The sequence below is a fragment of the Micromonospora sp. AMSO1212t genome, from assembly GCF_008868145.1.
GTDB classification, from domain to species: Bacteria; Actinomycetota; Actinomycetes; order Mycobacteriales; family Micromonosporaceae; genus Micromonospora; species Micromonospora tulbaghiae.
The window spans coordinates 1-115,343 of the sequence record NZ_WBKS01000001.1; the positions used below are offsets into that span (position 1 = coordinate 1).

A 115,343-nucleotide genomic window follows, 5' to 3' on the forward strand; every position below is an offset into this window, starting at 1 on the left:
CTCCCACCGCCACCACCCCCGGGCGTGCCACCACCGCCGTCGGCCGGTCCCACGACCCAGGCCGTCGACCTGACCCCGACGGACCTCTCACCCGCCACGCTGCGCAGCCGTGCGCCGCGGCCCGTGCCGACCCCCGTCGGCCAGAAGCTGAACGAGAAGTACGACGTCGTGCACGTCGTGGACCAGGGGTCGCCCGGCCTGGGCCACCAGGCAGCGACGATCGCGATGCTCGACGGGCTGGCCGCCACCGGCTACCGGGGCACGGTCGTGCTCACCTATCCCGGCAACAAGACGCCCTACTACGCCGCGCAACTCGGCCGGCAGGAGGAGTTCGAGACCCCGGCGGGCTCGTACGACCTGTTCCACCGGGAGTGGACCGGCCACCGCGGCGGGATGGACGTCGTCATGCGTCCGCAGGGGCCGCCCGGCACGCGCGAGGAGGCCTGGAAGACGACGGACTGGCCCGGCGCGCCACGGGCCAAAGCGTGGCAGGTGGCGCGGCAGCAGGAGTTCCGGGACAAGAAGGTCCGCGAGCAGAACCACACCCAGAGCCTGCGCCTGGACGAGGTCGGCAGCAGGCCGCTCCCCGAGGGCGACGTGCTGACCGTGCTGCCGGCCGTCGACGTACCGAAGAACGACGACGGCTCGGAGTGGACCGCGGAGCGGAAGCAGGAGTGGTTCCAGCAGGCGTGGGCCGGTCCGCTGCGCGTCGCCGCCGGTGGCAGGCACCACGACGTCGTCACGCTCCAGCCGTTCCTGTGGGACCAGTTCCCCCGGCAGGTCCGCAGCACCACCGGGACGGTCCAGGCGGAACTCGACGAGACCTCGACCGGAGTGCCGGCCTACCGCCGTCCACCGCCCGCCGATCTGCCGTCCGCCCGGGAGGTCATCACCACCACCGGCATTCCCGGGGCCGACGACCTCGCGGACCTGGTCGACGACGACGCCACCGACGTGGTGCTCGTCTACTACGGGGACACGCCCGACACTCCCCCGCACCAGGCGGTCGTCGACCGGCTGGCCGCCGCCGCCCGGCCCGACCGGCCGACTGTCGTCCTGGTCCTCGGCAACAGCGAGCGCGGCGTCACCACGAGCAACGCCGACGTCCACGTCGCGGCGCTGCCCCGCGTCACACCGGAACAGATGGCCGGGCTCCAGGACCGCGCCACGCTCGTGGTCACCGAGGGCGCGAACACCTGGCAGGAGTCCCTCGCGGCGGGCAAGCCCACGCTCTCCGTGACCGGGGCCGCGGGTGACACCCGGCCGTGGGAACACGAGCCCGAATCGGTCCGGAACGACTCCACCCGAAGTGGCCACGACCTGCTCGTGAACGCGTCGGAGTACCTGCGGAGCGGCGGCGACCCCGCCGCGGTGCGGGACTTCGTCCAGGACGACGACGGCGGTGTGCGCACGTACTTCGACGGGTGGCGGGACGCGCTCGGCCGGGCCGGCTCCGACCAGGTCGACCAGGCCCTCGCCACGGTCACCGGCCTGCCGCTGGACCCGGACGCCCGCCGCCGCACCGACACCGCGCCGGGCGCTCCCCCGATCGACGACACCTTGCGCGTCCCGGGAGTCCCGCCGCCCCGGTTCGACGCGCCCAAGACCCGCGACGAGATCGACCGGGCACGCGCCGAGCAGCGGGACACCGCGCCGCGCCGGGTCGCGAACACCAGCGCGTACGACGTCATCGACCGTGGACCCCATCCCGACACCCGCGTGCCCGACGTGGTCGCGCGCTCGTACGAGCAGGCCGGCCTGCCCCTTCCGGCGGACGACCGGCCCCGCCCGCGTCTCGACGCGGTCGACAACCGGATCGCGTACGACCATCGGGTGCTGGACCTCGACGGCCGCAGGGTGCAGGACTTCACGGTCAAGGTCTTCCTGGACGCCCGGGACGACACGGCGGCGGCCGCGCGGCCCGACGTCGAGACCCGGGTACGCGACGCGGTCGACCGGATCTACAACCAGGGCTTCCGGATCGGCGCCGATCAGCTGAACGTCACCGTGGAGTTCACGACCCGGCCCAGCGAGGCGCACGCCACCGTGGCGCTGCACGGCACCCCGTCACCGACCACCCAGACCAGCTGGTCGACGCACTCCTCCGACCTGGATCTCGCGCACGAGATCGGGCACTTCCTCGGCCTGCGCGACGAGTACTCGATGGCGGGCCGCGCCCTGGACGGCACGTTCGTCAAGGGCGACAACTCGTTGATGGCGACCACCACGCCGGGCCAGGACCCGCGGCTGCTGGCGCGCAACGTGAACCGGATCGCCGGTCAGCGGTCGGACGTGCTCTCGCCCGACCGCGGCGGGCTGCCGCCCCGCACGGCGCCGGTCCGGTTCGAGCCGGTACGGGTGGCCGGCGGCCGTAACGCGCGGTTCGACGAGCTGACCCGGCACACCCGCGAGGTCGGCCCGGGCAACTACCGGCAGGAGACGGCCGACCTCAAGGACGACGGGGCGCCGATCGGGTTCGTCGTCAACTCGATGCTGCCCGCCGACGACGTCGACCAGATCCCCGAGGTGGTCCGCGCCGTCACCGAGGGCCTGGCCCCGGGCACCACAGTCGTGTTCGTCTTCGGCGTCAACACCACCGCCGAGGTGCCCGACCTCGCCTTCCGGGAGGCGGTCGCCCGGGCGGCCCGGCTCGCGGAGAGCCTCGACGTGCCGGTGGCGGTGAACGGCTACGCGGTCGGCACGAAGAACGGCAAGTTCCCGTACGGCCGCACCCGCAACCAGGTGCTCCGCGACCCCGACACGGTGGCCGCGATCCAGGGCCTCGCGCAGGGCGGCCCGGACGGCGGGGCCCGGCGCTACCCGTACGTGTCGATCCAGGACTTCGACCGGGGCGCCCGTACGACAGCCGACGGCACACACGTCTTCGACCGCGTCGACCGCCGGACCCGCTTCGAACCGGACGCGACCGGGCCGCAGGACGGGCCACCGGCCCGGCCCCTGATGATCTCCGGCGGTTACCGCGTCGGTGACACCGAGGACCTGATCCGGCGTACCCGGGAACGGCTGGAACGACGCGCACGCGACCACCGGGCGAGGATCGACGACCTCACCGCGCACGGCGGCCCGGGCTCGGGCAAGGAACTCGGGATCGAGCGGCAGAAGCTGACCGCCGTCCAGGAAGGGCTCGCCAAGCTCGACACGCAGGCCGGGCGGGACGCCTTCGTCCGGGACTTCACCACCGCGGTGGACGAGGACATGCGGTCCCGCGACCGGCAGGCCACCGTCCACCCGATGCTTCCGTACTCGCCGGAGCCGAACCTGTTCGTCGACGGCCTGCTCACCCTCGGCCGGCCCGACGTCCGGTTCGGCGACGCGGGCGCGGAGTTCCTCCTGCTGGCCGAGAGCCTGCACCAGGCGTACGGCGAGGAGCTGGCCGTCGCCCACGGCGCGGCCACGCCGGCCGACCTGCTCGCGGACGTCCTCACCGTCGACGTCCAGGTCGAGTCGCAGAACAACAGGCATCCCGACCGCGATCTGGCCTTCATGACGGACTTCGTGGGCGCTGCCACGCCCACCGACCTGTCCCGGCTCGCGGCCGACTTCGCCGTCGGCAACTTCCTGCCGCAGTCGCACGCGGTGCCGACGAACGTCAACCGGCAGTTGTTCTACACCGAGGGCACCGGCTTCAAGGAGTACCGGGCCGACCTGCGCAAGCCGGCCGTCGCCGCCCCGAAGCCGTTCGCCGCGCCCACCGAGATCGCACCCGGCTCGCAGACGTGGCAGCAGACGCTCACGCCGCAGCAGCTCCGGCAGCTCGGCGCGCAACCGCACAACCGTTACCTCACCGCCGTCTCGCTGCCGGCACCGGGCGCCGCCCCGGCACCGGCCGTCCCGCCCGCCGTCGACCCCGACCTGGACCCGGCGCGGCCGGCGCGGACCGTGGGCCTGCCGGACAGCCAGCGCCTCGTCGCCGCGCACCTGCTGGCGACGTCCGACGACGCCGGCACCGTCCAGCAGGAGTTCGCCGCCGCCACCGCCGTCGCCGACCGCGGCGGGCTCGGCCGGCAGCCGGGTTCCCTCTACGACACGATCGCCGCCGAGATGCCCGGCGACGACGCCGACGACCTGCGGATGCGCACGCTGCGCGCCGGCCGGGACGCGATGAGTCTCGACGAGGCCGCGGCGATGCGGCAGCGCAACCCGTACGACAACGGCCACTTCGTCCGCGCCGTGCTCGCCCCCGACCCCGGACCGCAGCGCCGCGACACGCCGATCGACGACGCCGAGCGGCGACGCGTCGCCAACGCGCACGAGGTGGTCGAGTTCGCCGCCGCCCGCGGCACCCAGGTGCACCTGATCGTGTACGACGACCAGGGTGGGCCGCCGCGCGACCATCCCGTGGTCGGCGCCAGGCCGCGCGGCCGGCTGGAGCTGGTCCGCACGATCGACCCGTCGGGCCACGTCACCTACGCACGCCGGGTGCCACCACCGGCCCCGGCGAGCGACACCGACAGCGACAGCGAGTCCGGCGGCTTCGACCTGTTCGGCGACGACGACGGCTACGGCGACTTCGGCGACCACGACAGCAACGGCGACCACGACAGCGACAGCGACGACGCTCTGGCCACGTCCGCGCCGGCCGACGACCCGGCCACCCGGTCGACCGCCGACGGCGACACCATCGCAGAAGAGTCCGCCGCGGAAGAGACCACCACCGGAGAGGACACCGCGGGCGGCACGTCGTCGGCCATCGAGACCACCCCGGCGCTTCCGTCCCCCGACGCGGTACGCCGGAGCCTGCCGTCCTACCTGCGGGAGAGCCGCACCCTCGGCCTCGCCGAACAGCTGCGTGCCACCGAGAACGCGGCGCTCGGCACGGCGTTGCGGAACCTCGACCCCGGCCTTTCCGACGACGTGGTCGCCGCGGTGGAGGCGGACAGCCGCGACGACGTGGACCAGTTCCTCGGCGAGGGCCGGCCGTACCCGGTCACGATCGGCGGGCGCCCCGCCGAGCTGCGGGTCACCGCCGTCCTCGACTGGGACGCGCTCACCGTGGACCGGGCCCACGACGACCCGCGCAAGGTCACCGCCAAGACCCGGGAGAACCTCACCCACACGTTGCGCCACAACCGGGACCGGCACGTCGAGCCGAAGGTGACGCTCACCGCGATGCCCGGTGTCGTCATCGGGATCGGCGGCTCGGTGCCGACGGCGCCCACCGTCGAGTACACCGCCGCCCACAAGGACACGTACACGTCCACCACCACTGTCAAGGTCACCGGACTGACCGAGGTGACGGTGCCGATCCGGTTCGTGGCCCGGCTCGTGCGGCCCGGCCGTCCCGCCGCCGAACCGGTCGAGACCTCGGGGAGCGTCGCTCTCGCCGTACACACGGGGTTGCGGACGGGCGACGCGACCGCGCCGGCGGACGCGGACCGCACGCTCGACGCGCCGGTGCCGGACCGGTTCGGGGTTGAGAGTGTCCGGAGCCGGCCGGCCGATCCGGGGGCCACGTTCTTCGACCAGGTGGAGGCGATCCTCGCCGAGGACGGCATGGCCGACCTCGTCCGGATCGGCGCGCCCGGTCGTCCGGTGATGCAGAAGCTGCTCAGCGACGCGACGTTCTCCGGCAGCCTGCCGGCGATGGTGGTCACCGACCCGGCGAACGTCCACGACGGCTGGGTCCGGTCGGGTTCGCTGCCGCGCGCCGCGCGCGGCGGCTGGCGGCGCTTCTTCCCGGGCCGGGCCCGGCAGGTCGAGGTCCGCCTGGTCGCCCGGCGCGTCGAGGAGGTGGAGCGGGTCGACGGGCTCACCCACGTCGACACGTCCGCGCTCGGCGGCGAGGGCACGAGCGCCGCCGCCACCAAGCGGCCGTGGGGTCTGTGGGGCCTCGCGGGCGCCGGAGTGGACGTCGCGCCGCTGAGCCTGGTCGTCGGGCCGCGCGTCGGCGGCGGCCGGGAGCGCGGCACCACCCAGACGATCGCCGAGCGGACCGGCGGCAAGCAGACGGTGACGGGCACCGCGCCCGGCGTCCGCTACCGGGTCGAGTACGGCGTCCAGGTGCGCGTCCTGGGCCGCGCGCCGCGGATGCTGTCCGGTGCCGTCGACGCGCTCCAGTGGACCACCGGCGACCGGCTGCCCGGCACCGCCCTCGACTCGGACGGCCGGGAGTGGCGCGGACGGCGCGGGGCCGACCGGACCCACTTCGCACCGGCACGCGTCGAGCAGGGCGAGTCGTTCGGCGGCGCGTACCTGACCCGGGTCGGCGACCGGAGCCTGTACGAGACGGTCGCCGACGCGGTGCGGTCGGTGCCCGGTCACGAGCGGTTCCGCCTGGCCACCCGCGACGAGACGCTGCGGCACTTCGGCGACGAGCAGCTCGCCGACGGGCTGACCCCCGAGCTTCAGGCGGCGTTGACCCGGTCCACCGACCTGCGGACGCAGCTCTCCCCCGACCAGCTGCGCCACCTGGCGGACCGGATCGTCGGCCCCGGTCTGAAGATCCCGCTGATCCGCATCGGCACGTTCCACGACCACGTCACGGTGGTGACCATCCGGGGCAGCCTCGGCGACGTGTCCGACGGCGACCTGCTCGACCACGACAAGATCGGCACCGCCGCCAAGCGGACCGCCAGGTCCACGGTGACCAGCGCCCGCGACGACAGCCGGTCGGCCGAGCTGAGCCTGGAGCCCCGCATCCTGGGCCCGCTCGGCCAGGCCGCCTCGACGCTGCTCGGCGGCCCGCGCGCCGCGCTCACCTGGGGCACCACCGACGAGAGCGCCGTCACCGGCGGGCAGTCCACCGAGAGCGACCACGGACCCTCGCTCGACGACGACGGCAAGCCCACCGGGGTACGGCTGCGCGAGTTCGCCGCCACCCTCGACCTCACCGTCAGCACCACCTCCACGGTGCGGGTCAACCAGGCGGGGCGGCAGCTGTCCCTCGGGACGTACGGCCGGGACGTGCCGACCGTCGTCGCCACGTCCGAGCAGCGCCCCCGCACGCACCGCCTCGACGTGCGCATGCTCATCCCGGAGACGCGCGTGTCCCGGCAGCGCCCCGCTGCGGAGCCCGGCCCGGTCCCCCGCGACGTGGAGACGATGGCGTACCCGCCTCCGCTGAGCCGGATGACCGGCGGGCCGCACGATCTCGACGGACGCCGGGTGGAGTCGTTCGTCGGCGCCGACCGGTTGCAGGAAGCGGTGGTCGAGACGCTGCGCGAGGCCGGCCGGGACGACGTCTACACGGTCGAGGACGGCCTGATCTCCACCGTGGTCGCCGACGAGCTGTCGCCCGAACGCCTCACCGGTGACGCCGAGCTGTTCAGCCGCCCGCTGGCGTTGAGCAACCTGTGGCACGGCCGCCGGGCCGCCGACGCCCGCGCCGACGTGCGGGTACGGCTGCGGCCGGCCAACCCGACGGTGCTCGACGGCGCCGAGTTCGCCCGGGTCAAGCGGACCTTCGCCAGCGGCACCGCCCGCAAGACGACGAACGCGCGCGCGATCGAGCTGAGCGTCTCCGGCACCGGCGTCGCCTCGGTCAGCGGGCCGGTCGCCGACCACGGCGGCAGCACCGGCCGGCCCGGCGGTGCCGTCATCCTGTCCGTCACGCCGTGGCGGCGGGCGTGGGGGCGGGTCAGCGAGCGCAGCGTCTCGGGCGTGTCCAAGCTGCGCCTCGGCGGCGGCCGGGCCGAACGCGAACTGCTGGTGCGGGTGGACGTCGAGGCGGAGGTGGTCGCCGAGGCCCGGCACGACAGCAACCTCCGTCCGCTGGGCCGCTGGCCCGGCTCGCCGGCCCGGCGGGCAGGCCGCCGGCTCACCCTGCCCGGCGCGGTCGTCATGCGGATGACCCCGGCGGAGCTGCAGCGGCTCCAGGACCGCGACCGCGCCCGCCGGCACGGCACCGCCGAGGTACGGCTGCAGTTGGAACACGCCGAGCGGGCCGGGACGCTCCGCGCCGACCAGGGCGAGCAGCGCGCCCGGATGGCCCGCGAACAGGCCACGGAACGCGGGAACCTGCTGCGGCGGCAGCACACCGAGCAGCGCGACGCCCGCGCCTACGTCGACCGGGTCCACCGGGACCGCGCCGTCGACGCGGCGGCCCGGCAACTCGTCGACGACTCCTTCGCCGCGCTTCAGGACCGCCACCGGCGCGAACTCGGCGAGCTGACCGCCGCGCACGACACGGCCACGCAGGAGCTGCTGGCGGCGCAGGAGCAGGAGCGGGCCACGCAGGCCGAGCACCAGCAGCGGGAACGAGACCTGGTACGCGAGGCACAGCAGCGGCAGGACGAGGACGCGGCCGGCCCCGGCACACCGGCCCACGCGGCACAGCCGGAGTTCCGGCCCGGACCGCGACGATCGCTCGGCATCGGCGGTGTCACCACCCACATCGACCTCACCGACCGCATCCCGCACCTGCGGCGTGCCCTGGCCCGGGAGTCGAGCGAGGAACTCGCCCAGGCGATCCTGCCGTCCACCCGGGACCGCGGCCCGAACGACCCGATCCGAGGGCTCGGCAGCACCGGCTTCCTCGGCGCCGCCCACCTGCACCTGGCAGACGCGCTCAACGGCGGCCGGAGCGAGACGGTACGGCTGGAACGGCGGTTCCGGGGCGCCACGTACCACGTCACGCTCGCCGCCGAGCCGGTCGGCGAGCCGAGCTTCACGGGCATCGACCTGGTCGACGAACTGTCGGTCACCGACCGCGCGGTCGTCGGCGAGGCGCAGACCCGCACCACCTCGCGGACGGCGGCGCAGGTCACGCTGACCGGACGCGCGCAGGGCACCGAGACCGACCGGGTCGACGGCGACGCCACCCGCACCGCCGGGCACGGCCCGGCCTCCGGCACCGTCGCCGCCGGCCTGACCGGCACCGCCGCCCTCGGCAACCAGGCCACCAAGTCGACCGAGCGCACCGGCCGCACGTACGAGCAGTCGCTGACCGTCTCCGGCCCGGTGCCCACGTACCGCGGGCCGGTGCGCCTCACCGTCACCGTCACCGGCAGAGGGCTGCCCGAGGGCGGCGTGTCGGTCCACGCGGTCCACGACGTCACCACGTACTCGGCGACCGAGGGCAGGGAACCGGCCGCCTCCGGCCCGGTCACGCCGGTTCCCGCCGAGCAGACCACCGACGAGGGGCGGCGGCGGTGGCGCGAGGAGGCCGGGTTCGACCGGCTGCCCGAGCCGGGCCGGTTCGCCGTCGAGGACGTCCTGGTCGACCTGCCCGGCCTGCACGAGGCGGCCCGGCAGGCGCTCGTCGCCTCCGGCGCCACGCCCGGCCGGGACGTCGACGCGGCGCTGCGCGACACACTGACCGTTAGCCGGACCAAGGCGCTGCCGGCGATGCTGAACGGCGCGTTCCCGCTGCCGATGCCGGCCGGAGCCGGCCGCGACCTGTTCCTCGACGCCCGGCTGGTGGCCCGCCCGAAGCTCCTGCGCGCGGACGCCACAGTGAAGATCGGCGGCTCGGCGAAGCGCAGCGCGGACACCGAGTACGAGCAGACCGCCGGCCGTTCGTTCGCGCTGAAGACGGCCGGGCCGCTCGTCGTCGGCGGCGTGGGCCATCCGGGCGGCGCGAGCCGGGTGGGCGAGCGGCAGGACTTCGCCGCCGTGAACGCGGCCACGCTGGTCGAGCAGCAGCTCTACCGGACCGACCCGGGCGCCCAGGTGAAGGACGAGGGCAAGGTCGCCGCCGCCACGACCGGCAAGCCGGCCCGGCGCACCGACCCGGACGACAAGCTCACCGCCGCGGTCGAGTACGACGTCGAGTTCCGTTTCGTCGCCCGGTCCCGCGACGCGGCCGGCAAGCACCGGGCCGGCACCGAGGTCCGGGTGCCCGGCGGCTTCGTCGTCCGGCTGGACGAGGCGGCGGCCCGGGACGTCACCGGCCGGGACCTCCCCCCGGGTCTGCGTACGTCGGCGCTCGCCGTCGCCGACGCGGCGAAGACGCTGTCGGCTGCGGCGGCCCGCCTGGACGGGCTGACCTCCCGGACGGACGCGGACGCGGAGGCCGTCGCCGAAGCCGAGCGGGCTGTGACGGAGGCCGAGAACGCCTGGTGGGCCGCCTACCGCGCGCACGAGACCGAGGTGGCCCCGCCACCGGCCCCGGTGCCGCCGGTGAACGTGCCCGCCGCCGAGGTGGCCACGCCCACCGCGCAGGCCCCCGTGGTCGGCGACCCGGTCGACGTCACCACCGGCCGGGTCCTCTACACCGAGGTCGACGCCCGGCTCCCCGGGCTCACCCTGGAACGGACCCACCGCTCCGACTACCGGTGGGGCCGCTGCTTCGGCCCGACCTGGGCCTCCACGCTGGACCAGCGCGTCGTCACCGACGACACGTACGCGCGGTTCCTGGCCGCCGACGGCTCGATCCACACGTACCCGATGCCGGCCGAGGGCGACGAGGCGCTGCCGGTCGTCGGCCCCGGCGGGCCGCTGCGCCGGCTGGCCGGCGGCGGCTGGCTGCTCACCGAGCCGGGCCGGTCGCTGCTGTTCGCGCCGGCCGGCCCGGACGGCGACGCCTGGCTCACCGACGTGGTCACCGACCGCACCGGGTGGCGGATCGAACGCTCCGGCGACGGCACGCCCGAACTGGTGCTCTCCGCGTCCGGCCTGGTCGTGGTGCCGCACCTGGCCGGCGACCTGGTCGTCGGCGCGCACGTCCGCGCCGCGGACGACACGGTGCACCTTCCCACCTTCGGGTACGACGACCGGCGGCGCCTGGTCGCGGTCCGCAACTCCTCCGGCCACGAGACGCGGCTGCGCTACGACGAGGCGGGCCGGCTCGTGCGCTGGCAGGACCGCAACGGCGAGTGGTTCGGGTACGACTACGACGAGGCGGGCCGCTGCGTCCGGGCCGGCGGCGGCGGTGACTGGCTGCGCTACTCCCTGCGGTACGACGACGGCGTCACGCACGTGACGAACTCGCTGGGCCAGGTGACCCGGTACGAGTTCGACGAGCAGCACCGGGTCACCGCGATCGTCGACCCGCTGGGCGCGACGGTCCGGCAGGAGTGGGACGCGGCGCACCGGCTGCTGTCGCGCACCGACCAGCTCGGTCGCGTCACCCGGTTCGACCACGACGCGCGCACGCTCACGCTCCCGGACGGCTCGGCCCACCCGGTCCCGCCGCGCCGGCCCGCGCCCGCGCCCGCGGGCGACATCGAGTTCGACGCGTTCGGACGGGTCCGGGCGACCTGGGCCCCGGACGGCGCGGTCACGACGTACGGCTGGACCGCCGAGGGGGATCTCGCGTGGCGGGTCCGCCCGGACGGCTCCACGCAACGGTGGTTCTACGACGGTGAAGGGAATCTGGTGGACGTCATCGACGCATCAGGAAGGGCGGTGAGCTTCGAGTACGGCCCCTTCGATCTGCCCACGGCACGGGTGGATCAGGCGGGGAACCGCACCGAGTTCACGTACGACACGGAACTACGGCTGACAACGGTGCGGAATCCGGCCGGTCGGACGTGGCGCTACGAGTACGACGCGGCCGGCCGGCTGTGCGGGCAGACCGACTTCGACGGCCGTACCCAGCGCTACGAGCACGACGACGCGGGCCGGCTGGCCGCGCACACCGACGCCGCCGGCACCGTCACCCGCTACCGCTGGGACGCGCTGGGCCGGGTCGTCGAACGCCGGGTCGGCGACGCCGTCACCCGCGTCGAGTACGACGCCGGCGGCCACGTCGCCGCCGTCCTCAGCCCGGACGCGCAGGTGCGGTTCACCCGGGACGCGGACGGCCGGGTGCTGACCGAGACGATCAACGGGCGGACGGTGCGCACCTCGTACACCGCCTCCGGCGCGGTCGAGACCCGCACCACGCCGTCGGGCCGGTCGATCCGCTGGACGTTCGACGCCGACGGACGCCCGGAGAGCCTGACCGCCGGGGAGCACCTGCTCGGCTTCACCCACGACGACGCCGGCCGCGAGATCAGCCGGACCATTGGCGGCCTGGTCGCGCTGCGGCAGACGTTCGACGCGGCCGGCCGGCTCACCGGCCAGCACGTCGCCGACGGCGCCGAGCGCCGCTACACCTACGACGCCGCCGACCGCGTCACCGCGATCGCCGACTCGCTCGCCGGTGACCTGGCGTTCACCGCCGACGACACCGGCCGCATCCGGGCCGTCGACGGGGACGCCCCGCAGCGGTACGACTACGACGAGGCCGGCAACCTGGTCGGCGCCGGCGGCGGGCGCTGGGAGTTCACCGGCACCATGCTCGTGCGCTCCGACGACGCGACGTTCTCCTACGACGCGAAGGGCCGCCTCACCGGCCGGGTCGACGACGCGGGCGCGTGGCGGTTCGAGTGGGACGCCGAGGACCGCATGGTCCTGGCCGTCACGCCCGGCGGCGACCGCTGGCGCTACCGCTACGACGGCTTCGGCCGGCGCATCGCCAAGCAGCGCCTCGGCGACGACGACCAAGTGGTGGAGGAGGTGTCCTTCGCCTGGTCCGGCGACCTGATGCTGGAGCAGACGCACCGCGACGCCACCGGCGCCACCACCACGACCACGTGGGACTACCGCCCGGACGCCCCGGTGCCGGTCGCGCAGACCGACGGCGGCACCCTCCGCACAATGATCACCGACACCATCGGCACCCCGACCCACCTGGTCGAGCCGGGCGGCGGTCTGCGCTGGTGGTCGCGGGGTGACCTGTGGGGACGCGGCGCCGACCGCACCGCGACGCCGCTGGCCTTCCCCGGCCAGTACGTCGACGCCGAGACCGGCCTGCACTACAACCGGTTCCGCTACTACGACCCGGCCACCGGCCGGTACGTCAGCCCCGACCCGCTCGGCCTGTCCGGCGGGCCCAACCCGACCGCGTACGTCAGCGACCCGCTCACCGTCGCCGACCCGCTGGGCCTGACCAGTTGCACGCCCGCCCCGACGACGCCGCACCCGCTGGCCACCGTGGAACCGGCGCTCGCCGCGCCCTCCGACCAGACGCCCAGCAGCCTGCCCACGAACCCGGCACCGCCGCCGCCGAGCGCGCTCTACGGCATGCCGTTCCAGGTGCAGGTCGCCATCCTGGACGAGCACGGACAGGTGCTGCGGTACGAGACCCGGATGCGCGACACGCCGTCGCCGCCGCCGGTCACCACCCCGGCCGGCGCCGTCGGGTATCACGCCCGCCAGTGGTTCGACGACGTCGCGCCGGCGTCGCGGGCCGACCTCCAGGATCCGAACTCCGCCGCCTCCCGGAGCTACCAGGAGATCCGCGAAGCGGTGTTCCCGCACATCGGCACACGGCCCTACACGGGTGTCCGGTCGGACGCGATCGGCCACCAGAACGAGCCGCTGGTCGGCGCGCTCAACTACTACAACACCACCACGACCACGCGCCGGGGTGTGACGCGGACGCACATCGGCCTCGGCAACCGGATCGCCGAGGAGCGCGGCGGCGGCCGGCGGACCGCGAGCCAGATCGCCAGGTACCTGCGCGGCCGGATCAGGCTCGACCAGATCGAGTCCGAGGCCGGGCGGGACTTCGCCCGGATCGTGAGCTTCGCGGAGAACGCCCGCGGCTACGAGTCGGAAGTCAACTCGCTGCCCGTCGCGCTGGACTACATCGCGCACGCCGAGCACGGGCGGGACGCCGCCGACCGGTGGCGCGACATCCCGTCGTGGTTCCCCCCGGCCGCGCCGGGATACGCCGGCGACGAGTTCGTGCCCCGCGAGAGCCGGCCTCCGGTGGCGAGCATCATGCCGCGCCAGCGGCCCAACGCGATCACCGACACCGCCCCGTACTACACCGAGACCGAGTTCACCGGCGCGCCCGCGCCGGTGGCGAGTTCGTCGAACGCCCGGATCGTGACCGTCGCGCCGCGCAGCGACAGGTCACGCAGCCCGGAGCGCCGGGGCGGCAGCAGCCGTCGCGGGCGCCACGGCGATCGCCGGTACGGCTTCCAGGGCCCGCAGACCGGCACCACCGACGTCCGGGGCGCCGCCGCGCCCGTCACCGACCCGTTCCGTACGCCGCTCGCCGACCAGTTGACGGCGGCGCAGGGCGACCCGACCGCGCAGGCCCGGATCCTCGACTCGTTCCGGGACCAGCTGTCGTACGAGTACACGTTGAACGACGGTTCGACGCTGCGGGTGCTGGCCGCCAACCTGCACGGCGACACCGCCGACACGGACGCGGACCTCGGCACGCTCGACGCCGTCGACCGCGACCACCTGCGCCGGATCAACGACAATCGGGACGCCGGCAGCGTCACCGCCAACGTCGACTGTGTGCCGCTCACCCTGGCCGTCGACGCGTACCGGCAGACCGGCGCGGTCACCCAGGTGCCGGCGCAGACCCAGCCGATGGAGATCGGCGAGGTCATGAAGCGGTACCCGGGCCGCGGTGTGGACGAGGTCGGCAGCATCCGCGGCCTGATGGAGGCCCTCGGCGCCATGCCGAACGGCACCACCGCGATCGTCGGTCTGCGGCCCGGTGGTCCGGGGAGCGTCGGGCACGTCATCAACGTGTCGAAGGACGGGCAGGGCCGGGTCACCTTCGAGGACGCCCAGGTCCCCGGGCTCGCCACGCTCCCGGCGATCTCCCCCGACGGCTCGGTCGTCGTCATCCGGACCAGCGACCCGGCACCGGGCAGCGACGTCGACATGGCCTCGGTCCGGGACACCGACTCCGACACGGACATGGCCTCCGTCCGCGACGCCGACAGCGACGTCGACATGGCCTCGGTCCGCGACGGCGACAGCGACGTGGACATGGCGGACTTCTCGCCGACCACCGAGACGTTCGCCGGTGTGGCGCCCGAGGCGGTGGCGAAGACCACCGCGCAGACGCCGACGGTGGGCGATCCGATCGACGTCACCACCGGCCGGATGATCCTCACCCACACCGACGCGGTCATGCCGGGGCTCACCCTGGAGCGGACCTACCGCTCCGACTACCGGTGGGGCCGATCCTTCGGCCGGGCCTGGGCCTCCACCCTGGACCAGCGGATCATCGTCGACGGCGAGCAGGTCCGCTACCTGGCCGCCGACGGCTCGCTGCTCACCTACCCGCTGCCCGCCGAGGGTGAGGTGGCGCAGCCGGAGACCGGCCGGACGCTGCCGCTGCGCCGGCTGGTGGGCGGCGGCTGGCTGCTGACCGACCCGACGTCCGGCCGCAGCCTGCTGTTCGCCGCGGCGTCGGACACCGAGTCGCTGCTCACCGACGTCACCGACAGCGGCGTCCGCTGGACGATCCACCGCGACCGCCGGGGTACGCCGACGCGGCTGCTGTCGTCCACCGGCGCCACCATCGCGTTCACCTCGTCCGCCGGGCTGGTCACGATGGTCTCCCTGCCCAACGCGGCCGGTGACCTGATGGCGGCGTCGCAGTTCGGCTACGACGCCGACCTCAACCTGATCGAGGTGACGAACTCCTCGGGCGACCCCGAGCGCTTCACGTACGCCGACGGGCGGCTGGTGCGCTGGGAGGACCGCAACGGCGAGTGGTACACGTACACCTACGACGAGGCCGGCCGGTGCGTCGCCACCGACGGCAGGGGCGGCTACCTGCGCTACCGGTTCGACTACCAGCCGGGCCGCACGGTGGTGACCGACTCGCTCGGCGCGGTGCGCACGTACGAGCTCAACGACCGCTTCCAGGTGGTCGCGGAGACCGACGCGCTCGGTGCGACCACGCGCAACGCCTGGGACGAGGCGTACCGCCTGCGGTCCACGACCGACCCGCTGGGCCGCACCACCACGAGCGAGTACGACGCGCTCGGGCGGCTGGTCGCGGTCACCCGGCCGGACGGCAGCCGGTCCGTCACCACGTACGACGAACTCGGTCGCGCGGTGTCCTGGACCGACTTCGACGGCAGCACCCGCAACCGCCAGTTCGGCCCCGACGGCCTGATGGTCGCCGAGGTGGACGCCTCCGGCGAGGTGGTCCGGTACGAGCAGCCGGCCGCCGACGGCCGGGGCACGACCACCCACGTCGGCCCGACCGCCGTCGTGCACGATCCGGCCGGGCGGATCACCTCGGTGAGCACCGGGCAGGGCGAGACGGAGTACGTCTACGACGCGCTCGGCCGCCTGTTCAGCATGCAGGACGACACCGGTCTCACCGAGTTCGGCTGGACGCTGGAGGGTGACCTGGCCTGGCGGGAGAACCCGGACGGCTCGGTCGAGGAGTTCCTCTACGACGGCGAGGGCAACCTGGTCGAGTGGGTCGACGCCACCGGCCGCCGGACGATCCGCGAGTACGGCGCGTTCGACCTGGTCACGGCCGAGATCGACGACGAGGGCAACCGCACCGAGTACGCGTACGACACCGAGTTGCGGCTGGTCCGTGTCACCAACCCGGCGGGCGCGACGTGGAGCTACACGTACGACCCGAACGGCCGGATGGTGTCCGAGACCGACTTCGACGGCCGCACCCAGCGGTACGTCTACGACGCCGCCGGGCAGCTCGTCGAGCGCACCGACGCGGCCGGCGAGGTCACGCACTACGCGTACGACCTGCTCGGCCGGCTTGTGGAACGGCGCACCGGCGAGGCGGTGACGCGCTTCGCGTACGACCCGGCGGGGCGGGCCGTCTCCGCCGAGGGCGACGACTCGCAGGTCCGGCCGGAGCGCGACGCCGGCCCGGTGGTCGCCGAGACGGTGAACGGCGCCACGATGTCCACCTCGTCCGGCGGTTCCCTGCCGGAGGCGCGTACCGCGCCCGTACCCCGGCGGTGACCCGCCGCCCGCCCCGGCCGTCACGGCGGCCGGGGCGGGCACCCCGTCCGACCACCATCGACAGAGAAGGACTACCCGATGAACGCCGACGACGCCCGCACCCGGGCGCAGGCCGCGCTGCGCCGGCTGGAGAACCCGGCGCAGCCGCTGACGCTGCTCGCCCCGGACGCACCGGCCGAGTACGAGTGGTGCTGGGTGTACCCGTTCAACACGGTCCGGGCCACCGAGACCGGCAACATCATGGACACGCTCGCGGTGGGCCCGCTGGTCGTGCCCAAGAACGGCGCGGAGCCGTGGGTGGCGCCGTCGGGCCCGCCGCTGGAGCGCTGGCTCAACGAGTACGCCGCGCGGGAAGGGCTGCCTCCGGTGCCGGTCCCGGCCGCACCGGACCCGTTCGCCTGATCCCGGACGGACGGCCCGCCGTGACCGTACCGTCGCGGCGGGCCGCTGCCACCTGGAGGAACCATGACCCACAGCGCCGAGCCGCTCGACGTGCTGCTGCGCCGGATGATGCGCGGCGACGCCGCGGTCGAGCAGGTGCAGGCCGCGCTGCGCGCCTCCCCACTCGACCTGGCGATGAACGGCGACGGCCGTCCCCTCGTCGTCCACTCCTTCGACGACACGCCGTGCGTGGTCGTGGCCACCTCGGCCGACGAGCGCGCACGCACCTTCGCGCCGCAGTGGCGCCGGGTCGAGGCGGTCGAGCTGGCCGAGCTGCTTCCGGACGGCATCGACGTCCTGGTCGACCCGGGCGGCCCGGAGCCGGTACGGCTGGCCGCCGCGATCATCTGGCACGCCCTCCAGTACGCGGACGAGGACACGGGCTGATGAACGACGACGAGTTCCTGTTCCTGCTCGACCCGGAATGGCCGGCAGGCGCGGACGACGAGCCGCCGTTCGAGGCGGTCCTCGGGGTGTGGCAGGTCGACGGAGACGGCGAGCTGGGCGAGTTCCGGCACAACCCGGGCTACCGCCCGCACTTCCCGGACTCTCCCACCGACCCGGTCGACGCGCTGCTGCGCCTGGCCGCGACCGGTGCGGCGCAGCCGACGCACCTGCGGTCGGTGCTGCGCGCGTCCACCCTCCACCTGGCCGTGAACGGCGACGGGCGGCCACTCGTCGTCCGCGCCCCCGACGACGAGCGGTGCGTGGTGCTCGCCACCGGCGAACCCCACCGGGAGCCGGTTCCGGCCCCCGGCTGGCGGCTGCTGGACCTGACGGAGCTGGCCGACGTGGCCGGTGACCGCGACGCGCTCGTCAACCCCGGCGGCGCCACGCCGGCCCGCCTGGCCGCCGCCTTCCTGCGCGAGACGGCGGCGACGCGATGAGCACGGGCCTGCTGCACCTGCTCTGCCTGCGCGCCGCGGGCCGGATCCCGGACGGCGACCTCGCCGGCCTGCGTACCCTGCTCGCCCGTGGCGACCACGGCGCCTGCGCGGCACGGCTGCTCGGCGCGTTCCCGCAGTCCGCGGCGGAGATCGCGGCCCTGGCCGCGCTGCTGCCCCCGGAGACGCCGCTGCTGCCCGACCCGGCGGCCGACGAGGACGTGGACGCCGGCCCGGCGGCCCTGTTCGTCCCGTTCCCGCCGGCCGACCTGCCGCTCTACCCGACGGCCGCGCCGCTCGTGGTGGACGAGACAGCGGGCGGCACCGTGGACGACCTCGACCGGGTGCTGCTCGACGTGCTGGACCCGGCGCGCACCTCCGGTGTGTGGCGCTGCTGGCGGATCACGCCCGGACTGGACGACACGGTGGACGCGGTGCGCGTCTACCTGGTCGAGTCCACGGCGCCCGACGACGAGCTGCCCGCGATCGCCGAGCGGGGGCAGCGGGCGCTCGCCGACGCCGGGCACGCCGCGCCGGTCGAGGTGTACCGGCCCGACCTGCGGTTGCCCGCGTACCAGTGGGCGGCCCGGTCCCGGTCCGCGCTGATCCGGGCCCCGCAGCCGCCCGGCGAGGTGCGCCTGGCCGGCGACGGGGAAGCGTGGCTGCCGGTCGACGACGACGAGATCCCGCCGTTCGTCACCTACCTGCGGTCCGCGCCCGCCCTGACCGCGCACCTGCGTACCGACGGCGCCTGGGTCTGGCCGGCCGGCCTGGCCGACCGGCTGCTCGACGAGGGCGCGCTGGCCGACGAGGGTCTGCTGCGGCACCTGCGCCGGTGCCGCGCCGACCCGCCGCCGCCGGCCGGGGCGGTCGCCGTCCACCGGGCGCTCGCCGCGCTGGTACGCACGGGGGCGCCGCTCTGACCGGGTGCACGAACGCCTCGGGTCGCGGTGTCCTTCGGGCACGAGCCCCGGCGCCACGCGGCGCTCCCGTCGGCCGCCGTGGTCGAATGCGCCGACGCCCGCCGACGAGAACGCGAGGAGGCCCGGAATGACGGAGCAGGACCAGCTGCACACCGCGCTGCTGCACCTCGGCGGCCGGGTGCCGGACGCGATGCTCGCCGACGCGCGGCTGCGGCTCGCCGACACCGGCACGGTGTCCCCTCCCGAGCCGCCCGGCCCGGTCGATCTGGCGTTCACGTTCGCGTCGGCCGTACCGAATCCGCGTGTCTTCGGCGGGCGGGTGCCGCCGCTGGCGGACCTGACCGGCCGCGAGGGCCTGATGGACGACACCGACCGGGTCGCGGTCGCCGCCGCGCGGCAGCAGCCCGGCGCGGTGGCGCTGTGGCGCGGATGGCGGATCGCCCCGGAGTGGGCCGCCTCGGTGATCCCGCCCGCGCCGGTCTACGTGCTGGAGACGAACGGCCCGCAGGCCGGGACGGCGGCGACCGTGATGCGCGCGCTCGCCGCGGCCGGGATCTCGGCCCCGCTGGTCGAGGTGTACCGCCACGGCGACAAGCTCCCGCCCTACTCGGCCGCGGCCCGCCGGTCCGGCGCGCTGCTCTGGGCCGACCGGGACGCGGAGCCGCCGCGGATCGCCCGCGTCTTCGACGAGGTCGACGACGACGGGGCACGCTTCGCACCGGGCCACGAGCGGCTGTCCGGCACGGACCTCGCCCGGGCGGCGGCGTACCTCGACGCGGGCACGCCGGTGCTGGCCACCAGCGCGCGCGGGCTCGACGTGGTGGAGCCCGGACGCGGACAGGTCGTGCCGATGACCTACCGAACCGACGGGCGCTGGCTCTGGCCCGAGTCGATCGCCTACTACCTCCAGGCGTACGGCCTGGCGCCGGAACCGGACCTCCTGGCCCACATCCGGTCGCGCGGGGACCGGCTCCCGGTCACCGACCCCGCCGACGAGCACCGCGCGCTGGCGTTGCTGTTCCAGTCGTACGCCCTCGTCCCGGCGGAGGCGGACGCATGACGATCTTCGTGGCGATCGCGTCGTACCGGGACCGGGAACTGGTGCCGACGGTGCTGGACTGCCTGGCCAAGGCGGCACGCCCGGAGGACGTCCGCATCGCGGTGTGCTGGCAGCACCTCGGCGACGAGGACATCTCGGCCATCCGGGACCTGCCGCAGGTGGACGTGCAGGAGTACGACGCCCGCGACAGCCGCGGCGCCTGCTGGGCCCGGGACAAGACGTTCCAGCGGTACCGGGGCGAGGACTGGCTGTTGCAGGTGGACAGCCACACCCGGTTCGCGCCGGACTGGGACGTACGGATGATCCGGATGGCACGGGAGACGGGTGCGGCGAAGCCGGTCCTGACCGCCTACCCGGCGAGCTACGAGCCCGATCAGGAGTTCACCGGCGCGGGCGCGCCCGCCGAGATCGTCGTCAGCGAGTGGACGAACATCGGCGTACCGGTCTTCGGCCAGCGCCTCATCGAGGGGGCCGCGCCGGGCGTACCGCCCAAGCCGGCACTGTTCCTGGCCGCCGGGTTCCTCTTCGCGCCCGGCTCGTTCGTCACCGAGGTGCCCTACGACCCGGGCATCTACTTCCACGGCGAGGAGATCACGCTTGCCCTGCGCGCCTACACGTGGGGCTACGACCTGTTCCACCCCACCGAGGTGCTGACCTGGCACTACTACATCCGGCAGGACAGGCCGCGGCACTGGAGCGACCACGTCGAGTCCGACTGGGCCCGCTACGAGGAGCTGAGCCGCCGCCGGGTGCTCTACATGCTGCACACCCCGCCGGTCGACCGGCTCGGCATCGGGCCGGTACGCACCCTGGAGCAGTTCGTGGCGCACACCGGCTGCAACTTCACCCGCCGCACCTGGACCGACATGCTGGCCCGGGAACTCGTGCTGCTCTGATCAGGTGCCCCGCACCGGCTCCTCGGCGCCGCTCGACCAGCGGGTCTCGGCGATGGCGGTGGCGAGCCGCGCCAGTTCCGGATGCCGCTGCGCGTACGACGTGACGTGCTCGGCCAGCTCGTGCTGGGACTGCCACCGGATCTTCCCGGCCCGCACCAGCGCCCGGTCCAGCGCGAGCGGGTCACCTCGCAGGTGACGCCGGACGTCGACCAGGACGCCGGTGAGCGACTGCTCCTGCTCGTCGGTGCCGGGCAGCGCCGTCACCATCGCCGGCAGCGCGGCCACCGTCTCGTCGTCCATGCCCGGCACGAGGCCGATGAGCGCCTTCTCCCGCGCCTCCGGCCGGGTCTCGGCCAGGTACGCCATCCCCGCCTCGTCGGCGGCCAGGTGCCGTAGCGCGGGGTCGCGGCTCAACTCCGCCACCGCCGCCGTCACGTCCGGCCGAGTGCCGGCCGGAACAGCGTCGTCGGGAGTGGTGTCATCGACAACGGTGTCATCGGCAACGGTGTCGACGGCATCCACGACGGCCGGGCCGGTTCGGGCCGGGCCGATGACGGCGGGACCGGCGACGGCCGAGCCGGCGCCCGTCCGGACGGTCGGGACCGGGGCGGCCACGGCCGGATCGGTCCGTGTCGCGGCGAGGTCCGTCCTGCCGGTGTGGACGGACGAGGATGCCGCCTCGGCCCCGGCGGGTGCCGCCTCGGGCCGCCCGGCACCGCTCCGCGCCGACCGGCGGGCGCGAAGACCCAGCAGCAGGGCGGCGAGCGCCGCCAGCCCGGCGAGCGCCAGCAACGCCGCCCGGCGGCCGATCCCCGTGGAGCCAGCCGCCTGCTCGGCCGCCTGCGCTCGGGGTGCCTCCTCGGGCAACACGGCGGTGAGGGAGGCCGTCAGGTCGATCTCCGGTGCGACGCCGCCGGTGGTCTTCGCGGTCTTCAGCACCCGGTTGCTGACCTGCGCCGGGTCGAGATCCGGGTACGCCGACCGGATCAGCGCCGCCTGCCCCGCCACGTACGCGACGGCGAGGTGGGTGCCGGTGCCGCTCACCGGCCGGGCACCGGTGATGCCGAGGCTTGCCACGTCGACGCCGGGCGCGACCACGTCCACACCGCCGGACCGGTAGCCGTCGGCCGTACCCCCGTCGGCCCCGATACCGCCGACCCGCAGCACCGCGTCGTGCAGCGGCACGTCCGGGTCCGGCGGCGCCGAGGAGCCCGCAGCGCCCACCACGACCACCACGCCGGCGTCGACCGCCTCGTTGACGGCGGACACCACCTCGGCCTGACCGAGGTCCACCTGCGGCCCGACCGCGATGACGGAGGCGCCGGAGCCGGCCGCCGCCCGGATGCCCGCCACGCTCGCCGCGGCCGAGGCCCCGGCAGTCCGGCCGGCCACCCGGACCGGCATGACCGCCGCGTCCGGTGCGACCCCGGCCACTGTCGACCCCTTCACCGGCTGCGCCACGATCAACCCGGCCATCGCCGTACCGGTGCCGAGACAGTCGGCGTCACCGCGAGCGCCACCGGTCGCCCGGTCGACGCCCGTCGTCACCCGGCCGGCGAGCGAGGGCCGGCCGCCGGCGACACCGGAGTCGACGACTGCCACGAGCTGATCCCGGCCCCGGCTGTGCGGCCACGCCTGGTCGGCAGCCACGCGCGGACCGGCCCACGCGGACGTGGCGCGCGACGTCGCGGCGGTGCCGCACCCCTTCGGCGGGCGGACGGCCGCGTCGCCGTCGGCGGCGGGATCCCGCTTGTCCGGCATGGACGTCCCGGGCGCCGGCTTCGCGGCCGGCGGGACGCCCTGGCGGACCTCGCCGCCGTACGCGTCCCACGGCAGTACGAGCACCCAGCCGGCCCGGAGCCGGGAGCCGTCGGTCAGTGTCGCGCCGTCCGGCTGGATCCGGCCGGTGTTGAGGGCGAACAGCTCGGCGGCTCGCGCGCCGTCGCCCAGGAACCGCTCCGCGATCTCGGTGAGGTTCTCCGGCTCGCCCTGGTGGGCCGCCTCGACCGTGTAGTACTTGACGTGGTCACCCTCGGCGCGGGCGGCCGGCGCGAGCGCGTTGACGCCGCCGGCACCGGCCGCCGGCGCGAGCGGCGTCAGCGCGAGCACCGCGGAGGCGACGACTGCGGCGAGCGTGGCCCGGGCGGCTGCCGGTGCGGTCCGGGTCACCCGCGGCCACCTCGGGTGCCGGCGCCGTTCACGGGTGTGGCCCCGGACGTTGCGTGGTGCCGCGAACGCCGGGCGTCCGAACCATCCGTCATCGATCCACTCTTGAACCCGGTCGAGGAAACTGTCCATACCAGACGGGCAGGCTAGCATCGCGGTTCCCCGATGCACGGCGGCGGTGGTGCACCAGCCGGGCGCTCCGGTCGAGTACGCCGTCATTCGCGGAGGGCCTCCGGCCCTCCGCGAATGGAGCGGGATCTACGGTTCCGGTGTCACTGGCCGACGCCGCCCTGGGTCCTCGCGCTCTCCGCGTCGGCCAGCAGCCGCGCGATGACGGTCTTCCGCCGGTTGACCACACCGGCGAAGTTCACCAGGATCCCCATGTACTCGACCGTTCTCGACGCCCACATCTCCACCCGGGAACCCCCGCCCGGATGTGGTTCGATGTCGATCGACATCGTGACACCACCCCGGAATCCACGTCGCCGCATGTTGATCATTCCCGGGCCGCTCGTGCCGGTCCACAGCACGCTGCGGGAACCGCCGAACGCCTGTCGTACGGCCTCGACCGCCTGGGCTGGATCGCACGTGGTGTCGACGACCGTGGTCGCGACGGCGTTCCGCGTCTCGATGAACTGCCAGACGAAGAAGCCGATTAACGCGGCCACGATCCCGAAGCAGACTAGTCCTTCCACGGTATTCATTTCCTCCTTGCGATCGGATGACGTCGTCGCGACTGCGGATTCAGCCGCGTTGTGCGCGGATCTGCTGGAGCCGTTGCTGCTCGTAGCCGGTGAGCAGGGCGACCGGAAGCCCACGGGAGGCCTTGAAGGCGATGCCCGCGTCGATCAGCGGCAACGCCGCCGGAATCGCCAGCGCGTCCCCGCTGAACATCTCCCAGACGAGCCGGGCCGCACCGAAGGTCGCGAAGCCACCCTGGTCGTCGGCGACGAGGTCGCCCAGGGCGGCCAGGAAGCCCTCCCGGTCGCTTGTCGCGTACCCGTACAGCGACCCGACGCGTTCCCACATGCTGCTGTCGTCGATCCCGCTGCCGTGCACGTCGAACGAGTACCGGCCGAAGAGGTCGAGCCACCGCACCATGTCGTCCGGAAACGGCGAGCTGGGCGGTCGTCGGAAGAATGCCATGCCCCCTGCTGACGGACAGCTGTCCGTCAGCAGGGGGCGAGGACTGGCAGCCGATGCCGGCCACGCACACGAGGACGGTCACCCCGTTGGTTCGACGCCCGCCACGTACCTCCTACGGATACCTGGCACCACCCGAGGCGACAGTGCGGGGTTGGGAGTGCCGCAACGACGGCTGCGGCACCGGCGACGTGCCGGCGCCCCGGTCGTGGCCGCACCCGTGCCCGAGGTGCGGGAGGCCGACCGACGCGACCTTCGAGGAGCCGTGGGCGCACGAGGCCAGGGGACAGCGAATCAGGCACGACCTGAACAGCCCTGACGACACTCTGCGGTGGATAGCCGGGGCCGAGCGGTATGTCTGGGCGTACAAGGACGCGCACCTGCGGGGTAACCCGGCCGCGGCTCGCCGGGTGTGGCTGGCGCACCGTCAGGCCCGGCCGCCGCAGTGGCCGAGCACCGACGGCTTCGACCGGACGTCGTGGAGTCTGCACGAGCTGATCCTGGTCGCCAGCGTGTTCGACGACCTCGACCTGGCGATAGAGGACCTGCTGAGCTGCCATCCGTTCGTCGACACCCGGAACGTGGACGAGGACAGCAGCAGAAGGACGACGGCCCGCGGTTACGTGACCATGTGCCTGATGGTGCTGAAGCGCCAGTCCTCCGTCGGTCACCCGCAGGAGAACGAGCTACTCACCGCGCTGCGCGACGTCGCGGACCGCATCTTCGGCGTCCTGCTGCCCGCGCATCACGCCGGCTTCCGAGAGATCGCCGAGATGCGGGCGCTGCACCACACTCGTGCCGCTCTTGGGCGGAGCAGGTCGGCCTCCGTTCTCGTGGCGGGTATGCCGGCCGTCCTGGCACCGCGCGTCTCCCGGGGAAGGCCCGCGACAACCGGCGACGTGCCGGACCTCGCCACCGTTGCGCTGTCGGACGAGGGGCGCGTCCTCGCTGTCGCCGAAGCCGCCCTCGCCATGGCGGAGACCCACGACGACACCGCGCCGCTCGATCAGTTGATCGACCGACTCGACCTCACAGGTTCCAGCCGCGGTCTGCTACGTCTGCTACGGGGCCGCCGTCACGTGATGAACGGGAACCTCCGCGCGGCGGTCGCGGAACTGACGAGCGGCAGGCAGGCGGAGGACAGGCTCTCCCGAGCGTTGCGGCCACAGATCCTCGCCACACTCGGACTCGTCGTGGCGGGCAGCCATCCGCATCGACTCGACGAAGGCATCAGATGGTGCCGGTCAGGCCGAGCCGCCGGCCTGCGTCTGTGGAGCCGTACCACCGTCGCGGACGCCGCCCTGGCAAGGCTGCTGTTACGGCGGGCCATGTCCTCCGGGGCTTCGTCCGCCGCCGGTGACATACGCGAAGCGGTGCGCCTGGTCCGTGGCCGCTGCCGCCCCTGGCGCCGCCCTGACGCAGACGATCGCCTACTGCTCCACGAGGCGCTGTCCGCCCTGGACGCGCTGACCGGCACACCGAACGACGAGCGCCGCCACCGGGCGTGGCGCGAGTCGATGGACGTCACCGGGACCATCGCCGCTCGGGCTCGGCTGGCGGTGGCGTGGGCGGAGTGGGCCGTCGGCACCGGTGATGCCGGGTACGCCGCCGAGGCGTACCAGTACCTGGTCGATCTGGCCTCCCAGGACGTCGTCACGCGATACGGAGCACGCGCGAAGCAGCGGGTGCTCGCTGCCGCGCAGGAGTACGCCGAGGAGGCCGGATACTGGCTGGCGCGAGCCGGACGATATCGGGAGGCGGTGCTCGCGCTGGAGACCGGCCGGGCGGTCGGACTGACCGAAGTGATCGGCCGGGACGATGCTGCCGTACTCCAGCGTCTCCGGGCGGCCGGCCGGGCTGACCTCGCGGAGGAGTACCGGCATGCCGTCGAGGACTTCAATGATCGGACGCGGCTCTCGTCCCCCGATCTACGGCAGTCGTGGTCGCACCTCCGTGGCGTCGCCGGGCGCGTCGCGGCGGTGACCGGAACGGACCCGCTCGCCCTCTTCGCCGACTACGACACCATCACCGCCGAGACCGACGACGGCGCCCTGGTCTACCTCGGCGCCGCGAAGGCCGGCGGGTACGCGCTCGTGGTCGCCGCACGGCACGACCCGCAGTACGTCGACCTGCCCAAACTGGACCGCGCCACGATCGTCGAGCTGGTCCGTGATGTGGTGGCCGGGACCGGGACGGCATCCGGTCGCGCCGTCTCCTTGAGGACGAGCCCACTCCTGCCCGAGCTCCGCGAGATCGAACCGCTCGACGTACCAAGCGTCGACCGGACGGCCGGGGCGCTTCGCGCACTCTGGGAGGCAGGGCTCAGGGACGTCGTTCTGTGGAGCGCGAGGGGACAGGTGGTCACGCTGGTGCCCGTCGGCCTTCTCAGCCTCCTGCCGCTGCATGCTGCCGGAGTGCCCGGGATCCCCGGTGACGAGGACACCGAGTGGCGTCACGTCGGGCAGTTCTCGGCGATCCGGTACGCGCCGAACGTCCGTAGCCTGCGGCGATGCCGCAACACTGCCCGACGACTCGCCGGCCCGGAGCAGACATTGCTCGCCATCGACGTACCTGATGGGCACGGCACGAGCCTCGGCGAACACCTTCGGTATGTCGGCCGGGAGACTGCTGAGATCACCCGCCGGTGGAGCGGCCGGGCGACGTCGCCACGGCACGGCTGCACGTGGGCGGAGTTCCACGCGGCAGCTGATGAACACACCGTGTGGCACATCGCCTGCCATGGCAGCGTCGACCCTGATTCGATCATGGACAGCAGGCTGTACTTCGCCGACCGGCAGGTCACGCTCGAGGAGCTACGGCGGACCTTGAAGCCGAGCCGCCGCCGTCTGGCCGTGCTGTCCGCCTGTCAGACCAACCGCAGTGGGTCGGCGCTGCCCAACGAGACGGTCGGCCTGCCCTCGGCCTTGATCCAGATCGGATTCGCCGGGGTGATCGCAACCGCCTGGTCCGTCGACGATCTCGCCACCACCTACCTGATGGTCACGTTCTACCGCCTGTGGTGCCAGGAGGGCTGCGAACCTGCCGTCGCACTCAACCGGGCCCAGCGGTGGCTCCGCACCGCCACGCGGACCGACTTGGCCGCCCTGCTGCCCGATGTCGATCCCCCCGGCCAGGCGGACGACCGCCCCTACGTCGACCCGAGGTACTGGGCCGCGTTCGCGTACACCGGAGCGTGACCGCGAACCATCGCATCACCGCGCGTGCGTCCGGGCGGATGTCCACCAACCCGGCGACGCTCGCTGCGACGGTCGGCACACCCCCTAGACCGTCCTAGGACATTGGCGTGCCGGCCGCAGACGACTACTGCGCGCCGGCGCGCGCCGCGGTGTCGATGAGGTCCGCGACGGCGGCCGGCTGCGAGACGGTCACCGCGTGGGACGCGTCGACCTCGACCGTCGTCGACCCGGCCCGCTGCGCCAGGAAGCGCTGCAGGTCCGGTGGGATCGCCAGGTCCTGGGTGGTGACGAGCGTCCAGGACGGGATGCTCTTCCAGGCGGCCCGCGTCACGCTGTCGGTCAGCGTGTTCGCCGCGGCCGGCCGCTGCGTGGCCGCCATCACCGCGGCGGTCTCACGGGGGACGTCGGGGGCGAAGAAGTCCGGGTAGCTCTCCTGCCTGACGCACTGGTCCATGTCCGCGCTGCCGTCCTGCACGGGGATCGGCACCGCCTGGATGTTGTCGGCGAGCTGGCTGCCGGGGAACCTCGCGTTCAGGTCGGCCACCGATTCGCCGACGTCCGGGCTGAAGCTGGCGACGTACACCAGGGCCCGGACGTTGGCGGCGCCGTCCGCGGCCTCGGTGATGATCGCTCCGCCGTACGAGTGGGCGGCGAGCACTACCGGTCCGGGCAGGCTGTCCACGAGGGCACGCAGGTAGGCGGCATCCCCCGCCACGCTGCGCAGCGGGTTCGCGACGGCGATGGCCGGGTAGCCCCGGCGCCGGAGGTCGGCGATCACCCCGTTCCAGCTCGACCCGTCCACGAATGCCCCGTGAACGAGCACGACAGTCGGCATTCCGGTCTCCGGCTTCGGTGCGGCATTCATCTGACATTCCTTTCGGCAGGCCCGGCGGAGACTCCAATATCGGGCACGCGCGGAATCGCTGTCAGCGGAATGGGGAAACGTCGGCGAATGGTCACACCGACCCTCCCGCCGCTATCCGAGGTGCCCGAATCCCGCAACCGGTTCCCATGAACGCCCGGCTGAGAGAATGCTGAGAACAACCAGATCGTCGCCGAGGCGAAAGTTACCCGTGCCACCTTTTACCGGCACTTCCCCGGCAAGGACGATCTCATTCGGGCCTATCTGCGCCGGGTGCACGAAATGGACCGCGCCGCCGTGGAAGCGGCGACCCCGGACAACCCTTCTCCGATCGATCGCCTACTGGCCGTCACCCTCCCCTGCCCGTCCCTCGCGGCCCGGACGAGCGCGACGGCGGCGGAGTCGCGTACGTCTGCGGTCAGACGACCGCGGGCACGCGGCCGGGGGCGGTGCCGCGCAGGCGGGCGGCGTCCTCGCGGGGAGGCACCCCGAACTGGCGGCGGTACTCACGGCTGAACTGCGACGGGCTCTCGTATCCGACGCGCGCGCTCACGCCGGTGACGTCGTGGGGATGCGTGGCGAGCAGGAGCCGGGCCTCCTGCAACCGGATCTGCTTCTGGAACCGGATCGGGCTCATCGCCGTCACGGCCTGGAAGTTGCGGTAGAAGGCCGACTCGCTCATCCCGGACAGCCGGGCCAGCTCCTCCACCCGGAACGACTGCGCATAGTGGTCACGGATCCACCGCACCGCCCTGGCGACGTGGCTGAGGCTGCTGTCGGCCAGGCCGAGCTGCCGGACGGCCCCGGTCTGTTCCCCGGTGAGCAGGTGCCACAGGATCTCCCGCTTGACCAGGGGCGCGAGCACCGCGACGTCCCGGGGCCGGTCCAGCAGCCGCAGCAACCGGATCACCGCGTCGACGAGCTCGTCCGGCGCGTCGCTGACCACCATGCCCGAGGGCGCTGCGCCGGGCACGGGCGGGAGGTCGCCCGGCGCCGCCTGCAACAGCAGCTCCGCGACCGTGGGCGGGTGCAGCACCAGGCCGAACCCCAGCGCCGGCATGTCGGCGCTGGCCCGGGTGAAGCGGCCGGTGACCGGCAGGTCGACCGACGCGACGAGGTACTGCCCGGCGCGGTAGTCGTACACGCGGTCGCCCAGCGCCATCTGCTTCGCCCCCTGGGCGATGAGTGCCATGACGGTGCCCGACATCGACGTGGCCGGCGGACTCTGCCGCTCGACCTTCGAGATCAGCACGCCGTCGATGGCGGTGCTCATGTCCGGCCGCGCGTGACGGGCCAGCAGCGCTCGCAGCTCAGCCAGATCCACCCATCGATTAAAGCATGGCCGATCCTCGCAGGCTGAGTAGGATCAGGCAAGTCTTCGCGAGCATGTACCTAACGTTTTCCGTGCTCATCCTGCTTCCATTGAGGAGTCGGATTTCCGGGACCAGCCCGGATACGACAATCCAGGAGGCACCGCGATGACCGTCCGCCACGGGTTCCACGCCACCATGACCGCACGGCCGGGAAGGGCTGACGACCTGGTCGGGCTGCTGCTCGGCGCGCCGTCCCTGCCCCATCCGGACTGCCTCGTCTTCCTCGTGTCCCGGTCGGCCTCCGACCCCGACGTCGTGCACGTCGTCGAGGGCTGGACCAGCGCCGAGGCTCACCGCCGGTTCTTCGCCGGTGCGGAGGCCCAGGATCTCGTCGCCAGGCTCCAGCCGCTGCTGGCCGGCGAGTCGGCGTACACGGACGCGGTTCCGGTGGGCGGGAAGGCGCGTTTCTGAACCGGCTGCCGCCGCCGGCCCCGCCCCGACCCCCTCACCGGAAGGACCCCTCTGATGAGCTCCCCTCGACCCAACCTCGACCCCGAGTTCCTCGCGGCGTTGGCCGACCTGCCGTCCATGCCGCCACTGGGCCCCGAGGTGATCGAATTCGTACGCCGGCTCCCCGAGCCGCCGATCGAGACCCACCTGCGCGACCGCGCGGTGCGACGGCGTGAGGTCACCGTCCCCGCCGCGGACGGAACGCCGATCCCGCTGTCCGTCATCGGCCCGGCCGCGCAGACGGCCGGGGCGCCCTGCGTCTACTGGATCCACGGCGGCGGGATGATGTGGGGAGACCGCTTCTCGAACATCGACATCCCGCTGGAGTGGCTCGACCGGTTCGGCGCGGTCGTGGTCACCGTCGACTACCGGCTGGCCCCGGAGGCCACCGGCACGACCCTGGTCGACGACTGTCACCACGGTCTGCGCTGGGTGGCCGACAACGCCGCCGCCCTCGGCATCGACCCCGGCCGTGTCGTCGTGGCCGGCGCCAGCGCCGGTGGCGGCCTGGCGGCCGGGGTCACGCTGATGGCACGCGACCTCGGTGGACCGGCGGTCGCCGCCCAACTGCTGTCGTGCCCGATGCTCGACCACCGCAACGACACCACGTCCAGCCGGCAGTACACCGGCCCGGACGGCGTGTGGACCCGGGAGATGAACGAGTTCGGGTGGCGCAGCGTCCTCGGCGACCGGACCGGCGAGGAGGTCTCCCCCTACGTCTCCCCCGCTCTCGCCGGGGACCTGTCCGGCCTGCCGCCCACGTACATCGACGCCGGGACGGCGGAGGTCTTCCGCGACGAGGGCGTCACCTACGCGAGCCGGATCTGGGCCGCCGGAGGCCAGGCCGAACTGCATGTGTGGGCCGGCGGCTTCCATGGTTTCGCGGCGCTGTTCCCGCACGTGCGCGTGTCGGCCGCGGCCCGGCGGGCTCAGGCCGACTGGCTCGCCCGGGTCCTGGACCCCCTCCCCGGTCGCCGGGGCTGAGCTCCGGGGGGCACGGCCGGCGCGAACCGCTCGAGCCGGCCGTGCCTCCGGTGGGGCTACGTCACGGGCAGGGCCCGCCCGCGCAGACGTCGATCACCTTGCCGGTGAGCAGGAACACCGCCTTCTGCCGCTGGGCGCCGGGCTGGGCGCGCGGGAACTCGTGCGAGTCCTCGCCGTACTCCGGTCCGGCGGGCGCGAGGTTGGTCGGCGGCGGCGCGTACGCCGCGCCGCTGTTCCAGACCACAATGGCCGAGCCGGCGTACGGGTATCTGCGGATCGGCTCGATGCCCCAGAACGGCCGCACGTCCGGCGACCAGCCGGGGGCGAGCGCCGGGGTGTGCAGGCGGGCCCCGATGGTGCGCGCCTGGACCTCCGCCGCGGCGGTCGAGACCTGCTGGTCGGCGAAGGCGACGTGCATCAGCACCCGGTGCGCCGGGGTGCGCGGCAGCGGCCGGTCGGTCATGTGCTGGGCGTACCCGTTTGCCTCGGACCGGTCCCACAGCATCTGGAGCAGACCGAGGACGATCTGCTGGTCGATCTTGTCCGGGTAGTAGCCGTCCAGGACGGTCTGGAACGGGGCGAAGTCGACGCTGCGTTGCAGCAGCGTGGAGTAGTTCATCGCGGGCACGCCGAGCACCGAGCGGGTCCAGTCCTGGGCGATGGCGGTGAGCGCGCCGCCGTTGATGCCGCCCTGGCTGTTGCCGTCGTAGTGCAGCCCGCCGGCCACGTCGATCAGCGGCCGCCCGGCCGCGTCGCGGAACGCCGGATGGGCGGCGAACCCGTTGCGGTGGATCATCGTCCGGCCCAGGAAGAGGAAGTTCAGGAAGCTCTGCTGGAGCCGGTCGGCCACCGCCGGGAAGGCGCTGAGGTCGGTAAAGGCTCCCGCCACGTACGGGACGTCGGCGGCGGCCATGCCGATCCAGCTCGTCGCGCAGAAGGTGAAGTCGTACGTCTGCGACATGGTCTTGACGTTGCCGGCGTTGATCTCGGTCGGCCGGCCGAGCAGGCCGTGGCCGTAGAGCGAGAGGTGCGCGGGTCGCGCGGCGGACGCGCTGCGCGGGATGTTGCAGACGAAGTCGGCCGCCACTGTCGTGCCGGACGGTGTGGGCAGCGCGTCGCGCGTCGGCGGGGTGCCGTCGCCGCCGGGCGGCCCGTAGTGCAGCCGCGAGCCCGGCCCGCCGTCACCGGTCAGATAGGACGGTACGGCGACGGTGCCGGTCACCTGCCGGGCGATCAGCGGATCCTGCTCCGGCGTGTAGTCGGTGACCTGGGTGACGGTGAACGAGGGCGCGCTGCGGCCGAGCGCGGCGAACGCGCCGTCCCGGACCGCCAGCATCCGCCCGGTCAGGCCCTGCCGGCTGGCGACCGTGAAGTCCCAGGCCAGGTAGAGGCTGTGCCGCTTGAACCCGGCCCGGCTCAGGTCGGCGAGGATCCGCTTCATCTGCGGTGCGCGCGGGTCCCGACGCTCCAGGCCGGTGCCGGTCACGTACCGCCGGAACGCCTTCGGCGCCGGGATGAGCGCACCGTCGCCGTCGCGCATGCCGCGCAGGCCGACGACGTAGCGGGCGCCCTCGGTCAGCGCCACCGCCGGCCGGATGATCAGCACCTGCCGGTCCGGGCTGCCTGCGGCGTGCGCGTCCAGCTCGGCCCAGTACGGCGTACGCCGGCCGGTGCGGGCGTCGAGCAGCACGATCGGCGCGTCCGGCGCCAGCGAGCGGCCGACGTCGGTGACCGGCGCGATCCGCGTCCGCGCGGCGTCGAGGCCGGGTACGCGCGCCAGGATCGGCGAGCCGGGGCTGAAGCCGTCCTGCCGGTTCCACTCGGCCGGGTCGATCGGCACGCCGAGCACGTTGGCGGGCATCGCGGAGGCCGCGAACCGGACCCGCTTGCCGGTCGGGGTGCTGCGGTCCGGGACGGTGAAGTAGTCGTTCGGGAACGGCAACAGGCAGGCCGCCGGATCGATCGGGTCGCAGGACCGCTGCCCGGCCGGCGCGGGAGGCGCGGACGGTGCCGCCGCGGCACCGGAGCCGAGCAGCACGGCCGATGCGGTCACCAACGCGGACACGGCGAGACGGAGCCGTCTGGGGGTGGGCACGCGTGTCTCCTTCGACATCGGACGGTGGTGTTCTTCCTACGCTCGTGAACGATTCTCGGCAAGAGCACGCACATCGACACTGCCGGATCAACGACGAAGAATCCGCAGGTCAGGCGCACAGTCATACGGTGGGTGGCGAAGCGTTCACGTCCAGTGGAGGACGTCATGACCACTCCCGCTCCCACACCACCACCTCAGCTCCAGGTCGCCCTCGGCACCGCCGCGGACCCCGGCTCGGTGCACGCCATCACGGACACCGGCACGGCGCTGCTCGTCACCCACTACCCCGCGTCCGGTGCCGGCCGGCTGCACGTGCTCGACCCGCGTACCCTCGCCCCGGTCCGCCCGTCCCTGCCGGTCGGTCACGAGCCCCGCGCGGTGGCCTGGCACCCCGGACGCGGGCAGGCGTACGTGATGAACCGGGGGGTGCAGAGCTACAGCGTCTCCCGCTGCGACCTGGCCACCGGGACGGTCACCGACATCCCGATCGGCTTCGGGCTGATCGCGATCGCCGTGGATCCGGTGGCCGATCTGCTCTACACCGCCGACTGGGCGCACAAGCGCCTGCACGTGATCGAGCTGGCGGACACCACGCAGCGGCGCGTCGTGCCGCTGCCGTCGGCGCCGAACCGGCTCGCGGTGGCCCCGGACGGCACCGTCTACGCGGCGCTGTACGTCAAGGGCCTCGTGCCGGCCGACGACGCGCTCGCCGTGGTGCGTCCGGACGGGACGCTCACCGTGGCGCCGATCGAACCCGCCCACCTCCAGCCGGGCGGGGTGGCGGTCGCACACGACGGGATGATCTACGTCGGCTCGCTCGGCGGCGGCACTGTGCACCCGCTTTTCGGCGTGCACGATCCGGACACCGGCCAACGGCTCGGCGAGGTGCGTACCGCGGCCGGCGTCCGCGACCTCGCGGCCGTGCCGGGGCTGTCCCGGGCCTGGCTCGCCACCGACAAGGGCGTCCAGCTCGTCGACACCACAAACCCGTACGCGCCGCGCACGCTCGACCCGATCACCACCGGCCACGCCCCGTACGCGGTAGCGGTCACCGCCGACGGCACGGCGTACGTGGGCGACGTGGTGGACGGCACGGTGTCGCTGATCCGGCCGGACGTGGCGAACCTGCCCCTGGACGCGGTCGCCACGCTGCTCACCGAGGCGGGGTTCGCCCCCACCACCGGGCTGGGCGCGGCGATCCGGGCGTACCAGACGTTCCACGAGCTGCCGGTGACCGGGCGGCCCGACGCCGTCACCGCCGCTCACCTGACCGCACCGGGCTGCGGCACCCCGGACCGGACGACCACCACCGGTTTCGTCCTCCAGGGCGGGCACTTCCGGCACACGAACCTGACCTACCACCTCGGTGACATGACGATGCCGTACGGCCGGGACGAGTTCACCGACGCGCTGAAGCACGAGCTGATCCAGGTGTCGTTCGACGTGTGGCGCGAGGTGCTGGGCGAGAACTGGTACGGGCCGTTCGAGTTCACCCGCGTCTTCGACCCGGCCGAGGCGGACATCGTCTTCTCCGTCGGCGACGACCCGGTCTTCCACGACACCGGCTGGTTCCGGACCGTCTACGCGGTGACCAAGTGGGGCGCCGCTCCCGGCTGGCCGGATGCGGGCGGCCAGCTTCCGGTCATCTTCAACCGAAAGATCAACTGGGACGCGCACGGGTACTTCGACGTCGACCTCCACGGCCCCGACTTCCGGCACGTCGCCACGCACGAGATCGGCCACGCGTTCGGTCTCAACCACGGCAAGAGCGGCAACGTGATGCACCGCAACGCGAGCTGGTACCGGGTGCCCAAGTCCGACGACCGCAACGGCCTGTTCGCCATGTACGGGCGGCTGCCGTTCACCGACGGCGTCGGCATCCGGGTGCTGCCCGAGGTGGACCACGTCGCCTACTCCGACTGCGAGCGGCACCTCGTGGTGCACTACCCCGAGGGCGACGGGTGGACGTGGACGCGGCTCACCGCGGACGTCGGCGCGCCCCGGATGGCCCGCGGCAGCTCCCCGTCGCCGTTCTTCGCGCACGACGGCGTGCCCTCGTACGTCTACGCGGGCGACGGCGGCCACGTCTACCAGATCTGGTACGACCAGGGCCAGTGGTGGTGGGGTGACCTGACGCAGGACAGCGGCGGCCCGCCCGCCGTGCGGTACGGCCCGAACGCCTACCGCAACGGCGACACGCAGCGGGTCGTGTACAGCGCCACGGACGGCCGGACGATCCGGCTGTCCCAGGCGCCCGGCGAGGGCTGGGTCTGGCAGGACGTGTCGGTGGAGGGCGCGGTCGCCGCCGACGGCACCCCCTACGGGTACGTCGACGGCGTCACCGGCCTCGACGTGATCGTCTACCGGGACGCCGAGGAGCACCTGCGGATGCTGTGGGAGGGCCCCGAGGGCTGGGGTCAGATGTCGCTGACCTGGGCCACCCAGGCGGAGAACCCGCTGCCGCTGACGATGATGCCGGTGTGGGGCGAGCACCGCGCCGGCGAACGGCACCGGGTGTTCGGCCTCGACCACCGGCAGGACATCCGGATGTACGCCGTCGGCGACGACGGCGCCTGGCACACCCGGTCGCTGACCGCGGAACTCGGCCTGCCCGAGTGCAGCGCGTCGGCGGTGCAGCGGGTGCCCGGCGCGGACGGGGCACCCGACGGCTGGCTGCTGGTCTTCGCCGACTTCGACGGCGGGCTGTGGGAGCTGACCGGCGACGGCGACACGTGGCAGGCCGAGCGGGTGCAGATCGACGGGATGCCGCCGGTGGGGCGCAGCGTGCTGTCGGTGTGGCTGGGCGGCGGTCGCCTGCAGATCACGTACACGGCCGCGAACGGCAACATCCAGTTGCTGTCCCGCGCACTCGGCGACCACGACTGGCAGCGCACCAACCTGACCCGGGTGTCCGACGTGGTGTGAGGGGCGCGGCGCTCAGCCGGTGGCGGCGCGTTCCCTCGGGACCTCCGGCTTCTCCTGGCCGAACTGGGTGCGGTACAACTCCTGGTACCGTCCGCCGGCGGCGAGCAGGTCACCGTGCCGTCCGCGTTCCACCACGCGCCCGCCCTCGATCACGAGGATCTCGTCGGCCGCGCGGACGGTGGACAGCCGGTGCGCGATGACGACACTGGTCCGGCCGGTCAGGGCCTCGGCGAGGGCGTCCTGCACGGCGGCCTCCGAGGTGGAGTCCAGGTGCGCCGTCGCCTCGTCGAGGATGACCACCCGGGGGCGGGCCAGCAGGAGCCGCGCGATGGTGAGCCGTTGGCGTTCCCCGCCGGACAGCCGGTACCCACGTTCACCCACGACGGTGTCGAGCCCGTCCGGAAGTGACCGGATCAGCGTTCCCAGGCGGGTCCGCCCCAGGACGTCCCACATCTCGTCCTCGGTAGCGTCCGGACGGGCGAACGCGAGGTTGGCGCGGATGCTCTCGTGGAACAGGTGTCCGTCCTGCGTGACCATGCCGAGTGCCGCCCGGACCGACTCGGTCGACAGGTCGCGGACGTCGACGTCGGCGAGCTTCACGGCGCCGTGCCCGACGTCGTACAGGCGCGGTACGAGCTGGGCGATCGTCGACTTGCCGGCTCCGGAGGAGCCGACCAGGGCGACCATCCGCCCCGCCTCCACCCGGAACGACACGTCGTGCAGCACCTCCTCGCCGCCGCGCGTGTCAAGCTTCGCGACGTCCTCCAGGGACGCGAGCGACACCCTGTCGGCCGACGGGTAGCCGAACCGGACGCTGTCGAACTCCACGGCGACCGGCCCGTCGGGAAGCGGACGCGCGCCGGGCCGGTCGAGGATCAGCGGCCTGAGATCCAGGACCTCGAACACCCGCTCGAAGCTCACCAGCGCGCTCATCACCTCGACCCGGGCGCTCGCGAGCGACGTCAACGGCGCGTAGAGGCGCGACAGGAGCAGCGCGAGCGCGACCACGGTGCCGGCGTCGAGGCTGCCCCGCAGGGCGTAGACACCACCGAGCCCGTACACCAGGGCCAAGGCCAGCGAACCGACGACAGTGAGCGCGGTGATGAAGACCCACTGGAGCATGGCGGCGCGGACACCGATGTCGCGGACCCGCCGCGCCCGGGCCGCGAACTCGGCCGACTCCTCGGCCGGACGCCCGTACAGCTTGACGAGCGTCGCGCCGGGCGCCGAAAAGCGTTCGGTCATCCGGTTGCTCATGGCCGCGTTCTGCTCCGCCGCCTCGCGCTGCAGACGGGCGAGCCGGGAACCCATGCGGCGTGCGGGCAGGACGAAGACCGGCAGGAGGAGCAGCGCCAGCAGCGTGATCTGCCAGGAGAAGCTCAGCATGACCGCCAGGGTCAGCAGCAGCGTGACGGCGTTGCCGACCACTGCCGACAGGGTGTCGCTGAAGGCCCGCTGTGCGCCGATCACGTCGTTGTTCAGGCGGCTGACCAGCGCGCCCGTGCGGGTCCGGGTGAAGAACGCGACGGGCATGCGCTGGACGTGGTCGAAGACCGCCGTCCGCAGCTGGACGATGAGGCCCTCCCCGATGGTGGCGGACAGGTACCGCGTCAGCAGCCCCAGGCCGCCCTCGGCCAGCGCGATCACGGCGATCAGCACCGCCAGCCGGACCACGACGCCGCTGTCGGCGCCGCCGACGATCGCGTCGACCACCCGCCCGGCCAGAACCGGCGCCGCCACGGTGAGGACCGCCGTCACCACGCTCAACAGCAGGAACGTGACGATCAAGTTACGGTGCGGCCGGGCGAACCCGGCGACGCGCCGTAACGTCGCCCGGGACAGCGGTCGCTCGTCCTGCGCGTTCATGGCGTGGTGCAGGGACGTCCACGCGGTCACTTCCATGCTCATGCCGTACCTCCGCGAGGAGGCTAGAACCTCGCGTCCGCTTCAGGTCAAGCCGCCGCACGGGCTGCCGCCCGCCGCCCGGAGAAGGACGGCGGGCGGCGGAGCGACAGCGGGTGGCGGCTAGCCGGCGACCACGACGCGGCCCTCGTTCAGCGGTTGCAGGTGCGCCGGGTCGAGATCGTCCGGTGCGCCCCGGCCGCTGTCGTAGACGACGCGCCCTCCGTCGCTCTCCCAGATCCTGATCCGGAACCGGTCCACGTCCCGCCCGTCGGGCGCGTCGGAGACGGTGAGCTGGTACGCGTACCCCGGCCGGCCGTTCACAGTGCCCTCGCCCTGGTACCGGCCCACCGACCCGGCGACGGCCAGGCGCTCGTGTGTCGTGCCGGCGAACGTGAACCCGCGGTCCGGCATCCGGAAGGTGGTCGTGCCGAACGGCGTGGGCGAACCCTTCACCAGGCCCGCGACGAAGGCGAACTCCCCCGGCCCGGTGGCGGCCACGTCCGCGCTGAGCGCCCCGGCCGGTGAGACGATCGCGCCCGAGCCGGCCACAGTGACGTCCGACGGGTCGTAGACCACGATCCGTACCTGCTGCCGTCCGGTGCCGCCGTCGTCGCCGGTCACGGTGAGGCGCGCGACGTGCACACCGGGCCGCAGCTCACCGCCGGCGACGCAGACGCCCTCGTTGCGCTCCCCGGTGACCACCCCGGGCGTGGCCGGGGCCGGACCGTCGCCGTCCCAGTCGACCGCGCACCGGTGCGTGTCCGGCACACCCGGGTCGGTGAACGTGGCCCGCACGGTGACCGGCCCGGCCACCCGCAGCTCCTCGTCGAGCGCGATCGGGCTCACCTCGATCGGCCGGTTCGCCACTGTGACGGTCACCGTGTCGGTGGTGGTGCCGTGGCGGGCGTCGGTGGCGGCGAGCTCCAGCCGGTACGTGCCGGCCCGGTCGGCTCGGAACGACGGCGTGCCGGCCGGGCCCTCCAGCCGCGGGCCGCCGCCGAGCCCGCCGCCGTCCGGCTGGGCGAGCACGGTCCAGGACAGGGTCACCGGGTCGCCGTCCGGGTCGGTGGTGCCGGTCGCGTCGAGGGTGACGGTGTCGCCCTCGACGACGGTCCGGTCCGGCCCGGCGTCCGCGGCCGGCGGGCCACCGGCCGGCAGAACCCGGCCCACAGTCACCTCGGTACGCGCGGTGGCCCGGAGGCCGTCGGCGTCGGTGGCGGTGACCGTGACGACGTGCCGTCCCTCGCTGAGCTGCCCCGGCGTACGGGTGGCGCCGGTGCCGAGGTCACCGTCGCGGTCGGAGGTCCAGCGCACGGCCGATCCGTCCAGGTCGCCCTGCTCCGGGTCGGTGACGGTCGCGGCGAGCGTGACGGTCTGCCCGGTGGCGAAGAACGCGCCGCCGATCGGGGCGGTGATCCGTACCGAAGGGTTCTTGCCGGCGACGGTGAGCGGGCCGCTCGTCGCGTCGGCGGTGTTCACCCCGTCGGTGACCCGCACCCGCAGCCGGCCGGTCGCCGCGCCACCGGTGCCCGCGAGCTGCGCGGCGTCCACCGTGTACGACGTCCCGGTGAGCCCGGCGGCCAGCACCCGCCAGTCGTCGGCGCCGTCCGGGCTGTACAGGACGCTCGCGGTGACCGGGCCGCCGTCGGCGTCACCGGCCGTCCAGCCCACTGTGACCGGCCCGGTCGCCGGCACCGACGCGGGCGGCGCCTCGCCCGCCAGCGCCACGACGGGCGGGCTCGCCGACACCGGGAGCGTGGCGAGGTCCCGCCCGGCGCGGGTGTCCACGAGCGTCACCCGCCGGGTGCCGGGGACGAAGTCGACGACCTCGTGGAACAGCCGGGTCGCGGCGTGCTCGGTGGCCGCCGCCGGGGTGAACGGGTGCTCGGCGAGCGTCGCCCCGGCGGCGTCGAGCAGCCGCAGCGCGTACGGGCCGGGCGTCGTGGCCGGGCGCTGGGTGGTGCGGGTCAGGCGCTGCCCGGTGAGGGTGGCGGCCCCGTCGCCGACGGCGCCGGACAGCGCCAGCAGGTCACCTGTCGCGCCCTGCTGGGCGGGCGGGTTCTGGACCCGGTTGCGCCACAGCCGCCACAGGTCGTCGGAGACCCACGTGCGCGGGCAGTAGCTCATCAGGTCGGCGACCGGCGGGCTGGTGTCCGGCGCCCAGACGACCCGGCGCGGAGCGCCGACCGAGTGGTCGCCGATGTCGTAGCCGGCGAAGCTGGGATTCGCCGGGTCCGGTCCGCCGATGGTGCCGCGCGGGTACGGGTAGGACCGGGGCCCGGTCTCGTCGCCGGGATTGTCCGTGCACTCCACGTGCGCGGCGCCGAGCAGGTGCCCCAGCTCGTGCTGGATGGTCGAGGGGTTGTGCGATCCGCCGACCGCCACCCACCCGGGGATGTTCTCGGCGACGCCGCCCATCCGGTCCCGGTTCACCATGACCAGGTGGTAGACGCCGGGTTCCCGCGTTCCTGCCGTCGCCCGCCGGTAGCTTTCGAGCACCGAACGCGCGTCCTGCGCGTCGAGAAAGAAGCTGTCGTCGCCGATCCAGAAGAACGGGGTGTCGTCGCGGTAGTCGGCGCGGGTGACCTCCAGCCGGCTCGTCGGCAGCGTGCGCCGCAGCAGCGACTCGGCCCGGTCCAGGTCGGACTCGGGAGGCAGCACGGTCTGTCCGTCGCGCCGGTAACCGAACCGGATCAGCTTGACGCGCACCGGTTTGGACGCCTGGAAGCGCACCGTGCGTTCGACGACGTTGTCCAGGTAGTCGGGCTCGGTGACGCGGCGATCGGGGTTGATCTCGACCCGCAGTCTGACCTCTCCCTCGCTCGTCCACTGGGTGGGCAGCTCGAACAGGAACCCGCCGCCCAGCTGTCCGCGCCGTACCGTCCGGTCCGGCACCAGCAGGCGGCCCGGGTTGGCCGGTGCGACCGGCGGGCCCAGCGACGTGCCGTCGGGCCGGAACCCGTGCAGGGCGGCCGTCACCGCCGGCGTCGCCGCGTCGGTGCCGACGTACGCCCGCACGACAGTGCGCCGGTCCGCGACCAGGTCCACGGAGTTGCCCAGGTCCTGGATCACCTGGGTGGCCTCCACCCCGCTCACCGTCAGGTTCGGCCCGGGTGCGGTGCAGGTGTTCAGGTAGACGCGCAGGGTGTTGTCGACCTCGTCCAGGACGGCCACGTCGAGGGACTGGTTGTTGTCGAACCGGCCCACTGCCGCCTGCACCGGCCGGCTGCCCGCCGCGAGCACCGCCGGGCTGCCGAACGTGCCGTCACCGTTGCCGGGGAAGACGTAGACGGCGCGGCTGGCGTAGCCGACCACCACCAGGTCCGGACGGCCGTCCCGGTTGACGTCGGCGACGTCCACGTCGTGCGGGCCCTCGCGTCCCGGGGTCAGCGGGCCCAGGTCCAGCGAGGGCAGTTCCCGGGGAGCGGGCGGGAAGCCGCCGGCCGGCGGGTCGCGGAAGTCACTCCACAACCGGATCCGGTCATCGCCGAGGATCGCGACGGCCGCGTCGAGCCGACCGTCGAGGTCGAAGTCGGCGATCACGGGCTTCCACGCCTCGCCCAGCCCTTCGACCCGGGGTGCGGGGCTGTTGCTGCCGTCGCGGATCACCGACACGGTGCTCTGCCCGCGGCTGCTGAACAGCAGGTCGGGCACGCCGTTGCCGGTCAGGTCGCCGGCGGCGAGGAAGTCGGGCCGGACGTACGCCGCCTGGTCGCCGAGGGGGAACCTCGCGTCGAAGGCGCCGCCGTTGAGGTTGCGGAACACCCGTACCCGGTCGTCGTCCGGATCGCTCTGCACGGCGGGGTCGACGGCGGCGAGGTCGGGCAGCAGGTCGTGGTCGAAGTCGGCCACCGCCACGTCCGCCACGCTGCGGCCGGCCAGCACGTGCCCTCCGGGACCGAACCTCGGGTCGCTACCGGCGGTCCCGAACCAGATGCCCACCCCGTCGGTGGTGGCGACGGCGTAGTCCGGTTTGGCGTCCCGGTTGAAGTAGCCGACCGTGATGGCGCGCGGCGTGCCCGAAGCGGGATAGACCTCTGGCGCTCCGCCGGGCGTCTCCGACGTACGGAACGTCCCGTTGCCGGCGGCGATGAGCTGGTGCACGTCGCCGTCACCGCTCGCCGACGCGACGAGCAGGTCGTCGAAGCCGTTCTGGTTGGTGTCGACCGCCTCGACGTCACGAGGAGCGGCGATCCCGGCGACCGCCGGCATCGCCGTGAACCCGAACGTCTCGCAGCCGGCGGAGAGGCCCGCTCCCGGCGGGCCGGCGGCCCGGACCGGCGCCGCCGCGCCGGGCACGCCCGCCCCGGGACCGAGCAACGCCACGGCCAGAGCGGCCGCGGTCGCGCCGGCCCACGGGCCGAATCTTCCTGATCGCATCACTGTCACCTTTCCGTGCGCACCGGCCGGAGGGCACGGCTACGCACAGTCGTCGAAGGAGATGAGAGGTCTCGATAGGTCCACGGAAGCCGATTGCGCCGCCGCTGGTCGTACCGCCCGTGTCCGGACGGCGAGCCGGTCACCGGGCCGGCGCCGCCGCCTCCGAGCCGTTCGGAAGCGGCTCGCCCGGACCGTCGGGCGGTACGCCGAGGGCGGCCGACAGGTCCCGGGCGGCCTGCTCGACGCCGCCGGGCCGCACCAGCGCGAACACGAACCGGTCCGGCCGCAGCACCACCAGGTCGGCGCCGTGCCGCCGCAGCCACCCACCGAGCACACCGTCGGCGTCCACGACGTCGACCCGGTCCGGCCGGCCGTCCCCCGGCTGGCCGGCGAGCGGGTCCGGCAGGCCGGCGAGCGGCGTGCCGGGCGGGTGGACCGCGACGAACCGCACCGGCAGCCCCTGCCACAGCGGTCCGGGCGGGCTGTCCACGCCGGCGCGACCCAGCACGACGAAGCCGCCGCCGAGCGCCTCGTCGAGCAGCCGCTCGCCGGGCGCACCCGGGACGAGGACCCGCGGCTGGGGAAACATCGTCCCGACCACGCCGTCGCGCCGCCCGCCGGCCATCAGGCCCCGCCGGTACGCCGGCTCCGGCTTGAACTCGAAGCGCTCCACGAACCGCCGTACCCGGGGAACGGTCTGGACCGCCCGGAGCGCGGTGTCGCGCAGCGCGGCGGTGATCCGGTTGCGGGCGAGGAAGACGTGTCCCAGCCGGACGCTCGTCCGCGCCATCTCCACCGTGTGCGGGCGCCGCTCGGTCTCGTACGTGTCCAGCACGGTGTCGTCGGCGGCGCCGGACAGCACCAGCGCCAGCTTCCACGACAGGTTCGCCGCGTCGCGCAGCCCGCTGCACAGGCCCTGGCCCATGAACGGGGGCATCTGGTGGGCCGCGTCACCGAGCAGGAACACCCGTCCCTCCCGCCACCGCTGCGCGACGAGGTGGTGGAAGGTGTAGACCACCGCCCGGGTGACGGCGAACCGGTCCGGGTCGACGTACGGCGAGACGAGTGCGGCGATGGTCTCCGGCCGCTGCACCTCGTCCTCGGTCTCACCCGGGCGCAGCATGAACTCCATCCGGTAACTGCCGGCCGCGCCGGGAGAGACGAACGCCGGGCGTCGCCAGTCGCAGACGAACGTGGTGTCGGGCACCCGTACCGCGTCGGGCGGCACGTCGCCGGAGACCGCCAGCCACGGCTCGGCGTAGCTCGCCCCGGACAGCGGGATCCGGACGGCGGCGCGGGTCGCGCTGCGGGCGCCGTCGCAGCCGAGCACGTACCGGGCGCGGACCGCCCGTCGCTGCCCGGTGGCCACGTCGGACAGCAGCACGGTCACGCCGTCCTCGTCCTGGGTGAGGCCGACCAGTTCGGTGCCGAGCGCGAGCTGGACGTGCGGGAACCGGTCCAGCCCGGCGCGCAGCGTGTGTTCCAGTCGCGGCTGGTCGAAGAAGCGCAGCGGCGCGTGCCCGTACCCGAAGTCCGTCTCGGACAGCTTCATCCGGGCGAAGACCCGTCCCGCGCGGTTGACGTACTCGACCAGCGGCGGCGCGATCATCTCGTCGCGTACCTCGTCGAGCAGGCCGGCCTGCTGGTAGATGCGCAGCGCCTCGTCGTCGCAGGAGAAGGCCCGCGGCTGACCGTGCGGGGCCGCGCTGCGTTCGACGACGAGCGTGGTGACGCCGCGGGCGCCGAGCAGGTTGGCCGTGAGCGCGCCGACCGGCCCGCAGCCGATGACGGCGACCTCGACCTCCTGGACCTCCTGGTGAGCCGGCGGCTGAACTGATCCCATCGTGGTGCCCCTTCGGAACGTGGTCCCGGACGGCTCCGGCCGTCCGACACCACCAGGGCACCAGCCGGGCGTGGAAGGGGTGTGGAGACGGCGTGGAGGCGGGCCTCCACACCGGTCAGAAGGCGGCGAACCGGGGCAGCAGCAGCCCGGCGCCCTGGTCGGCGGCGATCCGCGCGCCGAGGTTCCACTCCGCGCGGTCGCGCCGGGCCGCGCCGCGGATCCGGTGCAGCTCCGCCACGAAGACGTGCTCGCCCACGCGGTCCGCCAGTGCCAGCGCCTCCTCGGCCAGCGTCGCCGCGGTGTCCGGACGGCCGCCGGTCAGGTACGCCTCGGCCATCGCGCAGAGTGTGATGGTCCGGGTGGACCGCAGCCCGGGCCGGTAGAACTCCTCGGCGGCGGCGCGCATCGCGTCGAGCCGTCCGTGGTCGCCGCCGCGTGCGGCGGCCCACTCCAGGAAGTACGCGCCGGTCGCCGTCATGTGCGGCAGGCCGGTGGCCCGGCCGATGTCGCGGCACCGTCGCCCCGCCGCGTCGGCCGCGGCGACGTCGTGTTCCTGCATCGCCAGCCAGGCGGCGTAGAGCGCCGCGTTGGCCCGGCCGTACGGGTCGTCGAGTTCCTCGGCGAGGGCTTCGGCGGCGGCGATGTCGGCCCACGCGCCGGCCGGGTCGCCGCGCATCGAGCGCACGAGCGCCCGGAAGTTGTGGCAGGCCAGCACCGGACGTCGCCCGACCTCGCGGCGCAGCAGCGCCCGGTCGACGGCACGCAGCCGATCGATCCCCGCGGTGAGCCGCCGCTCGCCCTCGGCCTGACGACCGGTGAAGTAGCCGATCGCGCCGAGCAGGTACTCACCGGCGACGGCGATCAGCCCGCTGCCGTCGTCGGGCGCCCGTACGAGCCGCCCGGCGAGGTCGGCGCAGATCGCGAACTCGGCCCGGTTGGCGGCCAGTTCGCCGAGCACCCAGAGCGCGTGGCGGATGTCGGTCTCCGGCCCCACCAGCGTCAGCAGCTCGCGGGCCCGGGCGCAGACCCGGTCGACCGCGTCGCTGCCGATGCCCACTGTCATCTGGAGCAGCGCCGCGCGGTGCAACTGGACGGTCAGCTCGGTGACCGCCGCGTCGGGCGTGGCCCGCGCGGACGGAGCCAGCCGGAGCGCGGCGCGTTCCAGGTGACCGAGGGCGTCCTCGTAGGCGACCCGGCGGGTGGCGTCGTCGGCGGCGCGCAGCGACCACCGCAGGTGATCCTCGCCGTGGCCCAGCCCGACCGCCTCACCGTAGTGGTGGGCCAGCTCCGCGGGCGCGGTGCCGGCCGACTGCTCGTACGCGGCGGCCAGCCGGGCGTGCAGCGCGGCCCGGCGCGGCGGCACCAGCTCGGCGTAGGTGACCTCGGCGATCAGCGGATGGCGGAACGCGAGCGCGCCCGGCCCGGTCTCGACCACCAGAGCGGCCGGGTACGCCGGGGCGAGTTCCTCGGCGACCGCCTCGGCGGTGCTGTCCAGCGCCGCCGCCAGCACCGCCAGGTCCAGGTCGTGTCCGGCCACGCTGAGCAGGTCGAGGCATCGCCGGGTGGGGCCGGGCAGTCCGGCCAGCCGCAGCCGCACGGTGTCCCGGATGTTCGGTGGCAGCTCCGGGTCGGTGCCCGGGTCGGTCCGGGACCGCAGCAGCTCGGTGAGGAAGAACGGGTTCCCGCCGGTCCGGGTGACCAGCCGGGTCACGACCGGCTCCGGTGGCGCCTCGCCGGTGCGGTCCCGGACCAGGTCGGCGACCGCTGCGGCGTCCAGCCCGGCGAGCCGGACCTGACCGAAGCCGCGCCCGCGCACCAGCTCGGCGACGGTCGCCACCAGGGCCGGATCGTCGTCGTACGGCCGTAGGGTGGCGACCACGAGCGCCCGGGACGCGGGCAGGGCGGCGGCCAGGAACCGCAGCAACAGCAGGGAGTCCGGGTCGGCGGCGTGCAGGTCGTCCAGGACCACGAGCAGCCCGCGTTCCCGGGCCGCCGCGTGCACCAGTTCGGCCACCGCCTCGTACACCTGGAACCGCGCCGTGGGGTCCAGGCCGCGACCGTCCGCCGGGCCGCTCGGCGCGCCCGCGGCGAATCCCTCCAGCCGGCTCGCCGAGCCGGTGGCGTGGGCCTGCGGCATCGCCACCAGCGCGCGTACCACCTGGCTCCACAGCCAGAACGGCGGCGCCTGCCCGACGTCCGGACAGCGACCCCAGACCACCGGGACGCCGGTCGCGGTGGCGCGTGCGCTGAGCGCCGCGGCGAGGCTCGTCTTGCCGATGCCGGCCTCCCCCACCAGGGTCAGAACCCGCCCGCCGTGCCCGGTGGCCGCGTCCAGCGCCTCGCGCAGCCGCTCCAGCTCCGCGTCCCGGCCCACGAGCGGGCCGCCGTCGCGCTCCGGCCAGGTCGCACGTCCGGCCTCCACCGGGTGGCCGGCGTCCGCGGGACTGCTGTGGTCCGGCGGTACGGCCTGGTCCAGGATCAGCCGGTGCACCGTGCGGATCTGCTCACCGGGGTCGAGCCCGTACTCGCCGGCCAGGATCCGGCGGCCCTCGTCGAAGACCGCGAGCGCCTCGGTCTGCCGCCCCGAGCGGTACAGCGCCAGCATCAACTGCGACCGGGCGCCCTCGCGCAGCGGATTCGCCGACACGAACCGGCGCAGCTCCGGCAGCAGCGTCGCGGGCCGGCCCGCCGCGACGGCGGCGGTCAACCGTCCCTCCTCGGCGCTCAACCGCAGCTCGGCCAACCGGGCCGCCTCCGGACGCACCGCCGCCAGGTCGGCCACGCCCGCCAGCGGCTCACCGCGCCACAGTGCCAGCGCCTCGGTGTACGTCCGCTCGGCGGCCGCCGGCTGCCCGGCCGCGAGCGCGTCCGCCGCCCGGTCCACCAGGGCGCCGAACCGGATCGCGTCCACCGCGTCGGAGTCGACCCGCAGCTCGTACCCTCGGGGGTGGCTGCGCAGGATGCGCGCCGGCTCGCGGTGGGACCGTTCCGGCTCCACGGCCCGCCGTAGCCCGGCGACGTACGTGCGCAGCGTGGTCTGGGCGCTGGCCGGCGGTCGTGCGTCCCAGAGCGCGTCGACCAGCCAGTCGGCGGCGACGAACCGGTTCGGCCGCAGCAGGAACAGGGCGAGAAGTGCCTGCTGCTTCGGCCCGCCGAGGGGCACCACCCGCCCGTTCCGGACGACCTCCGGCGGACCCAGCACCCGGAACTGCACAGTCACCTCGACGACGACCTCATCGTGTCCGGAGCCGGGTCAGGCCGCCGCCGCCATCTCACGCAGCTTGAGCACCGAACGCCAGTTGCGGGTCGTCCCGACCACACCGGTCTTCTTCTCCACGAAGGCGTTGCCGAGCTTGCTCCGCCCGTACCCGTCCGGTACGTGCACGAACACGTCCCGGCCCAGCAGCGTCAGCGTCCCTGTCTCGCCGGGCGGGGAGGCGAGCGCCGCCTGCTTGTCCGCGCCCGGATCGCTGCTGAGCATGGTGACGAGCAACTTCGTCTGATCGGTCTGCACGGCGAGATAGGGATTGGCGGCGATCATCGCGTCGAGTTCGGGCAGGCTGCGCAACAGCACCGGCACGTCCCGGCCCCACCGCTGCGTGACGGCCCGGCCGATCTCGGCCAGGATCGCGGCCTCGTCGGTCTCCGGGCAGCCGAACACGACGTTGCCGCTCTGGATGTAGGTCGCCACCCGATCGAAGCCGCAGGAGACGAAGACCTCCTTCAGCTCGGCCATCGCCATGGAACTGGCGCCACCGATGTTCACCGCGCGCAGCAGAGCGACGTATCTCGCCATGACCGAGGATGGTAACCGGCCGGGCCGCCGCCGTGGTACGTCCGCGACGTCGACGCACCGGGCGGTCGTCGCCTGCGTACGCTGTCCGGGCAGGCTGACGACACCGGCCGGCTGCCTCCGACCACCGCGGCCACCGGGGTGCGAGCCGGTCCCGGACACAGACATCGAGGTGGGAGATGCCGCAGCTGAACCCGGTCGTGGCGCAGCGCGCCGAGGCCGTCGCCGTCGCGGCCCTCGCCGTCGTCGTGACCGTCGCGGCCGGATACCCGTGGTGGTCGCTGCTCGCCCTCTTCCTCGTCTTCGACCTGTCCATGCTCGGCTATCTGCGCGGGCCGCGCGTCGGCGCCGTCTGCTACAACCTGGCGCACTCGTACACGCTGCCGGCGGCGCTCGGCGTCGTGGCCGTGGCGGCGGCCGCGTCCGGCGACCGGATCGACTGGCTCGGCGTCCTGGCCGTCGCGTGGGCGTTCCACATCGCCGTCGACCGCGCCCTGGGCTACGGCCTCAAGACGGGCGAGGGGTTCGAGCACACCCACCTCGGCCTGATCGGGAAGTCCCGCCGCACCGGATCGGCCACCGACGGACGCTGACGGCCCGGTCACGGGCGCGTCGGCTCGCAGTTCGCGCTGGTCAGCCGGACCGAGTACTCGCGGTCGTCGGACGTGATCCCGGAGGGCACGCCGTCGAAGTGGGTCTCCACCTTCTCCCAGCCCCGGCGCTGCTCGTAGTGCAGGTGCGGGGCGCCGGAGTTCCCGGTGCTGCCGACCCGACCGAGCTGGTCCCCCCGGGCCACCCGCTGACCGGCCCGCACCGACGGCGGTTCGAGCAGGTGCAGATACTGCGTCTCCCACTTGCCGCCGTGGTCGATCTTGACCCAGTAGCCGCCGCCGCGCCCACGCGGCCCGTCGGGATCCTGCGGCGTACGACCGCCGAGCGAGCCGTTGATCCCCGCCACCGTGACGGTGCCGGCGGCGGAGGCGAGCACCGGCCGCCCCCACTCCTCCCCCGAGGTCGGGAAGAGGTCGACGTCGTAGTCGTCGTGCCCCGGATAGGTGGACAGCCGCCACGTCTCGCCGCAGGCCACCGGAAGCTGGAAGTCCGGTCGCGGGCCGGGCGGCCGCAACAGCGGCACCACGACCACCGCGGCGGCGACGAGCACCGCGAGGACGCCGGCGATCAGCAGGACGCGCGGGATGCGGCGGCGCGGGCGGCGGGAACGGTGTGGACGCTCGGTGGTCATCGGTTCGAGCATGACAGGCCGTGCTGTGGACAGCCGCCGCGCTTCCCGAGGTCTACCCGCTCAGCCATCGGGCGACGAGCCGGTGGTCCGCGTCGGTGAGGCCGCGGCGTGCGTCGACGCGGTGCAGGAGCGCTGAACCGCTGTGGTTCCCCGTCACCCACCTCCGGTCGGCGTCGGCGATCTCGTCGTCCAACCAGACGAACCGGCGTCCGGCGGCCCACTCGACGAGCCGGCGCGTCTTCCAGTGCAGCCGGCCACCGTCGTCGTCCTCGTCGTCCGGCCAGTCGACGACCGGCAGCGGGGGCAGGCCGAGCCGCGGGGCGAGCACCTCGTTGGCGTCGTGCATCCAGGTCGTGGCCCACACGAGATCACACGGCAACGCGGCCAGCCGGCGGCCGTGTCCGGCGTCGAGACCGGCCAGCAGCGGGTTGGTGCCGTCCTCCGACGGCCCGGCGGAACCGCCGAAGGGCAGGAGTGTCCCGTCGACGTCCAGGAACAGCAGCGGACGGCCGGTCCCCACCGGCCGTGACGAGGGGTTCGCGGGCCCAGTCGTCATCCGGGCGTCAGGTCAGCTCGATGACGGGCCGGGTCAGGATCTCGTCGGCGTACCCGTCCTCGGAGGCGAGCCACTGGCCGAACTCCTCGTCGCGGTACGCGGTCGCGAGGGTGAGCCAGCCCAGGAAGAAGCCACTGCCGCCACAGGTGGCACCACCGCCGTCGCCACCGCACACGACGGTGCGCTCGGTCGTCGCCTCGTGCCGGTAGGGGTCCTGCCCGATCGCCAGGCCCCACAGGTTCTCCTGCCGGTGCGGGCCGGTCTCGTGGTCGTACGGATAGCCGTCGCCGGGGCAGTCGTCACCCCAGCGGAACAGCGTCGTCGCACCGGCGCCACACGCCCACTCCCACTCGTCCGGGGTGGCCGTGCGCAGGCCGAGGCTCGCGAGCCCGGCCATCGCCTCCTCGTACGAGACGTCGCGGATCGCCCGCGCGCGCACCACCTGCCCGGTCCGGTCGAACTCGACGGTCAGTCCGTCACCGCCCGATCCGACGGTGCGCACCCCGCCGACCCGCCCTCCGGCCGACGCGACCAGTTCCCGCACCCGGGGGTCGTCCGGCGCCAGCGGAATCTCGCACGGGTCGAACGCGTCCACCGCGACCAGCATCGCCGGCATGTCGACGCCGCGGACGGGCGACGTCATCGCGTCGACGTACTCGGTCAGCGACGGAAGCCCGAACTCGGCGGCGCTGTCGGCGTAGTCGGCGGCCTGGCGCGGATCGGGCCGGAACCGGCCCGCGTCGTAGTCGAGCGTCGGCCGGCCGCCGGGCACGAGCGCGAACCGCATCCCGCCGCGGTCGAACAGCGCCGTCCGGTGCGACCGCCCCGCGTACGCCGTGTTCCGCACGGCGAGCGCTGTCAGCTCGTGCCGCTCGGCGATGTCCTCGGCGATCCGGCCGGCAGCGCCGTCGGAGAGATCGTTCCACTGCGCGAAGCTGAGATCGGCGTACGGCACCGCGAAAGGATAGCCACGGGCTCCGACAGTGTCCGGGATGCCCGCCGGCCCGCCTCCACCTTCGAGACGGGCCGACGCGGGCACGGCGCGGTCAGGCTTCGTCGACGTCCGTGGTGAGGGCCAGCTCGCGACCGGCCTCGATGTCGCCGAGCAGCGCCGCCACGCGGGCCTTGGCCAGGTCGTAGGAGTCGGATCCGAGCACCTGGTGCAGCGGGGCATCGCCGCGTACGGCCACCTCGATGACGGCCGCCGCGGCCTTGACCGGGTCGCCGAGCTGGGTGCCGGGCATGGCCAGGTGTGCCTCGGTCATCTCGCGGATCGCCTCGTAGCCGTCGGTTGTGCGCGCCGGGAGGCCGAGCGACGACGGACGCAGGAAGTCGGTACGCGTGTACCCGGGTTCCACCACGTTGACCTTGATGCCGAGGTCTGCGACCTCGGCCGCGAGCGAGTCCGACAGGCCCTCCAGGGCGTACTTCGCCGCGCAGTAGAGGCCCCAGCCGGGGAAGGCGGTCAGGCCCAGGATCGAGGAGACGTTGATGATGTGACCGCTGCGGGCGGCGCGCATGCCGGGCAGGGCCGCGCGAAGCACGTTCCAGACGCCGAAGATCTGCACCTCGAACATCGTCCGGACCTCGGCGTCGCCGGCTTCCTCGACCGCGCCGAGGAAGCCGTAGCCGGCGTTGTTGACCACGACGTCGATCCCTCCGAAGCGGCCGGTGGTGGCGCGGACGGCCGCTGCCACCGCCGCCTCGTCGGTCAGGTCGAGTTCGAGCGGGAGCAGTCGCGCGCGGTCGACCGGTCCGAGGGCCGCGTCGAGGCGCGTGGCCGACCGGGTCGTCGCCGCGACGTTGTCACCCCGCTCCAGCACCTGCCTGACCAGTTCGAGGCCGATGCCGCGGGAGGTGCCGGTGACGAACCAGGTGGCCGGACCGTCGGTCGGGAAGGACATGAGAGCTCCTACGTCTCGGTGTCGTCGCGTCCCCGGCTGGGGAACACGTCCCATGCTGCGGACGAGGGAGGGCCGAGAACACGGTGAGGCAGGCCCAGCGCTGCCGGGGAACGACGTACCCACCCAGGCGGTGTCGCGGGCGTCGCCCGCGGCCGATCATTGAGTCATGGCGGGACACTCGGACCTCGGCCGGTTCCTTCGTCGGTGCCGGGCCGACCTGACTCCGGAAGCGGCCGGCATCGCCGCCGCGACGCAGGGACGCCGCGTCCGCGGACTGCGCCGCGAGGAGGTGGCCCTGCTCGCCGGCGTGAGCGTCGACTACTACACCCGGCTCGAACAGGGCCGGCACACCAGCCCCTCGGCGGCGGTCGTCGACGCACTGGCGCGGGTCTTCCGGCTCGACGCCGCCGCCCGCGCCCACCTCGCCGACCTCGCGCGGCCGGCCAGGCGCGGCAGCCAGCAGATGCCGGCCCAACGGGTACGCCCGGCGATGCACCAGCTGATCGCCTCGATGACCGAACACCCCGCGCTCATCCTCGGGCGCCGTACGGACGTGCTCGCCTCCAACGCCCTCGCCCGTGCGCTCCTCACCGACTGGACGCTGCTCCCGCCTCGGCACCGCAACTACATCCGGTGGGTCTTTCTCGACCCGGGCGCCCGCGACGCCTTCCCGGACTGGCCGACGGTGGCCGCCGACGTGGTCGGCACGCTGCGCCTCTACGCCGGCCGTCATCCCGACGATCCGCGGCTCGGCGAACTCGTGGGCGAGTTGAGCATCAAGAGCCCGGAGTTCCGTACCTGGTGGAACGGCCGCCATGTGCACGAACGCACGCACGGCACCAAGCGGATGAACCACCCGGCGGTCGGGCCGATCACGCTTCGCTACGAGGCCCTCGCCCTGCCCGGCGACCCGGACCAGACGCTGTTCGTCTACACCACCGATCCCGGCAGCCCGTCGCACGACAACCTGCGCCTGCTGGGATCCCTGACCGCCCGGACCAGGACCGCGCCCGGCAGGGCCGCGTCCACGCCGAGCCCGCGGACGCACGAGGCGCCCGGCGCGAGCACGACCGGACCTGCCGACAGCCCGTGAAGCGCGTCACCACGACATCTGCCGATAAGCTGCGGCCATGCGATCGGCGCGGCTGGAACGGACGCCGATGATCGCCGGTCCGGACGACACGGATGCCTGCACGGTGTGGGTCGCGGACGTCGCCGCCGAACGGCCGTTCCACAGTGACCTGCTCGACCCGGACGAGCGTGGCCGCCGCGCCGCCCTGCGCCGCCCCGCCGACCAGGCCCGGTTCACGATGGCCGCGGCGATGATCCGGCTGGTGGCGGCCGGCCTGACCGGGACGCCGCCCGCCACGATCGCCGTGGACCGCCGCTGTCCCGGTTGCGGGCGGGCGCACGGCAAACCCCGGCTGCCCGGCACCGGCCTCGAGGTCTCGGTGTCGCACTCGGCGGATCGGGTGCTGCTCGCGGTGACCCGTGCCGGCCCGGTCGGCGTGGACGTCGAGCGGATCACCGACGCCGACACCTCCACGCTCGCCGGCCGGGTGCTCGCGCCGGGTGAACCGGTACGCCGGCCCCGGGACTTCTTCGTCTACTGGTGCCGCAAGGAGTCCGCGGTGAAGGCCACCGGCGACGGCCTGCGCGTCCCGCTGTCCGAGGTGGTGGTGCGGCCGGCCGATGCGCCGGCCGGCCTGCTGTCCTACCGGGGGTCGCGGCTCACCGCCGCCATGGCCGACCTCGACGTCGGGCCGGGCTACGCCGCGGCGGTCACCGTGCTGACCGGCCGTCCGGTACGGGTGTGGCTGCGCGACGCGGGCACGGCGCTCGCCGAATAGGTTCACAGCCGGCGCGAAGTGCGCAATTCTGGGCAGACACGGAGCGAATCGCTGCCCAGCGTGGGTGAACGCGACACCGCACCGACGCCTGATCGAGAGTGAGGCCACATGTCCCTGGACCCGTTGCTGCTGGATATCATCCGTTGCCCGGACGAACCGGACGCGATGTTGCGGCACGACGCCGACCGACAGCAGCTCACCTGCGTCTCGTGTGGCCGGGTGTTCCCCGTCCGGGGCGGGGTGCCCGTCCTGCTGCCCGCGTCCGCCCCCGGCAGCAGAACCGGAAAATAGACAAGATTGAGCGTTGCTCGCCTCCCGAAACTGCCAGGGTGACCGCAGCGATCCCCGACGGGAGGTGATTCCCATGAAGAAGCTCGTCGTTCGCAAGCTGGAGACCGTCAAGACCAGCGCTGCCGCCGCCTGCGCCAGCGTGAACTGACACCAGCAGCTCAGGTAACGGCAGGGGTCCGTGCCGGTCGACCGACCGGGGTGGACCCCTGTCGCTGTGTCCCATCCAGAAAGGACGGCTGCACGCGATGACTGCCTACCCCGCTGATTCCCTCGTCACCGTACGACCCTTCGCCCAGCGCCCGGACGGGGACATGGTCGTCATCGGCGACCTCGACCGACAGGTCTTCCTGAGCATTCCGGCCGAGGGCCTGGACATCCTCCAGAACCTTGCCGACGGCGCCACGGTCGGTGAGACCGTCCGGCGCTACCGCGACAAGTACCACGAGACACCCGACATCGACGACTTCCTCGACGTGCTGACGGAGGAGGGATTCGTCGCGCCCGGCTCGGCGACCGCATCCGTCGCGGGCTCGGACGCCGCGCCCGCGTCGAACGTCCGCTGGAGCAGCCACCTGGAGTGGTTGTCGTACGAGACGTGCCGGCGCCTGGTCAGCATGCCGGTGCTCGTCGCCGCCGCCGTCGTCGTTCTCGGCGCGCTGGTGCTCGTGGCCCTCGACCCGGGCGTGCTCCCGTCGGCCACCGTCCTGGTGTTCCGGGACAACTTCGCCGTCTCCATGACGCTCACCGTGATCGTGATGCTCGCGGGCATCATGGTGCACGAGTTCGCGCACGTCATCGCCGCCCGCGCCGCCGGGATCCCGGCTCGCATCGGGATCGGGCACCGGCTGTACATCATGGTCATCGAGACCGACATGAGCGGGATGTGGCTGGCGTCCCGGCGCGAGCGGCACATCGCCTTCCTGTCCGGCCCGATCGTCGACGCCGTCTTCGCCTCCGGCATCATCGCTGTCCTGTACGCGGCCCGGCACGGCGCCCTCGAGCTGTCGCCGTTCGCCGCCCAGCTGACCGCCGCCTTCCTCTGGACCTACCTGAGCCGGCTGTTGTGGCAGTGCTTCTTCTTCCTGCGCACCGACTTCTACTACGTCTTCTCGACCGCGACGGGCTGCCGGGACCTGAAGGCGGACACCGAGAACTTCCTGCGTAACCTGCGGGCCCGGGTGCTGCGCATCGGCTCCCGCGTCGACCAGTCGGGCATCCCCCGGCGGGAGATGCGCGCGGTGCGGGCGTACTCCGGTTTCTTCCTGCTGGGCAACGTCATCACCATCGCCGCGCTGCTGTTCGTCACGCTGCCGATCCTGTACGGGTACGGCGTGGAGATCGGCCGGTTCCTCACCGGGCGGCCCAGCGGCTTCTCGTCCATCGACTTCATCGTCCTGTTCGTCCTGGCCGCGATCATCGACGGCGGCGGCCTGTTCCTCTGGCTGCGCAGCCTCTACCGGGGCTTCCGGGCTCGCCGCGCCGCGGCCGCCCAGCCGGCTGCCGCCACCACGGCGGAACCCCCTGTGACGTCCGCGGCCCGCTGACCGGGTGGGGTGCGGAAACGGCGGCAGCGCCCGCGAACGGCGGGCGCTGCCGGTGGGGACGTCGGAGGCTACGAGGTGACGGCGTCCGTGTTCTGCGCCTCGGCCGCGGCCTTGCGCCGCTCCGCCTCGGCGAACCAGTCGCGCATCCCGCCCTCGATGCCGGCGGTCTGCCGCCAGATGCGGCCGTCGCGCAGCACGTAGGTGCCGAACCCGACCTCCGCCTCCCCCATGACGGTCATCTCGGATCGCACCATGATGGTGTCCTCCGACTCGGCGTACTCCAGGAGCTTGACGGTGTCGGCGCCGAGCCCCATGTAGCCGCCGAAGGTGGCACGGATCTCGTCGTGCCCACGCAGGACGCCCTGGAACCGGACGACCACGGCCTCCGGGTGGTACGTGTCCATGACACCTTCGACGTCGCCCCGGGCCAGGCAGTCCACCTGGCGGGCGAAGACGGGATGGACGTTGTCGGGTAGCTGCACCACGCCGGATCCTCCTTCTTCCGCTGCGACGGCCCACGGCGGCCGTCGTCGCACGGTATCGGCGGGCGCCGGGTGCCCGGCGCTCAAACTTGAGCAGCGCCGGTGCCGACAATGGAGGGACATGGACCACGTCCTCGACCGCGCCACCCCACGCCCCGTCTACCCCGCCGGAGGGATCAGCCCATGGACACCGCCGACGACCGAGTCGTGACCTTGCCGGAACTGATGAACCGACAGCTCGACCGGCATCCCGACGCCGTCGCGCTGATCGTCGACGGCGAGCAGTACCTGCGCTACGCGGAGTGGGACCGGCGTGCCGAAGCGGTCGCCCGTACGCTGCTGGACCGGGGCGTGCGCCCCGGCGACCGGGTGGCGTTGCTCGCCGCGGCCCCCGACTGGATCGAGTACGCGGTGGCGTACCTGGCCGCCAAGAAGGTCGCGGCGGCCACCGTGCACCTGTCCGAGGCGCTCGTGCCCGCCGAGATCGAACGCCGGCTGGCGCTGTGTGAGGTCAGCGGCGTGCTGTGCACCTCCGGTGTCACAGCGCCCGAGCAGGTACGGCGTCCGGCGGGCGCCTGGGTGGCGACGGTCGGTGCCGACGATCCGGAGCCCGCAGCCGGCGAGCCGGTGCGCGTCACCGGCGACCCGGACGATCTCGCCGAGATCATCTTCACCTCGGGCACCACGGGTGACGCGAAGGCGATCGCCGTGACCACCCGGATGCTGACCTGGGGGCTCGATCTCGAGGAAGACGTCGTGGAGATCGAGGGCGTCGCCGAGATGGCGCTGTACGGCAATCCGATCGGGTCGAGCCCCGGGATGATCGTGGTGATGACCCCGATGGTGGCGCATCCACCCGTCGCCCTGGCGGTGACCCGGCACGATCCCGACTTCCTCGGCGGACTGATCGAGCGGCTGCGCGTGCAGGCCCTGTACGTGCCGCCCGCGATCGCCGGCCGGCTCGCGGACGCGGCGATCGACGCACGGCACGACCTGTCGTCGGTAGTCGAGTTCACCACGTCGTCGTCGGCGCTGCCCGTCCCGGTCACCGCGCGCCTGGCCGAGATGTTCCCGAACGCGACGATGAACCGGGCGTACGTGTCGCTGGAGTCGGTGCCGGCCTTCACGCGGATCACCACGCCGCCGTGGGCGACCCATCCGGACCGGGACTACTTCCAGCGACCGGAGGCGGCCTCGGTCGGCACACCGCGCTTCGGCGCCCGGGTGTCCATCCGGGACGCCGAGGGCAAGGAGCTGCCGCCGGGGCAGGTGGGCGAGATCTGGCTGCACACGCCGGCGCCACAGCGGCGGTACTACCGCAGCCCGGAGGCGAACGCCCGGACGTACGTCGACGGCTGGGTCCGGATGGGCGATCTCGGGCACGTCGGTGAGGACGGGCTGCTGTACGTCTTCGACCGGGTGGCCGACGCCATCCCGGCCGCGACCCGGCTGATCTCCACCCTGCCGGGTGAGGCGGCGCTGCTGCGGCACCCCGCGGTGAGCGAGGCGGCGGTGTTCGGCACCACCGACCCGGTCACCGGCCACCAGGTGCCCGCGGCCGCAGTGGTGCTGCGGTCGCCGGCCACCGACGCGGACCTGACCGCGTTCGCGGCCGGCCTGCTGCCGCCGGACGAGGTGCCGGTCGTGTTCCACCGGCTGGAGACGCTGCCGCGCGGCACGCTCGGCAAGGTGCTCAAGCGCGAGCTGCGCCGCCGGTTCCCGACCGCGCCGCTGCCGGTCACCGCCCCCTGACCCGGTACGGCGGCACACGGCCGCCGTACCGGGTTCCGCCGGTCAGCCGGAGCCCGCCGCGACGGGCTCCGGCTCCGGCGCCTCCTGTCCGGGCCGGCGCAGCAACGCCAGCAGCGGCGCCGCCATCGCCGTCGACACCAGCGCCATCAGCACCAGCATGGTGAACAGCTCCGGGGTCAGCACGCCGATGTCGAGCCCGATGTTGAGCACGATGAGCTCGGTCAGGCCCCGGCAGTTCATCAGGGTGCCGATCTGGAGGCCGGTGCGCCAGTCGGTGCCGACGGCCCGCGCCGCCACCGCCGTGCCGACGAACTTTCCGACCACCGCGACGAGCAGGACCACCCCGGTCCACGCCCAGAGCGACGCGTCCAGCCCGAGCGACCCGATCTCGGTGCGCAGGCCGCTGGAGACGAAGAACAGCGGCAGCAACAGCGACATGGTCAGCCCCACGACGGCCTTGCGCACCCGGTTCGACCACCGGCTCTCGGCCGGGCAGATCAGCCCGAACAGGAACGCGCCGAAGATGGCGTGCACGCCGATCAGCTCGGTGAACCAGGCGGACGCGAACAGCCCCACCAGGGCGACCAGCACGGCCAGGTCCGGGCGCGCGTCCAGCACCGGCCGGGCCCGGCGCAACAGCGGACGTACCCCGCACAGCAGCACCGCGGTGAAGGCGGCCGTGAGCGCCACGGTCATGGCGACCCCGGCCGTGGTTCCGGCGCTGACCAGCGCCAGCACCATCGCGAGCAGGAACCACGCGGTGACGTCGTCGACGAGGGCGCAGGTGAGGGCGAGGGTGCCGATCCGCGTGCCGTGCAGCCCGGTGTCCTGGAGGATGCGGGCCAGCACCGGCAGCGCGGTGACGCTCATCGCCACCCCGACGAAGATCGCGTACGAGGCGATGCCGACCTGCGCCGGCCGGAACTGGTCCGCGGCCACCAGCGCCAGGCCCACCCCGAGCATGAACGGCAGGGCGATGCCGACGTGACTGACCACCACGGCGAGCGACTCCTGACCCCGCAGCCGGGCGGCGTCGATCTCGAGGCCGGCCAGGAAGACGAAAAGCACCACGCCGAGCTGGCCGAGGATGCCGATCTGCGGCAGCACCGAGGCCGGCAACAACGTCCCGGTGGCGTCCGGCCAGAGCGCGCCGAGCACGGACGGGCCGAGCACGATGCCCGCGGCGATCTCGCCGATCACCGCCGGCTGCCCGATCCGTGTCACCAGCCGCCCGGCGATCTTGGACGCGACGACCACGACCACGATGGCCATGAGGAGCTGAGCGAGCGTGCCGGAGTCGACCTTCGCGTCGGCCGTGCCGGACCCGGCCGGGTTGTCCGCCCGGCGCAGGAAGTAGTAGGCGAGCAGGGCGGGGACGACAACCATACCCAGGTAGATGACCGCGGCCCGGGCCTTGCCCAGGGGACGCATTCTGATCGGCGGCACCGCCATCGGGACCTCCTCTCCCAGGTCCCATCTGCTCACCCCACCGAGGTCCGGATCTGCTCACTATTGAGCGACACCCGCCGGTGCCACGGTGTTAGCTCCAGTCATGCCCGAGGACCTGCTTGCCCTGCCCACCGACTGGTCTCGCGCCCTGGCCGTGGTGGCCCACCCCGACGACCTGGAGTTCGGCGCCGCCGGCGCGGTGGCCGCGTGGACGGCGGCCGGCAAGACGGTGGCCTATCTCCTGGTGACCCGGGGCGAGGCCGGCATCGACGCGATGGCGCCCGCGGAGGCGGCCGCGGTGCGCGAGGCGGAGCAACGCGACAGCGCCGCCGTCGTCGGCGTGACCGATGTCGAGTTCCTCGACCACCCGGACGGCACCGTCGAGTACGGCGTTCCGTTGCGCCGGGACATCACCGCGGCGATCCGCCGCCACCGCCCGGAGCTGATCGTGACGTTCAACCACCACGACCGCTGGGCCAGTGGCAAGCTCAACAGCCCGGACCACCGTCACACCGGGCAGGCCGTCCTCGACGCGGCCGGCGACGCCGGCAACCGGTGGGTCTTCCCGGACCTGGGACCGGAGCCGTGGGGCGGGGTCCGGTACGTGGCCGTCGCCGGCTCCCCGGTGCCGTCGCACGCCGTCGACATCACCGACACGATGGACCTGGCGGTCGCCTCGTTGCAGGCCCACCGGGCCTATCTGGAGGGTCTGGGGCCGACCATGTCGGACGTACGAGGCCCGCTGACGGCGATGGCCGAGGCGAACGGCGCGCGCTTCGGCGGACGGCTGTCCCTGGCTTTCGAATTGCTGAGTCGTTGAGCTCACGGAGAGGTTGCCCACACTATGCTGGACCGCATGGCTGACACCGCACCACCGGCAGAAGACCAGAAACACGAACCGGTGGTCAGCGAGGCCGCCACGAACTACGACCGGGGCCACGGCGGCGAGGAGCGCGGCCGTGAGGTCGGCGCCGAGCTGGCCCCGCACCTCGTTCCCGGCCCGGTCGCCGAGGTGGGCACCGGCACCGGTCTGATCGCGTTCGGTCTCCGCGAGCTCGGGCACCCGGTCGTCGGGGTGGACATCGACGGCGAGCTGCTGACGGGGGCCTACGCACGGCTGGGCCCCAGCGTGGTGCAGGGTGACGCGCAGGCGCTGCCGTTCGCCACCGGATCCCTGTCCAATCTGGTGTACGTGCACGTCCTGCACCTTCTCGACGACATGCCCGGCGGCCTGGCGGAGGCGGTGCGGGTGCTTCGTCCGGGCGGGCGGCTGGTCGCCGTGCACGGCGTGCCGACCACCGATCTCGGCGACATGGCCGAGCCGTTCGCGCCGCTGGTGCCGCTGACCTACCTCAAGGACGAGCCGCACTGGCTGGACCCGGCCGCCGAGGAGGCGGGGCTGCGCCTGGTGCACCGTGGCCACGCCGGCGGCTACGAGGGCGGGATGAGCCCGGCGCAGTACGCGTACAGCATCGAGAAGAAGTTCTGGTCCTACCTCACCGACATGGACGACGAGACGTGGCGCACCACGGTGGTCCCGGTGATCGACGGCCTGCGTGCCCTGCCCGACCCCGACCGTGAGCGCAACCTCCAGTGGCACGTCCACCTCGGGGTCTACGCCCGCGACTGATCCACCACTGCGACAGACGAGAGCCGGGCCGGTCTTCACCGGCCCGGCTCTCGTCTTGTCACCGCGCTACCAGACGACCTGGAGCGCCTCGATGCCGTGGATGAACCGCTCGTCACCGCGGAAGTGGATCTCGTCCGGGGTCTGCGCCGGACGCAGCCCGGGCAGCCGACGGAACAGCGTCGCGAACGCCACCTGGAGTTCCACCCGGGAGATGAACTGCCCGACGCACAGATGGATGCCGTGGCCGAAACCGAGCTGCTCGCCGGCGTCGCGGGCGATGTCGAACCGGTCCGGGTCGGGGAACACCCGCGGATCCCGGTTGCCGGAGGCGAACACCACCAGCAGCCCGTCCCCCGCGCGGACCATCTGGCCACCGACCTCCACGTCCTCCATCGCCACCCGGCGGCCGCCGAACTCGACGACGGTCTGGTGCCGCATGAGCTCCTCGACGAAGCCGGGGACCAGAGCGGGGTCGTCGAGCAGCGCCTGACGCTGGTCGGGGTGCTGGTCGAGCACCACCAGACCGAGCGGGAGCTGATTGGCCGTCTGCTCGAAGCCGACCAGGATCATGACGGTGACGAACCCGACGACCTCCTCCCGGGTGAGTTCGCCGGAGCGCTCCTGGCCGTGCACGAGCCGGCTCAGGACGTCCTCGCCCGGTGCCGGCAGTTCCGCCTTCTCCTCGGCCAGCCGGTGCACGTACGCGACCAGCTCGTCCCGGGCCGCCTGCCGCGCCGCCCGGCCGATGCTCTGCTGGTCCATGATCCGGGTGCGCTGGAGGATGAACTCCGCGTCGGAGTGCGGCGCGCCCAGCAGGTCGCACAGCACCCGCATGGCCATCGGCCGCGCGAACGCGGCGACGAAGTCGACCGGTTGCCCCTGGGCGATCATCTCGTCGAGCGTCACGTCGACGACCTGCTGCACCGCCGCGCGGCTGCTCTCGGCCCGCCCCGGGGAGAACTCGCCGGCCAGCGCCCGGCGCAGCCGCGTGTGCTCCGGCGGGTCCATGGTGAACGGGACCCCGGCGCCGGGCGGCTTGGTGGTCATCCGGGCCGGGAAACCCTGGCGGGTGAAGTCGGCGCTGAACCGGCTGTCGCGCAGCACCGCGCAGATCTCCTCGTGCCGCGTCACCAGCCAGACCCTGGTGCCGTCCATCCGCAGCTCCACCTGCCTCAGCGGCTGGTCGAGCAGGGCGACCAGGTCGGCGGGCAGATCGAGTGGTTCCTCTCGACGCATCGGGAAGGTGGGCGTGGTGGTCGTCGTCTCCATGTTGGGCTCCCGAGAGTCGGCGCGTCCGTCACAGACCGGATTGCGACACGCTGTCATTTCACCGGTGCCGCCGGCCGCTCAAATGTGAGCACCGGCGGGCCCGTGCTCAGGGCACGGTTCCGACGCTCTCGGCGTCCGCCACGACGCCGTCGGCGACCCGCAGCACGGCGCCACCCATCCGGCGTACCACCAGGTCGTCGTGAGTTACCACGACCACGGCGACGCCGGTGTCCCGCCGGAGGCGGTTGAGCAGGTCGAGTACCGTCGCCGCGACCGTGCGGTCGAGCGCGCTCGTCACCTCGTCGCAGAGCAGCACGTCCGGCCGGGCCGCCAGCGCGCGGGCCAGCGCGACGCGTTGACGTTCGCCGCCGGACAGCTCGGCGGGCCGCCGGCCGGCGTGTTCGGCCGAGAGCCCGACCTGTTCGAGCAGGTCCACGGCGCGCGCCGCGGCCTCGTGCGGGGCGGCGAGACGGAACTGACGGATCGGACGCGCCACGATCTGCCCGACCGTGTGCCGCGGGTTCAGCGAGTCGTACGGATTCTGCGGCACGAGCTGAAGCCGGCGGCGTTGTTCGGCGCTGCGCCGGGCCACGGACGGCGCGACGTCGTCCCCGGCGAGCTCGATGCTCCCGGTGCGTGCGGGCACCAGCCCGGCCACCGCCCGCAGAAGCGTGGTCTTGCCGCTGCCGGAGGCGCCGACGACACAGACGCAGCCGCCGGGCGCCACCTCCAGGCCGGCGCCGGTGAGCACCGGACCCGTTCCCGGCAGGTCGACCGACAACCCGCGCACCCGCAGGATCGGCTCGGCGTCGCGGGGATCGTGGTCCGACGGTCCGGGCGCGGCGGCGGCGACGAGCGCCCGGGTGTGCGGGTGGACCGGCGCGGTCAGGATGCGCGCGGCCGGCCCGGACTCGACCATCGCGCCGCCGTACATCACCACGACGGTGTCCGCGACCGCGGCCACCGCGGCGATGTCGTGGGAGACGATCACGGCCGCGGTGCCGGACGCCCGGCAGATGCCGGTGAACTCGGCCAGCAGCCGCGCGGTGTTGGCCGGGTCGAGGGCGCTGGTCGGCTCGTCCAGCACCACCAGCGCGGGTTCGTGCGCCAGCGCGATGGCCAGCGACAGCCGCTGCAACTGACCGCCGGACAACTGGTGCGGCCAACGGCTCCGGAAGGCCGGGTCGTCCGGCAGGTTGGCCCGGCGCAGCGCGGCGGCGGCCCGCTCGGCGCGCTGCGCGCGTGGCACGCCGCGTGCCCGCAGCACCTCGTCGATCTGGTCGCGCACCCGCAGGTGGGCGGGCATGGCGGTACGGGGGTCCTGCGCCACGTACGCGGTGTGGTCGGCCCGGAACCGGCGCAGGGACCGCTCCCGGAGGCCGGTCAGCTCGGTGCCGAGCACGTTCACCGCGCCGCGGGAGCGGACCAGGCCGGGACGGGCGTGACCCAGCAGGGCGAGGGCGGTCGTGGTCTTGCCGCTACCCGACTGCCCCACCAGAGCCAGCACCTGTCCCCGCCCGACGGCCAGGGTGACGCCGTCGACGACGGCCCGGCCGTCCGCGACCGTCTCGACGGTCAGGCCGCTGACCGACACGACCGCGTCCGGCACCGTGTCGGCGCCCTCGTCGGCCGCCGGGGCGCCGGCCGACATGGCCGGCCGGCGACGGAACCGTGGCACCCGGACGCCCTGCGACGACCCGACCAGCCGGTCGGCCAACACGTTCGCGCTCAGCAGCAGGGTCAGCAGGATCACGGCCGGCGCCAGCACCGCGAGCGGTTGCAGGCCCAGCCCGCCCCGGTTCTCGAAGATCATCAGCCCCCAGTCGGGGGACGGCGGCTGCACGCCCAGGCCGAGGAAGCTGGCCGTCGCCACCGCGTACACGGCCGAGACGAACCGGACTCCGGCGTCGGCCGCCAGCACCGGCGTGAGGTTGGGCAGCACCTCGCGCCCGAGGATCGACATGGTCGACTCGCCGCGGGCGACGGCGACCTCCACGTAGTCGTGGGCGAGCGCCTGCCCGGTGGCCGTCCGGGTCAGCCGGACGACGTCCGGCAGCAGCACGATGACGATGGCGACCGCGGCGCCGAACACGCCGCGGCCCAGGCCCGTCACGACGACGGCCAGCAGCACCAGCGCCGGCAGGCCCATCAGGACGTCGGCCAGGCGCATCACGACGGTGCCGGTCCAGCCGCCCCGGAATCCGGCGAGCATCCCGGCGGTGGCGCCGGCCAGGTACGTGAGCACCAGGACCGCCACCGCCACCAGGGCGAGCGTCTGGCCGCCGGCGAGCACCCGGCTCAGCACGTCGGCGCCCAGGTAGTCGGTGCCCAGCGGCGCCTTCGCGCTGGCCGGCGCGAACGGCATGTCGACGCTCTCGGTCGGGTCGTGCGGTGCCAGCAGCGGACCGAACAGGGTCAGCGCGGCCACCAGCACGAATGTCACAGCGGCGGCGACCGGACGGCGGCGCCGGGTGACCGGCCCGAGACCGGTGGCGGGACGAATGGCGACGTCGGTCATCGGGGTACCCTCCGCAGCGGATCGAGCAGCGTGCCGACCACGTCCCCGGCGAGGTTCACCAGCACCGTGACGGCGGCCGCCAGCAGGCCGACCGCCTGCACCACCGGCACGTCCCGGGACGCCGACGCCACCACCAGGGCCGAGGCGAGGCCCGGATAGCCGAAGAGAGTCTCGGCGATCAACGCGCCGCCGAGCAGGAACGTGACGTACCGCGCGAACAGCGGCACCACCGGCGGCAGCGCGGCCGGCAGGATGTAGCGCCACACCACACGCCGCTCGACCACGCCGTTGAGCCGCGCCGACTCGGCCGCCTCCCCCACCGCGCTCTGCGCGACGCCGGCCCGCACCACCCGGGTGTTGTGGGCCAGACACACCGTCAGCAGGGTGATCACGGGCAGCACGAGGATCTCCGGCCGGTCCAGCGGGCTCTGCCCCGGCGGCAGGAAGGACACCGCGGGCAGCCAGCCCAGCTGGACGGCGAACACCACGGCGAGCAGCGTGCCGGTGACGAACTCCGGTACCGACATCAGCGTCAGGGTGCTCTTGGACACCGCCCGGTCCGCCAGCCGGCCGGCGCGCAGCCCCGCCCAGGCACCCAGGACGACGGCGAGCGGCAGCAGCAGCACGGCCGCGAGCCCGCCGAGCAGAAGCGAGTTGCCGGCCCGCGCCGCGACGATGTCCGCCACCGGGACGCCGCTGGCGTACGACACGCCGAGATCGCCGCGGAACAGGCCGCCGAGCCACTCGACGTAGCGCAGCGGCGCCGGGCGGTCGAGTCCCAGTTCCGCGCGGCGTGCCTCGATCGCGGCCGGCCCGGCGTCCGGGCCGAGACTGGCGCTGGCCGCGTCACCGGGCGCGATCTCGGTGGCGACGAAGACCACCACCGAGACCGCGAACAGGACGAGCAACCCGGCCACCAGGCGACGTGCCGTCATGACCACGACGACACGCCACAGCGGGCCGGACGTGGCCCTCCCGGTCACCAGGGTCATGCCAGGAAGGCGTCGCGGAAGCTGGGGAAGCTCGGGTAGCCCAGCGACTGCACGTTGTGCACCTTCGGCGTGCCGGCCGACACGATGGGCGCCCGGGCCCAGACCAGGTCACCGCCCTCCTCGTACAGGTAGCGGTGCAGGTCGCCGACCGCGGCGCGGCGCTGCTCGTCGTTGACGGCGGTGCGCAGCCGGGCGGTGAGGCCGTCGACCTGCGGGTTGGCCACCCCGGTGAAGGGCAGCAGCGCGTCGCTGCCGTAGAAGAACATCACGTCCAGCGGCAGCGGCCGCGGCTTGCGGTTGGCGGACTGGAACGGCGCGCCCACGAACACCTTGGGGTCGGCGAAGAAGTCCGCCGCCGGCACCTTGTCGAGGTTGATCGTGATGCCCGCCTTGCGGGCGTGCTCGGCGAACGCGGCCGCCCCCTCCAGCAGGCCGTACTCGTAGTCGCTGGTCCGCAGGGTCAGCTTCAGGTCACTCATGCCGGCCTCGGCCAGCAGCGACTTGGCGCGCTCCGGGTCGTACTGCCGCTGCGGCAGGTCGTCGAGGTAGTAGGGCAGGTGCTTGCCGAGCAGGTCGTTGCCGACCTCGCCGAACCCGAGCGTGACGTTGCGGACCATCACCTCCCGGTCGACCGCGAGACGCAGGGCCTGCGCCACCCGCGGATCCTTGAACGGCGCCTTGTTGCGCTTCATCGCCGCGCCGAAGTTCGCCCACTCCCACTTCGGCGGGATGATCAGCTGAAGGGCCTGGTTGTCGCGCTCGGCGCGGGCCGCGGTCAGGCTGATGCTGCCGGCGTAGTCGATCTGCCCCGCCTTGAGGGCGTTCATCCGCGCGTCGGCGTCGGTGATGGTGAGCAGCTCCAGCTCGTCCAGGTAGGGGCCGCCGACGTCCGAGCGCCAGTAGTCGGGGTTGCGCTTGAGCAGCGCGCCCTGACCGGCCTTGTACTGCGCCAGCGTGAACGGCCCGGACCCGATCGCCTTGTTGAGGTCGGTCGTGTCCTTGGAGAAGATGAAGATGCCCTGCGACAGCATCAGGTCGAGGAAGCCGTGCGGCCGCCGGGTGGGCAGGATGACCGTGCGGTCGTCCTGCTTCTTGGCGTTCGCCAGGTCGATGTCCATCAGCAGCGGCGCGACGCTCGACTTGTTGCTGACGTGGGTCCGCAGCGTGTGCAGGACGTCGTCCGCGGTCACCGGCTTGCCGTTGGTGAACCGCGGGCCGTTGCGCAACCGGACCGTCCACTGCGTGCCGTCGGCGTTCGGCTCGATCGACTCCGCCAGCACGTAGCTCGGCTTGCCCGCGGTGTCGATCTCGACGAGCGAGTCGAACAGCACCCGGGTGCGCACGTAGTCGATGGCGGTGTTGGTGTTCTGAAGGATGTTGCCCGACTCGTTGCTGCCGCCGATGAAGGCGGCACGCATGCGCCCGCCCTTCTTCGGCGCCGCACTCGCCGACGGTGCGGCGGCCGGGGTGGAGCCGCTGCTGTTGCACGCCGCCAACCCGGGCAGGGCGGCGGCAGCGGCGACCCCCGCCACGCCGCGAAGAATGGAACGCCGGGACAACCCGGATTGGCCCTCAGTCATCGTGGTTCCTCCCGTACAAACCGCTGACTGTCCTGTGTCAGCGGAACCTACGGTCGCGGCGTCGCCCGGAACTGCTCAAGGTTGAGCACCGCCCGGACACGGACGGGCAACGATCGCGGTGCGCAATGTTGAGCGGCTCGGCCGCCCCCGGCCGCCCTACTGTCGCCGCATGGCTGCCATCCCATATCTGAAGTACGAGAACGTCGGCACCGCACTCGACTGGCTGGCGAAGTCGTTCGGCTTCACCGAACAGCAGCGGTACGCCGGCCCGGACGGCGCGGTCTTCCACGCCGAGATGACCACCCCCTCCGGTGACCTGATCTACCTGGCCGGCCCCGGGGAGGGCTACCGCAGTCCACGGCGGCTCGGCGAGGTGACCGTGATGATCTCGCTGGAGGTCGACGACGTCGACGCCCAGCACGCCCTGGCCACCGCGGCCGGCGCGACCGTCCAGATGCCCCCGACGGACACTCCGCAGGGCATGCGGGTGTGCAAGGTGGAGGACCTGGAGGGACACGAGTGGTTCTTCACCAAGAAGATCACTGATTGACTGCCCGCCGCACACGACGGTGGCCGCACACCTCGGGTGTGCGGCCACTTCGTCGTGCGGGGTGTCGGCGCTACCAGCGCACCGGCATCCCGGTGAGGCTGTGGATCACGACGTTCTTGCGCCACGGCAGCTCTTCCTCGGGCACCGCCAGCTCCAGCTTCGGGAAGCGACGCAGCAGCTCGCCCAGCCCGACCTGGAGTTCGATGCGGGCCAGCTGGGCGCCCACGCAGTGGTGGATGCCGTGGCCGAAGGTGGTGTGCGGCCCGGGGGTACGGGTGATGTCGAAGCGGTCCGGGTCGGGGAACACCGAGGGATCCCGGTTGGCCGAGTTGGTGATGGCGATGACGCCCTCGCCGGCCCGGATCGTCACGCCGCCCAGCTCGACGTCCTCGAGCGCCACGCGCATGAGCCCGCCGGCCGCGCCGCCCGGGATGTAGCGCAGGGCCTCCTCCACCGCGCCGGGCAGCAGGGAGTCGTCGGCCTGGAGCATGGCACGCTGCTCGGGGTGGCGCATCAGCATGAGCACCGCGTTGGCGAACCGGTTGGCCGTCGTCTCGTAGCCGGCCACGATGAGACCGCCGGCGAACGAGATGAGCTCCGGCTCGGTCAGCCGGTCCTCCTGGTCACGGTAGTTGATCAGCACACCGAGCAGGTCGTCGGTCGGCGCGGAACGCCGGGCCTCGACCATGGCGGCCAGGTAGCCGATCAGCGCGTTCCGCGCGGCCATCGCGTCCTTCATGCCCTCCGGCGAGGTCGCGAACATGGCGTTGGACCAGCCGCGGAACCGGTCGCGGTCGGCCGCCGGCACGCCCAGCAGGTCACAGATGACGATGATCGGCAGCGGGCTGGTCAGCGAGGCCACCAGGTCGGCCGGCGGCCCGGCCTGCTCCATGGCGTCGAGCAACTCGGTGACGGTCCGGCGCACCTCCTCGCGCATCGTCTCCATGCGGCGGCTGGTGAAGGCCGGCGCGACGAGCTTGCGCATCCGGGTGTGGTCCGGCGGATCCTTGCTGACCACCGAGTTCGGGTCGCCCTCGATGCCCGGCATGAGCTGCGGCGCACCGGGACGTGACGCGGCGGCCCGGCTGAACCGGAGGTCGCTGAAGACCTTGCGCACGTCCTCGTAGCGGGTGGCGATCCACGCCTCGTCGCCGCTGGGCAGCTTCACCCGCGCGAGCGGCTGCTCCTCGCGTAACCGGGCGTACTCCGGCGACGGTTCGAGGCTCGACGTGATCGGGAAGGGAAACGGCAGCGCCGGACGTTCGGTCGACACATCGGGGGCACTCATTCAGTTCTCCTCGTTCTCCGGGGACCAGACAACCGGCAGGCTCTTCACGCCGTAGACGAACATGTCGTCACGGAACTCGACGTCGTCGACGTCGACGGCCAACCTCAGGGTGGGCAGTCGCCGGAACAGCGTCTGCCAGAGCACCTGCAACTCCATCCGCGCCAGGACCTGCCCGAGGCACTGGTGGATGCCGAAGCCGAAGGCCAGGTGGTCGGTGGCGACCCGCTCGAGGTTCAGCACGTCCGGGTCCTCGTACACCCGGTCGTCCCGGTTGCCGGAGGCGAGAACCGCGATCACGCCCTCACCGGCACGGATCACCTCGCCGGCGACCTCGACGTCGGCCACGGCGGCGCGGCGCAGGCCGTACGCGATGATCGTCTGATGGCGCAGGATCTCGTCCACCGCGCCCACGGACGTCGCGGGGTCCAGCATGGTGGGGATCTGGTCGGGGTGCCGCAGCAGCGCCAGCGTGCCGATGCCGATCTGGTTGGCGATCGTCTCGTAGCCCGCGATGATGAGCAGCGTGGCGATGCCGGCGACCTCCTCCCGGCTGATCCCGTGACGTTCCCGCCCGGTCGTCAGGCGCGACAGCAGGTCGTCGGCGGGGTCGGCGTCCTTCGCGTCGATCAGCCGGTCCATGTACGCCCACAGCTCCGTGCGCACCTCCTGGCGCCGCGCCGGTGAGGCGTTCTGGTCGCCGATGACCGCGGTGCAGCGTTCGAAGAACGGGCGGTCGTCGTACGGGACGCCGAGCAGCTCGCAGATCACCAGGATGGGCAGCGGGAACGCGATCGCCTCGAGCAGGTCGACCGGCTGCGGCCCGGCCACCATCCGGTCGACGAGCGTGTGCACGATGCGCTCCACGTGCGGGCGCAGTTCCTCGACCCGCCGGGGCTTGAACTCGTTGAGCAGCGCACGGCGCAGCCGGGAGTGGTCCGGCGGATCCATCCGGATGAAGGTTCCCGGCCCCGGGGGCTGGACAGTCATCCGGGCCGGGAAGCCGGGCGTGCTGAAGTCGGCGCTGAACCGCGGGTCCCGCAGCACGGCCCGTACGTCCTCGTGCCGGCTGACCAGCCACACCTCGCTGCCGTCGAAGTCCAGCCGGACCCGGGTGATGGGACGTTCGGCCCGCAGGCGGGTGAACTCGGGGGCCGGGTCGAACGGGCAGCCGCGCGACAGGGGGTAGGACACTGGCTTACTGACGCTGTCCACGCGTCCTTCCTACCCGCCGACACGGTCACCGGCTGCTCACTAATGAGCACTGCCGGTCGGGCCGGGCTGACGTACGATCCGCGGATGCCCATGTCCGACCAGGCCCTCAACCGCGCGCTGCTCGCCCGGCAGGGTCTCATCGAACGTCATCGGCGCCCCCTGGCGGAGGTGGTGGAGTCCGTCGGCGCGCTCCAGGCCCAGCACTGGCCGGCGGTGGCCCAGGGACTGTGGACCCGGGTCGACGGCCTGACCACCGGCGACCTGTACGCCGCACTCGGTCGCGGCGAGCTGCTCCTCGGCACGTCGCTGCGGCGTACGCTGCACCTGACCAGCGCCCGCGAGCACGCGGCGTACGCGGCGGCCGCGGACGGCGCGGGGGTCAACGAGTGGCGGCGGGCCAAGGCCGAGCCGACCGCCCGGGCCGGCGAACTCCGCGCCGAGCTGCTGCGCTACACCTCCCGGCGGGCACGCACCGGCGACCAGATCGCCGAATTCGTCGAGGACTGGATCAAGCGGCACCCGGACACGTTCGACGCAGCCGAGGCGGACGCGCAGCGGCAGTACAAGTGGCGCGCGTTCTACACCTGGAGCGCCCTGGTGCGCGCGCCGGAGGACGGCGAGTGGTCGGGCCGGGCGCCGGCCGCCTTCCGCACGGCCCCGTGCCCGCCCGGATCGGATCGGGCCCCCTCCCCCGACGACGCGCTGGCCGACGTCGTACGCCGGCACCTGCGGGCCTTCGGTCCGGCGGCGGCCGAGGACGTCGCCGCCTGGACCGGCTGGCGCGTCCCGCCGGTGCGCGCGGCGCTGGAGCGTCTCTCGTCCGAGCTGGAACGCTTCACCGACGGGGCCGGGCGGACCCTCTACGACGTGCCGGACGGCCCGCGGCCCGAGGCCGGCACCGAGGTGCCCGCCCGGCTCCTGCCGGCGTTCGACAGCACGCTGCTGGCCTACACGCCCAAGCACCGCGGGCGCATCCTGCCGGACGACGTGAAGGACCGGGTGTACGCCCGGGCGAACCTCCAGATCAAGCCCACGGTGCTGGTGGACGGCGTGGTGGCCGGACTGTGGAAGATCAACGCGACGAAGCGGACGGCCACGGTGACGGTCACCGCCTTCCGGCGCCTGGACAAGAAGACCCGCGGCGTCGTCGAGGCCGAGGCCGGGGAGCTTCTGCGATTCGACCAGCCCGACGTGCCGCAGCACCGGGTGGTGTTCGACGAGGGCTGACGCTCAGTAGTGAGCAGACGCGAGCGGTTGCCCGGAATAGAAAGGCATGCACCAATCGGCGACCCTGTGAGGAGTGTATCGGATGCCTCCGATGACCGCTCGTGATCCAGACCGCGGACACCGTCCGCCGAAGTGGAGGTGACGGCGATGCGCCTGCTGTTCACCTCCATTCCGTCGACCGGGCACCTGCATCCACTCGTCCCGCTCGCGATCGCCGCGCGCGCCGCCGGGCACGAGGTCGCCTTCGCCTGCGCGGAGTCGATCCGGTCCGCGGTCGAGGAACTGGGCTTCCGGACGTTCGCGGCCGGGCTGAACCGGGACGGCGACGGCGATCCCGAATTCGACGCGCTGAAGGTACGGGCCCGGCGGCTCACCCCCGGGCCGGAGATGGACCAGCTGGCCATCGCCGACGTCATCTACGGCGTGCGGGCCCGGCGAATGCTGCCGGACCTGCTGGAGATCTGCAGGCAGTGGCGTCCCGACGTGGTCGTCCGGGAGAACTTCGAGGCCGCCGCGGCGGTGGCCGCCGAACGTCTCGGCATCCCGCACGCCAGCGTGGACATCATGCCTCTGTTCGACACCGGGCCGATGCAGCCGGCGGTCCAGGAGCAGATCGACCGCCTGCGCGCGGACGCGGGGCTGGGCCCCGACCCGGGGCTGCACATGCTGCACCGCCATCTGCACCTGTGCTTCGCGCCGCCGAGTCTGCTCAACCCGGCGATCCCCAAGCCCGCCACGCTCCGCACGCTGCGCCCGACCTTCTACGACCAGGTGGGGAGCGAGGCGTTGCCGGACTGGGTGGCCCGGATGCCGGCGCAGCCCACCGCGTACGTGACCGTCGGGACGGTGGCGAACCGCTGGCGTACCGACGTCTTCCCGGGGATGGTCCGGACCATCCTGGAGGGCCTGCGCGACGAACCGATCAACGTGGTGGTCACGGTGGGCCGTGACGCCGACCCGGCCGAGCTCGGCCCCCAGCCGTCCAACGTGCACATCGAACGGTTCATCCCGCACAGTCTGCTGCTGCCGCACTGCGACCTGGCGATCACCCACGGCGGTTTCGGCACCGTCATGGGCTCGATCGACGCCGGCCTGCTCCAGGTGCTGGTGCCGCTGCTGGTCGACGACCCGCACAACGCCCGGCGCTGCGCCGAACTCGGCCTCGCGCGGATGATCCGGCCGGAGGAACTGACCGCGGACCGGACCCGCGAGGCGGTCCGGGACGTGCTGCGTGACCCGGCGTACCGTGCGAACCTGCAACGGATCAGGGCGGAGATCCGGGCCCAGCCGGGACCGGACCTGGCGGTGGGCCTGCTCGAGTGCCTGGCCGTGGACCGGGAGTCCGCGGTGCGGCCGGCGGCCCGGCCCTGCGCCGGCGTCTGACCACACGCCCGCAGACGATCGGCCCGGTCCCTCGCCGAGGGGCCGGGCCGACGCCGGCTCAGGCGCTGCGCCGCCAGTACGCGGACGCCCCGTCGATCGGCAGCACCTCGTCCTTGATGGCGTGCTGGTCACGGAACTCGTCGATGGCACGGCGGCAGCTCCGCAGGGCGTAGTCATCGACGATGACGAAGCCGCCCGGCGACACCTTGTCGTAGAGGCTGTTCAGGGCGTCCATCGTCGACTCGTACAGGTCGCCGTCGAGCCGGAGGATCGCGATGCGCTCGACCGGCGCCGTGGGCAGCGAGTCGCGGAACCAGCCGGGCAGGAACTGCACCTGGTCGTCGAGCAGGTCGTAGCGGGCGAAGTTGGCCTTGACCACCTCCATCGGCACGCCCAGCGTCTCGTTGGCCCGGTGCAGGCCGAGCCGCACGTCCAGCGGGTGCCCGTCCTCACCGACGTCGGGGATGCCCTCGAACGAGTCGGCCACCCAGATCCGGCGGTTCTTGACGCCGTACGCCTCGAGGAAGGCGCGCATGAAGATGCAGACGCCACCGCGCCACACCCCGGTCTCGATGAAGTCGCCGGGCACGTCGTCGGAGAGCACCTGCTCCATGCACTCCTGCACGTTGTCCAGCCGCTTCAGGCCGACCATGGTGTGCGCGACGCTGGGCCAGTCCAGGCCGACGCGGCGCTTCTCCGGGTCATAGGCGGGGTCACCCTGGAACCAGGGGATGGGGACGTGCTCGTAGCCGAGCGGATTGTCCTCGTAGACCACGTTCGTGAGGACCTTCTTCATCAGGTCCAGGTAGAGTCTCCGGCCCGTATCCATGCCTGGACGGTATGGGGATGCGATCCGCGGCTCTGCTCACTTCGACGCAGTTTTCGTGGATTGGCCGAACCGACGACGACGCGGCAGCGCCCTCGTGGGCGCTGCCGCGTGAGCCGGTCTCCGGCGCGGCCGGGGGTTCGGTCAGCCCTTGGCCACCGGCTCGGCCGGGGCCGGCGCGTCCGCGCCCGCCGCAGAGGTCTCCAGCAACGCCGCGACGTGGCGCCGGCGCAGGAACAGCGCGGTGATCGCCGCGCCGCACAGCAGCAGCACGACGCCGCCGGCGAAGGCGACCCGGAACCCGGCGACCTGCGCCGCGAGCTGTTCGGCGGGATCGGCCGCGGCCGGGTCGCCGAGCAGGTCGGTGGTGCGGGCCGTGGCCATCGCGGCCAGGATCGCCAGCCCGACGGCGCCACCGATCTGCTGGACGGTCTGGTAGATGCCGGAGGCGAGGCCGGAGTCGGCGTCCGCGGTTCCGGAGGTGGCCAGGAACGTGATCGGCACGTAGGCGATGCCCAGGCCGATGGAGAGCGGCAGCAGGCCGGGCAGCAGATCGGTGAGGTAGGACCCGTCGATGGGCAGCCGGGTCAGGTAGGCCATGCCGAGCGCGCCGAGGCACAGGCCGATCACGGTCACGAGGATGTGCCCGAGGCGCCGGACCAGCGGCTCGGACAGCGTGGCGCCGACCATCACGCCCATCGCCGCGGGCAGGAACGCCAGGCCGCCCTGCAGCGGGCTGTAGCCGAGAGCGCCCTGGAGGTAGAGGGCCGAGAAGAAGAACATCGTCGCGATGCCGGAGGTGAGGAAGATCAGCGCGGCGTCCGCGACGGCGAGCGTGCGCAGCCGGAAGATGCTCAGCCGCATCATGGGTTGCCGGGTGCGGGACTCGATCAGCACGAACGCGGCGAGCAGCAGCACGGCGACGGCGCCCAGGGTCAGCGTCCGCGCCGAGGCCCACCCCCACGCCTGGCCGTTGACCATCGTGTAGACGGCCAGGACGAGACCGCCGGTGACGGTGACCGCACCGGCCACGTCGAGGGAACGGTCGGCGTTCTCGTCGCGCGACTCACCGATCACGCGCACGGCCGCCAGCAGCACGACCGCGCCGATGGGCAGGTTGACGAAGAAGATCCAGTGCCAGGAGAGAGCACCGGTGAGCAGGCCACCGATGAGCAGGCCGAACGCGCTGCCACCGGCGACCACCGCGCCCCACACGCCGAGCGCCTTGGTGCGTTCGGCCGGGTCGCGGAAGGTGGTGTTGATGATGGCCAGGACGGCCGGGGACACCAGGGCGCCGCCGAGGCCCTGGAGGCCACGGCCGACGGTCAGCACGACGGCGTCGGTGGCCAGCCCGCTGATCGCCGAGGCCACTGTGAACACCACCAGACCGGCGACGAACAGCCGCCTGCGGCCGAACAGGTCGCACAGCCGGCCGCCGAGCAGCAGGAAGCCGCCGAAGATCAGGGCGTACGCGTTCACCACCCACTGGAGGTCGGCCTCCGACATGCCCAGATCGCGGTCGATCGAGGGCAGGGCGACGTTCACCACCGTGGCGTCGAGAGCCACGATGAACTGCGCCAGGGTGACGAGGATCAGGACGATCCAGCGGTTGCGGCCGGCCGGCTCGGACGCGGCGGGCACGGCGGGCCGGGGGTCGCCGGCCGGGGATGGGTCCATGATGGTCCTTCCGGACAGGAGGCGGGTCCGCGGGAGTCCGCACCGCGACCCGAAGCGGACCAGCCGGTCCGCTTTCCGAGCATGCTACCGAGAGCGCTCGGACCCCGTCCAGACCTTCGCCAGCTCCTCGTGCGTCGGTGCGGGCCGCGCCGGAGTCCCGGGTGGCCCGGCGCGCAGCCCGTCGCACACCAGGCCCACGAACCGGTCCCGGAACGCCGGGTCCACCCCGGACAGGGGCACCGCCGCGTGGACCGCCGCCGCGACCAGCAGGAGCAGGTCCGCGGCGGACACGTCGGCCCGGACGGCGCCGGCCGCGCGGGCCCGTCCGACGAGCGCCTCGACGGCGTCGACAAGCACCCGGTAGCTTTCCCACACCCCGGCCGACCCCGGCGCCGGCCCGTCCATCGCCTCACGGAGGCCACGGTCCTCGGCGAGCGCGCCGGACCACAGCCGGACGAACTCGAACACCGCCGCGCCGGGGTCGCCGGTGACCAGTCCACGCGCCTGTGCCGCCAGCGCGTCCAGCCGCTCCCGGACGATGGCCGCGACCAGGTCGCCCTTCGTGGCGAAGCACCGAAACGCGGTGCCCTTGCCGAGGCCGGCGGCGTCGACGATCTGCGACACCGGCACGTCGAGGCCCGCCACGGCGAAGGTGCGGGCCGCCACGTCCATCAGCAGCCGCTGGTTGCGGGCGGCGTCGGACCGGGTACGCGCGACACGCTCGGCCATCGTTGTCTCCCAGGTCGTGGGGCGCGGGGTCGGATGCTGCGGGACGCCGCACGGCACGTGACCCGGCGGACCCGGGTCACCAGCCGGCCCGGATCACCTCGGCGATCCTCGACCGGTCGTCGTCGTCCACCCACCAGCCTACGGGTATCGCCACCATCCGATCCGCGACCGCGTCCAGGCCGGGCAGGTCCGTCCGGAACTCGTGGACGCAGCTGTGCAGGTCGTTGCGCCGCTGCACCGGGCTCGCCGCGATGCCCGCCTCGCCCAGCCGCCGGATGAACCCCGGCCGGTCGTCGACCTTGACCGTGAAGATCCATTCCGCGGAGCGCCGGTCCGGCCGGCGTTCCAGCAGGTCCAGCCCGGCCACGCCGCGCAGCTGGTCGGCGTACCAGGCGGCGTTGGCCCGGTGCCGGTCCACCCGTGCGTCGACGGTGTCCAGGTTGGCCAGTCCGATCGCCGCGGCGACGTCGTTGAGGTGGAACTTGTAGCCCCACTCGGTCACGTCCTGGCTGCTGCGGAAGCTCTCGTCGCTGTCGCGGTCGAGGCCCAGCCAGCGCAACCGCCGCGCCCGCCGGCACAGGACGTCGTCGGGCAGCACCACCAGGCCGCCGTCACCGGTGGTCAGGTGCTTGATCGCCTGGAAGCTGAAGACCGCGGTGTTGCCGTGGTCCCCCAGTGGCCGGCCGCGGAGGCTCGACCCCCAGGCGTGCGCGCAGTCCTCGATGACCGGCGGACGGTGGCCCGTCCGCCGGCCCGCCTCGTCCACCACCTCACGCAAGCGGTCGAGGTCGACCGGGTAGCCACCCCAGTGCACGACCATGATCGCCCGGGTCCGCGCCGTGATCTTCGCGGCCAGGTCGGTGAGGTCGATGTTCAACGTGGCCGGGTCGACGTCGACCCAGCGCGGTCGCAGGCCGAGCGCCAGGATCGGCCAGTTCGTCGCCGGGAACGTCAGCGGGGTCGTGAGCACCTCGCCGCCCACCGTCGCCGGCCCCGGCGGCCCGGCGAGCAGGTGCAGCGCCAGGTGCAGGCCGGAGGTGGCGCTGTTGACGGTGGCCAGCCGGTCGGTGCCCAGGCGCTGCGCGAGGGCCGCCTCGAACTCGGCCACCCGTGGTCCCTGACCGAGGTAGCCGCTGTCCAGGACCGCCCGTACCCGGTCCGCGGCGTCGGCGGCGACCGCGCTGCGGAACAGCGGAATCACCGCTGCCCCCCGTCGCGGGCCGGCGTCCGGCCGTACGCGGCCAGGCACTGCTCGTACGTGGGCAGCCGGTGCAGCGCGTCCGCCAGCCGCGGCGCGGCGGCGTCCTTGGCGGAGCGGATCACCTCCGGCCCGCGCGGCCAGGGCAGGGCCAGGTCCGGGTCGAGGGCGTCGATGTCGACCATCGTCCCGGGCACGTACTCCTCGGAGCACAGATAGGCCATGCGCACGTCGTCGGTCAGGGCGAGAAACGCGTGCCCGAGGCCGTCGGCGAGGTAGACGGAGATCCCGGACTCGCCGTCCTGCCGGGTCACGTCGAACCGGCCGAACGTCGGCGAGCCCGCCCGCAGGTCGACCACGACGTCGAGCACGGCGCCGCTGACACAGGTCACCAGCTTGGCCTGACCGGGCGGCAACGTGGTGCCGTGGATCCCGCGCAGGGTGTGCCGGCGCGACACCGAGTAGTTGACCTGACGCACCACGAACGGGTGCCCGGTGACCGCCTCCAGCGCCTCCCGGCGTGCCGCCTCGAAGAACTCGCCCCGGTGGTCGGGCAGGCGACGCGGCGTGATGCGGTACGCGTCCCGGACGGCCATCGCGGTGATGTCCATTGTCGACCTCTCCGTGCGGCGCGGCCGCACTCCGTTCAGGGCTGCGTCCGCAGTGCGCGCCGAGCCACCTCGTCCACCAGTTCCGCCTGCACCAGCGACGCGGCGGCGGCAGGTTCGCGCGCCGCCGGGTCGGCCACCATCCGCGCGAACTCCTCCCCCATGCGGGCGAACTGGTCGTCGGCGGCGAGCGGCACCTCCTCGGTCCGGCCGTCCCGTTCCACCCGCAGCAGCGGCCGGTGGCCCACGGGAGCGCTGTACGGCCGGTCGAGCACCATCCGGCCGCTCGATCCGTGCAGCTCGTAGGAGGCCCGGTAGGCGTGGGCCATGCCGAAGGTCAGAGCGGCGGTGACCCCACACGGACCGACCAGCAACGCGCTGCCCGCCACGTCGACGCCGTCGTCGTTCAGGCGCAGCGCCGCTCCGGCAACGCGCAGGCCCGGGCCCAGCAGGCGCATCGCCGTCCGCAGCGGGTACACCCCGGCGTCCAGCAGGGCGCCGCCGCCGAGCTCCCGGCTGTTCCGCAGGTCACCGGGCGGACGCGGAGGGATCGTGAAGGTGGCCGTGACGTGCCGCAGGTCCCCGATGTCGCCGCTCGCCAGGCGGTCGTACACCGTCCGGTGGCCGCGATGGTGCAGGAAGGCCATGTTCTCCACGAGCGCGAGGCCGCGGGCCCGCGCCTCGGCCAGGAGGACCGCCGTGTGCTCCGCGCCGGTGGTCAGCGGCTTCTCCGCCAGCACGTGCTTCCCGGCGCGCAGGGCACGACGGACCCATTCGCCGCGCAGCGCCGGCGGCAGCGGGAGATAGACGGCGTCCACGTCGGGGCGATCCAGCGCATCGGCGTAGGTGCCGGCGAACGGCACCCCGAAGCGGCCCGCGAGGTCCGCCGCCCGGGCCGGATCGCGGCTGCCGATCGCGGTGACGGTGGCCGCGCCGCCACCGGTCAGCGCGGGCAGCATCCGCCGGGCCGCGACGTCCGCGCAGCCGAGCACGGCCACCCGTACCGGCCCGGCGGCGCTCACCAGAGCGTCCGGGCGCACGCGAGCAGGCTGCGCAGCTCCACGTTCAGGTAGTTGCCGTGCGAGAGCAGGCCGGCGAGTTGCCCCATGGTCATCCAGCGGAAGTCGTCCGGCGCCTCGACCGGGAACTCGTCGCCGACCTCCACCACCAGGTAGCGGTTGCGCGCGTGGTGGAACCGGCCGCCCTCCTCCGACTGCACGACGTCGTACCGGATCCGCGCGTCCCCGGCGGCCGGCACCAGGTCCAGATACCGCGGGCACTCCCGCGGCGGCAGGTCCCGGTAGTTGACCGGCTGGCACTGCACAGTGGGCCCCAGCTCGACACCGGTCAGCGAGCCCGCGTCGGCGCGGGCCTGGACGAGCCCGTGGAGGACACCGGCGATCCGCTTGACCAGCAGCGCCAGGACTCCCGGGGCGACGGGGGCCAGCAGCGGCTGCTGCCAGGACCGCACCTCACGGCTGCCGGCCTGCACGCCCACCCCGATCACGGTGAAGTACTTGCCGCTGACGTGCGCGATCTCGTCGTCGTCGCGGCGCCAGCCGTCCGCCTCGACCTCCGACAACGGCACGCGGCGCTGCCGCACCTCCCGCACCGCGCGCTGGCGCGTCAGCCATCCCAACAGCTCGGTCTGCGTGTGCCGGGCGTCGCCGTCGTCCCAGAAGGACCGGCGGATCGCCCCGGCGAACGTGTCGCCGGGCACCGCGACGGCCGGGCGCAGCGCGGCCGACGGTGTCGCCGGGACGCAGGACATCACCGAACGCGTGTCCATGTTCACCACGTCCGGCCGGCGCAGCAGCTCCGCGAGCTGGCCGAGGGTGAGCCACCGGAAGTCGTCGCCGACCGGCACGTCGTCGGTGGTCTCGACGACCATGTTGCGGTTGCGCTTGTGCAGGAACCAGGAATTCTGCTCGGACTGGAGCACGTCGACGAGGACCCGGCTGCGCGCGGACGGGCGCATGTACTCGAAGTACCGGATCGGCGTGCCGCGGTGCACGCCCGTGTAGTTGCTGCGGGTGGCCTGCACGGTCGGCGAGAGCTGGACCAGCGGGGCGTTGCCCGGCTCCATCTTGGCGTGCATCAGGCAGTGCAGGACCCCGTCGAACTCCTTCATCAGCAGGCCCAGCACACCCACCTCGGGCTGCACGATGATCGGCTGGGTCCAGGTCCGCTCGGTCTGCACCCGCAGGCCCTCGATGGAGAAGAACCGGCCGGTGTGGTGCACGAGGTTCCCCGTGCCCGGCTCCTCCTGCCAGCCGGCCAGCTCGCCCAGCGGGACGCGGCGTACCTCGAACGTGTGGGCCCGGGACCGCTCGGCCAGCCACGGCAGCACCTGCGCCGTCGGCGTGACGGCGCTGTCGGTGGCCAGCGCGGACATCACCAGGCGGTCCGCGTCGGCGCGTTCGGCGAGGATCTGCTTGCTGCGGCTCATGGGCACCTCGGCGGTGAGGGATATGCGTCCTCACCGTTCTAGCCGGGTGCCCGCCGCGGGTCTGCTCACAACTGCTCACACCGTCCGGCGACGCGCGCCGGCCCGGCACGGCGGACGCCGTACCGGGCCGGAGGTGCCCGCCGTCAGGCGAACTCGATGTCCATCGTGTACTTCGCGTCGCCCCGGTCCTCGTGCACGCCGACGAAACCGCCCTCGCCACGTGCCCCGGCGAGCTGCCCCGTGCCGCTGTCGGGCAGCACGCTCATGGCGACGGTGGCGGCGTTCTCGTCGAGCTTGCCCCGGTGTTCCAGCACGACGCTGCCCTCCCGGTCGCCGATCCGGCCGACGATCTGCTCGTAGCCGACGAACGTGGCCTTGTCGTCGCTGTGCAGCAGCATCACGTACTCCAGCTTGGCCGTGCCCTGGATGTCGCCGGTGTACTCGTACTCGATGCTCGACCGGACCGCCTTCGGCCCGTCGCCGACCTCCGAGTAGGTGGTGTCCTCCCAACTCTTGAGCTTGCGGACACCGGTGACCTGCTTGGTCATGACATTCTCCTTCGCAAAACCGGGAAACGGCACGCGGCCCGGTCAGGGGCCGACGGGGGTCGCCTGCAACTCGGCGAGGATGACCCGGGTCAGCGGCACGGCCGCGTCCACCAGATAGAAGTGCCCGCCGCGGAACACCCGCAGGACGAACTCCCCGTCGGTGACACTCTGCCACGCCGCCATCTCCAAGGCGTCAACCTCGGGGTCGGTGTCGCCGGTGAACGCCGACACCGGGCAGGACAGCCGGGTCCGCGGGCCCGGCTGGTACGTCTCGTTCACCTCGAAGTCGGCGCGCAGCCGCGGCAGGAAGACGTCGAGGAGCTCACGGCGGCGGAGCAGCTCCGGCGGGGTTCCGCCCATCCGCGCCACCGCATCGATGAACTGGTCGTCGGGCAGCCGGTGCAGGTCCGGCCGCCGCGAGGGCATGGTGGGCGGCCGTCGCCCGGAGACGAACAGCCGCCGCGGCCGCGGTCCGTTCCCGCGGGCGAGCAGGTGCGCCGTCTCGAAGGCCACCGCCGCCCCCATGCTGTGCCCGAACAACGCGAACGGCCGGTCGAGGTGCGGGGTCAACGACGCCGCGAGCGCCTCCACCAGGTCCGCCATCCGGCGGTACGGCCGCTCACGCGACCTGGACTCGCGGCCCGGCAGGATCACCGGAACCACCGCGACGTCCGGGGTGAGCAACTCCCGCCACGAACGGAAGAAGCTCCCGCCGCCGCCGGCGTGCGCGAGGCAGAACAACCGGACGGGCGCCGGGTCGCGCAGGCCACGGGCGCCGAACCAGTCCTGGCTCATCGGCGGCTCAGACCCACTCGTACCGGCGGTGGTAGTTGCGGATGCCGGTCCAGGCCAGCATCCGGGGCCGGCCGGGCACCCGGCCGATCAGGTCGGCGTAGCGGCTCACGTCGACGTCGCGGTTCTCCTCCGGCGTGAGCTTGTCCTGGTTCTCCTTGATCAGCTGCACGTAGTCGGCGAACGTGAGTTCCTGCCGGGCCGCCAGCCGCTCGGCGATGCCCATGCGGGCCAGCTCGGTTCGTGACTGCGGGCCGATCACTCCGCTGTAGAACTCCGCCGAGCAGCCCGAGCCGTAGGCGTAGAGGCCGACCCGCGCGCCGTCGGTGTAGCCGGCGTTGTCGATCAGGCTGCACAGGCCCAGGTACACCGAGCCGGAGCAGAGGTTGCCCACGATCCGGGGGTAGACCAGCGACGGTACGAGCCGCTGCGCGAAGTCGGCGTCCACGCTCACCGGGGCGGCCGGCGCGAACTCCCGCATCATCTTGCGGTGCGCCGCCCGCACGAGCCCGGCGAACGGCGTGTGCATCACCAGGTAGTCGAAGGTGGTGGCGAAGTCCGCGCCGTCGACCTTGGCGGCGTACTGCGCGAAGCTGTTGGTCAGGCAGTCGAGGTAGGCGAACAGCGACCGGTCGACGTCGGCGATGTCGAAGCCGGGGAACGGCCGGGCGGTGTCCATGGTCTCGTAGCTGTGGTTGCCGAACGCGCCGACGTCGATCGTCAGCACCCGGGGGTCGTCGCTGAGCAGCACCGCCGCGGCGCCGTGCCCGGTGGCCGGCTCGGCGTACTCGGCGCGGGCGTCGACCAGCGCCACGTCGGTGGCGATCACCAGGGCCTTGGCGCCCGGCGACAGGCCCGAGGCCAGGTAGCCGACGGCGAGCTGGGCGGCCGCCGTCGCGGCGTAGCAGGCCTGCTTGACCTCGAGGATCCGGCAGTCGCGGCTGAGGCCGAGGTGCTGGTGCACGTACGACGTGATCGACTTGCTGTAGTCGATCCCCGACTCGCTCGACGTGACGACCAGTTCGATCCGGTTCCGTTCGTCGTCGGTCAGTCGCTCCACCAGGGGCAGCGCCGCGTTCACCGCGTTGGTGACCGGGTCCTCGAAGGGCAGCCCGATCGAGCGCCGGTCCATCATCAGGTTGCTCATCCGGGCCGGGTCCAGCCCTCGGCCCTCGAACAGCGCCGGGACCGGCAGGTACGCCAGACCGCAGTAGACGTTGAGTGCTTCGATACCGATCCGCTGTGCCGTCACCGCCGGCTCGCCTCCACGAGTTGGTCGACCATCCGGTCGATGTCGGGTGTGTCGCTGAAGGTCGACAACGGCACGTCCACGCCGAGCCGGACGGTGACCGCGATGATGATCTCGACGCGGTCGACCGAGTCCGCGCCCAGGTCCCGCAGGTGACGGTCGCCGGTGACCGCCTCCGGCGGCAGTCCCGGAAGGATCGAGGTGATCACCTCCCGCAGGATCCGCTCGACCTCCGCCCGGGTCGGCGCCACGGCCGTCATGCCCGGTCCTCGTGCCGCAGCGTCAGCGTGGACACGGCGAGCACCGCCGTGGTCTCCTGGTCTTCGATCAGCACGTTGACCACCTCCTCGGTGGGATCGTCGCGGTTCTCCCAGGTCTTCATCCGGATCCGCAGCACGGAGTCGAGCTGCGCGTTGCCCAGATAGCACATCTTGTGATCGACGACGACGCGGGCGAGGAACGTCCGGTCGTCGCGGCCGAGGTGGCGCCACAGCCGCAGCAGCGCCCAGTCGACGACGGAGAAGTAGGCGGCGTAGTAGATGAGGCCCACGCCGTTGATGTCGCGGGTGATGTCGATCGGATAGGTCAGCTCGAAGTCCTCGACACCGGCACGCCATCCCGGTCCGGTCGCGTCGTGGAACGTCCCGGCCGCCCGGGCCCGCTGATACACGTGGCGGGGCGAGTACCGCTCCGGCAGCGCCGGCAGGTGCTCGTGGGTGAAGTCGGCCGGCGAGGAGCGGACCAGGTTGCGGTTGCCGCCGTCGCGTCCGCGGGTGATCCACCGGTTGAAGTTCTGCACGTACATGCAGTCGTCCCGCGGCGCGTCGAAGAACTCCACCGGATCGACCGGGCGGCCCGGGCCGTCGCCGCCTAGGGCGATGCGGTGCAGGGTGAGTACGGACTCGCTGCCGAATCCGAACACCGTCGAGTCCACCGACAGCCGGTCGCCGAAGGTGAAGCGGCGCAGGTGCACCCGTGGCGTGGCGCGGATGTGGAAGTAGTAGAACGCGAGGTACGTCGGGGCGCCGGCCTCGTTGCGGGCGTTGAAGACGTCGGTGCCGCACACCGCGGTGACCGTGTCCCAGGTCCAGTCGCCGAGCTGGCTGACGAACAGGGTGTTGTGGCCGCACATCGCCGGTTTGATGGTCAGCCGCCGGTGCACGGAGCTGCTGTCCAGCAGTGTCACCTCGGGTTGGGCGAGGGGTGGGGTGACGGGCAAGGTGGTCTCCTTCGTCGTCGCCGTCACGGACGGCCGGCCTGGTCCAGGAAGTGCGCCAGCAGGTCGTTGAAGCGCCGGGACGCGGTGAGGCTCGGGAAGTGCCCGGCGTCGGCGAACTCCTCGTACCGGGCGGTGTCGATCAGGCCGTGCAGGAGGTGACCGGTGCGGACCGGCACCACCGTGTCGTGCCGGCCGTGCACGATGAGCGTCGGCGTCCGGATCTCGCCGAGCCGCGGCACCAGCCCGGGGTCGGCCGTGAACTCGTCGAGGTAGCGCAGGCCGGTCTGCGGGTCCATGCTCTCGCAGCGCAGCAGCAGATCCTCCAGCCGCTGCCGGGTGCCCTCGATCTCCGCCGGGTCGGCGTGCCGCATCAGCGTGTCGAAGTCCTCGCCCGCGACCACGGAGAGCCGGTTCATCTCCCCCGACCGGTTGCCGACCTTGTACGAGCTGCCGATCAGGGTCAGCGACGCCACGTCGTCCGGGTGGTCGAGGGTGAACGCCATCGCCATCAGGCCGCCGAACGACGCGCCGCCCACGTGCAGGGGCCACGTGACGTCCAGGCGGCGCAGCGTCCGGTGCATGCGGTCGGCCAGCCCGCGCACCGACAGGTCGCCCGACGCCCGGGTGGCGCCGACGCCCGGGTAGTGCACGACCACCACCTGGTACCGGTCCGCGAGGTCACGCATCTGCGGCCCGAAGAAGCCCGCGCCGATGTTGAACGGGTGCATGAGCACCACGGCGGGGCCGGTCCCGGCGGTGAAGACCTCCACGTCCCCGTCGTCGGCGGGGATCAGGTGACGGCGTACGTCCGGCCGGTACTCGCGCAACACCGCCAGGTTGTCGTCGTGGGGCCGGTGTCCCTCCTCGATCGCCTCGCGGATGTCGTCGGGCATCCGGTCCATCGGGTAGTACGCGGTGTCGGCCGCGACCGCCGGGCCGCCGCCGGGTTCGGCCGGCACCGGCATCAGGTCGGTCACCACGCCGGGGTCACGGAACAGGGCGGCCAGCCGGCGCGCGAGGCCCCGGACGGCCGGCACCGGCAGACCCACCGGAACCGCCAGCCGCAGGTAGCGGCCGGCGACCGCGGCCGCGTCCTCTCCGACGCCGGCCAGGTGCGGCGCGCACCGCACGCCGGCGCCGCGGTACAGCCAGGCCAGCGCGGCGGGCACGGGATGCCGCAGGTCGCGCAACGCCGGCACCGCCGACACGTCCAGCAGTACGCAGTGGCCGCCGGGCGGACCGGCGACGGGCGCACCGGCGTCGCGCAGGGCCTCGTGCAGCAGGCGGGTGGCGCGCATCCGCTCGCGTACCTGCTCCACCACCCGGCCGGTGCCGCCGACTGCCCGCGCGACCAGCTCGCGGTTGGCGAGGTTCAGGTCCTGGCCGCGCAGCGACGCCTGCTCGGCCAGGCGGTCCGCCAGCGGCCGCAGCCGCGTCGCCACCAGCCCGCCGACTCCGACGCCGAAGTCCTTGGACACGCTCATGGTGACGCCGTCCGCGCAGCGCAGCAGCTCCAGCGCCACGTCCCAGACGCCCCGGCCCCGGTACGCCGGCTCGTGCTCGACGATGAACGCCGCGTTCTCGACGACGCGGGCGGCGTCCAGGATCAGCGGGACGCCGTGCGCGTCGGCCGCCTCCCGGACCTGCTTCAGGTTCGCCAGCGACACCGGCCAACCGCCACCGGCGTTGGTGCTCAGCTCGACGCAGACGAACGCCACCCGTCCGGCGTTGCCGGCGAGCACCCGCCGCAGGTCGGCCAGGTCGATGTCACCGCGGAACACCGTGTCCCCCGGCGCGCCGGAGGCCGCCGCCGTACGCACCACCGCAGGGGACATGCCGTGGTCGATCTGGTTGTACGTCCAGGACGGGAAGAGGGCGTTGCAGACCACCACCCGGTCGGCGGTCGGCCAGCACCCGAGCAGGCGGGCCTCCGCGGCCCGGCCGGACGGGGTGATCGTCACGTGGTCGAACTGCAACGTCCTGCGCAGCCGCTCGACCGGGTCGGCGCCGTCGGCCGCGCCGGTCGTCAGGGCCGCCGTTCCCCGCTCGACGAAGTCCGCCGCCAGCTCGGCCCACGAGTCGGTGAGCAGGTCGAACTCGACCAGGTGGTGCGGTAGCCGCAGGACGTTCCAGTTGTGCGCCGCCAGTACGCGTTCGCGTCCGGCCGCGTCGGTGGGCAGGGCCTGCGGCACGGCGGCGTCCGCGGCGGCGGTCCGCGGCGCGGAGGACACCGGCGCGGGGGCCGGCGCGGTGGGCGCCTCCGGTGCGGGCGCGGGCCCGGCGGGCTGCCCGTCGGCGGCGGCGGCCGTCGTGGGGTTCGCGATCAGCAGGATGATGTTCGTGACGTCCACCGGCGCGGAGTCCGCCGGCTGGCACAGGTACACCGGCAGGTTGGTCGGACGGAACTTGTTCTTGAACCGGAAGTTGCCCTCGCCGGTGAAGATGCCGAGCGACCGCAGCTCGTCCAGCGCCCCGGCCACCGACGGGTCGGCGTTCGGCGACTCACAGATCTTCGCGCCGATCGTCGCTCCGAAGCTGAACATCGTGTCGCCCTCGGCGGCGAGCGTCTCGATGATCCGGACGATCGCGTAGTCGAGGCCGCCCATCGGCGCGTCCGCCGCGTAGAACTCCAGGTCCAGCAGGTGGCCGTTCTCGGACGGGATCCGGGTGACGATGACCGCGTTGACCGGGCGGCCGTCCAGGTGGGTGAGGAACATCCGGTGCCGCGGCTGGAGCCGGCCGGCGAGCAACTCGGCGCGGACCGTCCGCACGTACGGGTTGACCATGTCCTTCGTGCCCGCCCACTGGTCGACCAGGTCGACGATCTGCCGGTCGACCTCGGGGTCGGAGCCCACCCGGTACTCGCTGGTCCGGCACTGCCCGGCCCGCTCGAACCGGTTGACCAGGTTGCGCAGCCGTTGCAGCCGGTTGCCCTTGAGGGTGAAGCCGGGCAGGTCCTCGAGACGCTGGACGGCGCCGAACGGGGTGGCCGAGAAGGGAACGCCGTCGACCTCGGTAAGCCGGATCATCGACAGCAGGCTCGGCTTGAGGCCGTTGCGCCTCGCCCAGGCCGTCCACTGTGCGGTGAGCGCCGGGAAGCGTTCCTCGGAGCCGACGTAGCTCCAGGCCAGCACGATGTCGTCGCGCCGGGAGAAGTTGAAGTACCCGTCCCGGTCGGCGCCGAGGAAGATCAGCGGCGCGATGTCCCGGCCGGGCAGGCCGCCCTCCTTGCCGTACCGGCGTTCCAGGTCGGCGACGGTCGCCGCGAGGCCGGGTTGCACGGGCAGATCCCGCTTGGCCACCACGACCGGACCGTCGTCCTCCGGTGGCGGACCGGCGACGGCGGTGTCCCGGGCCGGTCCGTCCGGTCCGGCGTGCCGGAGGCGCTCGACCGCCCGTACCCCGTGGGCCTCGGTCAGGAAGGCCGCGAGCCGGCCCACCGTCGGCTGGTCGAACAGCAGCGTCTTGCGCAGCGATCCGAAGCGCTTCTCCAGCGCCGCGACGACCTTCAGCATGTCGAACGAGGTGAAGCCGTCGTCCTGGAACGTCCGGCCGCCGTCGACCGGACGGCCCACCAGGTCGCTGATGAGCGTCGCGAGCAGTCCTTCCACGGTGCGCGGGTCCGCCGGTGCCGGCTCGTGCGCGGCCGGTGCGGCCGGCACGGACGTGGCCGAGGTCGGGGCCGGGGCCCGGGTCGGCGCGGCCTGGCCCGGTGCGGCCGCACTCGGCGTGTCCGGGCTCTCTGCGGCCGGAATCGGCGCAGCCGGGCTCGGCGCGGCCGGTGCGGACGCGGCGCGTCGGGTGGCGATGAACGTGGCGAGCTCCGAGACCGTGTCGACGTCGTAGACCTCGGCAGCCTTGAGGCGCAGGCCGTAGGCGTCGTTGACGACGCGGGCGAGGTCGGTGCGCAGGATCGAGTCCAGGCCGAGACCGGAGATGGACTCGTCCACCCCGATGTCCCCGGGCGGCATGCCGAGGATCCGGCCGAGCTGCTCCCGCAGGAAGTCGGCGACCTGCCTCAGATCCCCGGCCTCCGGCGCGGCGACGGACTCGAGAGCCGACGCCGGGGCGGGCTCGGGCACCGGTGCGGGGGCGTACTCGGGAGCCGGTGCGGTGGGCTGCGCGGGCGCCGGTGCGGTGGGCTGGGTGAGGGTGCGGGCGGTGATGTCGAGGGCGGGTGCCTCCAGCGGCTCCGTCGGTTCGGCGAGCACCAGCGTCCCGGGTGCGCTCAGGCTGATCCTCGGCCGGCCGCCTGCGCCGTTGACCGCCGCCACGGCGGCCCGGGCCGGCCGGCCCGGCGGTTGCGGCACCACGGCGGCGACCGGGGTGAGCCGCGTGGTGGGCGCCTCCGTCACGGACCGGAGCGGCGGCGCGACCGGCGAGGGCTCGACCGGTGCGGGGGCGTCCGGCCGCCGACTGTCGAACCAGTGGCGCAGCTCGGTGAGCGGCATGGCCGGCAGGGGCAGCCGGACCGGCCGTGGCTCCGGCCAGCGCGCCGGCCAGTCCACGGATGCGCCCTCGGTCCACCCGGCCGCCACCTCGTGCGGGTCCGCGGTGGCGGCCACGGCGGAACCCGGCCCACGCGACGACGCCGTCGCCCGGTAGAGGCCGGGTGCGGTGCCGCCGTCGGCCGCCCGGCTCAGCGCCCGGACCAGTCCGTCGAGGTCGTCCGCCACCACTGCCAGCCGCTCGGCGTACTCCTCCCGGCCGGTCTGGAGCGTGAAGGTCAGCGCGGCCAGGTCGGTGCCGGGATGCCGGCGCAGGTGGCGGGCCATCCGGTCGGCGTACGAGGCGAGCGCCTCGGCGGCCGGCGCGGACAGCACGAGCAGGTGTCCGCCGGCGGGTGTCGAGGTCCGCGGCGCCGGGACCTGGCTGTGCTCCTCGATCAGGACGTGCGCGTTCGTCCCGCCGAAGCCGAACGAGCTGACCCCGGCCAGCCGTGGCGCGTCGCCGTCCCAGGGGCGTGCGCGCTCGTTGACGTACAGCGGCGTGCCGTCGAGCCGGATGTACCGGTTGAGCCGCCGCAGGTGCAGGCTGGCCGGTAGCGTCCGGTGCCGCAGCGCGAGCAGCACCTTGAGCACCCCGGCGATGCCGGCCGCCGACTCCAGGTGGCCGATGTTCGTCTTGACCGATCCGAGGGCCACACCGGGTTCGGCCGGCACCGGCTCGCCGCGATCGGCGTACAGACCGGTCAGCGCCTTCTTGATGCCCTCGATCTCCACCGGGTCGCCCAGGCCGGTCCCGGTGCCGTGCGCCTCCAGGTAGGTCAGCGCCGACGGGTGCACCCCGGCGTCCCGGTGCGCCTGCACGATGACGCGCGCCTGGGCGGCGGGATTCGGGGCGGTCAGCGACGTCGCCCGGCCGCCGTGGTTGACCGCGGTGCCCTTGACCACGGCGTACACGTGGTCGCCGTCGGCCAGTGCCCGGTCCAGCGGCTTGAGCACGATCGCCCCGGCGCCCTCGCCACGGACGTACCCGTCGGCGGACTCGTCGAAGACCTTGCACCGTCCGTCCGGGCTGAGCATGCCGGACTGGGTGAAGGCCGAGAAGAGACCCGGGCTGAGCATCACGTTGACGCCGCCCGCGATGGCCATGTCGCACTCGCCGTCGCGCAGGGCGCGCACCGCGCGGTGGATGGCGACGAGCGAGCTGGAGCAGGCCGTGTCGATCGCCTCGCTCGGGCCGTGCAGGTCCAGCAGGTACGAGACGCGGTTGGCCAGGATGGCGTGGGCGATGCCGGTCGCGGTGTGCGCCTCGATGGTGACGCCGTTCTCCCGCAACAGCTCGTCGTAGTCGGTGGTGGACACCCCGGCGAAGAGCCCGGTCGCGGTGCCGGCGAGCTGCGACGGGCGGTAGCCCGCGTCCTGCACGGCACGCCACACGGTCTGGAGGAAGATCCGCTGCTGCGGGTCCATCAGGGCGGCCTCGCGCGGAGAGATGCCGAACTGCCGCGCGTCGAACAGGTCGACGCGGTCGAGGAAGCCGCCGCGCACCGTACGGGTGAGGGGGTCGGCGCGCAGCGCCTCCCGGTCCGCGGGCACCTCGCGGACGAGGTCGTGCCCGGCCACCAGGTGCTCCCAGAACTCGTCCAGGTCCGCGGAGCCCGGCAGCGTGCCCGCCATCCCGATGACCGCCACCGCCCGGCCGTCGTCCGTCTGCGGCGGCGCCACGGGGACGGCCGCCGCAGCGGAGTCCGCGGCCGCGACCGCTCCGGGCGCCGGCGCCGGGTGCGGCACCGGGTCGTCCGCCGCCGTCGCCGCCGCGATCCGGTCGCCGTGCTCCTCGCAGAGGAACTCGGCGAGTCCGGTCAGGCGCGGGTTCTCGAACAGGACGGTCGGCAGGAGGTCGAGGTCGTACCGCTCGTTGACCGCGTTGACGAGCCGGGTCAGCGAGATGGAGTCGAATCCCAGTTCCATGAGTTCCGCGTCGAGGTCGACCTCGGCCGGCTCGACGAGCAGGAATCCGGAGGCCATCTCCCGCAGAGCCGCCTCGACCGCGGCCCGGTCGACCTCCCCCGCGGGCGCGCCGGTCCCGGCCGCCGGGGAGCGCCGCGACGCGGGCGGCGCTGAGCGGTCGCCCTGGACGACGGCGACCGAGGTGTCCTCCCCGGCCAGGATCACGTCGAAGGCCCCCAGGCCGGCCGCGGTGCTCATCGGGACCATGCCCCAGCGCTGGGCGAGCAGCGTGCGGGTGGCGTCGTCCACAGTCATCCCGCCCTCCTGCCAGAGCGGCCATCCGATGCTGCGGGTGCGGCCCCGGCGGCGACCCGCCGCCCGCCACTGCTCCCGCACCTCGGCGAACTCGTCGAGGAACGCGTTGGCGTAGGCGTAGTCCGCCTGCCCCGGGTTCCCGCTCTCGGCCACGACCGACGAGAACAGCACGAAGAAGTCGAGCGGCTCGTCCCGCGTGGCGGCGTCGAGCGCGACGACGCCTGCCGTCTTCGGGGCGACGACCTCCTCGAACTGTTCGCGGGTCTTGTGCACCGCCCGTGCGTCGCTGTGCAGGCCGGCCGCGTGGACGACGCCGTGCACCGCGCCGAGGTCGGAGCGTACGGAGGCCACCAGCCGCTCCGCCGCCCCCGGTTCGGCCAGGTCGGCCCGGTAGTAGCGGACGTCCGCGCCGCCGCGACGCAACCGGTCCAGCCGCGCGGCCCGGTCGTCGTCCAGAGGGCCGCGGCCGGCCAGGGCCAGCCGGACCGGCCCCGCCTCGGCCAGCCGGGCGGCGAAGACCAGGCCCAGCGCGCCCGCGCCGCCGGTGATCAGGTAGGTGCCGCCGGGCCGGCCGGGCGGCACGTCACCGGTCTGCGGCACGAACGTCTCGGTGTGCCGGCGCCACCGGCGTCCGGAGTGGTACGTCACCCGGGCCACGCTCGGATCCGTGGCCGCCAGCTCGTCGGACAACAGGGTGGCGACCGTCTCCGCGGGCTCCGACGCCGCCGCGAATCCGACGCAGGTTCCGCTGAACCGGCTGTGTTCCAGGGCCAGGGTCCGCAGGATGCCGGACGCCGCCGCGTACTGCGGCGCGAAGCCCGCCCGCTGGTCGGTCACGCCGGGGTCGGCGTAGGCGTAGACCGCCCGCAGCGCGGCGCCGGGCGACTGTTCCATCAGGGCCGCGACCAGCCAGAGCAGCGACATGGGCCCCTCCTCGACCGAGCGGTGCAGCACCGCGGGGTCGAACGGGCGGCGCGACCAGTCGTGCAGCACGGCATCGGGCGACAAGCCCCGCGCCGCGAGATCCTGGGCGAGGCGGCGGTGGTCGTCCCGGTCACCGGGCGCCACCTGGTAGCCGTCGTCGCCGACCCGGGCGAAGCGGTCCCCCGGCCGCACCCGGACCAGCCGGACACCCACCGGCGCGAGCTGGTTCTCCAGCGCGAACCCGAGCATGTCGTCGGCGGTGGCGACGAGCAGCACGGACGGCTCCGGGCGGGCCGGCGCCACCGGCTCGGGCCGCCAGGACGGGCGCGCGTACCGCAGGGTGGGCCCGGCCGGACGCTCCTGGACGGTGACGCCCTCGACGGTGAGCACGGCCCGGCCGGCGTCGTCGGCGATCCGGATGTCGAAGCGGCGCCGTCGCCCGTCCTCCTCGGTGGTCGTCTCGCGGACGTACGCCCAGCACCGGGCCGGCAGCGGCCGGTGCAGCGCCAGCCGCCGCAGCCCCACCGGCAGGTACGAGTGGTCGTCCGACGCCCCGCACACGGCGGCGACGGATTGCAGCGCGCCGTCCAGCAGAGCCGGGTGCAGCAGCGGGGCGGCGGCGGCGCCGTCGGCCTCCGGGGCGAGCCGGAGCCGGGCCAGCGCCTCACCGGCGCCGGTCGACACCGCGGCGATCGACCGCATCGCCGGCCCGTAGTCGAGACCACCACGTGCCATGTCGGCGTAGAACGTGTCCACGTCGAGATGGTCGAGGCACCGCTCGCGCGCCGCGGTCAGATCCACCGGCTCACCCGCGCCCGCCCCGGACGGACGCAGCGTCCCCGTGGCGTACACGACCGGTGTCTCGCTCGTGCCGGTGACCCGGAACGTGATCGTGTCGGCCCGCCGTTCGAGTCCGACGTGCAGCGCCGTCGTGTCGGGGCCGACCACGACCGGGGCCGTGAAGTGGACGTCGTCGATCAGTAGTCCCGGTCCGGCGATCGCGTCGCCGCAGGCGTGCCGGGCGATCTCCAGCACGGCGGTCCCGGCCATCCACGGCCGGCCACCGACGCGGTGCTGGGCGCAGTAGTAGACGGCCGGGTCGATCCGGTGCTCGACGCGGCGGACCAGCCAGTCGGCGTCCGGTGCGGGCGCCGGGCGCGCCGGATCACCGGCCGCGCCGGGCTGCCCGTCGCCGGACGGGTCGCTCAACCAGTACCGCCGGTGCTCGAACGGGTACGTGGGGAAGGCGACCCGGCGGGGACGGGGTCGCGGCCACAGCAGCCGCCAGTCGATCTCCGCGCCGTCCACCCAGGCGCGGGCGATGTCGGTGAGCGCCCGCCGCTGGACCAGGTCCTCCAGGGCGGCCGGAGGCCCCGATCGCGTCGCACTCCGGGTGAAGACCGTGGACGCCGGCCGGTCCTGCGCGAACGACCGCAGGGCGGCCGCCAGGTCCGCGGTGGTGGCGGCCACCACGGCCACCCGCTCGGTCATCTCCCGGCGCCCGACCTGGCTGCTGTACGCGAGTTCGGCCAGGGAATGGGCCGCCCCCGCCGCCGTGTCCAGGAAGGCGGCGACGCGGGCCGCGTGAACCGCCAGCCGCTCACCGGTACGCGCGGACAGCACGAAGATCTGCTCGCCCGCCGCCGGAGCCGGACCACCGGCCGCGGGTGTGCCCGCCTCCTCCAGGACGACGTGCACGTTGGCGCCACCCGCACCGAACGAGCTGACGCCGGCCCGGCGCGGGACGACACCGTCCGCGGTGACCGGCCGCTCCCATTCGGTCAGCGTCCGCGGCAGGTGGAACCGCGAACCGGCGAAGGCGATCTTCGGGTTCGGCGTCTCCAGGTTGGCGCACGGGACGATGCGCCCGTGGCGCAGTTGCAGCAGCGCCTTGGTCAGTCCGGCGATTCCGGCCGCCCCCTCCAGGTGACCGATGTTCGCCTTCACGGAGCTGATCGCACACGGCTGCCGGGACTCCTCGGTCCCGCCGAAGACGCGGTTGAGGGCGGCGATCTCGATCGGGTCGCCGAGTTCCGTACCGGTGCCGTGGGCCTCGACGAAGCTGACGGTCGCCGGTTCCACCCCGGCCCGCCGCAGCGCCTCGGCGGTCAGGTCGGCCTGGGCGCTGGGGTTGGGCACCGTGTAGCCGCTCGTCTTGCCCCCGGCGTTCACGGCGCTGCCCTTGATCACCGCCCAGATGTCGTCACCGTCGGCCAGGGCCCGTTCGAGCGGCTTGAGCAGGACCGCGCCGACGCCCTCGCCGGGCACGTAGCCGTCGGCCCGGGCGTCGAAGGGACGGCAGCCGTCGGCGCCGGCGAGCATGTTCATCGACGACAGCGCGACCAGGTGCGACGGGTGCAGGATCAGGTTGACGCCGCCGGCGACGGCCATGTCGCACTCGCCCTCGCGCAGGCTCCGGCAGGCCAGGTGCACGGCGGTGAGCGAGGACGAACACGCCGAGTCGACCGCGAAGCTTGGCCCGGAGAAGTCGAACGTGTACGACACCCGGTTGGCCACCGACCAGTACGCCGAGTGGGCGCCGGCGAGTTCGCCGCGAGGCCAGCCCTGGGCGGCCGCGAGCTTGCCGTAGGAGCCGTACATCAGACCCACGAAGACGCCGGTACGCGGCACGCGTGTGTGCCGGCCGAGGTGGCCGGTCTCCTCCAGCAGGTTCCAGCACGTCTCCAGGAACAGGCGCTCCTGCGGGTCGATGGCGGCGGCGTCGCCGGGCAGGATGCCGAACAGCGAGGGGTCGAACCGGTCGATGCCGTCCAGGAAGCCGGCCCACCTGCCGTACGTGCGGTTCGGCTGCCCGCGCCGGGCGTCGAAGTGGGTACGCCAGTCCCAGCGCTCGGCGGGCACCTCGGTCACGCCGCTGGCCCCGGCCGACAGGTTCCGCCAGAACTGCGCGACGTCCGCCGCGCCGGGATACCTGCCGCTGACGCCGATGACGGCGATGTCGGCCGAGGCGACCGGATCCGCCGGCGCCGGCCCGGCTGACGGCACCGGCCCGGCTGCCGGGGTCTCCTCCCGTGGCGCCACCGTCACCGGGGCCGGCGGCCGCAGCAGCGTGTCGAGTCGCCCGCCGTGCTCGGCCGCCAGGTGGTCACCGAGCCGCCCGACGGTCATGTGCTCGAACAGCAGCGTCTGGGGCAGCGGGCCGAGATCCTGTTCGAGCCGGTGCACGATCGACGTGCCGATCATCGAGTCCACGCCGTACGTCTCGAACGTCTCGTCGTCGAGCAGGCTCTCCGGCGCGCACCGCAGCACCTCCGCGAACACCCGTCGCACGTAGTCCCGCACCGCTGCCGCGGACCGGGCCGGCGCCGCGGCCACGGCGGGCCCGGCGGCGACGGCAGGCTCGGTCGGCTCGGCAGGCTCGGCCGGGCCGGTGGTGGCCAGGCGGATGCCGAAGCCGGGCAGACGGCCCCGCTCGGCCCGGAGCACGAGCGTCTGGGGCGCGCCCGCGCCGAGGATCCGCCGCAGCGCCGCCATGCCGGCCGGCGGCTCGATCGACGCCACGCCCAGAGCCGCGAAACGCTCGGCGTACCGGGCGCCGCGCACCGCGCCGACGCTGCCCCAGTAGCCCCAGTTGACGGTCCGGGCGGGAACGCCGCGACGGCGCAGCTCGAACGCGTACGCGTCCTGGAACGTACTCGCGGCGGCATAGTTGGCCTGGCCGCCGGCGTCCACGAACGAGGCCGCCGACGAGAAGAAGGCCAGGAAGTCCAGGGTCTCGTCCCGCAGCGCCTCGGCGAGCACCACGCTGCCCCGGACCTTGGGATCGAGGACCTCGGTGATGGACCGTTCGTCCAGATTGGGCACGGTGCCGTCGTGCCACACCCCAGCGGCGTGCACCGCCCCGTGGAGCCGGCCGAAGCGGGCTCGTGCGGCCGCGACGGCGGCACGCACCGCGGCGGCGTCGGTGAGGTCGGCGCGCTGGTACAGCACCGAACCGCCGAGCGACTCGATCTCGCGGATCCGGTCGTCGATCTCGGGCCCCGGCTCGCGGCGGCCGAGCCACACGAGTGCGGCCCGGTGCGTGGCGGCGAGGTGCCGGCTCAGCGCGAGGCCGAGCCCACCGGCGCCACCGGCGACGAGGTACGCGCCACCGTCGCGCCACGGCGCGGCGGCGTCGGGCGCCGGTGGCAGCGGGACGAAGGAGCGGGTGAGCCGCCGCCCCGGCCGCAACGCGACGAGCGGCTCGACGAGCGGCTCCCGCCGGATCCGGTCCGCCCAGCCGATTGCGGCGTCCGGGCCGATGTCGACGCAGCCGACCGTCCACCCCGGTGCCTCCGCGGCCAGCGAGCGCGCGGCGCCGAGCAGGCCGGCGACGCTCGGGCGCACCGCCTCCCCGTCGTGCGTCGCGACCGCGCCCCGCGTGACCACCGCGAGGCGCAGGGCGCGGCTGCGGTGGCCGGCGAGCAGCGCCCGCGCCAGCCGCAGGAAGGCAAGCGTCACGGTGGTGTCGGCCGGGTCGGTGGTGTCGTCGCCGGCGACGACGTAGACGGTGTCCACCGGGGTGTGCAGTGCCGCCGCCGGATCCCCGTCCAGGGGCAGCCGCAGCGCCACGCCCGCCTGCGCGGCGCACAGCTCGTCGGCCAGGCCCCGCTCACCGGGTGTGTGCAGGACCGCCACCGTGCCGGGGTCGCCGGTCGCGACCGGCTCGGCGGCGTCCTGCCAGACCGGGGTGCAGACGAACATCTCGGGCTGCGCCGAGGTGACCCGCTGTGGCCGCAGCGCGAAGCCCTCGCACCGGGCCACCACCGTTCCGTCCGCGCCGGCCAGCACCGCGTCGTACCGGCCGTCACCGGTGCGCCGCACGTGCGACCACAGCGGGGTGCGCAGCGGCCCGGTGACCTCGAGGACGTCGATGCCGAACGGCACCAGCGGTCCGTCGGTGCGTTCGGCCTCGAGCGCCGTCACGGTCTGGAGGGCGCCGTCGAGCAGAGCCGGATGCAGCTGGTGTGTACCGACGTCCGCCGGGTCCGGCCCTGGAAGGTGCCCGAGTGCCTCGCCGTCGCCCACGAACACCTCGGCGAGCGCCTGGTACGCCGGCCCGTAGGCGATGCCGGCGGCGGCGAAGCGGTGGTAGATCTCCGCGCCGTCGAGCCGCCCGGCGCATCGGCCGCGCACCGCCGCCGTGTCGAGGTGACCCCCCGGTGAGGTCGGCGGCGCCGCCTCGACGGTCGCCTGGGCGTGCACCGGCGCGTCCCCGGCCGTGCCGCCGGTCAGCGTGACGTCGAACCGGCGGGGACCGGCGGGGGTGAGCCGCAGCGCGACCTGCCGTACGCCGGTCACCTCCAGCGGGCGCGACCAGCGCACCGAGGTCAGGCGCCAGGGCGCCGGCAGACCGCGCCGGGCGAGTTCGCCGGCCGCCAGGTCGAGGACCGTGACACCGGCCAGCAGGGTCGCGCCGGCGACGCGATGGTCGCGGATGAGCGCGTCGTCCGGGCGCAGCTCGATCGGCGTCACCGCGGCGACGGATCCGGAGGGCTGCCGGGCCGCCGGCGTGCTCACCCAGTACCGGTCCTTCGCGAACGGGTACGTGGGCAGGGAGATCCGGCGCACGGCACGGTCACCGTGCTGCGCCGCCCAGTCGACGTCACCGCCCGCGAGGTAGCCGGCGGCCAGATCGCGGAGGGCCGGGTCGGCGGCCGGGGCCGGGGTACGCCCGTCGGCGAGTGCGCGCAGCCCGGTGAGGAGTTCGGTGCGGTCGCGCGCGGTGACCACGGCCCGCACCGGGAAGTGCGCCCGGGCGACCCCGAGAGTGAAGGCGAGGTCGCCGAGGTCGGGGCCGGTCGCCTCGACCGCGCCGGCGAGTTGCCGCGCCTGCCGGGCCAGCGCCTCCGGCGTCATGGCGGACAGCGGGACCAGCACCGGGCGGTCCAGCGCCGGCCGTACGGGATCGGCGCTCTCCGGCGGGGACTCGACCACGACGTGGCAGTTCGTGCCGCTGAAGCCGAAGCTGCTGACCACGCCGATCCGGCGGCCCCGGTCGCCGGCCGGCCACTCGACCGGTTCCGGCACCGCGAAGAACGGGCTGTCGGCCAGGTCGATCTTCGGGTTGGGCGTGTCGAAGTGCACGGTCGGGGGCAGGGTGCGGTGCCGCAGCGCCAGGACGACCTTGAGCAGGCCGGCGACGCCGGCCGCCAGCGAGGTGTGCCCGATGTTGGCCTTGACCGAGCCGAGCCCGCAGTACCCGCGCCGGCCGGTGTCGCGGCGGAACACCTCGTTGAGTGCCTTGGCCTCGATCGGGTCACCCAGCGCGGTGCCGGTGCCGTGCGCCTCGACGTAGCCGATCTGGTCCGGGCGTACGCCGGCCCGCCGGTGCACCGACTCGAGCAGCGCGGCCTGCGAGGCGGCGCTGGGGGCGGTGATGCCGTTGCTGCGGCCGTCGCCGTTCGTTCCGCTGCCACGGATCACGGCGTGGACGGTGTCGCCGTCGGCGAGCGCCCGGTCCAGGCGTTTGAGGACCACCACGCCCGCGCCCTCACCGAGGACGATCCCGTCGGCGGACGCGTCGAACGGCGCGCACCGGCCGGTTGGAGACAGCATTCCCGCCCGGCTCGTCCAGACGTGCATCCGTTCGGTGACCATGATGGCCACGCCGCCGGCCACGGCCATGTCGCAGTCGCCGCGCCGGAGGGCCTCCGCCGCCAGGTGGACGGCGACGAGCGACGATGAGCAGGCCGTGTCGACGGCGACCGCGGGACCGGTCAGGTTGAGCAGGTACGAGATCCGCGCCGCGAGGATCGACATGCTGTTGCCGAGGAAGGCCTGGGCCGAGTCGTCCTGCCCTGCCTCGGCGAGCAGCCGCAGGTAGTCACCGCCGCTGGCGCCGACGAAGACCCCGCATCGGTTCTCCCGGTCCGGCCCCAGCGCGTACCCGGCGTCCTCGAGGCCGGACCACGCCACCTCCAGGAAGACCCGCTGCTGCGGGTCCATGGCCTGCGCCTCCAGGGCGGACAGCCGGAAGAACGACGCGTCGAACGCGTCCACGTCGGACAGTGAGGCGGCCCAGCGGCTGTACGTGCGCCCGCTCGCGTGCCGGTCCCGGTCGAAGTACCGTCCGACGTCCCAGCGCTCGCCGGGAATCTCGGTGACACTGCACCGGCCGGCGACGATGTTGGCCCAGAAGGTGTCCAGGTCGGGGGCCTCCGGGAACCGCCCGGCCATGCCGATCACCGCGATGTCGGCCGCACCGGGCGGGTCGTCGGGGCGTACGCCGGTGGCGGGTGCGGGAGCCGGTGCGGGCGGCGACGCCGGGGCGCTGCCGCCACCGGTCCGGGCCGCGACCAGGGTGATCCGGCCGTTGCCGGAGGCCGCGGCGGCGCGTACGGGCGACGCGGCCGGCATCACGGCTGCCGGGGCGGGCAGGCGCGACGCCGGCGCGGGCGACGCCGCGACGGACGGGGACGACGCCGACGCAGCTGCGGGCGACGCCGGCGCGGGCGCGGAGGACGCCGGAGCGGGCGCGGGCGCGGACCACGCCGGAGCGGCGGCGGGCGGCGGCGGTACGGGCGACGCGGTGGCGGGGGCGGTGACGGCGGCGTCGCCACCGGACGGGGTGTCGCCGAACGCACGGCGGAGGAACGGCCGGGCGGCGAACGATCCGTCAGGTGCCGCCGCGGTGCCGGCGGCGCGCAGGCTGGCCGCGCGCGCACCGGCCTCGACCAGGTGTGCCGCCAGGGCGGGGACGGTCGGGTGGTCGTAGACGACGACGGTGTCGAGGTCGAGCCCGAACCGCCGGTTCAGGTCACGGATGATGTCCACCGCGCCGACCGAGTCGACGCCCATCTCGTTGAACGTCAGCGTGCGGTCGAGTTCCGCCCGGTCGAGGTAGAGCTGCGCGCACAGCACCTCCTCGACCGCGCTGACGGCGGCGTCCCGGCTCACCGGGTTCGCCGCCGCGGCGACGGCCGAGGGCACCGGCGCGGACACCGACGCGGGCGAGGGCACCGCTACGGGTGACGGCACGGACGCCGGGGACGCGGCGGCCGGCGCCGGGGACGCGGCGGCCGGCGCCGGGGCCACGTCGGCCGGCGCCGCGGGCGCGGCGGCCGGCGCCCGTGGGGTCGACGGCCGGGAGAACCCGTCCACCCGCCGGAAGTGCTCGCGGATGCGGCCGAGCGACTCCTCGCCCACGACACGGTCGTGCATGGCGACCTCCCGGTCGATGGCGTCGGCCATCTGCTCGCGGATCCGGGTGCCGAGGTCACGCTTGAGCTCCGTCAGGACCGGCAGCGGCTGCTCGGCGATGCCACGGGCGATGTCCAGCGCCGCCGGCAGCACCTCGGCCTCCGGCAGGAACGTCGGCTCGGCCCTGCGCGCGGCCAGCGCGTCGCCGCTGAACGACCGGCCGGTGTAGAGCATCTCCGCCGCCGTCGAGCGTCCGAACCGCCGTTCCAGCGCATAGGTGGCCCCCATGCCGGGGGTGAACCCGTACCGGGTGAAGTTGGCGCTGTAGACCGCGTCCCGCGACATCACGACCACGTCCGCGTGCAGGCCGAAGATGAGCCCGCCGCCCGAGGCGTGCCCCTGCATCGCGGCGACCACCGGGCGGTCGCAGCGGAGCAGGCCCTCGTAGAGGAACGGGATGTCGGTGAACCGGCCGGCCCCGCCGGCGAGGGTGAGGAGTGCCTCCGGGGTTCCGCCCATGCTGAACACCCCGCCGGAGCCGGTCAGCACCACCACCTTGACGTCCGGCCGGCGTTGCACCTCGGCGAACGCCCACCGCAGGCCGTGCAACAGCCCGTCGGAGAACATGTTCGTGTTCGCCGTGTCCCGCATGGTCAGCAGCGCGATGCCCGGATCGAGCACCCGCATCTCCAGCTCCGTCCCGGCGTACGGCGCGACCTCCACGACCGGCTCGACCGGCTCGACCGGAACGGCCGGCGCGGGCGAAGCCGCCGACGCGGCCGGTGCCGTCCTGGACTCCCAGCCGCCCAGCCAGTACCGCTCCTCCTGGAACGGGTACGGGGGCAGCGGTATCCGGCGCGGCCGGCGTGCGCCGGTGACGGCCCGGTGACAGCGGTCCCACGGCACCTCGCCGCCGGCCACCCAGTGCTCCGCCAGTTCACGCAGGCGCCCGTCGCGGAACAGTTCGGCGCACCGGTCCGGGCCGGGCGCGGCGTCCACCGCCGGTGCCCGGTCCCAGACGTGGTCCGGTCCGGCCGGCTCGCCGTCGAGGTAACGCCGGAGCCCGTCGCGGAGCCCGGCGTGGTCGTCCGCGACGATCGCCAGCCGGCGGGCCATGGCGGTCCGGCCCACCTGGGAGGTCCACGCGATGTCGTCGAGGGCCGGCGTCGCCGGCTCCTCCGCCCCGCATCGGGCGGCGACGGCGTCGAGGGTGCTCTCCGACGACCAGCCGGCCGTGGCGCCACGGTGCGGGAACCGCTCCTCCGCCCGCTGGGCGAGGTCGCGCAGGCGGGCCGGGTCGAAGCCCAGATCGCCCAGCTTCTCCCCCGGGTCCACGTCGTCGACCGGGATGTCCAGCATCCGCGCGGCCTGTTCCCGCAGCCAGGTCAGCGCGGCGGCGCCCGCGGGGCCGGACGGCGCGGAAAGGGCGTCGAGGTGGGACCGGGCGTAGTCGCGCAGCGCCTGGTCGGTGCGGGCGGAGAGGACGAACAGGACAGGTCCCGCGGGCGCGGCCGGACGGTCTGCCGGTGCGGGTGCCTCGACGATCAGGTGGGCGTTGGCGCCCCCGGCGCCGAAGGCGCTCACGCCCGCCCGCCGCGGCAGCCCGCCCGGCGGCTGCGGCCACGGCCGGGCCGAACGCTGGACGGCGACCGGTGCGGAGTCGAAGTCGATGTGCGGGTTCAGGTCGTCGGCGTGCAGGGACGGCACCAGGGTGCGGTGCCGCATCTGCAACAGCACCTTGGTCAGCCCGGCGATGCCGGCGGCGCTCTCGAGGTGCCCGATGGCGGATTTGACCGAGCCGATCGCGCACTTCCCGGCGGCGGCGGTCCGGCCGGCGAACGCCTCGGTCAGCGCCTGGATCTCGATCGGGTCGCCGAGCGACGTGCCGGTGCCGTGGGCCTCGACGTAGCCGATGCTGTCCACCTCGACGCCGGCCCGGCGGATCGCGTCGGTGATGAGCGCGGCCTGGGAGGTCGGGCTGGGCACGGTGAACCCGGCGGTCCGTCCGGTGTGGTTGACCGACGACCCCTTGAGGACGCCGTACACGTGGTCGCCGTCGGCCAGCGCCCGCGCCAGCGGCTTCAGCACCACCGCGCCGACGCCCTCACCCGGCACGTATCCGTCGCCGTCGCGGCCGAAGCTGCGGCAGCGGCCGTCGGTGGACAGGAACTGCCCCTGCGCGAGCTGGAGGTACTTCTGCGGATGCGCCGTCACGTTCACCCCGCCGGCCAGCGCCAGGTCGCACTCCCCGCGCCGGATGCTCTCGGCGGCGAGGTGCACGGCGGTCAGTGAGGACGAACAGGCGGTGTCGACGGCCATGCTGGGACCGGTCAGGTCGAGGCAGTACGACACCCGGTTGGCCACCGCGGCGTGCATCGCGGTGGGCGCGACGCCGTCGCGGCCGGGCTCCACCATCTGGTAGTGGTTCCACATCACGCCGGCGAAGACGCCCACCGGGTGCGAGGACAGTGCGGCAGGCGGATATCCGGCGTCCTCGAAGGCGTGCCAGCTCACCATGAGGAACAGCCGCTCCTGCGGGTCCATCCGCTCGGCCTCGCGCCGGGAGATGCCGAAGAAGGCCGGGTCGAAGTGGCCGACCCGGTCGAGGAAGCCGCCCCAGCGTCCGTAGGTTCGGCCCGCGCCGGCGCGCGGGTCCGGGTCGTAGAACCGGTCGTGGTCCCACCGGTCCGCCGGTATGCCGGTCACGCAGTCCCGGCCGGAGAGCAGGTTCGCCCAGAAGGTGTCGAGGTCGGGGGCCAGCGGGTACCGCCCGGCGAGTCCGATCACCGCGATGTCGTCCGGCGCCGGGGTGACGACCGGGTCGCTCGTGGGCGCCGGCGTGGCCGGAGCCGGGCTAACGACACCGGCGCCGCCGTCGGCCTCCCGGGGCGCGGGCAGGAGATCGGCGAGCCGGTCCGGGTCGCCGTACGCCACCACCAGCCGCACGTCGGTGCCCGCCAGGCCCCGCTCCAGCACGTCGAGTCCGGTCGCGGTGGGCATCGGCTCGGTGCCCAGGTCGCGCCGCGCCCGCCGGCCGGCCTCCGGCGTCACGGTCATGCCTCCGCCGGCCCACAGCGGCCAGGCGACGGCAATCGTACGGCCCCGGCGGTCGGCGCGTGCCGCCCGGCGCTCGGCGAACGCGTCGAGGAAGCCGTTGGCGTACGCGTAGTCGGACTGGCCGGGGTTGCCGACGGATGCGGCCAGCGACGAGAAGATCGCGAAGAAGTTGAGGTCGTCGCCGGCGGTCGCCGCGTCGAGGGCCTCCACGCCTGAGATCTTCGGGGCGAGCACGTCGGCCACGTCGTCCGGCCGCTTGCGGAAGTACAGTCCGTCGCGCACGGCGCCGGCGGCGTGGATCACGCCGTCGATGCGCCCGAAGGCGGTACGCACCTCGTCGAGCGCCGCGTCCAGCTCGTCGCGGCGGCTGACGTCGGCGCGCAGATAGCGCACCCGCGCGCCCTGCTCCTCCCAGTCGCGCAGCTGCGCCCGGCGGCCGGCACTCAGCGGGCTTCGCCCGATCAGCGCGATCCGGGCGCGGCGGGTCCGGACGAGGTGCTCGGCGACCAGGCCGGCGAGGGCTCCGCCGCCACCGGTGACGACGTACACGCCGTCGTCGCGCAGCGGCGCCGCCCCCTGGGCCGGGGTCGCGGGCCGGTATCGACGGACGTGCCGCCGCCCGTCCACGTACCGGACCGCGGCTTCGCCGTCGGTTGTCGCCAGCTCGGTGAGCAGCGCGGCGGCCATCGCGTCGGGCGGGGCGGCGGCGAGGCGGACCGCGGTGCAGCGCAGCACCGGCGTCTCGGCGCTGATCGTGCGGCACAGCGCGGCCGACGCGTCGGCGCCGGCCGGGACGCCGTGCTCCGGGTCGAGATGCACGGCGAGCAGCCGGCGCGGTGTGGTGGGCTGCCGGTCGACCACCGCCGTGGCGAGCGTCCGCAGCACGTCGAAGTCGCGCAACGCGGAGGCGGCCGCCTCCGCCGGAGCCGGCGTGCCCGTCACGACGACGATGGACGCGCCGCCGGTGTCCCGCTCGTCGACGGCGTCGAGCAGCCGTCGCACGTCGTCGGCGCTCGCCGGGTCGAGCCGGAACCGGTCGCCGCCCGACCCGGTGAACGCGGCGCCGCCGGTCACGGCGACGATCCGCCGTCCGCCGGTCCGCTGCCGCAACGCGTGGAGCAGGCCGTCGTCCGCGCCGACGACCACGAGCGGTCCCGCGTCCGCCGCACCGGCGCCGGCCGGCGGCGAGGCGGACCAGACCGGGCGGAACACCCGTACGGCGGCCGGCGTCGCCGCGTCGCTCCGGTCGTCCAGGCCGGGCGGCCCGCCCGGCGGCCGGAACGTGAACCGTCCGGCGAGGTGCCGGGCGAGGCTGTCGATGTCGGTGAACTCGAACAGCAGCGTGGGATAGAGCGCGGTCCCGGTGACCGCCTCCAGATCCTCGCTGATCCGCAGCATGGTGACCGAGTCCAGCCCGAGGTCGTAGAAGCCGGTGCCGGTGGCGATCGCCTCCGGGTCCTGGACGAGGGCGTCCGCCACCCGGTTGCGCAGGTACGCGCGGAACTGCTCGTACGGGGTGCCGCCGGGCGTCTCCACGGCGGGCGTGGCGGAGCCGGCCGGCCGTACCGGGCCGGCCGGGGCCTGCGCGTCGCCGACGAGCCGGGTGATCAGACCGGCGTGACGGATGCGCTTGCAGGACAGTCCGGTGAACTCGGCGACGAACCGCCCGTGTTCGTCGTGCAGCGTGTAGTCGCTGCGGATGATGTCCCGCGACGCCGCGAACGTCTCCTTGTGCGGCACGTGGACGTACATCCGGCCGCGCAGCGGCGCCGACGACCGGAACCGCTCGATGTGCAGGGGGATGTACGGCTCCTCGGACGCCGCCTCGTTCAGCCCGTACGCGGCGATGGTGGCCGCGTCCAGCATGGCCGGGTGGAGGTGGAACCGGTCGGCGCCGGAGTGTGCGGGCTCCTCCAGTTCGAGTTCCGCGAGCATGTAGCCGGGTCCGATGTGCAGCGGACCGGTGCAGCGCATCGGCGCGCCGTGGCGGATGTCCTCGGCACGGGCCGCCGCGTACAGCTCGGCCATGTCCCGCCGGCGTACCGCCCCGGCCTTGAGCGCCGCGATGTCGATGTCGGCGCCGCGCTCCTCCCCCGGTCCGGAGGACAGCTCGGCCCGCAGGTTGGCACGCCACGGTCCGGCCGCCTCGCCGTCGACGACGTCCCGGCTGTGGACCCGGACGGCGCGGGTGCCGTGGTCGTCGGCGGCGCCGACGTGGACCTCGATCTCCCGGTCGACGCCGTCGCGGGTGGCGATCGGCTCGTCGAACAGGATGGCGCCGACGCTCACCCTGCCCAGGTCGGCGCCCTGGGCGAGCAGGATGCGGCTGAGGACGTCCAGCAACGCCACACCGGGCAGGAGGGACACCCCGTGAACCCGGTGGTTCTGCATGATGAAGTCGGTGTGCCGCAGCACCAGGCGGCAGTCGATTTCGTGCGTAGGCATCGGACGAGTCCTCTCAGGTGCCGTTGTGCGAGCCGGCCGACTGTCGCCGCGGGTGGGAGTGTCCCGTCACGGAGTCCGGGGCGGCCGGAAGGAAGTGCAGGTCGAGAAGGGAGGCGGTCCCGCCGTTCGACGGCGGCGGGGCGGACGCCGGCGCGCGGTCGAGCCAGTGGCGGCGCCGCTGGAACTCCGGCGGCGGCAGCGGCGTCCGGGTCACGGCCGCTCCGGCGCGGTCCGCCGGGTCGAAGGCGGTGGCGATCAGGTGGGCGTTGGTCCCGCCGAGGCCGAAGGCGCTGACCCCTGCCGATCGCCGGGCGCCGGCCGGGAAGGGCCGGGCCTCGGTGTTGGGGAAGAACGGCGAGGCGCCGAAGTCGAAGCGGGGGTTCGGCACGTCGCAGAAGAGCGTCGGTGGGATCGTGCCGTGCTCCAACGACAGGATCACCTTGATCAGGCCGGCGATGCCGGCCGCGCTGAGCAGGTGACCGATGTTGGACTTGACGCTGCCGATGGCGCAGAAGCCGCTGCGGGTGGTGGCTTCCCGGTAGACGTCGGTGAGCGCCCGCAGCTCGATCGGATCGCCGATCATGGTCGCCGTGCCGTGCGCCTCGATCATCGCGATGTCGTCGGGCCGCCGGCCGCTGACCGTCAGGGCCCGGCGTACGACGGCGGCCTGAGCGGCCGGGTTCGGTGTGGTCAGGCCCATCGTCCGGCCGTCGTTGTTGACCGCGACGCCGTCGATGACGGCGTGGACGCGGTCACCGGCGGCGATCGCCGCGGCCAGCGGTCGCAGCAGCAGCACCCCGCAGCCCTCACCGGGCACGAACCCGTCGGCGTGCTCGTCGAACGTGCGGCACCGGCCCGACGGCGACAACGCCCGGGCGGCGCTGAACTCCAGATAGGGCTCCTCGTCGAGCAGGACGTCGACGCCCCCGGCGAGGGCGAACTCCGACTCGCCGGACAGGAGGCTCTGCACGGCCAGGTGCACCCCGACCAGCGCCGAGGAGCAGGCACTGTCGACCACGAGGTTGGGACCGCGCAGGTCGAACTGGTGGGCCACCCGCGCGGCGATGAAGTTCTGGTCGCCGCCGAGGCCGCCGCCGCTGCCGTACCGCCGCCGGTAGCCGGACATCCGGGCGCCGACGAAGACGCCGACGTCGCGGCCCTGCAACTCGGCCTCCGGATAGCCGGCGTCCCGCAGGCACGCCACGGTGCCCTCCATGAACAGCCGGATGGCCGGGTCGAGGTGGCGGGCCTCGTCGGCGGTCATGCCGAAGTAGTCCGGGTCGAAGTCCTCGATGCCGTCGAGGAAGCCGCCCCACCGGCTGATGCTGTGCCCGGGCGCCGACGTGGGCCGGTACAGCGACGTCACGTCCCAGCGCGCCGGCGGCACCTCGTCGACCGCGCATCGGCCGGCCAGCAGGTTGTCCCAGAAGGTGGCGGTGTCCGGCGCGCCCGGGAACCGGCAGGCCATCCCGACGACGGCTATCCGGCGGTCCGCCGGGGCGGGCGCGGCGCTCGGCACCGCGACGGCCGGGCCGGTGGCGACGGCGGCCGGCGCGGCGGGGGTCAGGGTGGCGAGGTACGCGGCCAGCCGTTCCAGCGTGTCGTGGTCGAGCAGGGTGCTCGGCTCCAGGCGGCGGGCCAGTCGGTCCTCCAGCCGCTCCAGCAGTTCCCCGAGCATGATCGACTCGACACCCAGCTCGTCGAAGGGCGTGGCGGGATCCAGGTCGGACGGCGCCGTGCCCAGCACCGCGCAGAACAGGCCGGTGAGCCACTGCGGCACGGGTGACGCGTCCGCCGTACCGGAAGCCGGCGGCGCGGTCGCCGGGGGCGCCGCGGCCGGTGACCCGGCGGCGGTACGGGCGCCGATCAGGTCGAGCGGGTCGAAGCCGGGTACGCGGCCCCGCCAGGGCAGCAGCACCGTGGCCGGCGGCAGGGCGAGGACCTGTTCCAGCACCGCCAGCCCGTCCTCCTCGCTGAGCGCATGCAGCCCGGCCCGCTCGCAGGCCCGCGCCGCGGCGGGGCCGGACGCGCTACCGGTCCAGGCCGGCCAGTCGACGGACCGGAACCACGGGCGGCCGGACCGGACCTGATATCCGGCGTAGAGGTCGAGGAAGGCGTTCGCGGCGGCGTAGTCGGCCATCCCGGCGCCCAGGGCGGGCACGCTCGCCGACACGGACGAGAAGAGCACGAAGAACGACGGCTCGTCGGCGGCGCACAGCTCGGCAAGCACCTCCAGGCCGTCCACCTTGGGTTCGGCGACCGCCCGGATGTCCGCGAGGTCACGACGGCCGAGCGACACGGCGCCGCGTGAGCCGGTGCCCGCGCAGTGCACGACGCCGCCGATCGGTCCGAGAGTCGCCCGTACCTCGTCGAGGAAGGCGGCGAGCCGGGTCCGCTCGGCGAGCGAGCCGGAGAAGACCGCCACCCGGGCCCCGGAGTGTTCCAGCTCGCGCAGGTGCGCCACCGCCTCGCCGGTCGCCGCGTCGGCCGGGTGGTCCCACCGCTCCCGGGGTGGAAGGGCACGCCGCCCGGTCACGACGAGGTTGCGCGCGCCCAGCCGGACGAGCCGCCGGGCCGCCGCGGCACCCAGGCCCCGGGTTCCCCCGGTGACCACGTACACCCGGTCCGGGTCGAGGCGCGGCGGGGACACGGCCGGCTCCAGCCGGAGGACGCCCGGGACGTACCGGACACCCGCCCGGTACGCGACCTCTGTGGACGCGTCCGCCGCGGCCCACTCGGCGACGATCTGGGCCGCCGCCTCGTGACCGGTGCCGTCCAGGTCGACGGTGGAGGCGGACACCGTGGGGTACTCGGCGCCGAGCACCCGCACGAAGCCGGTCAGGCGGGCGCCGGCCCGCCGGGGTTCGGCGCCGGGCAGGTCCTGGAGCCCTCGGGTGACGTGCACGATCCGCAGGTCCACGCCGGGCCTGCTGTCGACGAGGTGCTGCACCATCGCCAGGCGGCCGGCCCACCCGTCGTCGTCCGGGCCGTCGTCCACGTCGCACAGGTCGATCCATCCGCGCACGTCCGGCCGCCGGCCGAGGATGTCGTGGACGTTCCCCGGAATCGCGTCGCCGGAGTCGCCGCCGGGCCCGCCGACGGCCACCAGGACCGTCCGGTCCCGGCCGAGCAGGCCGGCCAGCTCCGCGGCGAGGCGGGCGGACGGGGCCCGGTGCAGGCAGATCACGGTGCCGGCACCCGGATCCTCCCCGGGCGGCGCGGCGACGGGCTGCCAGGTCCGGCCGTACAGCGGCACCGCGGGCGCGGCGCGGGGCGGGACGGCGGGCGTGGCGGCGGCCTCCGGAAGCCAGCACCGGACGGTCGCGAACGGGTACGAGGGCAACGCGACCAGGCGCCGCCCGGACGGGTGCAGCCGAGCCCAGTCGACGTCCGCTCCGCGTACCCACTGCTGTGCCAGCGTCGGCAGCGGCACCTCCGCCGGGTCGGGCCCGACGCGAAGCGGCGCCGCTCCGGCCGGAGCCCGGCCCCGCAGCACGCCCGTCGCGTCACCGGCGAGGAAGCGTTCCAGCTGCGCGGCGAGGTCGGCGACGTCGGCGGCGATCACGGCGAGACGCTCGCGCAGCGGCTCGCGACCCACCTGGAGCGTGTGGGCGATGTCGGCCAGCCGTCCGGAACTCGCGGCGTCGCCGGCCGTCGCGCGTGCCAGCAGCCACCGGGCCAGCCGGCTCGGGTCGGCGGCGTCCGGCGCACCGTCCGGCAGGCGCCCGGCGGCGATGCCGGCCAGCTCGCGCAGCAGCACGCCGTCGGCCGGCGCCGGGTCCGCGGCGCGCAGGAACCGCACCAGGCGGTCGGCCACCGCCCGCAGCCGTTCCTCGTCGCGGGCGGACAGCACCACGAGCTGGGGGCCGGCCGCGTCGGTGGCGGCGGCGGGCACGTCGTCGTACGCCTCGACGACGACGTGGGCGTTGCTCCCGCCGGCGCCGAACGCGCTGATCCCCGCGCGGCGCGGCACCGGCCGGCCGGCGCGGTCGGTACGGCCGTCCGGCCAGTCGGCTGCCGTCCGCTGCACGGCGAACGGGACGTGGTCCCAGTCGATGCCCGGGTTCAGCTCGGTGGCGTGCAGCGACGGCGCGATCCGGCCGTGCCGCATCTGGAGCACGACCTTCGTCAGGCCGGCGATGCCCGCCGCCGCCTCGAGATGACCGATCGTGGACTTCACCGAGCCGATCGGGACCGAACCGGCGGGGAGGTCGCCGTACGCGCGGCTGAGCCCGGCGATCTCGATCGGGTCGCCCAGAGCGGTGCCGGTGCCGTGTGCCTCGACGTAACCGATCGTCGCGGGGTCGACGCCCGCCCGGTCCAGCGCCGCCCGGATCAGGTCGCCCTGTGCGACGGGGTCCGGCACCAGGTAGCCGTTGCTGCGGCCGCCGTGGTTGACAGCGGTCGCCCGGATGACGGCGTGGATCCGGTCACCGTCCGCGACGGCCCGGCGCAGCGGTTTGAGCAGCACCGCGCCGACGCCCTCCCCCGGTGTGAACCCGTCACCGCCGGCGCCGAAGGCGCGGCAGCGGTGGTCGCCGGAGGTCATGCCCATCCGTCGCTGCTGGCGGAACTTGTTCGGGTGCAGCGAGAGGTTGACCCCGCCGGCCAGTGCCACCTCGCACTCGCCGGCCCGCAGGCTCTGCACGGCCAGGTGCACAGCGGTCAGCGACGAGGAGCACATGGTGTCGACGGCGAGGCTCGGACCGTGCAGGTCGAAGGCGTACGACACCCGGTTGGCGATGCCCGCGACGGTCGAGCCCGCGTCGACCGGCGGGCCCGCCAGGCTCTGCTCGACGCCGAAGAACGGGTACTCGTTGTGCATGACACCGACGAACACACCGACCCGCGAGCCGTGCCGGGCGCGCAGCCGGGAACGCGGGTAACCGGCGTCGTCCAGCGTCTCCCAGGCGGTCTGGAGGAACAGCCGCTCCTGCGGGTCCATCAGGTCGGCGTCACGCGGCGTGATGCCGAACAGCAGCGGGTCGAAACGGTCCACGCCGTCGAGGAAGCCGCCCCGCATGAGGTCGACCGGCCACCCGGGCCGGGCTCGCTCGGCCGGCAGCGCACCGACGCAGTCCAGTCCGTCGGCCAGCACCTGCCAGAACCGGTCGAGGTCGGGCGCCTGCGGATAGCGTCCGGCCAGCCCGATGATCGCGATGTCGTCGGAGCCCGGCGCGGCCACCGGCTCCGGCACCGGCGGGGCCGCGGACACGGCCGGTGGTACGGCGGACGCGGCCGGCCGGGCGGCGGACGGGGCGCGCGCGGCCAGATGGCCGGCCACGCCGGCGAGGTCCCGGTGCTCGAAGAACAGGGTCCGCGAGGTCTCGCCGAAGTCCCGCTCCAGGTGGGCGTTGAGCTCGGTGACCAGGTACGACGTCAGGCCGTAGTGCTCCAGCGGCACGGTGGGCCGCACCTGCTCCAGCGGTATGCCGCTGACCTGCGCGAGCCGCTGCCGCAGCAGCTCCTCGATCCGGGTGTGGTCCACGGTGAGCGCGGGCGGCGCGGAGGCGGGCTCCGGCCGCTCGAACGGCGCGGACGGCAGCGGCACCCGCCGGGCGCCGGCCGGGACCAGCGGGTGCAGGTCCACGTCCTCGCCGCTCAGCCACCGGTCCACCGCGTCGGGCGGGTCCGCCGGGGTCCGGCGCAGGGCGGGATGGGGCGCGTCACGGACGAACGCGCCGAGGGCGTCGACGAGGGTGGCCAGGTCGGCGCAGCGGACGGCGAGCCGGTGCGGCCGGTCGCGGCGACCGGCCAGCAGGGTCCGGGCGACGTCGGCGAGCGCAGGCTCGTCCGGCGTACCGGTCACCCGTAGCAGGCGCTCGTGCAGGCGCCGGGCGTACTCCCGCAACGCGTCCGGGCCGGCCGCGGACAGGACGACCGGCTGGTCCTCGCCGGAGCGGGGCGTGGCGGCGACCGGGTCGGGCGCCCGCAGCACCGCGTGCGCGGAGGAACCGGTCGCGCCGATCGCGTTGACCAGGATGCGGCGCGGCGTGCCCGCCGGCCAGTCCTCGGTGTGCCGCACCAGCCGCACCGGCAGGCTGTCCCACGACACGAGCGGGTTCACCCGGTCGGCGACCGCGGTGGCGGCGAGCCGGTCGTGGCGCAGTTGCAGGAGCGCCTTGGTGAGCTGGGACAGCCCGGAGGCGGCCTCCAGGTGCCCGATGGCGGACTTGATCGTGCCGGCCGGCACCGCCGCCGGCAGCGGCTCACGGGCCAGGACCCGGCCCAGCGCCTCCAGCTCCGCGGCGTCGGTCATCGCCGCCCCGGCGGCCGCGCACTCGACGTACCCGATGTCGGCGCCGGTGCGCCCGGCGTCGGCCAGTACGGCGGTCATGGCGTCCCCGAGCGAGTCCGCGGACGGCGCGCCGAAGCGGCCGGTGTGGCCGCCGTGGCCCGCCCAGGTTCCTTCGATGACGCCGTGCACGGTGTTCCCGTCCCGGCCGGCGTCGGCCAGCGGCCGCAGCAGCACCGCGCCGACGCCTTCGCCGGGCGACCAGCCGGCGTGCTCGGCGGAGAAGGCGCCGGGGGCGCCGCCGTCGGTGAGCAGGTCCAGACCGGCCAGTAGTTCCAGGTGGTACGGGTGGGTGAAGAGGTTGGCCGCGCCGACCACGGCCGCGTCGCACTCGCCCCGACGCAGGCTCTGCACGGCCAGGTGCAGGGCGGTCAGCGACGACGAGCAGGACGTGTTGACGGCCAGGCTGGGACCGGCGAGACCGAAGTGGTGGGAGATGCGGTTCGGGATGTCCGAGGCGACCGCGGAGGTCCGGGTGCGGCCGGTCGCCCGCAGTTCGTCGGCGCCCACGTGCTGGTGGTCGTGCCACATCAGGGCGACGAAGACGCCGATGCGCGGCGCGGTACGGCGCAGGTCCGCCGGTGTGTGGCCGGCGTTGTCGAAGCACTCCGCCACCACCTCCAGCAACTGCCGCAGCTGCGGGTCGAGGGTGCGGGCCTCGGCCGGCGAGATGTGGAAGGCCAGGCTGTCGAAGCCCTCCACGTCGGGAAGGAAACCGCCGGGCACGGGCGGCGCGTCCGCCGGACGCGGCCGGTGCGCGATGCCGGCCCGGTGGGCCGGCGGCGCCGCGATCGACACCCGGCCGGCGGCCAGGTTGTCCCACAGCCGCTCCGGGTCGGGGGCGTCCGGATAGCGTCCGGACACGCCGACGACGGCGATCTCCGGGCCCGGCCCGGCCGGTACGGCGGGCGAGGGCTGCGGCGCGCAGAACGCCGGGCGGCCGCCCTCGGCGGTGGCGGTGGGTGTGATGTCCACCGGGCCGGCCAGGAACGCCTGGAGGAACAGGTGACCGTCGTCGAGCCGCAGAGCGGTGCGGACCGGGTCGGGAGCGACCCCGCCGATCGGGCACAGGCCGATGCCGGTGGCCGGCTGCGCCATCATCAGCAGTTGACCGAGATACCCCGCCTCCAGCGCGAGGAACCGGTCGGTGTCCTCGCCGTAGAGCGGTTCGACGGCCGGACGGCGGCCGACGAGGTAGATCTCGAACGCGGCGCGGTCGGCCAGCGGACGGTTGTAGTGGAAGTGCGCGGCCCGGCCCGGGCCGGCCGGTCCGATCAGGCGCAGGGCGTGCTCGACCGGGTGGTAGTAGTAGGCGCCCGGCTCGACCCCGGCCACGCCGCCGGGATGCACGACCAGGTGGACCTGGACCGCGTACGTGTCGCCGGCCGAGGGGTAGAGCGCCCGGGTCCGTTCTCCGGTCTCGACGGTGCGCAACAGGCTGAGCAGGCGGGCGAACGCGTCGTGCGGCACCGGGCCGGACCGGAACTCGCGACGGCTCTGCCGCCACCGGTAGTGCTCGTCGGCCGGCCGCAGGTCGGGCAGCGCCCGGCGTACGTCGCCCGCTTCCGGCGGGCGCAGGTGCGCGCGGGTGGCCTTGAACGCCGCGCGACTGCCGGCGTCGAAGAAGTCCAGGCGCTCGGCGACGTCCGGCTCGGGCGGGGCGACCGGTGCGGTGGCCGCGACCGGCTCCGGCGCGGTGGCCGGAGCGGCGGCCGTCCCCTCGGCCGCGACCGGCCCGTCGGCCCCGGAATCAGGTACGGGGGTGGCCGCGCCGAGGCGTGGCGCCAGATGCCGCGCCATGCCCGTGGCGGTGGGTTCGGAGAGCAGGACCGACACCGGGATCCGCTCCCGGTAGCGGCGTTGCAGGGCACCGGAGACCTGCACCATGGTGAAGGACGTCGCGCCCAGGTCCCACAGGTCCGACTCGACGTCGACGTGCGCGACGCCGAGCCGTTCGGCGAACATGGCCGCGATCTCGGCGGCGAGGTCGGGCACCCGGATCCTGCCGGCCGTCTCCGGCACCGCCTCGGCCGTCTCCGGCACCGCCTCGGCCGTCGCCGAAACCGCCTCGGACGGCAGGTCCGGCGCCGCCTCGGGCGTCCCGGTGCCCGAGGGTGCCGGTGACGCCGGAGCCACGCCGGACTCGACCGGCCACGGCAGCGCCGCCCGGTCGAGCTTGCCGTTCGAGGTGGCCGGGAACTCGCCGACGAAGACGACGACGTTCGGCACCATGTAGTCGGGCAGCGCCTCGGCGGCGTACGCGCGCAGGTCACGCACGGCCGGCGTGGCGCCCGGGCGGGGGATGACGTAGGCGACCAGCTTGTTGTCCCCGGCGGCGTCGCTCCGGGCGAGCACCACGACGTCGTGGACGGTCTCGTGCGAGCGCAGGCGGTGCTCCACCTCGCCCAGCTCCACCCGGAATCCGCGGATCTTGACCTGGTGGTCGGAGCGGCCGAGGAAGCACATCGTCCCGTCCGGGAAGTAGGACGCCAGGTCGCCGGTGCGGTACATCAGCTCGCCGGGCGTACGGGCGAACGGGTCCGCGACGAAGCGTTCCGCGGTCAGCCCGGGCCGGCGCCAGTACCCGGCGCTGAGGCAGTCCCCGGCGATGTAGAGATCGCCCGCCACGCCGACCGGGCACGGCTCCAGGTCGTCGTCGAGGATGTAGTAGCGCGAGTTGTCGATCGGGCGGCCGTACGGGATGCTGCGCCAGCGCGGATCGACGAACCCGATGCGGAAGTAGTTCGACCACACCGTGGCCTCGGTGGCCCCGCCCAGACTGACCAGGTGCGCGTTCGGGAACACGTCGCGGACCTGGTCGGGCAGGGTCAGCGGGGTGTAGTCACCACTGAGGAAGACCAGCCGCAGGTCGGTGGCGCCGGGGTCACCGACGCGCGCGGGCAGCAGTGGCGCGAGCTGGTGCAGCGTGGTCGGCGCGGAGTTCCAGAAGGTCACCGGCTCGTCGAGCAGCACGTCGAGCAGCAGTTCCGGGTCCTTCTGCTGGGCATCGTCGGCGACGTAGAGGCCGGCGCCGCGCCCGAGCAGCCCGAGGATGTCGAAGACCGACAGGTCGAAGCCGAGGGACGTGACCGACAGCCCGAGATCACGCTCGTCGAAGGCGAAGGTCCGGTACGCCCAGTTGAGCAGGTTCAGCACCGCGCGGTGCGCGACCGCCACCCCTTTCGGCCGGCCCGTGCTGCCCGAGGTGTAGATGACGTACGCGATGTCGTCCGGCCCGCTGACCGGTGGCGGATCCGTACGTGTCTCCGGCGGGCCGGCCGCGGGCGCCTCCGGGTCGACGCGCCGCACCTGGTCCGGCAGGTTCCAGCCCTCGGTGGCGGACCCGGTCAGCAGGAACGCGGCACCGGCGTCGGCCAGCATGAACCCGGCCCGCTCCGACGGCAGTCCCGGCTCGACGGGCAGATAGATGCCACCGGCCTTGAGCACCCCGAGGACGGCCGCGATCATGCCGGGGCCACGCCGCAGGGCGATGCCGACCACGGTGCCGGGGCCCGCGCCGAGGTCTCGCAGCCGCCAGGCGATCGCGTTCGCGTCCCGGTTCAGCTCGCCGTAGCTGAGCGTGCCGGTGGTGGACCGCACCGCGACGGCGTCCGGGCGACGACGGGCCTGCTCCTCGAACAGCAGGTGCGCCGGACCGTCGGCGACGTACGGGACCGAGGTGTCGTTCCAGGCGTACACGACGGTGTCCCGGTCCACGGTGGCCGCCGGCGCGGCGGCGGCCGTGACGAGTTCGGCGATGCCGCGCCGGTATCCGGCGAAGA

60 protein-coding genes (1 of these 60 running past the window's edge) are annotated in these 115,343 nt (G+C 74.0%); 23 read left to right on the plus strand and 37 right to left on the minus strand.

The features are described 5' to 3' along the window. The first annotated feature begins 123 nt into the window (after positions 1–123). The 7 genes from F8279_RS00005 (at position 124) to F8279_RS00035 (ending at position 20,857) form a co-directional block, all read left to right on the plus strand. On the plus strand, positions 124–16,653 hold the full coding sequence (locus F8279_RS00005; RefSeq protein ID WP_225853048.1) for a DUF6531 domain-containing protein: 16,530 nt from the start codon (positions 124–126) through the stop codon (positions 16,651–16,653). Between the two features lie 78 nt (positions 16,654–16,731). Beyond that, entirely contained in the window at positions 16,732–17,055 is a 324-nt protein-coding gene (locus F8279_RS00010; RefSeq protein WP_151498679.1) for a YrhB family protein, read from the plus strand. A 63-nt stretch (positions 17,056–17,118) separates the two neighbouring features. Continuing rightward, the gene (locus tag F8279_RS00015; protein WP_151498680.1) at positions 17,119–17,481 is read left to right on the plus strand and encodes a type VII secretion system-associated protein; all 363 of its coding nucleotides are present in this window, start codon (positions 17,119–17,121) and stop codon (positions 17,479–17,481) included. Next, positions 17,481–17,981: a type VII secretion system-associated protein gene (locus F8279_RS00020; RefSeq protein WP_151498681.1), complete on the plus strand. Its 501-nt coding sequence runs from the start codon at positions 17,481–17,483 to the stop codon at positions 17,979–17,981. Before F8279_RS00015 ends, F8279_RS00020 begins: the two co-directional genes overlap by 1 nt. Continuing rightward, complete coding sequence (locus tag F8279_RS00025; RefSeq protein WP_151498682.1) at positions 17,978–18,901, plus strand: hypothetical protein; 924 nt, start codon at positions 17,978–17,980, stop codon at positions 18,899–18,901. Before F8279_RS00020 ends, F8279_RS00025 begins: the two co-directional genes overlap by 4 nt. Positions 18,902–19,028: 127 nt before the next feature. After that, entirely contained in the window at positions 19,029–19,961 is a 933-nt protein-coding gene (locus tag F8279_RS00030) for a hypothetical protein (protein ID WP_151498683.1), read from the plus strand. Beyond that, positions 19,958–20,857: a GlcNAc-transferase family protein gene (locus F8279_RS00035; RefSeq protein WP_151498684.1), complete on the plus strand. Its 900-nt coding sequence runs from the start codon at positions 19,958–19,960 to the stop codon at positions 20,855–20,857. The genes F8279_RS00030 and F8279_RS00035 overlap by 4 nt, the downstream gene beginning before the upstream one ends. Here the strand turns inward: F8279_RS00035 and F8279_RS00040 are convergent, their stop codons facing one another. From F8279_RS00040 to F8279_RS00050, 3 genes are all read right to left on the minus strand, one after another. Continuing rightward, positions 20,858–23,026: a S8 family serine peptidase gene (locus tag F8279_RS00040; protein WP_151498685.1), complete on the minus strand. Its 2,169-nt coding sequence runs from the start codon at positions 23,024–23,026 to the stop codon at positions 20,858–20,860. It abuts the gene before it with no gap. Positions 23,027–23,295: 269 nt separating this feature from the next. Then, on the minus strand, positions 23,296–23,718 hold the full coding sequence (locus F8279_RS00045) for a hypothetical protein (protein ID WP_192580586.1): 423 nt from the start codon (positions 23,716–23,718) through the stop codon (positions 23,296–23,298). A 49-nt stretch (positions 23,719–23,767) separates the two neighbouring features. Further along, positions 23,768–24,169, minus strand: coding sequence for a hypothetical protein (locus F8279_RS00050; protein WP_139135439.1), 402 nt, complete (start codon positions 24,167–24,169; stop codon positions 23,768–23,770). Positions 24,170–24,576: 407 nt separating this feature from the next. On the opposite strand from F8279_RS00050, the gene F8279_RS00055 reads away from it, so the two are divergent. Next, entirely contained in the window at positions 24,577–27,363 is a 2,787-nt protein-coding gene (locus tag F8279_RS00055; RefSeq protein ID WP_151498687.1) for a CHAT domain-containing protein, read from the plus strand. A 124-nt stretch (positions 27,364–27,487) separates the two neighbouring features. On the opposite strand, the gene F8279_RS00060 is transcribed toward F8279_RS00055, so the two are convergent. Continuing rightward, positions 27,488–28,228, minus strand: a complete 741-nt coding sequence (locus tag F8279_RS00060) for an alpha/beta fold hydrolase (protein WP_151498688.1) — start codon at positions 28,226–28,228, stop codon at positions 27,488–27,490. A gap of 183 nt (positions 28,229–28,411) precedes the next feature. On the opposite strand from F8279_RS00060, the gene F8279_RS00065 reads away from it, so the two are divergent. Then, complete coding sequence (locus F8279_RS00065; RefSeq protein ID WP_151498749.1) at positions 28,412–28,741, plus strand: TetR/AcrR family transcriptional regulator; 330 nt, start codon at positions 28,412–28,414, stop codon at positions 28,739–28,741. Here the strand turns inward: F8279_RS00065 and F8279_RS00070 are convergent. Further along, positions 28,644–29,549 (minus strand): AraC family transcriptional regulator, encoded by a 906-nt coding sequence (locus tag F8279_RS00070; RefSeq protein ID WP_151498689.1) that lies wholly within the window; start codon positions 29,547–29,549, stop codon positions 28,644–28,646. The genes F8279_RS00065 and F8279_RS00070 overlap by 98 nt on opposite strands. 154 nt (positions 29,550–29,703) lie before the next feature. Here F8279_RS00070 and F8279_RS00075 point away from each other — a divergent pair, with 154 nt between their 5' ends. Continuing rightward, positions 29,704–30,009 (plus strand): putative quinol monooxygenase, encoded by a 306-nt coding sequence (locus tag F8279_RS00075; protein WP_091416550.1) that lies wholly within the window; start codon positions 29,704–29,706, stop codon positions 30,007–30,009. Positions 30,010–30,063: 54 nt separating this feature from the next. Further along, on the plus strand, positions 30,064–31,032 hold the full coding sequence (locus F8279_RS00080) for an alpha/beta hydrolase (protein WP_151498690.1): 969 nt from the start codon (positions 30,064–30,066) through the stop codon (positions 31,030–31,032). 61 nt (positions 31,033–31,093) lie between these two features. Here the strand turns inward: F8279_RS00080 and F8279_RS00085 are convergent, their stop codons facing one another. Next, positions 31,094–33,127, minus strand: a complete 2,034-nt coding sequence (locus F8279_RS00085; protein WP_151498691.1) for a hypothetical protein — start codon at positions 33,125–33,127, stop codon at positions 31,094–31,096. Between the two features lie 165 nt (positions 33,128–33,292). Between F8279_RS00085 and F8279_RS00090 the strand changes: the two genes are divergently transcribed. Continuing rightward, entirely contained in the window at positions 33,293–36,052 is a 2,760-nt protein-coding gene (locus tag F8279_RS00090) for a matrixin family metalloprotease (protein WP_151498692.1), read from the plus strand. Positions 36,053–36,064: 12 nt separating this feature from the next. Here the strand turns inward: F8279_RS00090 and F8279_RS00095 are convergent, their stop codons facing one another. From F8279_RS00095 to F8279_RS00115, 5 genes are all read right to left on the minus strand, one after another. Beyond that, the gene (locus F8279_RS00095; protein WP_151498693.1) at positions 36,065–37,960 is read right to left on the minus strand and encodes an ABC transporter ATP-binding protein; all 1,896 of its coding nucleotides are present in this window, start codon (positions 37,958–37,960) and stop codon (positions 36,065–36,067) included. 117 nt (positions 37,961–38,077) lie between these two features. Next, the gene (locus F8279_RS00100) at positions 38,078–42,337 is read right to left on the minus strand and encodes a VCBS repeat-containing protein (protein WP_151498694.1); all 4,260 of its coding nucleotides are present in this window, start codon (positions 42,335–42,337) and stop codon (positions 38,078–38,080) included. A gap of 139 nt (positions 42,338–42,476) precedes the next feature. Continuing rightward, positions 42,477–44,180 (minus strand): bifunctional 3-(3-hydroxy-phenyl)propionate/3-hydroxycinnamic acid hydroxylase, encoded by a 1,704-nt coding sequence (locus F8279_RS00105; RefSeq protein WP_151498695.1) that lies wholly within the window; start codon positions 44,178–44,180, stop codon positions 42,477–42,479. 115 nt (positions 44,181–44,295) lie between these two features. Next, on the minus strand, positions 44,296–47,400 hold the full coding sequence (locus F8279_RS00110) for a BTAD domain-containing putative transcriptional regulator (RefSeq protein WP_225853049.1): 3,105 nt from the start codon (positions 47,398–47,400) through the stop codon (positions 44,296–44,298). Between the two features lie 33 nt (positions 47,401–47,433). Beyond that, on the minus strand, positions 47,434–47,976 hold the full coding sequence (locus F8279_RS00115) for a DUF1697 domain-containing protein (protein ID WP_091416528.1): 543 nt from the start codon (positions 47,974–47,976) through the stop codon (positions 47,434–47,436). Between the two features lie 176 nt (positions 47,977–48,152). On the opposite strand from F8279_RS00115, the gene F8279_RS00120 reads away from it, so the two are divergent. Next, positions 48,153–48,566: a DUF4260 domain-containing protein gene (locus F8279_RS00120; protein WP_091416525.1), complete on the plus strand. Its 414-nt coding sequence runs from the start codon at positions 48,153–48,155 to the stop codon at positions 48,564–48,566. Positions 48,567–48,574: 8 nt separating this feature from the next. On the opposite strand, the gene F8279_RS00125 is transcribed toward F8279_RS00120, so the two are convergent. From F8279_RS00125 to F8279_RS00140, 4 genes are all read right to left on the minus strand, one after another. After that, entirely contained in the window at positions 48,575–49,216 is a 642-nt protein-coding gene (locus F8279_RS00125) for a M23 family metallopeptidase (RefSeq protein WP_151498696.1), read from the minus strand. Between the two features lie 52 nt (positions 49,217–49,268). Continuing rightward, on the minus strand, positions 49,269–49,736 hold the full coding sequence (locus F8279_RS00130) for an HAD domain-containing protein (RefSeq protein ID WP_225853050.1): 468 nt from the start codon (positions 49,734–49,736) through the stop codon (positions 49,269–49,271). A gap of 43 nt (positions 49,737–49,779) precedes the next feature. Beyond that, entirely contained in the window at positions 49,780–50,727 is a 948-nt protein-coding gene (locus F8279_RS00135; protein ID WP_151498698.1) for a hypothetical protein, read from the minus strand. A gap of 91 nt (positions 50,728–50,818) precedes the next feature. Next, positions 50,819–51,676, minus strand: a complete 858-nt coding sequence (locus F8279_RS00140; RefSeq protein ID WP_151498699.1) for an SDR family NAD(P)-dependent oxidoreductase — start codon at positions 51,674–51,676, stop codon at positions 50,819–50,821. A 166-nt stretch (positions 51,677–51,842) separates the two neighbouring features. Between F8279_RS00140 and F8279_RS00145 the strand changes: the two genes are divergently transcribed. The 4 genes from F8279_RS00145 to F8279_RS00160 all read left to right on the plus strand — a co-directional run bounded on the left by F8279_RS00145 (position 51,843) and on the right by F8279_RS00160 (position 55,361). Further along, complete coding sequence (locus F8279_RS00145; protein ID WP_151498700.1) at positions 51,843–52,769, plus strand: helix-turn-helix transcriptional regulator; 927 nt, start codon at positions 51,843–51,845, stop codon at positions 52,767–52,769. A 37-nt stretch (positions 52,770–52,806) separates the two neighbouring features. Then, positions 52,807–53,526, plus strand: coding sequence for a 4'-phosphopantetheinyl transferase superfamily protein (locus F8279_RS00150; protein ID WP_151498701.1), 720 nt, complete (start codon positions 52,807–52,809; stop codon positions 53,524–53,526). 108 nt (positions 53,527–53,634) lie between these two features. Beyond that, on the plus strand, positions 53,635–53,817 hold the full coding sequence (locus F8279_RS00155) for a Trm112 family protein (protein WP_151498702.1): 183 nt from the start codon (positions 53,635–53,637) through the stop codon (positions 53,815–53,817). A 245-nt stretch (positions 53,818–54,062) separates the two neighbouring features. Further along, on the plus strand, positions 54,063–55,361 hold the full coding sequence (locus tag F8279_RS00160) for a M50 family metallopeptidase (RefSeq protein ID WP_139135436.1): 1,299 nt from the start codon (positions 54,063–54,065) through the stop codon (positions 55,359–55,361). A 68-nt stretch (positions 55,362–55,429) separates the two neighbouring features. Here F8279_RS00160 and F8279_RS00165 read toward each other — a convergent pair whose 3' ends face one another. Continuing rightward, on the minus strand, positions 55,430–55,846 hold the full coding sequence (locus F8279_RS00165; protein ID WP_175438659.1) for a nuclear transport factor 2 family protein: 417 nt from the start codon (positions 55,844–55,846) through the stop codon (positions 55,430–55,432). Between the two features lie 180 nt (positions 55,847–56,026). Here F8279_RS00165 and F8279_RS00170 point away from each other — a divergent pair, with 180 nt between their 5' ends. After that, the gene (locus F8279_RS00170; RefSeq protein ID WP_192580587.1) at positions 56,027–57,595 is read left to right on the plus strand and encodes a class I adenylate-forming enzyme family protein; all 1,569 of its coding nucleotides are present in this window, start codon (positions 56,027–56,029) and stop codon (positions 57,593–57,595) included. Between the two features lie 42 nt (positions 57,596–57,637). Here F8279_RS00170 and F8279_RS00175 read toward each other — a convergent pair whose 3' ends face one another. Further along, positions 57,638–59,047: a cation:proton antiporter gene (locus tag F8279_RS00175; RefSeq protein ID WP_151498705.1), complete on the minus strand. Its 1,410-nt coding sequence runs from the start codon at positions 59,045–59,047 to the stop codon at positions 57,638–57,640. A gap of 100 nt (positions 59,048–59,147) precedes the next feature. On the opposite strand from F8279_RS00175, the gene F8279_RS00180 reads away from it, so the two are divergent. Next, positions 59,148–59,864, plus strand: a complete 717-nt coding sequence (locus F8279_RS00180; protein WP_151498706.1) for a PIG-L deacetylase family protein — start codon at positions 59,148–59,150, stop codon at positions 59,862–59,864. A 36-nt stretch (positions 59,865–59,900) separates the two neighbouring features. After that, positions 59,901–60,674 (plus strand): class I SAM-dependent methyltransferase, encoded by a 774-nt coding sequence (locus F8279_RS00185; protein ID WP_175438657.1) that lies wholly within the window; start codon positions 59,901–59,903, stop codon positions 60,672–60,674. 66 nt (positions 60,675–60,740) lie between these two features. On the opposite strand, the gene F8279_RS00190 is transcribed toward F8279_RS00185, so the two are convergent. The 4 genes from F8279_RS00190 to F8279_RS00205 form a co-directional block, all read right to left on the minus strand. Continuing rightward, a complete protein-coding gene (locus F8279_RS00190; protein WP_175438656.1) occupies positions 60,741–61,943 on the minus strand; it encodes a cytochrome P450 in 1,203 nt (400 codons plus the stop codon). A gap of 106 nt (positions 61,944–62,049) precedes the next feature. Further along, entirely contained in the window at positions 62,050–64,461 is a 2,412-nt protein-coding gene (locus F8279_RS00195) for an ATP-binding cassette domain-containing protein (RefSeq protein ID WP_091416480.1), read from the minus strand. Further along, complete coding sequence (locus F8279_RS00200; RefSeq protein ID WP_091418385.1) at positions 64,458–65,396, minus strand: ABC transporter permease; 939 nt, start codon at positions 65,394–65,396, stop codon at positions 64,458–64,460. The genes F8279_RS00195 and F8279_RS00200 overlap by 4 nt, the downstream gene beginning before the upstream one ends. Positions 65,397–65,449: 53 nt before the next feature. After that, positions 65,450–67,033, minus strand: coding sequence for an ABC transporter substrate-binding protein (locus tag F8279_RS00205; protein WP_151498707.1), 1,584 nt, complete (start codon positions 67,031–67,033; stop codon positions 65,450–65,452). Between the two features lie 169 nt (positions 67,034–67,202). Between F8279_RS00205 and F8279_RS00210 the strand changes: the two genes are divergently transcribed. Next, the gene (locus tag F8279_RS00210) at positions 67,203–67,583 is read left to right on the plus strand and encodes a VOC family protein (protein WP_151498708.1); all 381 of its coding nucleotides are present in this window, start codon (positions 67,203–67,205) and stop codon (positions 67,581–67,583) included. A 70-nt stretch (positions 67,584–67,653) separates the two neighbouring features. Here the strand turns inward: F8279_RS00210 and F8279_RS00215 are convergent, their stop codons facing one another. Then, positions 67,654–68,871, minus strand: coding sequence for a cytochrome P450 (locus tag F8279_RS00215; RefSeq protein ID WP_151498709.1), 1,218 nt, complete (start codon positions 68,869–68,871; stop codon positions 67,654–67,656). Beyond that, the gene (locus F8279_RS00220) at positions 68,872–70,083 is read right to left on the minus strand and encodes a cytochrome P450 (protein ID WP_151498710.1); all 1,212 of its coding nucleotides are present in this window, start codon (positions 70,081–70,083) and stop codon (positions 68,872–68,874) included. Between the two features lie 84 nt (positions 70,084–70,167). On the opposite strand from F8279_RS00220, the gene F8279_RS00225 reads away from it, so the two are divergent. Continuing rightward, positions 70,168–71,310: a winged helix DNA-binding domain-containing protein gene (locus F8279_RS00225; RefSeq protein ID WP_192580589.1), complete on the plus strand. Its 1,143-nt coding sequence runs from the start codon at positions 70,168–70,170 to the stop codon at positions 71,308–71,310. Between the two features lie 147 nt (positions 71,311–71,457). Next, complete coding sequence (locus F8279_RS00230) at positions 71,458–72,693, plus strand: glycosyltransferase (protein WP_151498712.1); 1,236 nt, start codon at positions 71,458–71,460, stop codon at positions 72,691–72,693. A 58-nt stretch (positions 72,694–72,751) separates the two neighbouring features. On the opposite strand, the gene F8279_RS00235 is transcribed toward F8279_RS00230, so the two are convergent. The 14 genes from F8279_RS00235 to F8279_RS00300 form a co-directional block, all read right to left on the minus strand. After that, on the minus strand, positions 72,752–73,522 hold the full coding sequence (locus tag F8279_RS00235) for a TylF/MycF family methyltransferase (protein WP_091416457.1): 771 nt from the start codon (positions 73,520–73,522) through the stop codon (positions 72,752–72,754). A 141-nt stretch (positions 73,523–73,663) separates the two neighbouring features. Next, complete coding sequence (locus tag F8279_RS00240; RefSeq protein WP_151498713.1) at positions 73,664–75,196, minus strand: MFS transporter; 1,533 nt, start codon at positions 75,194–75,196, stop codon at positions 73,664–73,666. An 84-nt stretch (positions 75,197–75,280) separates the two neighbouring features. Beyond that, the gene (locus F8279_RS00245; RefSeq protein ID WP_151498714.1) at positions 75,281–75,925 is read right to left on the minus strand and encodes a TetR/AcrR family transcriptional regulator; all 645 of its coding nucleotides are present in this window, start codon (positions 75,923–75,925) and stop codon (positions 75,281–75,283) included. A gap of 76 nt (positions 75,926–76,001) precedes the next feature. Then, positions 76,002–77,126, minus strand: coding sequence for a DegT/DnrJ/EryC1/StrS aminotransferase family protein (locus tag F8279_RS00250; RefSeq protein ID WP_151498715.1), 1,125 nt, complete (start codon positions 77,124–77,126; stop codon positions 76,002–76,004). Continuing rightward, positions 77,123–77,734, minus strand: coding sequence for a dTDP-4-dehydrorhamnose 3,5-epimerase family protein (locus F8279_RS00255; protein ID WP_151498716.1), 612 nt, complete (start codon positions 77,732–77,734; stop codon positions 77,123–77,125). The genes F8279_RS00250 and F8279_RS00255 overlap by 4 nt, the downstream gene beginning before the upstream one ends. A 35-nt stretch (positions 77,735–77,769) precedes the next feature. Then, positions 77,770–78,771, minus strand: coding sequence for a Gfo/Idh/MocA family protein (locus F8279_RS00260; RefSeq protein ID WP_225853051.1), 1,002 nt, complete (start codon positions 78,769–78,771; stop codon positions 77,770–77,772). Next, positions 78,750–80,180, minus strand: a complete 1,431-nt coding sequence (locus tag F8279_RS00265) for an NDP-hexose 2,3-dehydratase family protein (protein WP_151498717.1) — start codon at positions 80,178–80,180, stop codon at positions 78,750–78,752. The genes F8279_RS00260 and F8279_RS00265 overlap by 22 nt, the downstream gene beginning before the upstream one ends. A gap of 143 nt (positions 80,181–80,323) precedes the next feature. Further along, positions 80,324–80,728, minus strand: coding sequence for a DUF3224 domain-containing protein (locus tag F8279_RS00270; RefSeq protein ID WP_091416439.1), 405 nt, complete (start codon positions 80,726–80,728; stop codon positions 80,324–80,326). A gap of 42 nt (positions 80,729–80,770) precedes the next feature. Next, the gene (locus tag F8279_RS00275; RefSeq protein ID WP_151498718.1) at positions 80,771–81,523 is read right to left on the minus strand and encodes a thioesterase II family protein; all 753 of its coding nucleotides are present in this window, start codon (positions 81,521–81,523) and stop codon (positions 80,771–80,773) included. Between the two features lie 7 nt (positions 81,524–81,530). Continuing rightward, a complete protein-coding gene (locus tag F8279_RS00280) occupies positions 81,531–82,772 on the minus strand; it encodes a hydroxymethylglutaryl-CoA synthase family protein (RefSeq protein ID WP_225853052.1) in 1,242 nt (413 codons plus the stop codon). After that, positions 82,769–83,029 (minus strand): acyl carrier protein, encoded by a 261-nt coding sequence (locus tag F8279_RS00285; RefSeq protein WP_151498719.1) that lies wholly within the window; start codon positions 83,027–83,029, stop codon positions 82,769–82,771. The genes F8279_RS00280 and F8279_RS00285 overlap by 4 nt, the downstream gene beginning before the upstream one ends. Continuing rightward, positions 83,026–83,988 carry an LnmK family bifunctional acyltransferase/decarboxylase gene (locus F8279_RS00290; protein WP_225853053.1) on the minus strand — a complete coding sequence of 321 codons (963 nt, stop codon included), beginning with the start codon at positions 83,986–83,988 and terminating at the stop codon, positions 83,026–83,028. The genes F8279_RS00285 and F8279_RS00290 overlap by 4 nt, the downstream gene beginning before the upstream one ends. Positions 83,989–84,011: 23 nt before the next feature. After that, positions 84,012–105,266 carry an SDR family NAD(P)-dependent oxidoreductase gene (locus F8279_RS00295; RefSeq protein ID WP_151498720.1) on the minus strand — a complete coding sequence of 7,085 codons (21,255 nt, stop codon included), beginning with the start codon at positions 105,264–105,266 and terminating at the stop codon, positions 84,012–84,014. Between the two features lie 13 nt (positions 105,267–105,279). After that, positions 105,280–115,343 carry the 3' portion of a non-ribosomal peptide synthetase gene (locus F8279_RS00300; protein ID WP_225853054.1) on the minus strand. Its footprint extends 2,803 nt past the window's final position, so 10,064 of the gene's 12,867 nt are visible here — the last part of the coding sequence; the start codon falls outside the window, past its right edge — the gene reads right to left on this strand; its stop codon occupies positions 105,280–105,282.

Coding starts and splice junctions, on each gene's coding strand:
- F8279_RS00285 (WP_151498719.1), bottom strand. CDS start 83,029: ATGACGGCCGTGGCGCCGACCCGGGCGGAGGTCGAGCGGATCCTGCGG.
- F8279_RS00185 (WP_175438657.1), top strand. CDS start 59,901: ATGGCTGACACCGCACCACCGGCAGAAGACCAGAAACACGAACCGGTG.
- F8279_RS00295 (WP_151498720.1), bottom strand. CDS start 105,266: ATGCCTACGCACGAAATCGACTGCCGCCTGGTGCTGCGGCACACCGAC.
- F8279_RS00105 (WP_151498695.1), bottom strand. CDS start 44,180: ATGGGATCAGTTCAGCCGCCGGCTCACCAGGAGGTCCAGGAGGTCGAG.
- F8279_RS00080 (WP_151498690.1), top strand. CDS start 30,064: ATGAGCTCCCCTCGACCCAACCTCGACCCCGAGTTCCTCGCGGCGTTG.
- F8279_RS00200 (WP_091418385.1), bottom strand. CDS start 65,396: ATGACGGCACGTCGCCTGGTGGCCGGGTTGCTCGTCCTGTTCGCGGTC.
- F8279_RS00145 (WP_151498700.1), top strand. CDS start 51,843: ATGGCGGGACACTCGGACCTCGGCCGGTTCCTTCGTCGGTGCCGGGCC.
- F8279_RS00035 (WP_151498684.1), top strand. CDS start 19,958: ATGACGATCTTCGTGGCGATCGCGTCGTACCGGGACCGGGAACTGGTG.
- F8279_RS00215 (WP_151498709.1), bottom strand. CDS start 68,871: ATGAGTGCCCCCGATGTGTCGACCGAACGTCCGGCGCTGCCGTTTCCC.
- F8279_RS00015 (WP_151498680.1), top strand. CDS start 17,119: ATGACCCACAGCGCCGAGCCGCTCGACGTGCTGCTGCGCCGGATGATG.
- F8279_RS00225 (WP_192580589.1), top strand. CDS start 70,168: ATGCCCATGTCCGACCAGGCCCTCAACCGCGCGCTGCTCGCCCGGCAG.
- F8279_RS00050 (WP_139135439.1), bottom strand. CDS start 24,169: ATGGCATTCTTCCGACGACCGCCCAGCTCGCCGTTTCCGGACGACATG.
- F8279_RS00100 (WP_151498694.1), bottom strand. CDS start 42,337: ATGCGATCAGGAAGATTCGGCCCGTGGGCCGGCGCGACCGCGGCCGCT.
- F8279_RS00195 (WP_091416480.1), bottom strand. CDS start 64,461: ATGACCGACGTCGCCATTCGTCCCGCCACCGGTCTCGGGCCGGTCACC.
- F8279_RS00275 (WP_151498718.1), bottom strand. CDS start 81,523: ATGAGCCAGGACTGGTTCGGCGCCCGTGGCCTGCGCGACCCGGCGCCC.
- F8279_RS00265 (WP_151498717.1), bottom strand. CDS start 80,180: ATGAGCCGCAGCAAGCAGATCCTCGCCGAACGCGCCGACGCGGACCGC.
- F8279_RS00230 (WP_151498712.1), top strand. CDS start 71,458: ATGCGCCTGCTGTTCACCTCCATTCCGTCGACCGGGCACCTGCATCCA.
- F8279_RS00150 (WP_151498701.1), top strand. CDS start 52,807: ATGCGATCGGCGCGGCTGGAACGGACGCCGATGATCGCCGGTCCGGAC.
- F8279_RS00180 (WP_151498706.1), top strand. CDS start 59,148: ATGCCCGAGGACCTGCTTGCCCTGCCCACCGACTGGTCTCGCGCCCTG.
- F8279_RS00190 (WP_175438656.1), bottom strand. CDS start 61,943: ATGGAGACGACGACCACCACGCCCACCTTCCCGATGCGTCGAGAGGAA.
- F8279_RS00255 (WP_151498716.1), bottom strand. CDS start 77,734: ATGGACATCACCGCGATGGCCGTCCGGGACGCGTACCGCATCACGCCG.
- F8279_RS00170 (WP_192580587.1), top strand. CDS start 56,027: ATGGACACCGCCGACGACCGAGTCGTGACCTTGCCGGAACTGATGAAC.
- F8279_RS00010 (WP_151498679.1), top strand. CDS start 16,732: ATGAACGCCGACGACGCCCGCACCCGGGCGCAGGCCGCGCTGCGCCGG.
- F8279_RS00235 (WP_091416457.1), bottom strand. CDS start 73,522: ATGGATACGGGCCGGAGACTCTACCTGGACCTGATGAAGAAGGTCCTC.
- F8279_RS00240 (WP_151498713.1), bottom strand. CDS start 75,196: ATGGACCCATCCCCGGCCGGCGACCCCCGGCCCGCCGTGCCCGCCGCG.
- F8279_RS00270 (WP_091416439.1), bottom strand. CDS start 80,728: ATGACCAAGCAGGTCACCGGTGTCCGCAAGCTCAAGAGTTGGGAGGAC.
- F8279_RS00210 (WP_151498708.1), top strand. CDS start 67,203: ATGGCTGCCATCCCATATCTGAAGTACGAGAACGTCGGCACCGCACTC.
- F8279_RS00175 (WP_151498705.1), bottom strand. CDS start 59,047: ATGGCGGTGCCGCCGATCAGAATGCGTCCCCTGGGCAAGGCCCGGGCC.
- F8279_RS00075 (WP_091416550.1), top strand. CDS start 29,704: ATGACCGTCCGCCACGGGTTCCACGCCACCATGACCGCACGGCCGGGA.
- F8279_RS00245 (WP_151498714.1), bottom strand. CDS start 75,925: ATGGCCGAGCGTGTCGCGCGTACCCGGTCCGACGCCGCCCGCAACCAG.
- F8279_RS00155 (WP_151498702.1), top strand. CDS start 53,635: ATGTCCCTGGACCCGTTGCTGCTGGATATCATCCGTTGCCCGGACGAA.
- F8279_RS00020 (WP_151498681.1), top strand. CDS start 17,481: ATGAACGACGACGAGTTCCTGTTCCTGCTCGACCCGGAATGGCCGGCA.
- F8279_RS00160 (WP_139135436.1), top strand. CDS start 54,063: ATGACTGCCTACCCCGCTGATTCCCTCGTCACCGTACGACCCTTCGCC.
- F8279_RS00030 (WP_151498683.1), top strand. CDS start 19,029: ATGACGGAGCAGGACCAGCTGCACACCGCGCTGCTGCACCTCGGCGGC.
- F8279_RS00060 (WP_151498688.1), bottom strand. CDS start 28,228: ATGAATGCCGCACCGAAGCCGGAGACCGGAATGCCGACTGTCGTGCTC.
- F8279_RS00115 (WP_091416528.1), bottom strand. CDS start 47,976: ATGGCGAGATACGTCGCTCTGCTGCGCGCGGTGAACATCGGTGGCGCC.
- F8279_RS00090 (WP_151498692.1), top strand. CDS start 33,293: ATGACCACTCCCGCTCCCACACCACCACCTCAGCTCCAGGTCGCCCTC.
- F8279_RS00120 (WP_091416525.1), top strand. CDS start 48,153: ATGCCGCAGCTGAACCCGGTCGTGGCGCAGCGCGCCGAGGCCGTCGCC.
- F8279_RS00025 (WP_151498682.1), top strand. CDS start 17,978: ATGAGCACGGGCCTGCTGCACCTGCTCTGCCTGCGCGCCGCGGGCCGG.
- F8279_RS00095 (WP_151498693.1), bottom strand. CDS start 37,960: ATGAGCATGGAAGTGACCGCGTGGACGTCCCTGCACCACGCCATGAAC.
- F8279_RS00125 (WP_151498696.1), bottom strand. CDS start 49,216: ATGACCACCGAGCGTCCACACCGTTCCCGCCGCCCGCGCCGCCGCATC.
- F8279_RS00140 (WP_151498699.1), bottom strand. CDS start 51,676: ATGTCCTTCCCGACCGACGGTCCGGCCACCTGGTTCGTCACCGGCACC.
- F8279_RS00205 (WP_151498707.1), bottom strand. CDS start 67,033: ATGACTGAGGGCCAATCCGGGTTGTCCCGGCGTTCCATTCTTCGCGGC.